Genomic DNA, 111,548 nt, shown 5'->3' with positions numbered 1-111,548 from the left:
TTGCCGCGTGAGAACTCGGCCACAAAGGCCACCGTGACTTTGTCGGCGCGCACCTGAGCTTCCAGGCGCTGCAATTGGGCCTGGACGGCCGTGTCGGCCAGGCGGTGGGTGCGGGTCCATTCGCCCAGTTGCTTCAGGCGCAGCGCAAAGTCACGGCGCCAGGCGCCATGCTGGTCAAATTGTTCGTTGAAAGAAATGCCCACGGTGGTCCTGATCGGCTGTGCCGGTCAATATAGCACCGCCCCAAGCCCCTCAGGGGCGCTGGCAAACCGGGCAAAAAAAGGTCGAACGTTGGCCCTGCTTGAGCAGGCGCACCGGGGTCTCGCAACGCCGGCAAGGCAGTCCGGCGCGCCCGTAGACCGCCGCCTCCAACTGAAAGTAGCCACTCTCGCCCTGCGCATTGCTGAAGTCGCGCAAGGTGCTGCCACCCTTCTCCACCGCTCGGCCCAGCACATCGCGGATGGCGGTATGCAACAGACGCGCACGCGGCAGGCTGATGCGGTCCGCCCGCGTGGTGGGGCGAATGCCCGCCAGAAACAAGGCCTCCGACGCGTAGATGTTGCCCACCCCCACCACCACATCGCCCGCCAGCAAGACCTGCTTGATGGCCGAGCGCCGTTGTTTCAGCCCTGCATGAAAGGCATCCACTTGAAAGGTGTCACCCAGCGGCTCCAGGCCCAGGTGGCCCAGCAGCTTGCGCGCCACCGGGTCGGCTTCGCTGGCGGCGTGCACCACGGCGCCAAAACGCCGGGGGTCATGCAAGCGCAACAGGCCTTGGTTCGTCAGCAGGTCAAAGTGGTCATGGGTGCCCGCGGGCACGCCCGCCGGGGCAAAGGTCAGGCTACCCGACATGCCCAGGTGCAGCAGCAACAGCCCCTCATCCAGGTCCAGCAACAGGTATTTGCCGCGCCGGCGCACGCCCAAGACTCGGCGCCCGACCAGGTCGTCTGGGGCACAGCCCAGGGGCCAGCGCAAGGGCTTGCCCAAGGTCACGGACGCGATGCGGGCCCCGGCAATGCGGTCAGCAAAGCTGCGCCGGGTGACTTCGACTTCAGGTAATTCAGGCATCGCGCACTTCGTTGACAGGCATGGATTATTATGGGTCGATGTTGCCATTTCTCCGCTTGGGCCCTGTTGCCATCGCTGTTTTGATGACCCTGTCCGGGTCCGTCCTGGCCCAGACGCCGCCCCCCGAGGCGGAGCCCGAAAGCAAGGTGGTCAACTCGTCTCTGGACGCCCAACTGTTCTACGAGATTTTGCTCGGCGAGATGAACGCCAAGGGCAATGAGGCCGCCACCGGATTTGCCCTGCTGCTCGACAGCGCACGCCGCACCAATGACGCGCGACTGTTCCAACGCGCCATGGAGGTGGCCCTGCAGGCGCGCTCGGGCGAGTCGGCCTTGCAAGCCGCACAGAACTGGCGCCTGGCCCAACCTGACTCGCGCGAAGCCAACCGCTACGTGCTGCAAATCCTGATCGCGCTGAACCGCATCAACGACACGGCTGAACCCCTGCAACGCGAATTGGCCATGACGCCACTGGCGCAAAAGCCGCAGGCCCTGGCCGCCATCGTGCAAATCTACAGCCGCGTGGGTGATCGCGCCCAGGCCGCGCGCTTGGTGGAAGAGGCCCTGGCCAAAGAACTGGTCGACCCCGCCGTCGGCGTTGATGCCTGGATGGTGGTGGGCCAGATGCGCCTGGCTGCCGGACGCAAACCCCTGGCCTTGGATGCGGCGCGCAAAGCCTTGATGCTCAAGCCGGGGGCGGAAGCCCCGATCCGCCTGGCGCTGGAGTTGATGGACCCGCAACTGCCCGCCGCCGAGGCCATGATCAAGCAGTACCTGTCCACCTACGCCCGCCCGGACCTGCGCACGGCGTACGCCCGTGCGCTGATCAGCGATCAGCGCTACGCAGAAGCGCAGCAGCAGCTCGAAAAAGCCACCCACGACCGCGCCGACCTGCCCGAAGCCTGGCTGATTCTGGGCGCCTTGCAGGCAGAACAAAACCAACAAGCCGCCGGCCAGCGTTCGCTGGAACGCTACTTGAAACTGGTGGCTCAACAGCCTGAGGACGAGGCCCGCCAACGGGGTGAATCGCAGGCCTATTTGTCGCTGGCCCTGCTGGCCGAAAAGCGCCAGGACACCGAGGCCGCCCAAGGCTGGCTCAACAAAGTCAGCAGCCCCGCCCTGCAAGCCACGACCAAAGCCCGGCAGGCGTCGATCCTGGCCCAACAAGGCCGTGTTGAAGAAGGCCTCAAACTGCTGCAATCGCTGCCCACCAGCACCCCAGCGGAGGCTCGCTCGCGCCTGATGGCCGAGGTGCAGTTGCTGCGGGGCCAAAAGCAGTTCGAGGCCGCATTCCAGCTGCTGGACAAGGCCTTGGTCGACTTTCCTGACGACGCAGATCTGCTCTATGACCAGGCCATGCTGGCCGACAAACTGCAGCGCTACGACGTGATGGAAAAGCTCTTGCGCACCATCATCGAACAGCAACCCGACAACCAAAACGCCTACAACGCGCTGGGCTACTCGTTCGCCGAACGTGGCGTGCGTTTGCCCGAAGCCCGTGAGTTGGTCAACAAAGCCCTGAGCCTGGCGCCCAACGACCCCTTCATCAGCGACAGCCTGGCCTGGGTGGAGTTCAAGGCTGGCAACCTCAACGAGGCGATCCGCATCCTGGAGAAAGCCTTTCGCAGCAAGCCCGACCCGGAGATTGCGGCCCACTTGGGCGAGGTGTTGTGGGTGGCTGGGCAAAAAAGCCGCGCTCAAAGCGTCTGGAAAGAAGGCCTGGCCCTGAGCAAAGACAACGAGTCCTTGCTTGAGACCCTGCGCCGCTTCAACGTCAAGCCGTGAGTCCCCGGCCAGAACCACGGCAGTGGCAAAACCGGTTGGCACCGGCTCGAAGCCAACGCCGCCCTTTTCTGAACCAAGGTTTGGCACTGGGGCTGTCCATGCTCCTGGGCGCCTGTGCCCCTCCCAGGCGCCAAACCAGCAGCGTCCCGCAGGCCGCTTGGTATGGCCGCCTGGCCATGAAGGTGGACAGCCTGCCGCCACAGTCCTTCCATGCCTCGTTCGAGTTGCTGGGGCAGCCCGAGGCCGGCACGCTGCGCTTGTTCACCCCGCTCGGCGGTACAGCGGCCGAGCTGCGCTGGCAGCCCGGCCTGGCCGTGCTGCAAAGCGCAGGCGAGATCCGAAACTACGCCAGCATGGACGAGCTCACCCTGGCCCTGACCGGCGCCGCCCTGCCGCTGGCCGCCTTGTTCCATTGGCTGCAAGGCGAACAAGTCACGCTGGCAGGTTGGCAAGTTGACCTGACCCAACTTGACCAGGGGCGCCTGCACGCCCAGCGCCTGGAGCCCACGCCCACCGTGGACCTGCGCGTGCTGCTGGAGCGCTGAACAGCGCGTCCATGCCCCCCCCTGAGCGCCCCAGCCTTGAGGGCACCGGATAATGCGCCCCATGAAGGCGATATACGACGTCTTGGCCCCCGCCAAGCTCAACCTCTTTTTGCACCTCACAGGCCGACGGCCCGACGGCTACCACCTGCTGCAGTCGGTGTTCATGCTGGTGGACTGGTGCGACACCCTGCACTTTGAGCTGCGCTCGGACGGCCAAATCCAACGCGAGGACCTCAACGTCACCCTGCCCGCAGACGACCTCATCGTGCGCGCAGCGCGGCTGCTGCAGCAAACCGGCCACACCTCACTGGGCGCTCACATCAGCGTGCACAAAAGCATCCCCGCCCAGGCGGGGATGGGCGGCGGTTCATCCGATGCCGCCAGCACCTTGTTGGCCCTCAACCGCCTGTGGAAGCTGAAGCTCAGCACCGAGCAGCTGTGCGCGCTCGCCTTGCAGCTGGGTGCTGACGTTCCATTTTTTATTCGTGGCCGGAACGCTTGGGTCGAGGGAATTGGTGACATAATACGCCCGCTGGAAACAACAGCGCAGTGCCCGACAGGCCGCTTCATCATCGTGAAGCCACAGACCGGATTGGAGACTGCGAAAATATTTTCAGCGCCTGAGTTGAAGCGGGACAAAAAGCCTGCTACAATCGCAGGCTTCGCTGCTGATCATTACCACTTCGGTGAAAACGACCTGCAGCCAGTTGCTCAAAGGCTTTGTCCTGAAGTAACCCAAGCCCTGGAATGGCTTGAGTTGCAAGGATTGAACCCAAGAATGACTGGTTCTGGAAGTGCTGTGTTTGCGCACATCCCGGAGCAGCATGAGTCAAAGCTGGATTTAGCAAGTGCACCAGGCACTTGGCAGATCAAGCAATGCAGCAATATGGAAGTTCATCCTTTACTGGGATGGGCAACCAGCGACAAGTCATCGGTGGGTGTCTAACTTTAGACATCAACCCGTGTAGGGGAGTCGCCAAGTTGGTTAAGGCACCGGATTTTGATTCCGGCATTCGAAGGTTCGAATCCTTCCTCCCCTGCCAAATACGTTGCACGTACAGGCATTTTTCTTTCAGATCGCTGGACGCTCATGCAAGCCACCCCACCTGATTTCATGGTTTTCACGGGCAACGCCAATCCTGGTCTGGCCGCTGATATCGCCAAAAACCTCGGCACTACCCTCGGTGCAGCCCATGTGGGCCGCTTCTCCGATGGTGAAGTCACTGTAGAGATCAACCAAAACGTTCGTGCCCGCGATGTGTTCGTGGTTCAGTCCACCTGCGCACCGACCAACGAAAACCTGATGGAACTGCTCATCATGGTGGACGCTTTGAAGCGTGCATCGGCCGAGCGCATCAGTGCCGTGATTCCCTATTTCGGCTACGCCCGTCAAGACCGCCGTCCGCGTTCGACCCGCGTGCCGATCTCGGCCAAAGTGGTAGCCAATCTGCTGCAAACCGTGGGCGTGGCCCGCGTGCTGACCATGGATTTGCACGCTGACCAAATCCAAGGTTTCTTCGACATCCCGGTCGACAACATCTACGCTTCGCCCGTCCTGCTGGGTGACCTGCGCCAAAAGCAGTACGAAGACTTGATCGTGGTGTCGCCAGACGTCGGTGGTGTGGTGCGTGCACGCGCCCTGGCCAAGCAACTCGGTTGCGACCTGGCCATCATCGACAAGCGCCGCCCCAAGGCCAACGTCAGCGAAGTGATGCACGTCATCGGCGAGATCGAAGGCCGCAACTGCGTGATCATGGACGACATGATCGACACCGCTGGCACCTTGGTCAAAGCGGCTGAAGTTCTCAAAGAGCGTGGTGCCAAGAAGGTCTATGCGTATTGCACGCACGCCATCTTCTCGGGCCCGGCCATCGAGCGCATCTCCAAGGGCTCGGCCCTGGACGAGGTCGTGGTGACCAACACCATCCCCCTCAGCGATGCCGCCCAGGCCTGCGCCAAGATTCGCCAACTCTCCGTGGCTCCGCTGATCGCCGAAACGATCCAGCGCATTGCCCGCGGCGAGTCGGTCATGAGCCTGTTCTCCGATTGAGAAAGCCCCCGCACGGGGGTTTTCACGTTGCGTGAACACACTGCGGGCTGAAGGCCAAAAGGCCTCTCAGCCCATTTTCAAAATAGGGTCGCACTGGTCGCGGTCGGCCCCACAAGGAGTTAGTCATGAAATTCGTCGCTTTTGAGCGCGCCAAGCAAGGTACGGGTGCGAGCCGCCGTCTGCGCATCACCGGCAAAACCCCCGGTATCGTTTACGGTGGTGATGGCAAAGAGCCGCAACTGATCGAAATCGATCACAACGCTCTGTGGCACGCCCTGAAGAAGGAAGCCTTCCACGCCAGCGTTCTGGACATGGAACTGAACGGCCAAGAAACCAAGGTTCTGCTGCGCGACGTGCAATACCACCCGTTCAAGCAACTGGTGCTGCACATCGACTTCCAACGCGTTGATGCCAAGACCAAGATGACCACCAAGGTGCCGGTGCACTACAGTGGCGAAGATGAGTCTTCGGCTGTCAAGCTGGACAAGTGCATGATCAACCACATCGTCAACGAACTGCAAATCACCTGCCTGCCGGCCGATCTGCCTGAGTTCATCGCTGTGGACCTGACGGGCCTGAAGAAGGGCGTGTCCCTGCACCTGAACGACATCACCCTGCCCAAGGGCGTGGTGGCTGTCACCCACGGCAAGAAGAACCCGGTTCTGGTGTCCGTGGTGGCTCCGGTGGAAGAAGTGGCTGCTCCCGTGGCTGCCCCCGCTCCCGCCAAGAAGGGCAAGAAGTAATTCAGGCTTGGCCTGAGTGACTTCGGTCTGTTTGGCTCGGCAAAACAGACCCACACCCCACTGCTCAACGGCCCACCTTGGTGGGCCGTTTTGCTTTTCATCCTCGCCAGCCACTGACGCTGCGGATAATCTGTTCCATGATCAAGCTGTTTGTAGGCCTGGGCAACCCGGGCACCGAATACGAAGCCACCCGCCACAACGCGGGTTTTTGGTGGATTGATGAGCTGGCACGCTCGCTCAAAGTCAGCCTGGTGCCTGACAAGGCCTACTTTGCGCGTGTGGCACGCGCCCAGGTCGAGGGCCAGACCATCTGGCTGCTGGAGCCGCAGACCTTCATGAACCTCTCGGGCAAGTCCGTGTCAGCGCTGGCCCGCTTCTTCAAGATCCAGCCCGAAGAAATCCTGGTGGTGCACGATGAGTTGGATGTCGTGCCGGGCGAGGCCAAGCTCAAACTCGGCGGCAGCCACGCCGGGCACAACGGCCTGCGCGATATCCACGCCCAATTGGGCACCGACCGCTACTGGCGCCTGCGCCTGGGCATTGGCCACCCAGGCGACCGTGCTGAAGTGGTGGGCTGGGTGCTGAAAAAGCCACCGCAGGAACAACGCCAGGCGATCGAAGACTGCATCGCACGCACCCTGAAGGCCGCTCCTGCACTGATGGCAGGCCAAATGGACAAGGCCACCTTGCAAATCCACACCAGCAAGCCGCCACGCCCCAAGCCCCCGCGCCAGCCGGCCCCGGCCACCCTTCAGGCCGACGCTGGCGCGACCGCGGCTGCTCCGGCCGTCGACCACGGCAGCACGCCCCCCATCGCACAGGGCTGATCCGCCTCAGCGGGCTGCGTCAGCCTGCAAACGCAGGTATTTCTGCATCAGTGTTTCTTGGTTTTCCACGTGCTGCGGATTGACCGGGATGCACGCCACCGGGCACACCTGGACGCACTGGGGCTCGTCAAAGTGGCCCACGCATTCGGTGCACTTGTCGGGGTTGATTTCGTAGATCTGAGGCCCCAGGAAGATGGCTTCATTGGGGCACTCGGGCTCGCACACATCGCAGTTGATGCACTCGTCGGTGATCATCAAAGCCATATGCACTCCAGGCAGAGAGCGGGGTTCGGGGTAGCGAACCAAGGACGGGAGGAACAGAACATGGGCTCTATTATCCCGCCCTGGCCCCTGGCCTGTCGCACGGCGCCCGCTTTTACCCTGATGCAGCCCCAGGCGTCAACGCCCATTCAGTAAACACTACATGAGTGTGTCGCTTTTAGACGGCAGCGCGCCTGCTGGGCTGCGTGACACAGCGGTTTCATATATGCTGGATTTTTTGCAAGGAAATCCCCACGCTCGGTCTGTCCGGGCCTGTGCTGCCCGGCCCCATGAGCCTGTTCCTGTTCAAACGATTCCTGACCTTCATCGCCACGCTGGTGGGGGCTTCGGCCCTCATTTTTGTGGTGCTGGAAATCCTGCCCGGCAACGCCGCCCAGATGCTGATGGGGCCCGATGCGGCGCCTGAGGCGGTGGCCGCCCTGACCAGCAAACTTGGCCTGGACCAACCCGCGCTGTCGCGCTACGCCCAATGGGTGGGTGGGCTGCTGCAAGGCGACCTGGGCAACAGCTACGTCTACAGCACCCCGGTGCTTGAGCTCGTGCTGGAGCGCCTGGCCCTGACCGTGCCGTTGGCTCTGTTGGCCATGCTGATCACCACCGCCCTGGCCCTGGCCGCGGGCCTGTATGCCGCCTCGCACCACAACCGGGTGGGTGACGTGGGCATGATGAGCCTGGCCCAAGTGGGCATTGCCATCCCCAATTTTTGGTTCGCGATCCTGCTGATTCTGCTGTTCTCGGTGCACCTCAAATGGTTCTCGGCCGGGGGCTTTCCGGGCTGGGAAGACGACCCGCTGGACGCCCTCAAATCGCTCTTGCTGCCCGCCGTGTCGCTGGCTGTGGTGCAGGCCGCCATCCTGGCGCGCATCACCCGATCGGCTGTGCTGGAGGTGATGCGCGAAGACTTTGTGCGCACCGCTCGCGCCAAAGGCCTGAGCCGCCGCGCCACCCTGTGGGGCCACGTGCTGCGCAACGCACTGATCCCGGTCATCACCGTCATGGGCCTGCAGTTTGCCAACCTGCTGGCCGGCACCATCGTGGTGGAAAACGTGTTCTTTTTGCCCGGCCTGGGCCGGCTGATTTTTCAGTCCATCGCCAACCGCGATCTGATCGTGGTGCGCAACTGCGTGATGCTGCTGGCCAGCCTGGTGGTGGTGGTGAACTTCGTGGTGGACCTGCTCTATGCCGTGATCGACCCGCGCGTGAAAGCCAGCGACATATGAACGCCGTTCTGCCCGCCACCCCGCGCCTGGCCCCGCCCAGCTTCTGGCAACGCGCACGCCGCCACCCCAGCTTTGTGCTGGGCGCGCTGCTGACGGCGGCTCTGGTACTGGCGGCGGCCCTGTCCTGGGTCTGGACCCCTTATTCGCCCTACGAGGTGGACCTGAGCCTCAAGCTGCAAGGCCCATCCTGGGCGCACTGGCTGGGCACGGACACCTTTGGCCGTGACGTGGTGTCGCTGCTGCTGGTGGGGGCTCGGAGTTCCATCGCGGTGGGCCTGATCGCCGTGGGCATTGGGGTGAGCCTGGGCACAGCCCTGGGCCTGCTGGCCTCGGCCCGGCGCGGCTGGACCGAAGAGGCTGTGATGCGCCTGGCCGACTTCACTTTTGCCTTCCCCGCCATCCTGTCGGCCATCATGCTGACGGCGGTGTTCGGTGCAGGCATGGTCAACTCCATCATCGCCATCGGCATCTTCAACATCCCGACGTTTGCGCGCATCACCCGCGCCTCGGCCAATGCGGTGTGGTCGCGTGAGTTCGTGTTGGCAGCCCGTTCTTGTGGCCGCAGCCCGTGGCAGATCACGCGCGACCATGTACTGCCCAACATCCTGTCGGTGCTGGTGGTGCAGGCCACCATTCAGTTCGCACTGGCCATCCTGGCCGAAGCCGCCTTGTCCTACCTGGGCCTGGGCACGCAGCCGCCGCAGCCCTCCTGGGGCCGCATGCTCAGCGAGGCGCAAACCATGTTGTTCCAGGCCCCCTTGCTGGCAGTCTTCCCGGGCCTGGCGATTGCGGGCGCAGTGCTCGGCCTGAACCTGCTGGGTGACGGCTTGCGCGACTTGCTCGACCCCCGCTTGGCGCGCAAACGCTGAGCCCCGAATTTTTTGCTTGCACCCGATGGCCCTGCTCGAAGTCAATGACCTCCACATCCGGCTGCAAACGCCGCGCGGCCCTGCCGACGCTGTGCGTGGCCTGAGTTTCTCGCTGGAAAAAGGCGACGCCCTGGGCCTGATCGGCGAGTCCGGCTGCGGCAAGTCGCTCACCGTGATGGCCTTGATGGGCTTGCTGCCCGAAGGCGCCCAGGTGCGTGGCAGCATCGTCTTTGACGGGCAGGAGCTGGTCGGGCGCGACGAGTCCTTTTTGTGCGGCCTGCGCGGCAACCGCATGGCCATGATTTTTCAAGAGCCCATGACCGCGCTCAACCCGGTGCACCCGATCGGGCGCCAGGTGGCCGAGCCGCTGCGCCTGCACCGTGGCCTGTCGGCCAGCGCGGCGCGCACCGAAGCCATTCGCTTGCTCGACCGCGTGGGCATCCCCCATGCAGCCAGCCGCATCGACGCGCACCCGCACCAGTTCTCGGGCGGACAGCGCCAACGCATCACCATCGCCATGGCCCTGGCCTGCCAGCCCGACTTGCTGATCGCCGACGAGCCCACCACCGCGCTGGACGTCACAGTGCAACGCCAGATCCTGGACCTGATCAACGAGCTGGTGGACGAGCGCGGCATGGCCTTGATGCTGATCTCGCACGACCTGGGCGTGATCGCCAACAACGTGGACCAGATGCTGGTCATGTACGGCGGCAGCGTGGTCGAGAGCGGCCCCACCGAAGCCGTCTTCGCCCACATGGCCCACCCCTACACCCGCGGCTTGTTCGCGGCCCGCCCCAAGCTCGGCGCGCGGCGGGGCCCCGGTCCGCGCCCCTTGCTCAGCACCATTGCCGGCACCGTGCCGGAGTTGGTGGACCTGCCCCCTGGCTGCGCCTTCGCCGGGCGCTGTGCCTTGGGCACCGAGCATTGCGTGCAACAACGCCCGGTGGCCGAAGCCCTGCCCTCGCCTGCGGCAGCCGATGCCGCCCACGGCGCGCTGGAACCCCATCTGGTGCGCTGCTGGCACCACCAGGCCCCGTTGCCGGAGGCCCAAGCATGAGCGCCAACCCACCCCTGCTGCACGTGCACCAACTGGTGCGCGAATACACCTTGCCGCGCGAAAGCCTGTGGCGCCCGGCTGGCCGGGTCAAGGCTTTGCAAGGTGTGAGCTTTGACATTCAAGCCGGGCGCAGCCTGGGCATCGTGGGCGAATCGGGCTCGGGCAAATCCACGCTGGCCCGCCTGGTGATGGCGCTGGACCAGCCCACCTCGGGCCAGGTGGAACTGCAAGGCCAAAACCTGCACGACCTGAGCCCCAGCGCGCTGCGCCAGGCGCGCCAGCATTTTCAGATGGTGTTCCAAGACCCTTATGGCTCGCTGGACCCCCGCCAGACCGTGGAGCGCATCGTCACCGAGCCCTTGTATGGCCTGGGCGAGCAGCGCAGTGTGTCCCGCGACAGCGCGCGCCAGCAAGCCGGCGAGGTGTTGCGTGAGGTCGGCCTGCGCCCCACCGACCTCGACAAATACCCCCATGAATTCTCCGGTGGCCAGCGCCAGCGCATCGCCATCGCCCGCGCCCTGATCACCCGGCCCCGCCTGATCGTGGCTGACGAACCCGTCAGCGCGCTGGACGTGTCGGTGCAAGCCCAGGTGCTCAACCTGCTGCAAGAGCTGCAAACCGAGCACGGCATCACCTACTTGCTGATCAGCCACGACCTGGCCGTGGTCAACCACCTGTGCGACGACGTGGCCGTGCTCTACCAAGGGCAGATCGTCGAGCAAGGGCCGCCCGATCAACTCTTCACCCAGGCCCAGCACCCCTACACCCGCAGCCTGGTGGAAGCCGTGCCCCAGGCCGAACCAGGGCGGCGCCAACGGCGCGCGCGCCGGCCTGCCTGAACCCCATGAAGTTCGCTTGGTGCTGCCAGCCCTGCGCGGGCTTCTACAATGAAATTGAAGGCTTTATGGACTGGCCCAGGTGGCCAGCCCTCCCCGACGGCGCCCTGAACCCGCGCCACCCCATGTCCCTCCCTGATGATTTTTCTGGAGCTTGAACACATGATCAACCGCCGCCACGTCCTGAGCTCGGGTGCTTTTGCCGCCCTCGCCGCCACCACCTCGCTGGAGGCCCTGGCCCAAAGCCGCAAGGACGCGGTGGTGCTGGGCATGACCCTGGAGCCGCCAGGCCTGGACCCCACCGCCGGTGCGGCCTCGGCGATCGCCGAAGTGGTGCTTTACAACGTGTTCGAGACCCTCACCAAGATCAACGCCGACGGCAGCGTGACCCCGCTGTTGGCCGAGAGCTGGGAGGTTTCGCCCGACCTGAAAACCTACACCTTCAAGCTGCGCCGCGGCATCACCTTCCAGAACGGCGAGCCCTTCAATGCCGCCGCCGTCAAATTTGCCTTTGACCGCGCCGGTGGCGAAAAGAGCACCAACAAGGACAAGCGCGTCTTCGCCGAGATGAGCACCCAGGCGGTCGACGAACACACCGTGGTGGTGCTGCGCAAGGAGATCGACCCCGACTTCCTGTTCGTGCTGGGCCAGGCCACGGCCATCATCGTCGAGCCCAAGAGCGCCGACAGCAATGCCACCAAGCCCGTGGGCACCGGCCCCTTCAAGCTCGAGGCCTGGAACAAGGGCGCCTCGGTGGTGCTGCTCAAATGGGACGGCTACCGCAACGCAGCCGCCATCAAGCTCAAAAAGGCCACCTTCCGCTTCATTGGCGACCCAGCCGCCCAAGTCGCGGCCCTGCTGGCCGGCGACGTGGACGCCTTCCAGCGCGTGACCAGCCGAGGCGTGCCTCAGTTCAAGGGCAACCCGCAGTACCAGGTCATCGTGGCCGGCTCACGGGCCAAGACCATCCTGGCCATCAACAACAAGAAAAAGCCTTTTGACGACGTGCGCGTGCGCCGCGCCATCGCGGCCGCCATCGACCGCAAGGCCGTCATCGAAGGCGCTGCCGAAGGCTATGGCAGCCCCATTGGCAGCCACTACGTGCCGGGGGCGCTGGGCTATGTGGACACCACGGGCATCAACCCCTTCAACATCGAAAAAGCCAAGGCCTTGCTCAAGGAAGCCGGCGTCACGACGCCGCTCGAAGTCAGCCTGGTGCTGCCGCCCACGCCATACGCCCGCCAGGGTGGCGAGGTCATCACCGCGCAGCTGGCCAAGATCGGCATCGTGGCCAAGACCCAGAACGTGGAATGGGCGCAATGGCTCAGCGGGGTCTACACCAACAAGAACTACGACCTGACCATCATCTCCCACGTCGAACCCTTCGACCTGGGCAACTTCGCCAAGCCCGGCTACTACTGGAACTACGAGTCGCCCAAGTTCAGTGAGTTGTTCAAGAAGATCAACAACACCCCGCGCGAAGCCGACCGTGCCAAGCTGCTGGGCGAGGCGCAGAAGCTGCTGGCCGAAGACTCGGTGCACGCCTTCCTGTACCAACCGCAGTGGATCACCATCGCGCACAAGAACCTCAAGGGCCTCTGGAAAGACATGCCCGTGTTCGTCAACGACCTCTCGGCCCTGTCCTGGTAAATGAGCACTGACACCTCCACCACCCCAGCCCTGCATGAACTGGGCGCCCATGCCCTGCTGCAGGCCTACCGGGAGCGATCGCTGTCGCCTGTTGAAGTCACCGAGGCGGTGATCCGTCAGATCGAGTGCTGGGAACCCGCCCTGTGCGCGACCTGGTTGTTCCGCCCCGAACAGGCCCTGGACCAGGCCCGCGCCAGCGAGGCGCGCTGGCTCAAAGGCCAGCCTCAAGGCCTGCTCGACGGCGTGCCCGGCACACTCAAGGACAACATCGCCACGGCAGGCGACCCCACACCGCTGGGCAGCGCAGCGGTCAGCCTGGTGCCTGCCGCCGCCGATGCGCCACCAGCGGCCCGCCTCAAGGAGGCCGGTGCGGTCATCGTCAGCAAGACCACCATGCCCGACTACGGCATGCTGTCCTCGGGACTGTCGACCTTCCATCCACTGTCGCGCAACCCTTGGGACCTGAGCAAGGGCCCGGGGGGCTCCAGCGCCGGCGCCGGCGCGGCCGCCGCCGCTGGCTATGGCCCGCTGCATGTGGGCACCGACATCGGCGGCTCACTGCGCCTGCCTGCGGGCTGGTGCGGCATCTACAGCCTCAAGCCCAGCCTGGGCCGCATCCCCATCGACCCGCCTTTCACCGGGCGCGCAGCCGGCCCCATGACCCGCACCGTGGCCGACTCGGCCCTGATGATGGCGACACTGTCCCTGCCCGATGCGCGCGACACCATGAGCCTGCCCTACCAGGACATCGCCTGGGACCAGTTTGACCAAGGCGTGGACAAGCTTCGCGGCCTGCGCATCGGCCTGCTGCTGGATGCTGGTTGCGGCCTGCCGGTGGAGCCGGAAATCCGCGCCGCCATCGAGCGTGCTGCGGCCCTGTTCGAGCAGGCTGGCGCCCGGGTTGAACCTCTGGCGCCCTTCATGACCCAGGCCATGCTGGACGGCATGGACCACTACTGGCGCATGCGTTCCCACTTGGACCTGTCGGCCCTGCCGGCGGCGCAGGCCGACCGCGTACTGCCCTACATCCGGCAATGGGCCGACAGCGCTGCGGGCTTTGATGGCCCCCATGTCTTCAACGCCAGCCAGCAGTTCCACCTGACGCGCCTGGCCGCAGTGAAGGCCTGCAGCGCCTTTGACTACGTGATCTCGCCGACCTCGCCGATGCCGGCCTTTGCGGCCGAGCTGCCCTCGCCCACCAACGACCCGCTGCATGGGCTGGAGCACATCGGCTTCACCGTGCCCTTCAACATGTCGGAGCAACCCGCTGCGTCCATCAACTGCGGCTACACCCAGAGCGGTCTGCCCATCGGTCTGCAGATCGCTGGCGCCCGTTTTGACGACCTGGGCGTGCTGCAGGTCTCGCGCGCCTTTGAGCTGATCCGCGACGCTCAGCGGCCCTGGCCGCAGCCGCCTGAAACCTGAGGTCCACGATGCACTGGCGCCCCCAAGCCCTCACGGCACTGCTTCTGGCGGGGGCCTTGAGCGGCCCATCGGGAGCGGCCAGTGCCCCACCCACCGCCTGCGAGCAGGCCCTGCAGCGCCCGCCGATGGCCTTGCAAAGCAAGCTCTGCAACGATGCGCGCCCCAGCGACGCCGCCGCGCAGAACCTGCATGGCGTGTTGGTGCTGCTGCGTGGCGAGCCGCTGGCCGAGCACTATTTCAGCGGCAAAGACCGGCACATTGGCGAATGGGGCTCGCATGAGCAGGCCTTTGACGCCCATACCTTGCACGACCTGCGCTCCATCAGCAAAAGCGTGGTCGGCCTGCTGGTGGGGGTGGCGCTGCAACAGGGCTTGATCCCGTCCCTGGACAGCCCGGTGCTGGACCTGCTGGCCCGCCCCGACGCGTCGGCTGAATGGCGCGGCATCACGGTGCGTCACTTGCTGACCATGTCCTCGGGCATGGACTGGAATGAAGACGGTGCCGTGTCCTTGTTCAGCGACGAAAGCCGCATGGAGTTCTCCAGCGACATGGTGGGCTACGTGCTCGGCCGGTCCTTGGCCGTGGCACCGGGCAGCCAATACCGCTACAACAGCGGTGGCGTGGTGTTGCTCGGGGCCGTGCTGGAACGGCTCAGCGGACAACCCTTGGCTCAGTACGCCCAACAAGCCCTGTTCGCCCCGCTGGGCATTCAAGAGTTTGTCTGGCAAACGGGGCGCGCTCAACAGCCCATGGCCCACGCCGGCCTGCGCCTGCGCCCGCGTGACCTGGCCCGGCTGGGGCAGATGCTGCTCGACGGCGGGCGCTGGCAGGGACGGCAAATCGTGCCTGAGGCCTATGTGCACGCCAGCTTCGAGGGCAGTCTGCCGGCCGAGCTGCCAGGGTGGCGCTATGGCTACCTGTGGCGCACGGGCAGCCACACGGTGGACGGCCACGCCTGGACCTGGGTCGGCGCCATGGGCAACGGGGGCCAACGCCTTTACCTGGTGCCGGCCTTGAAGCTGGTGGTGGTGATCACCGCAGGACGTTACAACCAGCCAGCGCCACAAAACGGACGGGCTTCGCAGCAGCTGTTTCAAACCCTGTTGGAAGACGTGGCCCGCAGCACCCCACCTTGAGGCCCTGCAGGCCCCCGTGTCACGCCAGATCAGCCAACACCAGCGTGCGGGCCTGACGAACAAACTCCGTCTCGCCGCTGCGGGCTGGCAAGACCCAAAAACCGGCCTGAGGCAAAGCGGGCAAACCATGTGGCGCAGCCAGCGCCTGCACCCCCGGCGCCTGGGCTGAAGCATTCAGGCAGGCCAGCCCCAAGCCCGCAGCCAAAGCCGATTGCAGCCCAGCCACGCCTGAAGCCTGCAAGGCCACCACATACGGCACCCGCCGACGCTGCAGCAAGCCCACGGTGAACTGGTGCAGGGAGCAGCTGTCAGGCAGGGCCAACAGCCGCAGGGCCTGGCCCGGCTCGGGCCGCCAGCCTGGCGCGGCCAGCCACTGCAAAGGTTCGCGGCGCAACAACTGGCCTGTGCGGGCGCTGCCGGCGCCCATCACGCGCAAGGTGATGCCCACATCCAGCTCGCCCGCGGCATAGGCGGCCTCGATCAGACCGCTCTTGAGCACCGAAACTTGCAGACTCACCCCGGGATAGCGGGCCTGCAACCGGGCCAGCAATCCACTGAGCTCCGAGGGCCGAAAGTAGTCGGTCACCCCCAAGCGCAAGACCCCAGCCAGGGGCACTCCGTGCAGGTCACGGTAGGCCTCGTCATTGAGCGCCAGCATCTGCCGCCCCCACGCCAACAGACGTTGCCCCGCCGGGGTTGGCTGCACACCCGCTTTGGAGCGCAGCAACAGGCTCTGCCCGGCCTGTTGTTCGAGTTTGCGCAACTGCTCGCTGACCGCCGAGGCCGACAAAAACACCTGGGGCGCCCCGGCGCTCAGGCTACCGGCTTCGACCACGGCCACCAAAGTGCGCAACTGGTCGAGCTGAAAGAGAGGAGAGGCCATGATTTGATCCAACGGTTTTTCAAGGGATGAACATCATAAATTCCTGCTTTTCCGATGGATCACATGTCCTCAAAATTACAGGTAGCCCAACAACACCCTCTTGGAGAAGCCCATGCCCCACATCGTCATTCACCTGTCCGGCCAAGCCGACCCTGCCCTGGCCCGCCAGGTCTGCGACCGCGTGTGCGAAATCACCCACCGCGTGCTGGGCAAGGTGGAGGCCGTGATGGCCACCAACGTGCAGTTCATGCCAGCCGACACCTGGTTCATCGGCCGCCAGAGCCTGGCGGAGCTGGGGCAGAACGCCTACCACCTGGACATCAGCGTGAGCGACGAAACCAACACCAAGGCTGAAAAAGCCCGCTTTCTGCACGAGGTGCACACCGCCATGACCCAACTGCTGCCGCGGCTCCACCCTGTGAGCTATGTCCATGTGATCGATGCCCGTGCCGCTGCCTATGGCTATGGCGGTCACAGCCAGGAATGGCGCCACCAGCAAGCAGGGGTGTGAAGGCGGGGCCCCGGCGGCGTGAGGGCCGGCCCACGGCGGCACAATGAGGCCATGAGCACGCCCGCGTCCCCCTCCGCCCCAAGCCAACCGCCCACCCGACCCTGCGACAGCCTGGGCAACCCCGTGACCCTGCACGACCCGGCCAGCCTCGGGCCGGTGAATGATTTTGTCGAGGGCTTCATCCGCTGCGAAGCCCGCTGCGTGCGCTTGCTGGACGCCGCCCAGGACAGCAGCCCCCTGGTGCAGGCCTATGCCGCGGCCCTGCACCTGTTTGCGGAAAACGCCCAGGCCGCCCGCCACGCGCGCCCCTTCATCGAGCGCGCCCAAGCCCAGGCCAGTGGGGCCACCGAGCGCGAGCAGCGCTTCATTGCCGCCGTGGCCGCTTGGGTGGACGGCGACCTGGCCCGCGCCGTGGCCCTGCACGAGGAACAAGCGCGCCAGCACCCGCGCGACCTGGTGTCGCTCAAGCTGGGCCAGTACCACCTGTTCAACCAAGGCGACTCACCCGGCATGCTCCGCCTGGCCCTGGCCTGTGCAGCGGCCGCCGCCGATGTACCGCAGTGGCACGGCATGGCGGCCTTTGGCTATGAGCAGTGCCACCTGCTGACAGAAGCCGAACACGCGGCGCGCCAGGCCTTGAGCGACTGCCCCAGCGAGCCCTGGGCCCAGCATGCCTTGGCCCATGTGATGCTGACCCAAGGTCGGCACGTTGAGGGACGCGACTTTCTGCGCGCAGCCCATGGCGGCTGGGGCGTCCTGAACTCCTTCATGCGCACGCACAACTGGTGGCACCTGGCTTTGTTTGAACTGGAGTTGGGCGCCCACGAGGCCGTGCTGACCTTGTACGACCAGCAGGTCTGGGGGGTCGAGAAAAGCTACAGCCAGGACCAGATCAACGCCGTCTCCCTGCTGGCTCGACTGGAACTGGCCGGTGTCGATGTCGGCCCGCGCTGGCAGGACCTGGGCCACCACCTAAGCCAGCGCGAGCACGACCATGTGCTGCCCTTCTTGGACCTGCAATACCTCTACGGCCTGGCCCGGGCTGGGCGACCAGCGCAAGCCCATGCCTGGCTGGACAGCCTGCAAGCGCATGCCGAGCAAGTCCGAGGCCCGCTGAAAAACGCATGGCGCGACGTGGCCTGGCCCGCCGCCCAGGGCCTGCTGGCCCATGCTCAAGGGGACCATGCCGAGGCGGCGCAGCGCTTGGGCACCGCCTTGCCCCGCCTGCTGGAAACCGGGGGCAGCCATGCCCAACGTGATTTGTTCAGCCAAATCCACCTGGACGCGCTGATGCGTTCGGGCCAGTGGGTGGGAGCGCAAAACCTGTTGCAGCCCCAGGCCAACCAACAAGCGCAGTCGCAGCGCCTGCAACGACAGGCTCGCGCTGTGCGGGCGGCCCTTGGACTGCCGGTGGACTGAACTCGGGGCCTGCGCGAACCACTCACATGGGCTTCAGGCGCGGGGGTGAGCGACGGCAGTCAGCGTCCACAAAGGGCCCGCCCTGGCGCACCCAGGCCTCGCCCGGCGAGGTCTGAGCACACAGCTCCTGCCCATGGAGCTGGCTGCGCCAGACATACCAAGGGGCTGGGCCTGCCCAGAGGGATGGCGCCAGCGCCCCCAGACTGCACAGCAGGCTCAAACACCCGAGGACACGCCGCCACATCGCCAGCTTCACTCAATGAAAAAGCGCCCAGGCAACAAGGGCACAGCCTGGGCCAGGTGAGCCAGGATCGCGGCGTGTTCGCGTGGGGTCAGCATGCGCGAGCCAAAAGGCGTGTCCATGGTGGTGACGCGGTTGGCCTCCACCACGCGCGCGCCCCGCTCCGCGTCGGCCACCACCCGCATCGGCACCTGACCAGTCGGCACCTCGTACACCAAGGTTTCAGGGGTGCTGAAGCGAAGCGAAAACGCCGGCCCCGTGATCACCCCCTCCAGCGTTCGACGCAAGCCCTCTGGCGTCTCCAAGGCCCGGGCTCCCTCGCTGCCACGGGCCAACTGGTAAGCCGAGTCATCAAAATCGGGGCGGGCGTGCATGTCGACTTCATAGCCACAGCATTGGCAGCGGTAGTGGTCCAAGCCTTCGCGGCTGAACTTGAAGTGCAAGGCGGTCTCATGGCATTGGGCGCAGACCAGGGCAGGCCGGCCCGATGGCGGGAGGATGGGCTCCACCGCCGCAGGTTGGGTCGGTCCCCAGCCCGACGAGACCGCAGGGGCCGCTGGGGGTGGGGTCAAAGCGGCGGGGACAGCAGCAGCGGCAGCAGGAGGGCGGTCGGGCGTCAGGTCCACCTCCGGCGCACCGACGGCTGGGGTGATGCGCACACGCACCCCCCAACCCACCGCCTTGCGAAAAAATCCAACCCGGCAAGCCACCCAGGGCAGGCCATCGTCCGTCAGAGCCCGAGCCAGGGTCTGGGCCTGGGTCAAGACCGGAGGCGCCACCGGGACCTGCGCCGCCTCTTCGCTACGGCGTTGAGCGCAAGCGACGCCAGGGCTGCTCGGGCGCAACAGGACTTCGCCCTCGGTCCAGTCTTGGGGACGGTGGGCGATGGCAGCCTGGGCCAGCGATTTCAGCAGCGGTTGGTAAGACGTGTAACGGGTCTGTTTCATTTGCCAGATTTCCGATCAGGCCGCCAGTGTATCGACAGCAGGCAGGCGTGGCGAGCCAGCCCTGCGCGAGGACGGCCTCGCCCTGCGCACCCCCAAGTTGGAACGCTCAAGCGCCGAATGGGGCGGTGACGATCCAGCCTTCCAAGGGGTCCATGCCCTCGGGCAGGCCGTAGCGGGCATCACCCGCTTCCTGGCAACGCTGAGCCCAAGCCGCTTGCACCAGGCACAGCACGGCGTCGAGGCTGTCGCCACGCGCATCGTCGACCAGGGCATCGCGCTGGGCGTGGCTGAGCTTGAGGCGCAGGCCCAGGCGGGTCTGGCCGTTCTCCAAGGCGGTGATCAGGTCTTTGCGGGCGATCAGGCGCTCGGGCGTTTGCTTGGCGCGGTCATCACTCTTGTACGAGCGCGCCCCAATCAGCTCCCGGGCGAGCAAGCCCGGGTAAGCCTCCAGTGCCACCCGCTGCGCGGGGGCCTGGCCAGGCGGCTGCCACAAACCTGGCAAGTGCACGCCCGCGTCCAACAAGGGCGGCAGGCCCGCATGCAGCATGTAGGCCACCGGAGGATTGACCCATTTCATCGAGGGGCTGGAGCCCGCCGGGCCGTCGGTGGCGCGGTGGGCGAATTTGCCGCCCACGGGCCGGGCATCGCAGAAGGCGGCGAAGCAGTCGCGGATTTCAGGCCGGCTCAGGCCCGCGTAGTGGCGCATGCAGGCCTCCCAATCGCGGGGCCAGCCCAGGCTGAGCACCAGCTCGCGCGGCAGGCCAAAGGGGAGGTCAAAGCCACCCACCCAAGCGCGCGGCTGGCGCAGCCACTCGGCATAGGCCTCCAGGCTCTCCAGGCGCAGCAAGCGGCTCAGTTGCACACGCCCGCTGCGTTGCTGCCCCAGGGCCAGCACGATGGGCTTTTGGCGCGTGGGCCGGCTGCTGAAGTCGCAGCCCAGCAGGCTTTCCGACAAATCGTGGTGTGTGCTCATCAACCCAGTCCCAGCAAGGTCACGCCTGCGGCGATCAACAAAGCGCCGAGCAAGCGCGGCACGCGGTCGCCCTCGCCCAGCAAGTGCCCGCCAATCAAGGCGGCAAACAACATAGACACCTCGCGCGCGGGCGCCACATGCGACAGCGGCGCGGTCTGCATGGCGTAAAGCACCAGCACATAAGACACCGGGCTGATGGTGGCCACCAGCAGGGCGGGCTTCCACTGCAGGCGCCACAGGCGCAGCGCCTCAGGGCGATCGCGCCAGACGCCGGGGGTGAGCAGCCCCAGACGCACGAAGTTACCCATGTAGTCCACGAGCACCGGCGACATCAGCATCACCTTGACGGCGTAGCCATCCACCACGGTGTAGCTGGCAATGAACACCCCCGTGCACAGCCCGTACATCAACCCCAGGCGCACCCGGTCGCGCCGAGCTGGGTCATGCGAGGCCCGCCACAAGCCTGGGCCCCCAGCCACCAAGAACACGCCCGAGACCACCGCCACCATGCCGCCCACGCCGGCCCAGGAGCCCTGTTCCCCCATGAAGGTCAGGGCCACCAACGAGGACAGCAAAGGCCCGGAGCCGCGCGCCAACGGGTAAACCACCGTCAGATCGGCACGCTGGTAACCCCGCAGCAAGATGACGTAATACACCACATGCAGCACGCCGCTCAGGCCGACCAAGCCCCACTCCAGCGCCCCCCACTTCGGCACAGCGTCCCAGCCGAGCCACAAGCCCAGCGGGGCCCAGACCAGCATCATCAAGGCCGAGGTGAAGAAGGCAAAGCGCGAATCACCGCCCGCTTTTTTGGCGGCGATGTTCCACAAGGCGTGGATCAGGCCGGCCAGCAGAACCAGCGAAAACGCAATCAAGGACATGAAAAAGGACGTTCAAATGCAAAAGGGCGAGGTGTGCTGCCGCGACACCTCGCCCAAGAATCAATCAGGGCTCAACTCATGACGCCCAAAGGCCCCAGCGCCCCTGCGACGCGACCAGGCTCAGGACCTCAGGCACGCCCAATGATGGACGCCGTGGCCATCAGCTCTTCGAGCAAGGCCAGCGACACCTTGCCCGACACCGAGTAGGGGTCGAGCTCGGGGCGCTCCGAGTACTTGAGCAAGATCGAGGTGTTGAGCTTGGACAGGTTGACCTGTCCCATGGTCCAGCCGCCAAAACGGCGCTCGGAGATTTCTTCGTAGTCCATCAGCTCGACTTGCTGGTGGCGCTTGTCACGCTGGATGTGGCCATACAGCTCGTTCACGGCCGAACGACCGCCTTCGATGGCCTGCAAGAAGATGCCGCCGCCGTAACAAAGAATGCCCGTGATGCCCGAGCCGGGGTTGTGCTGGCGAGACTGGGCCAGGATGGCATCGATGGCGTCCGGACTGGTGTCGGTGGCGCGGCTGGCGTAGAGCAGGCGAACTAGCATGGCAGACCTTCAGGGCTGGATCGGTAGGAAAAATCAAAAAGGGCCGCAAGTGGCCCCAAGCTCAACGGGGAATCAGCGACAGGAACTCACGGCGCAGGGCGGGGTCTTTGAGGAACACACCGCGCATCACCGAGTTGATCATCTTGCTGTCCATCTCGCGCACACCGCGCCAAGACATGCAGAAGTGGCTGGCTTCCATCACGATAGCGAGGCCATCGGGTTGGGTCTTGTCCTGGATCAGGTCAGCCAGTTGAACCACGGCTTCTTCCTGAATCTGGGGGCGGCCCATGACCCAGTCAACCAGACGGGCGTACTTGGACAGGCCGATCACGTTCGTGTGCTCGTTGGGCATGACACCGATCCAGATGCGCCCGATGACGGGGCAAAAGTGGTGGCTGCAGGCGCTGCGCACGGTGATCGGGCCGACGATCATCAGCTCGTTGAGGTGCTCGGCGTTGGGAAACTCTGTGATCGGGGGCTGCGGCACGTAGCGACCGCGGAAGACCTCGTTGAGGTACATCTTGGCCACGCGGCGCGCCGTGTTGTTGGTGTTGTGGTCGGTGGCGGTGTCGATCACCAGGCTGTCCAACACCCCTTGCATCTTGACCTCGACCTCGTCGAGCAACTTCTCCAACTCACCCGGCTGGATGAACTCGGCAATGTTGTCGTTGGCATTGAATCGCTTGCGCGACGCAGCCAGACGCTCACGGATTTTCAGCGAGACGGGGGTGCCCTCGTCCGGGTTGATTGGGTTCATTTCAGCTTGTACTCGGTGCAAACAGCGGCCCATGGTACCAGCGAATGCGTGTGGGGGTATTGCGGCATTTACCCCCTACAGAGTCCAGGGCCAATGCTATGAATTGCGCAGCAAAACAGGCTCGATAACGGGCTCCGACTGGCCCGCTCATCCCCGGTCTTCAATAGCGGTGCCCGGTCAACCACAAGGCCAGGCGCATCAGGCCAAAGGCCACGCGGTCGCGCAAGCGCTGCTGCCAGGGCCGCTGGGCCAGGTCGGCCAAGACGACCTGGCGGCCCGCGTGGTGCATGGCCTCCAACAAGGCCTGGCGCAGCTGGCGGGCGAAGCTGCGGTCGCGCACCATGACGTTGGCCTCGCGGGCCAACAGCAGACTCAAGGGATCGAGGTTGGACGAGCCCACGGTGCTCCACAAGCCATCGACCACCGCCACCTTGGCATGCAGGAAGCTGGGCGCGTACTCGTGGATCTCCACCCCAGCGGCCAACAGTTGGCGGTAAACCGGGCGCGTCGCATGGAACTGCATGAAGCTTTCATAGCGGCCCTGCAAGAGCAATTGCACGCGCACGCCCCGGCGCGCGGCCAGCACCAGGGCCCGGCGCAGTCGGCGGCCGGGCAAAAAGTAGGCGTTGGCGATCAAGACCTCACGGCGTGCGGTGCCGATGGCGCGCAAATAAGCGCGCTCGATGTGACTGCGGTGGCGCAGGTTGTCGCGCAGCGCCAGGGCAGCGCGCAGGCCTTTGGCACCCGCCTTGACATCGGTCCCCGTCGCAGCCCCAAGCTCTGCCGGGCCTTGGCGCAACCAGCCTTGCAAGGCCTGCGGCCACTGGCGCGCCCGCACGGCTCGGCCCGCCTCGACGCGGCGCCACAGCTGCGCCATGGTGTGGGCGGCCTCGAGCACCACGGGCCCGGTCAAGCCCACGGCCAGGTCGAAGCGCGGCTCGCTCAAAGCCCCATGCAAGGGGTCATGACGATCGTCCAGGATGTTGATGCCGCCGCAAAACAAGCGCTCCCCATCGACCACACAGAGCTTGCGGTGCAAACGGCGCCAGCGGCTGGGGATCAGCAAGCCCAGCGGTCCCAAGGGCGAAAACACGCGCCACTGCACACCCGCAGCGTCCCAGCGCTGCGGCCAGGGAGCGGGCGGCTGGCCGGTGCCCACACCGTCCACCACCAGGCGCACCTGCACGCCACGCTCGGCGGCCTGGACCAGGGCTTCGGCCACGGCCTGGGCGCTGCCCTGGAAGTCAAAAATATAGGTTTCCAACCAAATGCTGTGGCGGGCCTGCGCCATGGCCTGCAGCAAGGCAGGGAACAACTCAGCGCTGCCCTGCAACAGGGTCAGCGCATGACCACCACGGTAGACCAGGCCGCTGTGCCGCATCTCAAAGCTGGAATTCGGTGACCAGGGGCAGGTGGTCTGACATGCGCGCCCAGGCCCGACCGCGCGGCACCTGAGCACTGATGGCCGTCAGGCCGCGCGCGTAAATGTGGTCCAGTTGCACCAGGGGCAAGCGCGAAGGGAAGGTGGGGTTGCGCGTCGACTCCAGCTCCAGCAAGCCGTCGTGGCGCAAGGCGCGACGCAGGGTGTCACCCCAGTCGTTGAAGTCGCCCGCCACCACCAAGGGCAGGCCGGGGTTGACCTCGCGGGCGATGTAGCGCCGCAGCTGCTCGGTCTGGCGCACGCGGCTGCCGGGGATCAGGCCCAGATGGACCACGATCACATGCACCGGGCGGCCATCCACGTCGATCTCCACATGCAGCAAGCCGCGCTGCTCGAATCGGTGGTCCGACATGTCTTCGTGCTGATGTGTCAGCACCGGCCAGCGCGACAGCAGCGCGTTGCCATGCTCGCCATGCTTGGTATAGGCATTGGTGCGGTAGACCGCCTCGTAGCCTTCGGGCGCCAGAAAGTCGGCCTGGGGCATGGCCGGCCAGCGCGTGAAGTGCTGCTCCTCGCGGCGGTGCAGCTTGCGCACCTCCTGCAGGCAGATCACATCGGCATCGAGCTGCTCCACGCCATGGCCAATGTCCAAAATCTCCAGCCGCCGTGTGGGACCGACACCCCTCACCCCTTTGTGGATGTTCCAGGTCGCGACGCGAAAAACACCGTTTTTATCCATCAGCTCATTGTGTTCCATGACCTGCTCGACCTGTGTGTGTTGAGCCCCGCCTCCGTGAAGTTACGGTTTAAAAACAAACTGACACACTCTAAACTGGCGCTATTTACCCTGCCGATCAGCTTGAGCTGATGTTTTGATGGCCACTGCCCCTCTCCGCGACACCTCCGACTGCTTGGCGCTGGTCATTGATGGCAATGCCACCTCTCGCAGCATCCTGGCGGGCCAGCTGCGCGACTACGGGGTCGGCAAGGTGGTGCAATGCAGCCGCGTGCGCGATGCACGCAACCGGCTGGAGCACACCACCTACGACTTCGTGCTGTGTGAGCAGTTTTTTGACGAGACCAACGAGTCGGGCCAGACCCTGCTGGACGACCTGCGCCGCGCCCATTTGCTGCCGTTTTCGACGATCTTCTTCATGGTCACGGCCGAGGCCTCCTACGCCTCGGTGGCCGAAGCCGCTGAGTCCGCCCTGGACGGCTACCTGCTCAAGCCCTTCACCCCCGTGGCCCTGTTTGACCGCTTGAGCCTGGCGCGCTTGCGCAAGGTGCATCTGGCGCCGATCTTTGACGCCATGGAGGCGCAGGATTTTGAACTGGCCGCCACCCTGTGCCTGCAGCGCTTTGAGACCCAGCAGCCCTACTGGCTGTACGCCGCGCGCATGGGGGCCGAGCTGCTGCTGCGCCTGGGCCGGCACGACGAGGCGCGCACCTTGTTTGAAGCGGTGATTGCCGCACGCGCCCTGCCCTGGGCCAAGCTGGGCGTGGCCCGGGCCCAGGTCGAATCGGGCCAGGCCACCCGCGCGATCGCCACCTTGCAAGGCTTGATCGGCCAAGACGCCAGCTACGCGGATGCCTATGACGTGCTGGGCCGCGCTCAGGTCGAGGTGGGCAACTTCGCCGAGGCCATGGAGACCTACCGAGGGGCCAGCAACCTGACCCCGGACTCTGTGGGCCGCTTGCAGAAGTTCGGCATGATGGCCTTTTACATGGGTGAACGTGAGGCCGCCACCAAGGCCTTGTCACGCGCCGCCATCCTGGGCATGGACTCCAAGTTGTTCGACTTCCAGTCCATCGTGCTGCTGGCCTTTGCGTACTTCGCCGACACCGATCGCAAGGGCCTGGAGCGCTGCGGCACCGACCTGGCCCGCGTGCTGGAGCGCCATGGCGACAGCGCCCGCTTGCAGCGTTTTGCCCGCGTGGTGTTGACCCTGCAGCAAATCCAGCAACGCCAGTTTGCCAAGGCCGTGGAGCTGGTCAAGCAGATGGCGGGGGAAACCCAGCTCACCGACTTTGACTTCGAAGCCGCCTGCAACCTGGCCGGCTTGCTGGCCGTGCTGGCCCACACCTCCATCGACCTGCCAGAAGGCGCGTCGTGGCTGCTCCAACTGGGCATGCGCTACGCCAACACCCGTGGCCTGAGCGAGCTGATGGCCAATGCCTGCCAGCTGCACCCGCCCTACGCGGACAGCGTGCGCGAATGCCTGGTGCAGATCAATGGCATGGCCGAGCGCGCCATGGGCATGAGCTTGTCGGGCGACCCCACCTCGGCCGTGCGCAGCCTGCTGCTGCACAGCGAGGAGACCTTGAACGTGAAGCTGCTGGACATGTCGCAGCAGGTGCTGCTGCGCCACCAAGCCCGCATCCACGAGCCCGAGACCCTGCAGACCAGCATCGACCGCCTGCGCCAACGCTGCGGCCAAGCCCCGGCGCGGGCCGTGCTGGGGCAAGACAGCGAGCGCCAGCCCGGCGGCATGACGCTGCGTGTGCGCAACCGCGCCGCCGCCCAGGCCCGGGCCCAGGAAAAGGCGCAAAGCGCGCTGCAAGAGCGGACCAAGCCGCCAGCGGCCATGCCGACAGAAAAAGACCCGGCCTCAGCCCTGCGCCTGCGACCCAAAGGCGACAGAACCTGACAAGGCGGCGGGTTGGCGGTGGGACCAACCGCACGAAATCCGGCTGAGGCTCACCCGACAAAGCGCGACAACATCAAGATCGCCTCGGCATTGGAGGGCGAAAAGCACTGGTCGGCCGCTTCACGCCAGGGCAACCAGCGCTGGGCCACATGTTCGCGTGGGCTCAAGCGCACCGGCAGCGCGGCCGGCACGGTCAAACCGAACACACGCTCGCGGTTGCGCGAGACACCTGGGGCGTAGCGGTGCCGCCACTGAGGCCAAATCTCGTAGACGTTTTCCAGCCCCCAGTCGTGCAAGTGGCAGCCTGGGGCGTGCACGTCCAGCCCGGTTTCCTCCCACACCTCGCGCGCGGCGGTCTGTGCGAAGTCCTCTTCCAATTGGTCTTTGCTGCCCGTCACCGACTGCCAGTGTTCATCTGCATCGGCGCGCTGAATCAGCAGCACCTCCAGTGCGGGCGTGTGGATCACCACCAACACGGACTCGGGAATCTTGAAAGGACGGGGTGCAGACACAGGACGCTCCAGAGCATGAAAAAAGCGGCCGGGGCAGAGCCCTCGACCGCTTCTTGTGGTGCCCACTGACGCACTGGCGTGCGCCAGCAGTCAGGACGGGACTCAGGCCGCCGGGGCCGTGTTGCGCAGGCGGATGTGCAGTTCGCGCAGTTGCTTCTCGTCGACCGGGCTCGGGGCTTGGGTCAGCAAGCACTGAGCACGTTGGGTCTTGGGGAAAGCGATCACGTCGCGGATCGACTCGGCCCCCGTCATCAGGGTCACGATGCGGTCCAGACCGAAGGCCAGACCACCGTGGGGCGGCGCGCCGTATTGCAGGGCGTCGAGCAGGAAGCCGAACTTCTGTTGGGCTTCTTCAGGGCTGATCTTGAGGGCGTCGAACACCTTTTGCTGCACATCGGCGCGGTGGATACGGACCGAACCACCGCCCATTTCCCAGCCGTTGAGCACCATGTCGTAGCCCTTGGAGATGCACTTCTCCGGCGCGGTGACCATCCAGTCTTCATGGCCATCCTTGGGCGCGGTGAAGGGGTGGTGCACAGCGTTCCAGCGTTGGCCGTCTTCGTCGTATTCGAACATCGGGAAGTCGACCACCCACAGCGGCGCCCAGCGGTTTTCGAACAGGCCGTTCTTCTTGCCGAACTCGCTGTGACCGATCTTGATGCGCAGGGCACCGATGGCGTCGTTGACGATCTTTTCCTTGTCGGCACCGAAGAACAGCAGGTCGCCGTCTTGGGCGCCAGTGCGGGCCAGGATTTCAGCGATGGCCTTGTCGTGCAGGTTCTTCACGATCGGGCTTTGCAGGCCGTCGCGGCCCTTGGCCACTTCGTTGACCTTGACCCAGGCCAGGCCCTTGGCGCCGTAGATCTTGACGAACTCGGTGTAGCTGTCGATCTCACCGCGCGACAGGCCCGAGCCTTCTTTGGCGCCACCCGGCACACGCAACGCGACCACGCGGCCGCCCTTGGTGGTGGCGGGGGTCGAGAAGACCTTGAAGTCCACATCGGCCATCACGTCGGTCAGTTCGGTGAACTCGAGCTTGACGCGCAGGTCAGGCTTGTCCGAACCGAAGCGGAAGGCCGCATCTTGGTAGGTCATGACAGGGAACTCGCCCAGGTCCACGCCCAGGGTGTTCTGGAACACGGTCTTGATCATGCCCTGGAACATGTCGCGGATGTCTTGTTCTTCCATGAAGGAAGTTTCGATATCGATCTGCGTGAATTCGGGCTGGCGGTCGGCACGCAAGTCTTCGTCGCGGAAGCACTTGGTGATTTGGTAGTAGCGGTCAAAGCCAGCCACCATCAACAGTTGCTTGAACAGCTGGGGCGACTGCGGCAGCGCGAAGAACTGACCGTCGTGCACGCGGCTGGGCACCAGGTAGTCGCGGGCACCTTCGGGCGTGGACTTGGTCAGCATCGGGGTTTCGATGTCGATGAAGCCATTGGCGTCGAGGAACTTGCGCACTTCCATGGACACGCGGTAACGCAGCATCAGGTTGTTTTGCATGTAAGGACGGCGCAGGTCCAGCACGCGGTGCGTCAGACGGGTGGTTTCGCTGAGGTTTTCCTCATCGATCTGGAAGGGCGGGGTCACCGAGGGGTTGAGCACCTTCAGTTCGTGGCACAGCACTTCGATCTGGCCGCTCTTGAGCTTGTCGTTGGTGGTGCCATTCGGACGCGCACGCACCACACCGATGACCTGCACGCAGAACTCGTTGCGCACGTCTTCAGCGGTCTTGAACATCTCGGCACGATCGGGATCGCACACCACCTGCACATAGCCTTCGCGGTCGCGCAGGTCGATGAAGATCACACCACCGTGGTCACGACGGCGGTTGACCCAACCCGACAGGGTGACGGTTTGGCCCAGCAGGGCTTCGGTCACGAGACCGCAATAGTGTGAACGCATAGCCATAAGAAAACATCCAGCGCCGAGACGGCGCGTTAATGAGAATCGGAAAGGACGGCAGGGCCCGCAGGAGCCACCACGCCCATAGAAACAATGTATTTGAGTGCCTCGTCCACACTCATGTCGAGCTCGACGCAGTCACTGCGGCGCAGCATCACGAAGTAGCCCCCCGTGGGGTTGGGCGTGGTCGGCACGTAGACGCTGAGGTAGTCGTCCTTGAGGTAGGTCGCCACATCGCCCCCCGGCACGCCGGTGACGAAGGCCACGGTCCAGACGCCGTCGCGCGGCCACTGGATCAGCACCGCCTTGCGAAAGGCATTGCCGCTCTCGGAAAACAGGGTGTCCGACACCTGCTTGACGCTGGAGTAAATCGAACGCACCACCGGAATGCGGTGCACGATCGCGTCGCCCAGCTTGACCAATTTGCGGCCCAGGAAGTTGCTGGCCACAGCGCCCACCACCAGCAGGATCAAGAGCGTGAGCAGCACGCCAAAGCCGGGGATGTGGAAGCCCAAAAGCTGATCTGGCCGCCATTGGGTCGGCAGGATCAACAGGGTTTGGTCAAGGGTGCCGATGATCCAGTCCAGCACCCAGATGGTGATGGCGACCGGCACGATGACCAGCAGACCGGCAAAAAGCCATTTACGCAAGGCGGCCATGGGTTCTTTCTGTCAGTGGCAGGCGCAACCGCCACCACAGGAACCGGCCGAAGCCGTGGGCGAAGCGTCGGATTTGGTGCTGCTGGCGCCGGCACTGTCGCTGGCTGGAGCCGAAGCGGGGGCCGCAGCGTCGGTGCTGGCGGCTGCGCCGGTACCCACCGCCGGAGCGGCTGCGCCACCGCTGCCACCGCGGAAATCGGTCACGTACCAGCCCGAGCCCTTGAGCTGGAAGCCGGCGGCAGTGATTTGCTTGCGAAAGCTGGCGGCACCGCAAGCGGGGCAGTCAGTCAAAGGAGCGTCCGAAATTTTTTGCAAGACGTCTTTGCTGTGCCCGCAGGACTCGCATTTGTAGGCGTAGATTGGCATGGCTGATTGAGCTTGGATGGGGTTGCAAAACCCTCAATTATAGGCGGGCAGCCCATTGGCAAGCCCTGCTCGGTGCAAGGCTTGACCCCTGGGCGTCAAGAAAAAGACCTCAAAGCCCCGGCAAGGCATGGTGCGGGGCGCGCCGGTCGGCCAAGCCCTGGGGCGCCAGCGAACCCACCAGCATGCCCACGATGCCTGCCACAAAGCCCGCCAGCTGGGCCGGCACCTCTTCACCGGCAGCCGTCAGGTTGAAGCACAGCCAGGTCAGGATGCCCAAGACGATGGACAACACCGCACCTTGCGTGGTCGCACGGCGCCAGTACAAACCCGCGGTCAGGGGCACGATGGCGCCGACCAAAGTCACCTGGTAAGCACCCGAGACCATTTCGTAAATGGGCTTGTCCTTGGACAGGATGGCGTAGGTGCAGACGAAGATGCTGAAGATCAACACCGTGATGCGCATGGTGCGCAACTCTTGCTGGTCGCTTTGGCGCGGGAAGAACTGGCGCCAGATGTTCTCCACAAACGTGACCGAGGGCGCCAGCAGGGTGGCCGAAGCCGTGCTCTTGATGGCCGACAGCAGGGCACCAAAGAACAGCACCTGCATCACAAAAGGCATCTGGGTGCGCACCAGGGTGGGCAAGATCATCTGGCTGTCGACCTTGCGCCCGGTGGACAGCAGCTGCTCGGTGGTGTCGGGCATGATGATCAGCGCGCTGGTGACCAGGAACATGGGCACGAACGCGAACAGGATGTAGCAGATGCCGCCAATCACCGGGCCTCGGGTGGCGGCTTTTTCGTCCTTGGCCGACATCACGCGCTGGAACACGTCCTGCTGCGGGATGGAGCCCAGCATCATGGTGATGGCCGCGCCAATGAAGAACATGATGTCCTTGGCCTGCATGGGCGGCCAAAACGAAAACAGGTCTTTTTGCTGAGCGTAGGCAATCACCTGCCCCACGCCACCCGCTTGCTGGCCTGCAAACACGGCCAGGATCAACAGGCCGCTGACCAGGATGATCATCTGGATGAAGTCCGTCACCGCCACCGACCACATGCCGCCAAACAAGGTGTAAGCCAGGATGGAGGCCGTGCCGATCAGCATGCCCATGGGCGCAGAAATCGACCCTTCAGACAGCACATTGAAGACCAGGCCCAAGGCAGTGACCTGTGCAGCGACCCAGCCCAGGTAGCTGATCAGGATGATCAGCGAGCAGATGACCTCCACCAACCGGCCATAGCGCTCGCGGTAGTAGTCGCTGATGGTCAGCAGCGACATCTTGTAGAGCCGGGCCGAGAAGAACAGGCCCACCAGGATCAGGCAGAAACCCGCGCCAAAGGGGTCTTCCACCACGCCGTGCAGGCCATCCTTGATGAAGGTGGCCGGGATGCCCATCACCGTTTCCGAGCCAAACCAGGTGGCAAAGGTGGTGGTGACGATCATGAACATGGGCAGGTGCCGACCTGCGACGGCAAAGTCGGCCGTGTTTTTGACCCGTCTGGCCGCCCACAGGCCAATGGCGATGGTGATCAGCAAATAAACAATGACCAGGGTCAGCAGCACGAAAACCTCCTGAAAAGACGGGCGGATTATCCTGAAATCACGGGGCGGCCCCGGCGAGGGCCTCCCCCGCTCAGAACAGGCGGATCCGAATCAGCAGTTGCAAGGCCAGCAAACCCAATACAAAACCCATGCCACCGTAGATCAGGGACTGCAGCAAGCGGTTGGTTTTGCGCTGCTCGGCCAGCAGCACGGCCAGCTCACGGCGCGACACGGACTGCTGACCGCCTTTTTGCAGGTACTCGGCGAGCAGGCGCGGCAGCTCGGGCAGCAGTTGGGCGTAGCGCGGAAACTCGTCGCGCAGTTGCTTGAACAGACGCTTGGGGCCAATCTGGTCCAGCATCCACTGCTCCAGGAAGGGCTTGGCGGTGCTCCACAGGTCCAGCTCGGGATCGAGCTGGCGGCCCAGGCCTTCGATGTTGAGCAGGGTTTTTTGCAGCAACACCAGCTGCGGCTGGATCTCCACCTGGAAGCGACGCGAGGTCTGGAACAAGCGCATCAAGACCATGCCCAGCGAGATTTCTTTCAGCGGACGGTCGAAATATGGCTCGCACACAGCGCGGATGGCGGACTCCAGCTCGTCGACCCGGGTCTCGGGCGGCACCCAACCACTTTCAATGTGCAGCTCGGCCACCCGCTTGTAGTCGCGCCGGAAGAAGGCCGTGAAGTTCTGCGCCAGGTACTCCTTGTCGTACTCGGTCAGCGTGCCCACGATGCCGAAGTCCAGCGAGATGTAACGCCCAAAGGTGCCAGGCTCCAAGCTGACCTGGATGTTGCCCGGGTGCATGTCGGCATGGAAAAAGCCGTCGCGGAACACCTGGGTGAAGAACAGCGTGACGCCGTCGCGCGCCAATTTGGCAATGTCCACGCCGGCGTCGCGCAAGCGCTCGACCTGGTTGATGGGCACGCCCTTCATGCGCTCCATGACCATCACCTCGGCGTGGCAGAAGTCCCAGAAGATCTCCGGGATCAGCACCAGGTCCAGGCCGCTCATGTTGCGCCGCAGCTGCGCGGCGTTCGAGGCCTCACGCACCAAATCCAGCTCGTCGTGCAGGTATTTGTCGAACTCAGCCACCACCTCGCGCGGCTTCAGGCGCTTGCCGTCGGCGCTCAGGCCTTCGACCCAGCCCGCCATCATGCGCATCAAGGCCAGGTCCTTGTCGATCACCGGCAGCATGCCGGGACGCAGCACCTTGATGGCGACTTCGCGTTCCACCCCGGCGGAGGTGCGCACCACGCCAAAGTGCACCTGGGCGATGGAGGCGCTGGCGACGGGCACGCGGTCAAACTGCACAAATACTTCGTCCACCGGGCGGCGGAAGGCGCGCTCGATGGTGGCAATGGCGATGTCGGTGCTGAAGGGTGGCACCCGGTCTTGCAGGTGGGCCAGCTCGTCGGCGATATCGGGCGGCAGCAGGTCGCGCCGGGTAGACAACACCTGGCCGAACTTCACGAAGATGGGGCCCAGTTGCTCCAGCGCCTCACGCAGGCGCTGGCCGCGGGGCGCATCGAGTTGCCGCCCGATCGAAAGAATGCGGGCCAAGCGCAGCCAACGCGGCGTGCCCAGGCTGCTGAGCACCAGCTCGTCCAGACCGAAGCGAAACACAATCCAGACGATGTACGCCCCGCGCAACAGCCGGCTCATGCGCCTTCCTTGTCACGCACGATGGAGGTGGCCGGAAAGCGCTGGACAAAGTCCTTCAGGCCGCGCGCCAGGGTCTGCACGCCCTGCACCAGGGTGTGGGCGGGGCCGTCCCCGAGCACCCGCGCCAAGTCCTCTTCGAGGTCCCAGCGCACATGGTCGGCAATCCAGTTGATTTCGGCCGCCAGTTGCACGTCACCCTCGATGTGCACCGGTGGCTTGTGGCCGGCCAGCGCGGCTTGGGCCAGGGCGACTGGCGAGGTCTCTGTCACCGACAGGCTGAGGTCGGCGGCCGCGGCGGCATCGGCCAGGTCCAACAGACCTGCCGGGGTGATCACGAAATGGAGGGAAAACTGACGCCAGCGCACGCTGGCCACACGCTGTTTTTGCCGTGCCAGGCGGGCCATGGCCTCGGGCTCTTGCATCAGCACATGGTTGATCAAGAGCACCAGGCGCTGCTGCACCTCGCTCACCACCCAGGCGGGGGGCTGGACGGTGCTGGTCACCTGGTCAAACAGGCGGTCGAAAAGGGAAAGGGGGGACGGTAAGGCCATAGGGGGCGATTATTCCCCGAAAGTGAATCACCGACCCCAGCCCAAGGTCGGAGATCCGGGTTCAGACCGCCATGCGGCCTGAACCCAAAGCCCTCATTGCAGGGCTTGAACGCCAGCCACCAGCCAGCCAGTGCGGCCATCCTTGGGCTTGGTCATGTTCCAGACTTCGCGGAAGGGGTTCGGGCCGGCCGAGGGCTCTTCGCGGATCATGCCGGAGAACTCGACGCTGGCCATGTAGCCTTCACCCAGGTCTTCGATGCCCAGCAGTTGGGCTTCGAGCATGACCACGTCGGTGGTGTTCTGGCCGCCACTGCGGTGGGCTTCACGTTCGGTCAGCTGAACCCGAATCTCATCGAGCATGCCGTCCGTCATCATGGAGCGCAGGGTGTCCAGGTCGGATCGGTCCCAGGCGGCTTGCAAGGTGACGAAATTGCGCTTGGCAGCATCCAGGAAGCCGGGGGTGTCAAAGCCGGCAGGAATGGCCCAGGCCGAACCACCAGCCAGGGCCGAGCCAATTTGCACGCCGCTGGCTTGCGGGCGGGCCGAGGCGTCGGCCGCCGGGGCTTCAAATTGGCTGTGGCGCTCCCAGGGACGGGCCGAGGCGTCATTGCCCACGTGGTCGGGGCTGTACTGGCGCAACACCGGGGCCGAGGCCGGGGCGTTGCCCGCACCTTGGAAGGCAAACGGGCTGTTGCTGCTGGCGGCCGACTGGCTGGCGGCGCGGCGCTTGCTCAGCACAAAACCCACCACGGCCATGATGGCCATGGCCAACAGGCCGAACATCAGCATCTGGCCAAAGGCTTCACCAAAACCCAGCGAGTGGGCCAGCCAAGCCAGGCCCAGGCCAGCGGCCAAGCCGCCGAGCATGGCGCCCCATGGGCGCTTGGGCGCAGCGGCTGCCGGCGCCGGGGTGGCAGGCCGAGGTGCGGCCGCCGCCGCAGGGTTGGCCGCCGGCGTGGCCGGGGTCGCATTGGGCGCCGCAGCGGGTGCACCCGGCGTGGCCGGTGCGGCCTGGCGCTGGGTCACGTTCGAGGACTGCGAGCCCATCGATTTGCCACCGCCCAAGCGGCGTGCCGCTTCGGCCTCGTGGCCCACCAAAGCCAGTGCCAGCATCAGCACCAAGGACCATTGTTTGATCATGTCATCTCCATTGGATCGGTCTACGGGGACGCCAGATGGGCCCCACACGTGTTCAGTGAACTTGTTGTTCGTTGATATTGTTCGATGAACTTCACCCCGGCGGGGTGTTCGTCTGCGGCTTGACACCTGGCGCCGAAACGCCCGATTTCAAGCCGACAGCCGATAGTCTCTCAGCATTTGATGCCCACATGCAGGGCCACCACACCGCCTGTGAGGTTGTGGTAGTCGACATGGCCGAATCCGCATTGCTTCATCAAGGCCTTGAGCTCTTCCTGGCTGGGGTGCATGCGGATCGATTCGGCCAGGTAGCGGTAGCTCTCGGCGTCGCCGGCCACCAGCTGGCCGAGCTGCGGCAGCACTTTGAAGGAGTACCAGTCATAGGGCTTGCTCAAAGGCGCCGCGACCTTGGAGAACTCCAGCACCAGCAGCTTGCCGCCAGGCTTGAGCACCCGGTTCATTTCGCGAAGGGCCACGTCCTTGTGGGTCATGTTGCGCAAGCCGAAGGCAACGCTGACCAGGTCAAAGTGCTGGTCCGGAAAAGGCAGCTTCTCGGCGTCGCAGACCAAGGTGGGCAACACCACGCCCGCGTTGAGCAGGCGGTCGCGGCCGGTGCTGAGCATGGCCTCGTTGATGTCGGTGTGCACCACACGGCCCGTGCGCCCCACCTTCTTGGCAAAGGCCATCGACAAGTCGCCCGTGCCCCCGGCGATGTCAAGCACCTGGTCACCCTCCTTGAGGTTGGCCACCATCACGGTGTAGGCCTTCCAGGCCCGGTGCAGGCCCATGGACATCAAGTCGTTCATGATGTCGTAGCGGGATGCGACCGAGTCGAACACGCCACGCACCCGACGCGCCTTGTCCTGCTCGTCAACCGACTGGAATCCAAAATGTGTGGTGCTCATGGGGATGCTGAAACTGAATTGAAAAAAGCCTGGCCGATGCGGTAACGGCTCAGTGGCTGGCGCAGCCGTGACCGCCCTTGACCGGCATGGGATCGTCGCGCTGGCGACCGGCGGCCTGGAGTCGGGCCTCGTAGGCGGCCCACAAACGGTCTTGTTCGACCCCCAGGGTGTAGAGGTAGTCCCAGGTGAAGATGCCACTGTCGTGCCCATCACTGAAGGTGGGCTTGACGGCGTAGTGGCCCACCGGCTCCAGACCCAACAGGGTGACGTCGCGTTTGCCGGTCTGCAGGGTCTCCTGGCCCGGACCGTGGCCTTGCACTTCCGCTGAGGGCGACAGCACGCGCATCAGCTCAAAAGGCAGGCGAAACACCGCTCCGTCCGAAAACGCCACCTCGAGCACGCGCGACTGGCCGTGCACGGTGAGGGCCGTGGGGGTGGGGGCGCCGGCTTGGAGTCCTGCCATGTGTTTACCTGCCTTGCTGGGCTGACGGGGTCAGCCGGGGGTCAATGATGAGGAGGCCGCAGCGACCTCCGGAAAGCCCCTTCATTGGGGCTGGAAACCGCTGGCCTTGATGATGCGGGCCCAGGTCTGGGCGTAGGTGTGCTCACGCGTGGCCAGTTGTTGCGAGTTCATGAAACCCACGGTCAGGCCCATGTTGGTCAAACGGTCGTGGACATCCGGCTGGTTCAGCACCTTGGCCAAAGCGGCGGAGAACTGGTCAATGCTGGCCTTGGAGGTGCCAGCCGGGGCGAAGAGACCATAAAACGGCACATCTTCAAAGCCGACCAAGCCCAGCTCAGCCAGGGTCGGCACGTCGGGCAAAGCCGCCTGGCGCTTGTCGCCCAGCACCGCCACCACACGCAGCTTGCCGGCGCGGTGGTTTTCAATGAAGTCGGGCACCGAAGCCACGCCAGCGCCGATCTGGTTGCCCAGCATGTCGGCCAGCATGGGGGCGCTGCCCCGGTAGGGCACGGACACCAGGTCGAGCTTGTTCTTCTCACCAATCACCTTGACCAGGAACTCGGGCACCGAGGCCGGGGCCGGTACGCCCACATTGCCTTTGCCACCGCCGGCCTGCACGGCCGCGACATAGTCCTTGAAGGACTTGGCGGGCGTGCCGCTGGAGACCGCGAAAGCGTTCACAAAGGTGGCAAAACCCGCCACCGCGACGAAATCGCGCGCCGGATCAAACCCCGGGTTCTTCACCACCAAGGGCAGGATGGACACGGTGTGGTCATGCGTCAGGAAGAAGGTGCTGCCGTCGGCGGGTGCCGCCTTCAGGGCCTGGGCCGCCACCTGCCCACCGGCGCCTGGGCGGTTCTCCACGATCACCGGCACACCCAGTTCATCCTTGAGCTTGTCGGCCAGGGTGCGGGCAATCACATCGGTGCCGCCGCCAGCGGGAAAGCCCACCAGCAAGCGCACGGTCTTGGCCGACTGGGCCGAGGCCAGGCCCATGGCCGTCAAAGCAGCCACCGCCAAAGCAGTGCGCAGGGTCTTGGCCAGCAGGCCGCGTCGAAGAATTTGCATGAAGGACTCCGGGTTTTGCGGGGATCAGCTCAACAACTCACACCAGCACGCGCTCAATGCCGCCGGCATTGGCCGCCTGCACATAGCTGGGCATCCAATCGGCGCCCAGGATCTGCTGGGCCATTTCGACCACGATGTAGTCGGCTTCCAGCAAACCGTTTTGCAGGTCGTCACCGTAGCGGCTCAGGCCTTGCAGGCAGCTCGGGCAGCTGGTGAGGATCTTGACATTGTCCTGCGCGCCCACAGCGCCACTGGCGCGCAAGGCCGCTTCGCCCTTGCGGATCTCTTCTTCCTTGCGGAAACGGATCTGGGTCGAGATGTCGGGCCGGCTCACGCCCAGGGTGCCCGACTCGCCGCAGCAGCGATCGCTCTTGAGCACCTGGTCGCCGACCAGGGCCTTGACGGTCTTCATCGGGTCCTGCAGCTTCATGGGGCTGTGGCAGGGGTCGTGGTACAGGTAAGCCCCGCTGCCACCGGCCGCGCCCAGGGTGATGCCCTTTTCGAGCAGGTACTCATGGATGTCGACGATGCGGCAGCCCGGGAAGATCTTCTCGAACTCATAGCCTTGCAACTGGTCGTAGCAAGTGCCGCAACTCACCACCACGGTCTTGATGTCCAGGTAGTTGAGCGTGTTGGCCACGCGGTGGAACAGCACGCGGTTGTCGGTGATGATCTTCTCGGCCTTGTCGAACTGACCCGAGCCGCGCTGCGGGTAGCCGCAGCACAGGTAGCCCGGCGGCAGCACGGTCTGCACGCCGGCATGCCACAGCATGGCCTGGGTGGCCAGACCGACCTGGCTGAACAGGCGTTCCGAGCCGCAGCCAGGGAAGTAGAACACCGCCTCGGTCTCGGGCGTGGTGGCCTGCGGGTTGCGGATGATCGGGACGTAGTCCTTGTCCTCGATGTCCAGCAAGGCGCGCGCCGTCTTCTTGGGCAGGTTGCCCGGCATCTTCTTGTTGATGAAGTGGATCACCTGCTCTTTGATCGGCGCGGCGCCCACGCTGGCGGGCGGCGCGCTGGTCTGCTTGCGAGCCACGACCTTGAGCACATCGTTGGCCAGGCGCTGGGCCTTCATGCCCACGCCAACCATGGCCGAACGCGCCAGCTTGATGGTCTCGGGGTTGGTGGCGTTGAGCATGAACATGGCCGCAGCATTGCCGGGGCGGAAGCTCTTTTGCCCCATCTTGCGCAACAGGTTGCGCATGTTCATGGAGACGTCGCCAAAGTCGATCTTCACCGGGCAGGGGCTGGCGCACTTGTGGCAGACCGTGCAGTGGTCGGCCACGTCCTCGAACTCTTCCCAGTGCTTGATCGACACGCCACGGCGGGTCTGCTCCTCATACAGGAAGGCTTCGACCAGCAGCGAGGTGGCCAGGATCTTGTTGCGCGGGCTGTACAGCAGGTTGGCGCGCGGCACATGGGTGGCGCAGACCGGCTTGCACTTGCCGCAGCGCAAGCAGTCCTTGACCGAGTCGGCGATGGCGCCGATGTCGGACTGCTGCATGATCAGCGACTCGTGGCCCATCAGGCCGAAGCTCGGCGTGTAGGCGTTGGTCAGGTCGGCGTGCAGGGTTTCGGTGCTGCCCGCCGAGGGGCGCAGCAGCTTGCCCTTGTTGAAGCGGCCTTCGGGGTCGACTTTTTGCTTGTAGTCGGTGAAGGGACGCAGTTCAGCGTCGGTCAGGAACTCCAGCTTGGTGATGCCAATGCCATGCTCGCCCGAGATCACCCCGTCCAGGCTGCGCGCCAGCACCATGATGCGGGCCACCGCCTCGTGCGCGGTCTGCAGCATCTCGTAGTTGTCGCTGTTGACCGGGATGTTGGTGTGCACATTGCCGTCGCCGGCGTGCATGTGCAAGGCCACCCAAACACGGCCCTTGAGCACGCTTTGGTGGGTCGCGGTGACTTCGTCCAGGATGGGCTTGAAGGCCGCACCGGTGAAGATGGCTTGCAGGCGGGCGCGGATCTCGGTCTTCCAGCTCGCGCGCAGGCTGTGGTCCTGCAGCTGCGGGAACAGGGTCTCCACCCCTTGCAGCCAGCCTTGCCACAGGGCGCGCGCGTCGCGCACCACCGCCAGGGCCTGGGCCACACGTTCTTCGAGCAGTTCGGGCGAGGGCATCTCGCTGGCGTCCTCGGCCTTGCCCAGGGGCAGCTTGCCACGGCTGAAGAATGTCTCCAGCGCATCGCACAAGGCCAGCTTGTTGCGCAGCGACAGCTCGATGTTGATGCGCTCGATGCCGTCGGTGTACTCGGCCATGCGCGGCAGCGGGATCACCACGTCTTCATTGATCTTGAAGGCGTTGGTGTGGCGGCTGATGGCGGCTGTTTTCTTGCGGTCGGTCCAGAACTTCTTGCGCGCGTCGGCGCTGATGGCGATGAAGCCTTCACCGCTGCGCGAGTTGGCGATGCGCACCACCTCCGAGGTGGCCTTGGCCACGTCGTCGGCGTTGTCACCGGCGATGTCGCCGATCAGCACCATCTTGGGCAGGCCCCCATTGCCTTTTTTGCTCTTGGTGGCGTAGCCCACGGCCTTCAGGTAGCGGTCGTCCAAGTGCTCCAGACCCGCCAGCAAGGTGCCCGAGCGCTTTTGCTCGGCAAACATGAAGTCCTTGATCTCGACGATGCTGGGCACCGCGTCCTTGGCATTGCCAAAGAACTCCAGGCACACCGTGCGGGTGTGCTCGGGCATGCGGTGCACCACCCAGCGCGCGCTGGTGATCAGGCCGTCGCAGCCCTCTTTCTGGATGCCCGGCAGGCCAGACAGGAACTTGTCCGTCACGTCCTTGCCCAGGCCTTCCTTGCGGAAGGTCTTGCCCGGAATGTCCAGCTGTTCGGTGCGCAGCCAGGTCTTGCCGTCGGCGGCGTAGTACTTGAGCTCGAAGCTGGCCAGTTCAGCGTCGTGGATCTTGCCCAGGTTGTGGTTCAGGCGCGTCACCTCCAGCCACTCGGCCTGGGGGGTGACCATGCGCCAGCTGGCCAGGTTGTCCAGCGCCGTGCCCCACAGCACGGCCTTCTTGCCACCCGCGTTCATGGCGATGTTGCCGCCGATGCACGAGGCCTCGGCCGAGGTCGGATCGACCGCGAAGACAAACCCGCCACGCTCGGCCGCATCGGCCACGCGCTGCGTGACCACGCCGGCTTCGGTCCAGATGGTGGCCACCGGCTCGGCCAGGCCGGGCAGTTGCACCTTCTCGACCTCGGTCATGGCTTCGAGCTTTTCGGTGTTGATGACCACGCTCTTCCAGGTCAACGGGATCGCGCCACCGGTGTAGCCGGTGCCGCCGCCGCGCGGGATGATGGTCAGTTGCAGTTCGATGCAGGCGCGCACCAGGGCGGCCATCTCAGCTTCGGAATCGGGGGTCAGCACCACAAAGGGGTACTCGACGCGCCAGTCGGTGGCGTCGGTCACATGGGCCACGCGCGACAAACCATCAAACTTGATGTTGTCCTTGGCGGTGTACTTGCGCAGCAGCTTCTGGGTCTTGCGACGCAGCTCGGCGGCCTCTTCAAACGCCGCATTGAAGGATTTGACGGCCTGCTCGGCCATGGTCAGCAGCTCGCCCACCAGGGCGTCGCGGGCGGCGTCCGAGCCCGGCGTGCGGCGCTTTTGCACCTCACCCAGGCGATGCCGCAGGGCATCCACCAGCTGACCACGGCGCTTGGGGTTGTCCAGCAAGTCGTCTTGCAGGTAGGGGTTGCGCTGCACCACCCAGATGTCCCCCAGCACCTCATACAGCATGCGGGCGGAGCGGCCGGTCTGGCGCTCGCCACGCAACTGACTCAGCAGGTCCCAGGCGCGGGAGCCCAGCAGGCGAATGACGATTTCCCGGTCGGAAAACGAGGTGTAGTTGTACGGAATTTCGCGCAAACGGGCCGGTTCAGAGGCCTGCGACAGGAGAGCGGCCAACGCGGTGGGAGCATTCATGGGTAAAACCTGGGGGGTGGGCGTGTGAAGGCCCATGGACCTTGGGGCCCGGATTTTAAGTCACCGGGACAGAGACCGCCCGCAGGCGGCCAACAAACCCGCCGCAGCGGGTGGGCTCAGAACAGCACCCGGGAGCGCAGCGTGCCCGGCACCAGCGCCAATTGCTCCAGCGCCAGCTCGGACGAGGCGGCATCCACATCGATGACCACGTACCCGATATCGCCCCGGGTTTGCAGGTACTGGGCGGCGATGTTGATCTCTTGCTCGGAGAACACCCGGTTGATCTGCGACAGCACGCCGGGCACGTTGCGGTGCACGTGCAGGATGCGGTGCTGGCCACGCTGGCCCGGCAAAGCCACCTCGGGGAAGTTGACCGCCGAGGTGCTGGTGCCGTTGTCGCTGTACTTGACCAGCTTTTCCGCCACCTCCAGGCCGATGTTGGCCTGCGCCTCCAGCGTGGAGCCACCGATGTGAGGCGTGAGGATGACGCGGTCCAGCCCACGCAGGGGTGACTCGAAGGTGTCTTGATTGCTGCGCGGCTCTTCCGGGAAGACATCGACCGCCGCGCCCAGCAAATGACCGGAACGCAGTGCCTCGGCCAGCGCCTCAATGACCACCACCGAACCGCGCGAGGCGTTGATCAGCACCGCGCCGGGCTTCATGGCGGCGATCTCCGCCGCGCCAATCAACCACTCGGTCGAAGGCAGCTCGGGCACGTGCAGGCTCAGTACATCGCTTTGTGCCAGCAAGGCGGGCAAGTTGGCGGCCTGGCGGGCGTTGCCCAAAGGCAGCTTGGCCACCACGTCATGGAACAGCACCTGCATGCCCAGGCCCTCGGCCAGCACCGACAGCTGCGTGCCGATCGAGCCATAACCGACGATGCCCAGGGTCTTGCCCCGGATTTCATAGGATTTGTCGGCCGACTTCAGCCAGCCCCCCCGGTGCGCCACGGCGTTTTTCTCGGGCACGCCGCGCAGCAAGAGGATGGCTTCGGCCAGCACCAGTTCGGCCACCGAGCGGGTGTTGGAATACGGCGCATTGAAGACCGCCACGCCTTGTTCGGCCGCGGCTTCGAGGTCGACTTGGTTGGTACCGATGCAGAAACAGCCCACCGCGACCAGCTTGGGCGCCGCAGCCAACACCTCGCGCGTCAGCTGGGTGCGCGAGCGGATGCCCAGAAAATGCACCTCGGCCAGCTTGGCCTTGAGTTCAGGCTCCGGCAAGGCCCCGCTGAGCGCTTCGATCTGGCTGTAGCCCGCAGATCGCAGCACCTCGACCGCAGAGGGATGGATGCCCTCCAGCAACAGGAACTTGATCTTGCTTTTGTCCAGCGACGTTTTGCTCATGGGTCTAACAGCTTGAGAGACAAGGGGCCGGGGCCCGGGAACAGCACCCAGCGCGGCCACACAAAACGGCCGCAGGCGGGCACCTGGGCACACCATGCTAGCAGCGCGGGGAACGGCCCTCGGTGCGCCGCCGCCTTGTCAGCACGGTTTGCAGGGACAAAGCCAGACAGCGCGGGCGGCGGGTTTCCCCCGTTGTCGCCAAGGAACCTGTGTGACAAAGTTTCGTTTCTTTGTCATATAGCGCGTTTAGCATTCCTTCTTTTTCGTTTCTCAGGAGTCCGCATGAAGTTCCGCAACCTGGCCCTCGTGGCCGCGCTGACCGCCGCCATCGGCGCTCCGGCCCAGGCCCAGACTGAAATTCAGTGGTGGCATTCGATGGACGGCGCCTTGAACGACTGGGTCAATGACCTGGCCAAACAATTCAACGCCAGCCAAAGCGACTACAAGGTGGTGCCGACCTACAAGGGCGAGTACGACCAATCCATGGCCGCCGGCATCGCCGCCTACCGCGCGGGCAATGCGCCCGACATCTTGCAAGTGTTCGAAGTGGGCACCGCCACCATGATGTACGCCAAGGGCGCCGTCAAACCCGTGGCCGACGTGATGAAGGAAGGCGGCGTCAAGTTCGACCCCAAGGCCTACATCCCTGCGGTGGCGGGCTACTACACGGCCCCCAACGGCCAGATGATGTCGATGCCCTTCAACAGCTCGACCACCGTCTTCTATTACAACAAGGACGCCTTCAAGGCCGCCGGCCTGGACCCTGAAAAGGCCCCCGTGACCTGGCCGGACGTGGTGTCCATCGCGGCCAAGCTCAAGGCCAGCGGCAGCACCTGCCCCTTCACCACCTCGTGGATGACCTGGGCCCAGCTGGAAAGCTTCTCGACCTGGCACAACACCAGCTACGCCAGCAAGGGCAACGGCTTCGGCGGCCTGGACGCGCGCCTGGAATTCAACTCGCCGCTGCATGTGCGCCACTTCGAGAACCTGGGCAACATGGCCAAGCAAGGCCTGTTCGTCTACAAGGGCCGCGCCAGCAAGCCGATCACCTCGTTCACCTCGGGTGAATGCGCGATGTTCGTGGGCTCCTCGGGCAGCTACGCCAGCATCCAGCGCGATGCGAAGTTCAAGTTCGCCGAGTCCACCCTGCCCTACTACCCGGACGTGGCCGGCGCGCCGCAAAACACCATCGTGGGTGGCGCCAGCCTGTGGGTACTGGCCGGCAAGCCAGCCGCCAACTACAAGGGCGTGGCCGCGTTCTTCAACTACCTGTCCAAGCCTGAAGTGCAGGCTGCCAGCCACCAACGCACCGGCTACCTGCCGATCACCATGGCCGCTTACGAGCTGACGGAGAAGTCGGGCTTCTACAAGAAGAACCCTGGCACCGACGTCGCCGTGAACCAAATGATCCGCAAGACCACCGAGAAGTCGCGTGGCGTGCGCCTGGGCAACTTCGTGCAGATCCGCGCCATCCTGGACGAGGAAACCGAACAAATCTGGACTGGCAAGAAGACTGCCAAGGAAGCACTGGACACCGCCGTCAGCCGTGGCAATGAGCTGCTGGTGAAGTTCCAAGCGGCCAACAAGTAAAAAGAAAAGCGGCCAGCGCCTCCAAGCGCCGGCCAACGACCCAGGCTGCGTTATGCTGCCTGCCCTCCTGAAACAGCCCGCCCGCCTTCGTGGGCGGGCTGTTTGGCTCAACGGGGCACCCTAAGTATGGAAAAACGTGTTTTGTTTCGCTCGACCTGGCTGCCGTGGGTGCTTCTGGCACCCCAGTTGCTGATCGTCAGCGTCTTCTTCTTCTGGCCTGCGGGCCAAGCCTTGCTGCAGTCCCTGCAACAGCAAGACGCCTTCGGCACCACGGTCACCTGGGTGGGCCTGGACAACTTCCGCGCGCTCTGGAACGACCCCACCTACCTGGAATCCTTCCAGACCACGGTGGTGTTCTCGGTGCTGGTCACGGTGCTGGGACTGGGCATTGCGCTGCTGCTGGCGGTGTTTGCTGACCGCATCGTGCGCGGCGCCACGCTGTACAAAACCGTGCTGATCCTGCCCTACGCGGTGGCGCCGGTGGTGTCGGGCCTGCTGTGGTCCTTCATGTTCTCCTCCTCCATCGGGGTGGTGGCCTGGACGCTGCGCAAACTGGGCTTTGACTGGAACCACTTGCTCAACTCAGGCCACGCCATGGGCTTGGTGGTGATGGCGGCGGTGTGGAAGCAGATTTCCTACAACTTCCTGTTCTTTCTGGCGGGCCTGAACTCCATCCCCAAGTCGCTGGTCGAGGCCGCTGCCATGGATGGCGCTGGCCCCTGGCGCCGCTTCTGGACCATCCAGTTCCCGCTGCTGTCGCCGACCACCTTCTTCCTGGGCGTGATCAACATGGTCTACGCCTTCTTCGACACCTTTGCCATCATCGACGCCACCACCCAAGGCGGCCCGGGCAAAGCCACCTCGACCTTGGTGTACCGGGTCTACTTTGACGGCTTCCGTGGCATGGACTTTGGCTCCTCGGCTGCGCAGTCGGTGGTGCTGATGGTGATCGTCATCGCCCTGACCGTGGTGCAGTTCCGCTACGTTGAAAAGAAGGTGCAGTACTGATGCGCGCTCCTCATTCCCTCTTCGACTGTCTGGGAGACTGCCATGGTTGAACGCAATCCCCTGCTGAACCTGCTGGCCCACGCCATCATGATCGTGGGCGTGCTGATCGTAGCCTTCCCGATCTACCTGGCTTTTGTGGCCTCCACCCACACCGCGCAAGACATCATGCAAGCGCCCATGCCCCTGTGGCCGGGCTCCAACTTCTGGGCCAGCTATGAGGCCGCTTTGACGGGCAGCAGCCGCAGCGGCGGCTCGGCCCCCGTGGCGCGCATGATCTGGGTCAGCTTTGTGGTGACCATGATCATCACCGTGGGCAAGATCAGCATCTCGCTGCTGTCGGCCTTTGCGGTGGTGTACTTCCGCTTTCCGCTGCGCAGCCTGTGCTTCTGGCTGATCTTCATCACCCTGATGCTGCCCGTGGAAGTGCGCATTGGCCCGACCTACCAGGTGGTGGCCGACCTCGGCATGATCAACAGCTTTGCCGGCCTGTCCGTGCCGCTGATTGCCTCGGCCACGGCCACGTTCTTGTTCCGGCAGTTCTTCCTGACCGTACCGGACGAGTTGGTCGAAGCCGCCCGCATGGACGGCGCCGGTCCCCTGCGCTTCTTCAAGGACATCCTGGTGCCCCTGTCGGCCACCAGCATCGCGGCACTGTTCGTGATCCAGTTCATCTACGGCTGGAACCAGTACCTGTGGCCCCTGATCGCGGCCACCAGTGAAGACATGTACCCGATCGTGATCGGCCTCAAGCAAATGATTGGCGCGGGCGAATCGCCCGTGGACTGGAACGTGGTCATGGCCACCGCCATGCTGGCCATGCTGCCCCCGGCCCTGGTGGTCGTGCTGATGCAGAAGTGGTTCGTCAAGGGCCTGGTCGACACCGAGAAATAAGACAAGAGCACACCAACATGGCATCCATTTCCCTGCGCAATGTCGTCAAACGTTACGGCAAAGGCCCCAAGGCCAACCAAGTCATCCACGGCGTGAACGCCGAGATCCAGGACGGTGAGTTCATCGTCATCGTCGGCCCCTCGGGTTGCGGCAAGTCCACCCTGCTGCGCATGGTGGCTGGCCTGGAAGAAATCAGCGGTGGTGAGATCGCCATCGGCGCCCGGGTCGTGAACGACCTGGAGCCCGCCGAGCGCGACATCGCCATGGTGTTCCAGAACTACGCGCTGTACCCGCACATGAGCGTGTTCGAGAACATGGCCTACGGCCTGAAGATCGCCAAGGTGCCCGTGGCCGAAATCAAGCAACGCGTGGACAAGGCCGCCGCCATCCTCGAGCTGGGACACCTGCTGGCCCGCAAGCCGCGCGAACTGTCCGGGGGCCAGCGCCAACGCGTGGCCATGGGCCGCGCCATCGTGCGCCAGCCCCAGGTCTTTTTGTTCGACGAGCCGCTGTCCAACCTGGACGCCAAGCTGCGCAGCCAGACCCGACTGGAAATCCAGAAACTGCACCGAGAACTGGGCATCACCTCGCTGTTCGTGACCCACGACCAGGTCGAGGCCATGACCCTGGCCCAGCGCATGATCGTCATGAACGGTGGTGTGATGGAGCAGTTCGGCACCCCCGAAGAGATGTACCACCGCCCGGCCTCCACCTTTGTGGCCAGTTTCATCGGCTCGCCGTCGATGAACCTGCTGCAGGCCTGCCCGGGCGCTGAGCCCGGCGTGATCACCGGCATCCGCCCCGAACACCTGGACGTGGTGGCGCAAGACGGCTGGTCCGTGAACGTGGAAACTGTCGAACTGCTGGGTGCCGAGCGCCTGATCTATGGCCGACTGGGCAGCGAGCAAGTCATCGTGCGCGTGGAAGAAGGCGCGCCCGTGCCCCGCACGGGCCAGCAGATCCTGGTGCGCCCCCGCGCTGACCGGATCCACCGCTTCGACGCCAGCACCAGCAAGCGCCTGCCCAACACCTGAACCGCGCCCCGCCCATGAGCCTGACCACCCCCTGGCCCTACCCGCGCTGGATCGCCCACCGCGGCGCCGGCAAACTGGCCCCCGAAAACACCCTGGCAGCCTTCCGCCACGGTGCCAGCTTCGGCTACACCATGTTCGAGTGCGATGTGAAGCTGAGCGCCGATGGTGTGCCGTTTCTGCTGCACGACGCCTCGCTGCAACGCACCACCAACAGCCGGGGCATCGCAGGCGAGCTGAGCTATGGCGAACTGGCCCAGCTCGACGCCGGCAGTTGGCACTCGCGCACCTTCGCCGGCGAGGGCATTCCGAGCTTCGAGAACGTGGCCCGTTACTGCCTGCACAACGGCTTCTTCCTGAACATCGAGATCAAGCCCACGCCCGACACCGAACGGGCCACTGGCGAGATCGTGGCCGCCTACGCAGCCCATCTGTGGGCCTCGGCCTCGGTGCCGCCGCTGCTGACCTCGTTCAAGATTGAAGCCCTGGAAGGCGCCGCCGAGGCCGCGCCGCACCTGCCGCGCGGCTTGTTGGCCGACACCTTGTTCCGAGGCTGGCTGGACAAGGCGGTGCAACTGGGCTGTGTGGCCGTGGTACTGAACCACGCGCTGTGGGACGCTGAGACCGTGGCCAAAGCCCAGGGCGCCGGTCTGCGCACGCTGAGCTACACGGTCAACGACGACTGGGCCGCCCAGCGCCTGATCGAACTGGGCACGGACGGCATCATCACCGACCGCGTGGACCTGTTCAGCCCGGCGGGCTGAGCGCTGAAAGAGGGGCTGGCGCCGGCAGCCCTGGGGCTTCACCCGCGGGGGCCCACCCAACTTTTGACAAAGATCAAGAAAGTGTGCGCCCTCAGGCGCGCCAGCCTCGGCTCAAAAACCACTGGCTGGAGGCACAGGCCACCAGCAAGAAACCGTAGCCAGCCATCTTGCCGTCGCGCCCCAGAACCAGCACAGACAGGCCCAGGGCAATCAAGCCCACCATGAAATTGATAGCAAACTTTCCATACCAGGGAACGGCCAGAGAGTTCTGACGCCCCATCAACAGGCCCATCAACACCAGCCAGGCAGCCACGGCGGCGGCCGGCGCCGCAAAGCCCAGCAGGTGATAAAAAAGGTCAAGTGGGCCCATGGATCCGGTGTGAAAAAAGCGATCACCGCGATAGTGAATGAAAAATTCAAGCATCGCGCTTTGCCGCCGATCAATTTTATAATCCGCCGATGGCAGTCTGGGCTTTGGGCATCAATCACACGACCGCACCGCTCGACCTGCGCGGTCGCTTTGCCTTTGCCGTCGATCAAATCCCTCACACCCTGCAGGGCCTGCGCCAGTCTTTTGGTGGCCAGCGCCACCCTGAGGTCGAAGCCGCGCTGATCTCCACCTGCAACCGCACCGAAATCTACTGCGCCGGCTCTCGCACCGCGCTGGACCACACCGTGGGCTGGCTGGCCGAGACCGGGGGGGTCACACCTTCGCTGCTGCGCTCGCACGCCTACACCCTGGAAAACGACGAAGTCGCCCGCCATGCCTTCCGCGTGGCCAGTGGCCTGGACTCCATGGTGTTGGGCGAAGCCCAGATCCTGGGCCAGATGAAAGACGCCGTGCGCGCCGCCGAAAGCGCGGGCGCCCTGGGCACCACGCTGAATCAACTCTTCCAGCGCAGCTTTGCGGTCGCCAAGGAAGTGCGCAGCTCGACCGAGATTGGCGCCCACTCGATCAGCATGGCCGCCGCCGCCGTGCGCCTGGCGGGCCAGCTGTTCGAAGACCTGAGCCAGATCCGCATCCTGTTCGTCGGAGCCGGCGAGATGATCGAACTGGCCGCCACCCACTTCGCGGCCAAGAACCCCAAGTCCATCGCCATCGCCAACCGCACGCTGGAACGCGGCGAAAAGCTGTCCAGCCGCTTTGGTGGCGAGGTCATGCGCCTGGCCGACCTGCCCAGCCGCCTGCATGAATTTGACGCGGTGATCAGTTGCACCGCCAGCACCCTGCCCCTGATCGGTCTGGGCGCGGTGGAACGCGCCCTCAAGCTGCGCCGTCACCGCCCCATGTTCATGGTCGACCTGGCCGTGCCGCGCGACATCGAGCCCGAGGTCAAGGCCCTGGAAGACGTCTACCTCTACACCGTGGACGACCTGGCCAGCGTGGTGCAAACCGGCCAAGCCAACCGCCAAGCCGCCGTGGCCCAGGCGGAAGCCATCATCGACGCGGGGGTGCAAAGCTTTTTGCACTGGATGGACCAGCGCAGCGCTGTGCCCTTGATCCAACAACTCAACCAGCAGGCCGAAGCCTGGCGCGAAGCCGAACTGGCGCGCGCCCGCAAGCTGCTGGCCCGGGGCGACGACCCCGAAGTCGTGCTGCAGGCCCTGGCCAAGGGCCTGACGCAAAAAATGCTGCATGGCGCCATGGCGGAGTTGCACGCGGGCGACGCCCATTCGCGCGAACGCGCCAGCCAGGCCATCCAGCACTTCTTCCTGCGCAAGGAACGTTAGCGGCCGCAGTCACCTGCCCGCCCTGCCTGCCCCGCTGGGGCGGGCTTCTGTGTTCCCGGCCTGCGCCCCTTTGGCGCCAGGCCTCTTGTCAGAAGCGCCTCATGAAAGACTTTCTCCGCCAGCAACTTGACCGCTATGCCCAGCGGCTGGACGAACTCGACTTCCTGCTCTCACGCGAGGACATCATGAGCGACATGGGCCAGTACCGCACCCTGTCGCGCGAACACGCTGACGTCACCCAGGTGGCGGGCCGCTACAAGCGCTTTCGCCAGCGCGAGGCCGAGCTGAGCGATGCGCGCGAGATGCTGGCAGACCCCGACATGGCCGACATGGCGCAAGAAGAGATCGCCAGCGCCACCGAGGAACTGAGTCAGCTCGAAGGCGAACTGCAGCGCCTGCTGCTGCCCAAAGACCCCGACGACGCGCGCAACGCCTTTTTGGAAGTGCGCGCCGGCACCGGCGGTGACGAGTCCGCCCTGTTCGCTGGTGACCTGGCCCGCATGTACACGCGCTACGCCGAGCGCGCCGGCTGGCGCTGCGAGATCGTCAGCGCCAGCGACAGCGAGCTGGGTGGCTACAAGGAAGTGGTGCTGCGCCTGGAGGGCGACCATGTCTACGGCGCGCTCAAGTTCGAGTCTGGTGGTCACCGCGTGCAGCGCGTGCCCGCCACCGAAACCCAGGGCCGCATCCACACCAGCGCCTGCACGGTGGCCGTGTTGCCCGAGCCCGACGAGGCCCAGGCCGTGCAGATCAACCCGACGGACCTGCGCATCGACACCTACCGCGCCAGCGGTGCGGGCGGCCAGCACATCAACAAGACCGACTCAGCGGTGCGCATCACCCACTTGCCCACGGGCATCGTGGCTGAATGCCAGGACGACCGCAGCCAACACCGCAACAAGGCCAAGGCCATGCAGGTGCTGTCGGCGCGGATTCAGGAAAAGGACCGCAGCGAGCGCGCGGCCAAGGATGCCGCCCTGCGCAAAGGCCTGATCGGCAGCGGCGACCGCAGCGACCGCATCCGCACCTACAACTTCCCGCAAGGTCGCCTGACCGACCACCGCATCAACCTCACCCTGTACAAGCTGAGCTTCATCATGGAAGGCGACCTGAGCGATGTGCTGGGCGCCCTCCAAGCCGCCCAGGAGGCCGAGCAACTGGCCGAACTCGAAGTGGGGGTCGCGTGAGCAGCGTCCCCACCGTGCAACAGGCCCTGGCCCAGGGTCAGGCGGCCGGCCTGCCCCGGCTCGAGGCTCAGATGCTGCTGCTGCTGGCCTTGCAGCGCGCCCCGCATGACCGTGCCTGGCTGCTGGCCCATGACAGCGACCCCCTGAGCCCTGCCGCCCAGGCGCGCTTGGCCGAGCTGCAACAACGCCGGCTCGACGGCGAACCCATGGCCTACCTGAGCGGCGAGCATGAGTTCTACGGCCTCACGCTGCGGGTGGACGCGCGCGTGCTCGACCCACGCCCCGACACGGAAACCTTGGTCGACTGGGCCTTGGCGCAGCTCCCCCAGCATGCGGGCCTGCGTGCCGCCGATCTGGGCACCGGCAGCGGCGCCATCGCCCTGGCGATCGCCCAGCAAAGACCCGACGTGCAAGTCAGTGCGGTCGACGCCAGCGCCGACGCCCTGGCCGTGGCCCAGGCCAATGGCGAACGCCTGCGCCTGCCCGTGACCTGGCACCTGGGCGATTGGTTCAGCCCGCTGGCCGGACAACGCTTTGAGCTGCTGGTGTCCAACCCGCCCTACATCGCCGAGGCCGACCCGCACATGGCCGCCCTGCGCCATGAACCCCGCCGGGCCCTGACCAGTGGTGCGGACGGGCTGGATGACTTGAAGCGCCTGGTGCAGGATGCCCCCGAGCACTTGCAGACCGGCGGCTGGCTGCTGCTGGAACACGGCTGGGACCAAGCCGAAGCGGTGCGTGCCCTGTTGAGTGCGCGAGGCTTCTGTTCGGTGCAAAGCCGTGTCGACCTGGCAGGCATTGAACGCTGCTCCGGCGGGCAGTGGCCAGGGCTGAGATAATCAGCACAGTTTGCCCGTGTCGCGGGCGCCCACGAACTGAGGAAACCCACCATGAGTGACGTCCAACAACGCATCGATGACCTGGTCAAGAACAATGAAGTGCTGCTGTTCATGAAAGGAACGGCCAGCTTCCCCCAATGCGGCTTCTCCGGCCGTGCTGTGCAGATCCTGAAGGCCTGCGGCGTGGACCCCAAGGGCCTGAAGACGGTCAACGTGCTGGAAGACCCGGAGATCCGCCATGGCATCAAGGAATACAGCCAGTGGCCCACCATTCCACAGCTCTATGTGAAGGGCGAGTTCATTGGCGGCTCCGACATCATGATGGAGATGTACGAGTCCGGCGAACTGCAACAAGTGATCACCGGCCCGGCCGCCTGAGCGTTCTGCCCGCCCACTCAGGCCGCTTTGCGGCCTGCCAGAAAGCCACCCGACGCGGTGGCTTTTTTGTTTTTTGCAACAGCCCCAGTGTCCCCAGGCTTTTTCACCTTGAGAGCGGGCATGTCTTGTGCTTGAATGAACTCGTGACCTTCATCTTGAGGAGTGAACGATGGAATCCCGAAGCCTTGTGCCCCAATCTTCGAACTTCCAACTGCCCATCGCCCAGATGCGCAGCGTGTTCCAGCCGGCCGAGGTGGAACGCAAGTTGGCCCAGTTGTCGGAACACGAACACGAGTCCCTGCGCAACACCTACCAGCGCATGCTGGAACGCGGCCCCGAGCGCTTTCAGGTCAAGCCCCATGGCGTACCGCGCATGGCCGAACTGTACGAAAGCCTGCCCAACTTCACCGAGGTGCTGGACGACGTGAAGCGCCATGTTGCGCTGTCGCAAGACAGCCGCGACGGCCTGGAGGTCACCCCCATGCTGCTGCTGGGCCCGCCCGGCATTGGCAAGACCCATTTCGCCAAGCAACTGGCCGACCTGCTGGGCACGGGCATGTCGCTGGTGCCCATGAGCTCGATGACCGCCGGCTGGCTGTTGTCAGGGGCCTCCTCGCAATGGAAAGGCGCGCGCCCAGGCAAGGTCTTTGAGGCCTTGGTCGAGGGCCAGTACGCCAACCCGGTGATCGTGGTCGACGAGATCGACAAGGCCAGCGCCGACGCCCAGTACGACCCGCTGGGCGCGCTGTACAGCCTGCTGGAGCACGACACGGCAGGCACCTTCGTCGATGAATTTGCCGAAGTCTCCATCGACGCCAGCCAGGTGTTGTGGATCACCACGGCCAACGACGCACGCGGCATCCCGGACCCGATCCTCAACCGCATGAATGTGTTTGAGATCGAGGCCCCCACGCCTGCCCAGGCCCGCGAGATCGCACGCCGCCTGTACCAGGGCATCCGGCGCCAACACGACTGGGGTCAGCACTTCGACGAAGAGCCCGGAGACAATCTGCTGGACGCCTTGACCGAGGTCGCGCCGCGCGAAATGCGCCGCGCCCTCATGACCGGCTTTGGCAACGCCCGGCTGGACCGGCGCGATCAGATTCAAGCGGACGACTTGCCCCGATCAGGTGGCTCTCGACCGCGCATGGGCTTTGTGCAATGAGTTGAGCCCCTGCATCGGAGGGGTTCCTCGCTGCGCGCCAGGAGCCCCTCCCACAGGCGGCACGCTACACTGAAGCCCCGTCTTCATGCCCTTCACTGGGCCCTCCATGAGCCTTGGTCAAAGCCTTTTCATCATTGCCGCCCTGATTGCGGTCAGTGCCTTTTTCTCGGTGGCAGAAATCTCATTGGCCGCCTCGCGCCGCCTTCGGCTGCGCCAGATGGCCGATGCCGGCGACCCACGCGCAGAGCGCGTGCTGCGCATGCAGGACCAGCCCGGGCCTTACTTCACGGTGGTGCAAATTGGCCTGAACGCGATCGCCATCCTGGGCGGCGTGGTCGGCGAAGGGGCGCTGAGCCCCTACTTCAGCCAGCTCATGGGCTTGCTGGTGGATGAGCCCCTGGCGGGCCGGCTCGGCTTTGCAGCCTCTTTTGTGGCGGTGATCTCACTCTTCATCGTGCTGGCAGATCTGTTGCCCAAGCGCCTGGGCATGAGTGCCCCCGAACGCGCCGCAGTGCGCCTGGTGGGCACCATGGAGGCCCTGTTGCGGGTGCTGGGGCCGCTGGTGTGGCTTTTCGGCCGCGCCACCGACGCCTTGTTCAAGGCCCTGGGCCTGCCCGCGCAGCGCGACGAGCGCATCACCTCGGCCGACATCCTGGCCATGACCGAGGCGGGGGCGCGCTCGGGTCAGCTGGCCGAGCGCGAGCACGAGGTGATCGCCAATGTGTTCGAGCTTGACACCCGGGTCGTGACCAGCGCCATGACGCCGCGCGAGCACATTGCCTGGTTCCAGAAGGACGACCCTGAGGCCACCCTCCGTGCGCGCATCCTGGCCGAGCCCTTCTCCACCTACCCAGTCTGCGCAGGCGATCTGGACCAGTTGCTGGGCTATGTCGATGCCAAGGACCTGTTCCAGCGCGTGCTGAACAACCAGCCACTGAGCCCCCTCGACGAAGGCTTGCTGCACAAGGTGCTGGTGGTGCCTGACCGGCTCAGTCTGGCGGAAGTGTTGGAGCAATTCCGCCAAGCCCATGAAGACTTTGCCGTGATCGTCAATGAGTACAGCTTTGTCGTTGGGGTGATCACGCTCAATGACGTGATGAGCACCGTGATGGGCGGCCTGGTCGACCCGCAAGACGAGGACTGGATCGTGCAACGCGATGCTCACTCCTGGCTCATCGATGGCATGACGCCGATGGCCGACGTGCAACGCACCCTGGATTTGGCCAGTCTGCCGCACGAGGGCCAGTACGAAACCCTGGCGGGCTTTCTGATGGAGATGTTGCGCCGCGTCCCCAAGCGCACCGATACCGTGCAATGGGAGGGGTTTCGTTTCGAGGTGATCGATGTGGACCGCTACCGCATCGATCAGGTGCTGGTGACGCGTCATCCCGTGGACGACCGCCCTCCGCCCAGCCTGGCATGAGGCCCCCGGCCGCGCCTGGCCGGAGCGAGGTCGAAGTCCTCAAGCCTTGTTGGGTGCGTCGCTGTAAACCCAGTTGCGCTGGGCGCCGAACACGGCATTCGGGTACTGCGGCTTGCCCCGGCTGCCGTTGTAGCGCCCCAGAGCCATGTAGACGTCGCCCTGCTCGCGGTCCAGGTAGTGACGCAGGATGACACAGCCAAAACGCAAATTCGTCTGCAGGTGAAACAGCTTGCCGGCGTCGCCGTCGCCGATCACCCGGGTCCAGAACGGCATGACCTGCATGTAGCCCCGCGCGCCCACGGACGAAACGGCGAACTTGCGGAAATTGCTCTCGACTTGGATCAGACCCAACACCAGGGAGGTGTCCAGGCCGGCACGGCGGCTCTCGTACCACACGGTCTGCAGGAACTCCTTGCGGACCAACCAATCGGGCTTTTTGTGCCAGAGGCGGTCACTCATGGCCCCCAGCCAGCGCAGATAGACCAGGCGAGCCGCCGTGTCTGCAAACTCGGGCACGGGCGCGCCTTGCTGCAGCACGGCCGAACTCAGGGCCGTGCGCACCGAGTCGGCCAAAGGCTCTTCGACCTGCGAGCCTGCCCGCGCTGAAGGCACAGCCCAGCCCAGGCAGGAACCGGCGAGCAAGGGCAGCAGGCTTTGCCGCCTCGACATCAGCATGGGCACACCCTCACATCACGGGCCGTCAGAGGACCACGCGCTCCTTCAGGAAGGACAGCAGCTCCGCGGCAGAAACCTTGCTGGCCGCCGTGTCACGGCGGTGCTGGTACTCAACCTGGCCTTCTTTCAGGCCCCGGTCGGACAGCACCACGCGGTGCGGCACGCCGATCAGTTCCCAATCAGCAAACATGGCGCCCGGGCGCTCGCCACGGTCATCCAGCAGCACATCCACGCCCAGGGCGGCGAGTTCGTCGTGCAGCTTCTCGGCAGCGGCCTTGACCTCGGCGCTGCGGTCCATGCCGATGGGGCAGATCACCACGGTGAAGGGGGCGATCGCGTCGGGCCAGATGATGCCGCGCTCGTCGTGGTTTTGCTCGATGGCGGCGGCCGGAAGGCGCGTCACGCCAATGCCGTAGCAGCCCATCTCAAAATGGGCCGGCTTGCCGTCTTCACCCAGGAAGGTGGCGTTCATGGCCTTGGAGTACTTGGTGCCCAGGTAGAAGACGTGGCCGACTTCAATGCCGCGCTCGATCGCCAGCACGCCTTGGCCGTCGGGCGAGGCATCGCCCGCCACCACATTGCGCAGGTCGGCCACCAGTTCGGGCTCGGGCAGGTCACGGCCCCAGTTCACGCCGGTCAGGTGGAAATCGACCTCATTGGCGCCGCAGACCCAGTCGGCCAGCACGGCGACTTCGCGGTCGGCCACCACTTTGACGGGCTTTTGCAGGTTCAGCGGGCCCAGGTAGCCGGGCTTGCAGCCAAAATGGTCTTCGATCTCGGCCACGGTAGCAAAGCGGAAACCGCCCTCCATGCCGGGCAGCTTGCCGACCTTGACTTCGTTCATGTCGTGGTCGCCGCGCAGCAGCAGCAGCCAGACCTGGCTCTTGGCCACTTCGCCGTGCTCGTTCAAGGTGTCGGTGGCCAGCACCAGCGACTTGACCGTTTGCGCCAGCGGCAGGCCCAGCAGCTCGGCCACATCGGCACAAGTGCTTTTGCCCGGGGTTGCGGTCTTGGTCAGTGCTTGGGTCGGCGCCGGGCGCGGGCCGGCCGGGGCCAGGGCCTCGGCCTTTTCGATGTTGGCGGCGTAGTCGCTGCTGGGGCAGTAGACGATGGCGTCTTCGCCCGTGGCGGCAATCACCTGAAATTCTTCGCTCAAGTCGCCGCCAATGGCGCCGCTGTCGGCCGCCACGGCGCGGTAGGTCAGGCCGAAGCGGTCAAAAATGCGGCGGTAGGCCTGGGCCATGACCTGGTAACTGGCCTTGGCGCTGGCTTGGTCGCGGTCAAAGCTGTAGGCGTCCTTCATGATGAACTCGCGCCCGCGCATCAGGCCAAAACGCGGACGGCGCTCGTCGCGGAACTTGGTCTGGATTTGGTAGAAGTTCTTCGGCAGCTGCTTGTAGCTGCGCAGCTCCTGACGCGCGATGTCGGTCACCACCTCTTCAGAGGTCGGCTGGATGACAAAGTCGCGGTCGTGCCGGTCCTTGATGCGCAGCAACTCGGGGCCCATTTTTTCGAAACGCCCGGTCTCCTGCCACAGCTCGGCCGGTTGCACCACCGGCATGGTGACCTCAATGGCCCCAGCGCGGTTCATCTCTTCGCGCACGATGGCTTCGACCTTGCGGATCACGCGCAGGCCGATGGGCATGTAGTTGTACACCCCAGCACCGAGCTTTTTGATCATGCCGGCGCGCGTCATGAGTTTGTGGCTGACCACCTCCGCATCGGCCGGTGCTTCCTTGAGGGTGGAAATGAAGAATTGGGAGGCTTTCATGGGGGCAATACGGGGGGTTCGGGGGACAGTCCTCTTGTGACACGTGCAGCGCCGTGCATAATGGACTCAGTTTAAAAATTTGGGGTTTGATTATGCTTGACCGGGACGGCTTTAGGCCGAACGTCGGCATCATCCTGCTCAACCATAAGAACCAGGTGTTCTGGGGCAAGCGCATCCGGACCCACAGCTGGCAATTCCCACAAGGAGGCATTGACCGGGGCGAAAGCCCTGAGCAGGCCATGTTTCGGGAATTGCACGAAGAAGTGGGGCTCCATCCGGAGCATGTTCGCATCGTTGCCCGCACCCGGGATTGGTTGCGCTATGAGGTGCCCGACCGGTACATCCGCAGAGATGCTCGAGGCCACTACAAGGGTCAAAAGCAAATCTGGTATTTGTTGCAGTTGATGGGTCACGACTGGGACCTGAACCTGCGTGCCACCAACCACCCTGAGTTCGATGCCTGGCGCTGGAACGACTACTGGGTGCCACTGGATGTGGTGGTGGAGTTCAAACGCGGCGTGTATGAAATGGCGCTCACCGAGTTGGCCCGCTTTCTGCCGCGCCCGGAACCCCGCAATCGTTTTTTGCGCGGTGGCATGCGCACCCGGGACAACGACGGAGGCATGGATCTGCATTCCTCGCGATTGCCTCCTTCGGCGTGCTACGAACTGCCGCCCGGCGCGACCTTCGAGCCTGACCCTCGGGTGAGTTCTCAGCAACTGGAGAACCTCCCTCCGGATGGTGCCAACCCCCACTGAAGGCAAGACCTCAGGCCCATGAAAAAAGAACACCTCGCAGCGACTGCCAGGTGTTCTTTTTGTTTCTGGCCACAGCGTGTTCAGCGCTGTACCACCAAGTTATCACGGTGCACCATCTCGGGTTCAGCCGCATAGCCCAACAGCTTTTCAAATTCAGATGAGGCCTTGCGACACATGAGCCGCGCCTCAGCGCTCGCGTAATTGGCCAAACCCCGGGCAATCTCAGCGCCCGACGGGTCTTTGATGGCGATCACGTCGCCACGGGAGAACTCGCCCTCAACCGCCGTCATGCCAATGGGCAACAGGCTCTTGCCCTCATCGCGCAGCTTGGCTGCCGCGCCGGCATCGACACATACCGCACCGCGCATTTGCAGGTGGTCGGCCATCCATTGCTTGCGCGCCTGGTTCTTGGCCGTTTGTGCCACCAAAAGCGTGCCAATGGCTTGACCTTGGGTCAGACGCACCAGCGCATCAGGCTCACGACCCCAGGCAATGACGGTCGAGGCACCTGAGCCCGCTGCACGCTTGGCCGCAAGGATCTTGGTGATCATGCCACCACGGCCAATGCTGGAGCCAGCGCCGCCCGCCATGGCCTCCAGGGCTGGGTCGCCAGCCTTGGCTTCATGCACGAACTCGGCGGCAGGGTCGCGCCGCGGGTCTGCGGTGTAAAGGCCTTTTTGGTCGGTCAGGATCACCAAGGCATCCGCTTCCACCAAGTTGGCAACCAGGGCGCCCAGGGTGTCGTTGTCGCCGAACTTGATTTCGTCGTTCACGACCGTGTCGTTCTCATTGATCACCGGCACCACCTGCAGGCGCAACAAGGTGAGCAAGGTGGAACGGGCGTTGAGATACCGCTCGCGGTCAGCCAGGTCAGCATGGGTCAGCAGCACCTGGGCGCTGCCCAGACCCTGCTCTCGCAGCTTGGTCTCGTACATCTGAGCCAGGCCCATCTGCCCCACGGCCGCAGCCGCCTGAAGTTCATGCACTTCTTTGGGACGGGTGGACCACCCCAAGCGCTTCATGCCCTCAGCGATGGCGCCACTGGACACCATCACGACCTCGCGGCCATCGCGCACCAGCGCTGCCAGTTGACGGCACCATTCGCCAATGGCCGCCTCATCCAGGCCACGGCCTTCGTTGGTCACGAGGCTGGAGCCCACCTTGACGACAATGCGACGCGCATCCGCCAATACACCCGAAGCAATTTTTTGAGTCATTGAGACCAGCGGCCAGCACCGGCTGGCACTTGTTGGCAATAGAAGATAAAGCGGATCAGGAGTCGGACGGCTCAGCGAAGCGCGGATCGACTTCCGCCGGCGCTTGCTCAGCCACCTGCTGGGTTTTCACATGCAGGTAGATGGCCTTGATGAGCGACTCACAACCCTCACGAGTCAAAGCCGAGATCTCAAAGACGGGCCCCTTGAACTTGTAGCGCTTGACGAAATCCTTGATCAACGCGGCGCGCTGGTCCTGCTGGATCATGTCGAGCTTGTTCAGCACCAACCAACGCGGCTTGTCATGCAGCGATTGGTCGTACTTCTTGAGTTCTGCCACGATGGCCTTGGCTTGCGCCACGGGATCGACGCCTTCGTCAAACGGCGCGATGTCCACAATGTGCAGCAACAAGCGGGTGCGCTGCAAATGGCGCAGGAACAAATGCCCCAAACCAGCGCCTTCAGAAGCCCCTTCAATCAGGCCCGGGATGTCAGCCACCACAAAGCTTTGCTCCGGGCCCACACGGACCACGCCCAAATTGGGGTGCAACGTGGTGAAGGGGTAGTCAGCAATCTTGGGGCGGGCATTCGAAATGGCCGCGATCAGGGTCGACTTGCCTGCATTGGGCATGCCCAACAGGCCCACATCGGCCAGCACCTTGAGTTCGAGCTTGAGGCTCTTGCGCTCCCCCGGCCAGCCCGGCGTCTTCTGACGCGGAGCACGGTTGATGGCACTCTTGAAACGCAAATTGCCAAAGCCGCCATCGCCTCCCTTGGCGATGGTGATCATCTCACCCGGTGCCAGCAATTCATACAGCACTTCGCCAGTTTCAGCGTCGGTGATGATGGTGCCCACGGGCATCTTCAGCACGATGTCGTCGCCCGCAGCGCCAAACATGTCCGAACCCATGCCGTGCTCGCCACGGCGAGCCTCATGGCGACGCGAATAGCGGAAGTCCACCAAGGTGTTCAGGTTGGGGTCGGCCACAGCGAACACATGCCCGCCTCGACCGCCATCCCCACCGTTGGGGCCACCAAACTCTTTGTACTTTTCATGCCGAAACGAGACGCAACCGTTCCCGCCATCGCCGGCGGCAATGTCTATGTAGGCTTCATCAACGAATTTCATGTCATGTCCAGTTTACAAAAAAGGGGTCCCAACGAAAAAAGCCCCGACCAAGCGGGGCTTCGACAGGTCTCGCTGCGACCGAGTCGTCAGACTCAGGCTGCCGGCGTCACGTTGACCGTGTGCTTGTTCAGTGCGCCTTTGGTGGCGAAGGACACATGGCCTTCAACCAGGGCGAACAAGGTGTGGTCCTTGCCGATACCGACGTTGGAACCAGCGTGGAAGCGGGTGCCACGTTGGCGAACGATGATGGAGCCAGCGCTGATCAGTTCACCGCCGAAAGCCTTCACACCGAGCATTTTGGGCTTGGAATCGCGCCCGTTTCGCGTAGAGCCGCCGCCTTTTTTCTGTGCCATGACCCGTACTCCTTAGCCTGCAATCGCGCCGATTTGCAGTTCGGTGAACTGCTGACGGTGACCTTGACGCTTTTGATAGTGCTTACGACGACGCATCTTGAAGATGCGAACCTTGTCGTGCTTGCCGTGCGACACGACGGTAGCCGTGACGGTAGCGCCGGACACCAGGGGCGTGCCAACCTTGAGTTCAGCGCCGTTGCCGACAGCCAGAACTTGGTCAATCACGATTTCCTGGCCTACGTCCGCAGCAATCTGTTCTACTTTAATTTTTTCGCCAGCAGCAACACGATATTGCTTGCCGCCGGTTTTTATGACCGCGTACATGTAAACCTCTTTGAATTGAAGCTCTACCGGAGAATTCCGTAGAGCCCTAGACTTTAGCATGAAAGCAACGAATTGCCAAGCGGCGCAAAAGGACTGCTCAAGCGTTCAGCCGGGAGCATGGCGGGGGCTTCCTATAATTTCGCAACTTGAAAGAGCCCGCCACCTTGACCGCCACCCCTCACACCGCCGCTTCCGCCCTTGAACTGATCGCCCGGGACATGGGGGAGGTCGACAAAGTCATCGCCCACAGGCTCGACTCCAGCGTCCCCCTGGTCGGGCAAATTTCCCAGTACATCATTGCCGCCGGCGGCAAGCGCCTGCGCCCCGCCCTGCTGCTCCTGACAGCCGGCGCACTGAATTACCAAGGCACGCAGCACCACAACCTGGCCGCCGTGGTGGAGTTCATCCACACCGCCACCTTGCTGCACGACGATGTCGTCGATGAATCCACCTTGCGCCGAGGCCGCGCCACCGCCAACGAGGCCTTCGGAAACCCCGCCAGCGTTCTGGTCGGCGATTTCCTCTACTCGCGGGCGTTCCAGATGATGGTGGACGCCAATGACATGCGCATCATGCAAACCCTGGCTGACGCGACCAATGTGATTGCCGAGGGCGAGGTGCTGCAGCTGATGAACATGCACGACGCTTCGCTCGATGAAGCAGCCTACTTGCGTGTGATCCGCTCGAAAACCGCCAAATTGTTTGAAGCCAGCTCCCGATTGGCAGCCATCCTGACCCACTCATCCAGCGAAGTCGAGGAAGCTTGCGCCACCTACGGCCAAGCACTGGGAACCGCCTTCCAAGTCATTGACGACGTTCTGGACTACGCAGGCAACAGCGCCGAGATGGGCAAGAACATCGGCGACGACCTGCGCGAGGGCAAGGCCACCCTGCCACTGATCATCGGCATGCAGCGCGGTAGCGCCGAACAGGCCCAGACGATTCGCCACGCCATTGAGCACGGCGAAACAGAGAAGCTGCCCCAAATCATCGAGATCGTGCGCAGCACGGGCGCCCTGGAAGCCACCCAAGCCGCCGCCGCCGCAGAGGCTCAGCGCGCCATGACAGCGCTGGAACAACTGCCCAGCAATGCCTACACGGCAGGCATGCACCAACTGGCCGCCCAGTTGCTCGAACGACGCACATGAACCTCGACCAGCGCCGGCTCTAACGCTGGCGCCCATCCCACCCGCAACACCCCTTTGAGGCGATGCATCCGACCTAGAATGCATCAAATTGTTACGGGGACATTTATGCGCGTACTTCACGGCCTCACGGCCCTCCTGATGGTGTTCTTGCTCCATGGGTGCGCCACCATGAGCGCAGATGAGTGCAAGTACGCACGCTGGAATGAAGTGGGGCTGCGCGACGGCTTGGCTGGCGAACCCTTGTCCACACTCAATGCACGCACACAAGACTGCGCCGAAGCCCGAGTGACCCCAGACAGCCGCGCCTACCTGCAAGGCCGCGACCAAGGCCTGCAAAGCTACTGCCGCCTGGACAACGCCGTGCAACTGGGCCTGAACGGCAAAAGTTACCAGGGCGTGTGCCCCGCCCCCATCGACCTCGAATTTCGCCGACGCTTCAGCCTGGGCCGAGAGGTCTATGACGCACGCCAACAGATCAACCAGCGCGAACGCCGGCGCGACGAGCTGGAGCGTCGCTTGAAAGCAAGCAACAAGGATGAAGATCGACGCAAAATCCGCGACGAACTTGAGGACGAAGACCGCAAAACACGCCGTGCGCGGGACAGATTGCGCGACGCGGAGTGGCAACTGGACCGACTGCGCTGAGGCCCAGAGCCCGCAGCCAGGCGGTTGACTCGAGCCGCTGCTTTTTTTCTGCAAAAAGATTTGCTACAATAAGCGGCTTCGCTGAACAGGCCTTGAATCAGATTTGAATCAGGGCCATCCAAACCCAAACTCAGCATTGGGACTTTGGCAGCACGCATCTTGGGCTACGCAGCTCAAAAATGTAGGACAGTCGGGGTGTAGCTTAGCCTGGTAGAGCGCTACGTTCGGGACGTAGAGGCCGGAGGTTCGAATCCTCTCACCCCGACCAAGATCCAACATTTTTCACATATCGCAACGCATCGTTGCACCTTCCCTCCCCTCCAGGCCGCATTTACAGTCGGTTGGCTCTGAGCGATGATAGGATGCATTTTTTCCTTCCTGAGCATCCCTCCTCCGCTTCATGGCCGCTGTCGAACCAGCCAACAGAACGTCTACCGTTGCCCTGCCCGGCCTGGGCCGGGCGCTGATCACTGCCGGCAAACTGGCCCAAAAAGCGGCAGAAGAGATTTATCAGAAGGCGTTGACGCACCGCACCAGCTTCATCGCCGAGCTGATGGCCTCAGGGGCGGTGTCCGCCGCCGATTTGGCGCACACCATGTCGGTCGCCTTCACGGCACCGCTGCTGGATTTGGATGCGATCGATCCGCAGCGCCTGCCCAAAGACTTGCTGGACCCCAAGATCTGCCAGGCTTACCGCATCCTGGTGCTGAGCAAGCGCAGCAACCGCTTGATCATTGCCACGGCAGACCCCTCCGATCAGGAGGTGGTCGAGAAGATCAAGTTCTCCACCCAGATGGGCGTGGACTGGATCATTGCCGAGTACGACAAGCTGTCCAAAATGGTGGAGGCCACGACGCTGTCGGCCGCAGAAGCCATGGACAGCATCATTGGCACCGGCGGTGAGTTCCAATTCGACGATGAGCCGGTGCTGGCTGACGAGGTGGCTGAGACCAACACCGCCGAAGTCGAAGACGCTCCCATCGTCAAATTCCTGCACAAGATGCTGCTCGACGCGTTCAATATGCGCGCCTCCGATTTGCACTTTGAGCCCTACGAGCACCACTACCGGGTGCGTTTCCGCATCGATGGCGAGCTGCGCGAAATTGCTTCGCCACCCATTGCGATCAAGGACAAGCTGGCCTCGCGCATCAAGGTGATCTCTCGCCTGGACATCTCGGAAAAGCGTGTGCCGCAAGACGGGCGCATGAAACTCAAGATCGGGGCCGATCGGGTGATCGACTTCCGGGTCAGCACTTTGCCGACCTTGTTCGGCGAAAAGATCGTGATCCGGATCTTGGACCCGAGCAGTGCCAAACTCGGCATTGAGGCCCTGGGCTATGAGCCCGAGGAAAAAGAGCGCCTGATGCAAGCCATTGGCCGCCCTTACGGCATGATTTTGGTCACCGGCCCCACAGGCTCGGGCAAAACCGTGTCGCTGTACACCTGCCTGAACCTGCTGAACAAGCCTGGGGTGAACATCGCCACAGCCGAGGACCCCTCCGAAATCAACCTGCCCGGGGTCAATCAGGTCAATGTCAATGAAAAGGCCGGACTGACCTTTGCGGCGGCTCTCAAGTCCTTTCTGCGCCAAGATCCCGACATCATCATGGTCGGCGAAATTCGTGACCTGGAGACCGCAGACATCTCAATCAAGGCCGCCCAGACCGGCCACTTGGTGCTGTCGACCCTGCACACCAACGACGCGCCCACCACCTTGACGCGCATGCGCAACATGGGGATCGCGCCTTTCAACATCGCCTCCAGCGTGATCTTGATCACAGCCCAACGCCTGGCGCGCCGGCTGTGCCCCAATTGCAAAGCAGCCGTCGACATCCCGCGCGAGACCCTGCTGGAGTCTGGCTTCCGGGAAGACGAGCTCGACGGCAGCTGGGTTCCCTACCGCCCCGTGGGCTGCTCCAGTTGCAACAATGGCTACAAAGGCCGGGTGGGCATCTACCAAGTGATGCCCATCACAGAAGAGATCCAACGCATCATCTTGCGCGATGGCAGTGCACTGGACATTGCCACCCAAGCCCGCTCCGAGGGCGTGCGCAGCCTGCGAGAGTCCGGGCTGCACAAGGTCAAAATGGGCATGACCTCCTTGGAAGAAGTTCTGGCAGTGACCAACGAATAAAGCGGACCGGGAACTGAATGGCGACGATCAAAAAAGACATCAAAGAATTCGTCTTCGAGTGGGAGGGCAAGGACCGCAACGGCAAGCCCGTGCGCGGTGAATTGCGCGCGGCGGGTGAGAACCAGGTGCAGGCCTCGCTGCGTCGCCAAGGGGTGCTTCCCACCAAAATCAAGAAGCGCAAGATGCGCTCGGGCAAGAAGATCAAGCCCAAAGACATCGCCTTGTTCACACGCCAGTTGGCCACCATGATGAAGGCCGGCGTGCCGCTGCTGCAAACCTTTGACATCGTGGGCCGGGGCAATGCCAACCCCAGCGTCACCAAGCTGCTCAACGATGTGCGCTCGGACGTGGAAACCGGGACGTCTTTGAGTGGGGCCTTTCGCAAGTACCCGATGTACTTCGATGACCTCTACTGCAACCTGATCGAAGCCGGCGAAGCGGCCGGTATCCTGGAATCCCTGCTCGATCGCCTGGCGATCTACATGGAAAAAACCGAGGCCATCAAGTCCAAGATCAAATCCGCCCTGATGTACCCGATCTCGGTGATCGTGGTGGCCTTCGTGGTGGTGGTGGTGATCATGATTTTCGTGATCCCGGCCTTCAAACAGGTCTTCTCTTCCTTTGGCGCCGATCTGCCCGCCCCCACATTGTTCGTGATCGCGATGAGCGAGTTCTTTGTCCAATGGTGGTGGTTGATTTTTGGCGCCATGGGCGGTGGCTTTTACTTCTTCATGCAAGCCTGGCGGCGCAATGAAAAGGTGCAGATGGCCATGGACCGGCTGCTCTTGCGCATCCCGATTTTTGGCGCGCTGATCAACAAGTCTTGTATCGCGCGTTGGACGCGCACGCTGTCGACCATGTTTGCGGCGGGCGTGCCCTTGGTCGAGGCATTGGACTCGGTCGGTGGCGCCTCGGGCAATTCGGTGTACGCGATGGCCACAGAGCGCATCCAGCAAGAGGTGTCCACCGGCACCAGCCTGACAGCCGCCATGACCAATGCCAATGTGTTCCCGTCCATGGTGCTGCAGATGTGCGCGATCGGCGAAGAATCGGGGTCGATCGATCACATGCTGGGCAAAGCAGCCGATTTTTATGAAGCCGAAGTCGACGACATGGTGGCGGGCCTGTCCAGCCTCATGGAGCCCATCATCATCGTGGTGTTGGGCTCCATCATTGGGGGCATCGTGGTCTCGATGTACCTGCCGATTTTCAAGTTGGGTCAGGTGGTTTGATGAGTGCTTTGGTTTGGTTGGACCCGGCCTTGGCCGCCGTGGTGGGATTGCTGTTTGGCAGCTTTCTGAATGTCGTGATTTACCGACTGCCCAAAATGCTGGAAGCCGGCTGGCAGCAGGAATGTGCCCAGTACCTGGCCGAGCAGGCAGGCCAAGACCCAGCCACAGCTTCCGCGTCCACAGCGCCCCGTTTCAACCTCATGACCCCGCGTTCGAGGTGCTCGGCCTGCGGCCACACCTTGAGCTGGTTTGAGAACATCCCAGTGGCCAGCTACGTGGTGTTGCGGGGACGTTGCCGTGCATGCCAGGCCAAAATCAGTCCCCGCTACCCATTGGTCGAGCTGCTCACCGCCGGCCTGTTTGCTTTTTGCGTGCACCGCTGGGGCCTGAGCCCCCAAGCCGCGCTGTGGTGCGGTTTCTCCGCCACGCTGCTGGCCCTGGCCTTGATCGATTGGGACACCACCCTGTTGCCCGACAACCTCACCCTGCCGCTGCTGTGGGCTGGCCTGATCGGTGCGCTGCAGGGCTGGACTGGGGTGAGCCTTGACGCCTCGCTGTGGGGCGCTGTCGGCGGTTACCTGTCCTTGTGGAGCATCTATTGGGCCTTCAAGCTGCTGACGGGCAAAGAAGGCATGGGTTACGGTGACTTCAAGCTCTACGCAGCCCTGGGGGCCTGGTTTGGTTGGCCAGCGCTGGTGCCCATCATTTTGATGTCCTCGGTGATTGGCGCCCTGGTGGGCATCGCCATGAAGCTCTTCAGCCAGTTGCGCGAAGGGGGCTACATTCCCTTCGGCCCGTTTCTGGCCGGTGCCGGCTTCACAGCCCTGATCTGGGGTGCAGGCCCCATGCAAGCACGCCTGCTGGGCCTGTTCGGTCTCTGATCGCCATGCCCCAGCACCCGGCCTTCACACAGATCGGCCTCACCGGGGGCATTGGTTCAGGCAAGAGCACCGTGGCAGCCTGCTGGGCCGCCCTGGGGGCAGCATGGATCGACGCGGACGCCGTGTCACGCAGCCTCACCGCGGTGGGCGGTGCGGCCCTGCCAGCCATTGCCCAGGCGTTTGGCCCGCAGATGCTGACGGCTGAGGGCGCGCTGGACCGCGACGCCATGCGGGCCCAGGTGTTCCAGCACCCCGAGGCACGCACCCAACTGGAAGCCATCGTGCATCCCCTGGTTGGCCAGGCGATGCAGGCAGCGGTGCAAACCGCCCGGGACCAGGGGCATGCAGTGGCCGTGCTGGACATCCCCTTGCTGGTGGAGTCCAGGCGTTGGCCCGCTGCGTTGGATGTGGTGGTGGTGGTCGACTGCCTGCCCGAGACCCAAGTGCAACGGGTGATGCAACGCAGTGGTTTGGATGAGACCGCCGTGCGCGCCATCATGGCCGCACAAGCCAGTCGTCCACAGCGTTTGGCCGCAGCCGACGCCGTCATTTTCAATGATGGCTGCAGCCTCGATGAACTGCGCCTGCAAGTGGCCGATTTGGCATCTCACTTCGGGCTATGATGCGCGGCAATGGAACCAGCAGCGTGATCCTCTACGAATACCCTTTCAACGAACGCATCAGAACCTACCTGCGTCTGGAACAGCTGTTCAAGCGTCTCGGTGTGTTGATGTCTCGTGACGCGCCCATGGACCACCACTTTGCCCTCTCAACCTTGTTTGAGGTGATGGACGTGGCCGCTCGGGCCGACTTGAAGTCGGATGTTCTCAAAGACCTGGAAAAGCAAAAAGCGGTACTCAACGGATACCGGGGCAACCCCGCCATCTCGGAACAAATCCTCGATGGCGTGATTGGGCAAATCGAGACCGGCTTTGCCGCCCTCAACAGCCTGCCAGGCAAGGCGGGTCAGACGCTGACCGAAAATGAATGGCTGATGAGCATCCGCAGCCGCATCGGCATTCCTGGTGGAACCTGTGGCTTTGACCTGCCCGCTTATTACGCTTGGCAGCACCTCCCCCCAGAGCAACGCCGTCAAGACTTGGAACAGTGGGTTGGCCACCTCAGCCCTTTGGCTGACTCCATTTTTCTGCTGTTGAAACTGCTGCGCGATGCGGGCACCCCCCAAAAAGTCGTGGCCGAGCGAGGCCAGTTTCAACAAACCCTGCCTCAGGGCCGCACCTTCCAGCTGCTGCGCCTGCGCATCAACCCCGCGCTGGGCATGGTGCCGGAAATCAGTGGCAACCGCTTGCTGGTGTCCGTGCGGCTGATGCGCCAGGAGACCGATGGCCGACTGCAGGCCGCCGGCGAAGATGCGAGTTTTGAACTGGCCTTGTGCGCTTGAGTCCCCGCGCTGGCCGCCCCTGATGTGAGCTGAACATGGCGACCCTGCCCCGCCCATTGCCTGAAGGCGCACGCGTCGTGCGCTGCCCTGCCTGCCAGGGCGACAGCCTCTACCACCCCAGCAATGCTTACCGCCCATTTTGCGGTGAACGCTGCAAGAACATCGACTTTGGTGCCTGGGCCAGTGAAAGCTTTCGCATGCCCACCGAGGCACCGCCTGACGATGCCCCCTACGGCGACCCGCGCCTGCAGTGAGCATGAGCGCAGATCTGGAATAGCCCGTCCCGGACGGCAACTTGCTCCAGGCGCGCGCTGCACCCTGCTCCGTGGGCCGTCTCAGCCTTGGCTTGCCTGGGCCAGCACGGCGCCTTCAAAACCACGCTCGCTGGCCAGCCAATCCAAGACTGGGAAGGCCCCAGGCAAGACAGGCGTCACGGTCAGCGGAAACTGCTGCCAGGCCATGCGCTGGCCTTCACGCATCTCAAAATCACCGGTCCACTGGTAGACCTTGCACCAATGCAGGCGCACCAGCGCATGCGGGTAATCGTGCTCGGTCACCTTCCAGACTTCGGCCGGGCCAATGGTGACGCCCAGCTCCTCATCGAGCTCGCGGCGCAAGGCTTGCTCGACGGTCTCGCCGGCTTCCAGCTTGCCACCCGGAAACTCCCAGTAACCCGCATAGGGCTTGCCTTCAGGGCGTGAACTCAGCAGCAAGGCGCCATCCTCGCGGATCAGGATGCCCACCGCCACCTCGGTATGGGCGCGCTCAGCCACGGGCGCGCCCGGCGTAGTCACGCGCGAATTGGAAGGCGACACGGCCACTGCGCGAACCGCGTTCCAAGGCCCACACCAGCGCCTCTGGACGGGCTGCTTCGATGGCGGCGCTTGCGATGCCCAGGGAGGACAACCACTGCCCCACGATGGCCAGGTACTCGTCTTGGCTGAAAGGGTAGAAACTAACCCAGAGGCCAAACCGCTCCGACAAGGAAATCTTCTCTTCCACCACCTCGCCCGGATGCACTTCACCGTCTTCGCTGTGCGTGTAGGTGAGGTTTTCTGACATGTACTCGGGCAAGAGATGGCGGCGGTTGCTGGTGGCGTAAATCAGCACATTGGGCGTGGCGGCAGCCACCGAGCCGTCGAGGATGGACTTCAGCGCCTTGTAGCCAGGTTCGCCATCTTCAAAGCTCAGGTCGTCGCAGAACACCATGAACTTCTCGGGTCGATCAGAGACCACATCCACGATGTCCGGCAGGTCCACCAGGTCGGCCTTGTCCACCTCGATCAGGCGCAGACCCTCCGCCGCATATTGGTTGAGGCAGGCCTTGATCAGGGACGACTTGCCGGTGCCCCGCGCGCCGGTCAGCAAGACATTGTTGGCAGGCAGGCCGCGCACAAACTGCTCGGTGTTGCGCTGGATCTTTTCCTTTTGTGGATCGATCTCTTTGAGACTGTCCAGGCGCATGTCCGCCACATGGCGCACCGGTTCCAGCACCCCATGGCCCGAGCCCCGACGGCGGTAGCGCCAGGCGATCGAAGCATTCCAGTCAGATGGTGCCGCCAAGGGCTGGGGCAACACGGATTCGATGCGCGCGATCAATTGCTCGGCGCGCAGCATCAAGTGTTCGAATTTCTCGTTCATGGGGCGGGACGCAATTTCAAGAGCGGTAGTCGGCGTTGATGCTCACGTAGTCGTGGCTGAAGTCGCAAGTCCAGACGGTGTCACTGGCCGTGCCGCGACCCAGCACCACGCGCACGGTGATCTCGCTTTGCTTCATCACGCGCTGACCATCTTCTTCCTGGTAGGCGGGGTTTCGGCCGCCCTTCAGGGCCACCGCGACATCGTCCAGGTAGAGGTCAATGCCAGTCTGGTCCAGGTCCGTGATCCCGGCATAACCCACAGCCGCCAAGATGCGGCCCAGGTTTGGGTCGCTGGCATAGAAGGCCGTCTTGACCAGTGGCGAGTGGGCAATGGCATAGGCCACCAGGCGGCATTCCTCAGCGGTCTTGCCGCCCTCGACCCGCACGGTGATGAACTTGGTGGCGCCTTCGCCGTCGCGCACGATGGCCTGGGCCAGCAGCCGAGACACTTCAAGCAAGGCCGCCTTGAGCGTGGCGCCGTCGCCGCTGTCGAGTTGGGTGATGCTGGGGTTGCCCGCTTGGTGGGTGGCCATCAGCAAGAAGGAATCGTTGGTCGAGGTGTCGCCATCGATGGTCACGCGGTTGAACGAACCCTCAGCCAAGTCACGCACCAGGCCTTGCATCAGGGCTGGGTCAATGGCGGCATCGGTGGCCAGGAAGCCCAGCATGGTGGCCATGTTGGGGCGGATCATGCCCGCCCCCTTGCTGATGCCGGTGATGGTGACCGGCACACCCGACAAGGTGATGCGACGGCTGAAGGCCTTGGGCACCGTGTCCGTGGTCATGATGCCTTCGGCAGCGCGACCCCAGTGGTCCGCTTGGGCATCGGCCAGCGCTGCGGGCAGACCGGCTTCGATGCGGTCCACCGGCAGCGACTCCATGATCACGCCTGTCGAGAAGGGCAGGATCTGATCGGGCGACAGCGTCAACTGGCGGGCCAGCGCGATGCAGGTGGCGCGGGCGCGCACCAGGCCGTCTTCACCGGTGCCAGCGTTGGCGTTGCCGGTGTTGATGACCAGTGCACGGATGCCCGTGGTGCGGCCCAGGTGTTCGCGGCTGATCTGCACCGGCGCGGCACAGAAACGGTTCTGCGTGAACACGCCAGCCACGCTGCTGCCCTCGTCGAGCAGGAAGACCGTCAGGTCCTTGCGGTTGGCTTTGCGCACGCCGGCTTCGGCGACGCCGATGCGAACACCCGCAACAGGGAACAACTCATGAGGCAGAGGGGCCGAAAGATGAACAGGCATGGTCGACTTTCCAAAAATGGGGGCTGACCCACCATGGCCAGCCACCCCACAAAAAACAACACGGGCCGTGGCCCGTGTCCAGGCCTGGGCGCCAACCGAGGTCAGCGCAGCAGGCCTTGCGAAGTATCAGCAGTTCAGGCGAGTTTGCCGTGACATTGCTTGAATTTCTTGCCGCTGCCGCAGGGGCAGGGGTCGTTGCGGCTCACCCGCAGCATGGCGGCATCGGACAGGTTGAGGTTGGACGCATCCACGATGGTCTCGGCCTCGCCGGTCTCAGTGGGCGCGTTGTAGGTCACGTTGGCGATCTGCTCGGCGCGTTGCTCCATGTCCTGGGCCGCTTGGTCGAGCTGGTCCGGGGACTGCAAGCGCACCGTCATCAACAGACGGGTGACTTCGTTCTTGACCGAATCGAGCATCTGGCCAAACAGCTCAAACGCTTCGCGCTTGTACTCTTGCTTGGGCTGCTTCTGGGCGTAACCGCGCAGGTGAATGCCTTGACGCAGGTGGTCCAGCGAGCTGAGGTGCTCACGCCAGTGGCTGTCGATGGTCTGCAGCAGCACCACACGCTCAAACTGCAGGAAGCTGTCGCCGCCCACCTGGGCCACCTTGGCGGCAAAGGCCTCGTTGACCGCCGTTTGCACGGCTTCCAGAATGTCGTGGTCGGTGATGGCGCTGGACTTTTCGACCAAGGCCGTCAAGTCGAGCGGGATTTGCCATTCGTCATTCAGCACGCGCTGCAGGGCGGGCAGGTTCCATTGCTCTTCCACCGACTCGGCGGGCACGTAAACGCGCACCAGGTCGTCGAAGCAGCCTTCGCGCAGGCTGGCAATCTGGGCCTCCAGGTTTTGCGCATCCAGGATGTCATTGCGCTGCTGGTAGATCACCTTGCGCTGGTCGTTGGAGACGTCGTCGTACTCCAGCAGTTGCTTGCGGATGTCGAAGTTGCGGGCTTCGACCTTGCGTTGGGCCGACTCGATGCTGCGCGTGACGATGCCCGCCTCGATGGCCTCGCCTTCGGGCATTTTGAGCCGGTCCATGATGGACTTCACGCGGTCGCCCGCGAAGATGCGCATCAACTGGTCGTCCAGGCTCAGGAAGAAGCGCGACGAGCCCGGGTCACCTTGGCGGCCCGAACGGCCACGCAGCTGGTTGTCGATGCGGCGCGACTCATGGCGCTCGGTGGCGATGATGCGCAGACCACCTTGCTGCTTCACCAGCTCGTGGTCACGCAGCCAGGCTTCGCGCAAGGCTTTGAGCTTTTCTTCGCGCTGGGCAGCGTCCAGAGCGAGGTCGTTTTCGACCTCGGCCAGGGCCTTTTCAATGTTGCCCCCCAAAACGATATCGGTGCCCCGACCCGCCATGTTGGTGGCGATGGTGATCATCTTCGGACGACCGGCCTGGGCCACGATGTCCGCCTCGCGGGCATGCTGCTTGGCGTTGAGCACCTGGTGAGGCAGCTTTTCGCGGTCCAGCAGTTGCGAGATCAGCTCTGAGTTCTCGATCGAGGTGGTGCCCACCAGCACGGGCTGGCCGCGCTCGTAGCACTCGCGGATGTCCTTGACTGCAGCGTCGTACTTCTCTTTGGTGGTCTTGTAGACACGGTCGAGTTGGTCGTCGCGACGGCTCGGGCGGTTCGGCGGGATGACCATGGTTTCCAAACCATAGATCTCTTGGAACTCATAAGCCTCGGTATCGGCCGTGCCCGTCATGCCGGCGAGCTTGCCGTACAGGCGGAAGTAGTTCTGGAAGGTGATCGAGGCCAGGGTTTGGTTCTCAGCCTGGATGGACACACCTTCCTTGGCTTCAACGGCCTGGTGCAGGCCATCGCTCCAGCGGCGCCCCGACATCAGACGACCCGTGAACTCGTCAACGATGACGATCTCGCCCTCTTGCACCACATAGTGCTGATCGCGGTGGTACAGGTGGTTGGCCCGCAGCGCCGCGTAGAGGTGGTGCATCAGCGAGATGTTGGCCGGGTCGTACAGCGAGGCGCCCTCAGGCAGCAGGCCGGCGTGGGCCAGGATGCGCTCGGCGTTTTCGTGGCCTTGCTCGGTCAGCACCACTTGGTGGGTTTTCTCGTCGACCGTGAAGTCACCGGGCTTGGTCACACCTTCACCGGTGCGAGGGTCGGCTTCACCTTCTTGACGCACCAGCAGCGGCACGACGCTGTTGATGGCGATGTACTGCGCCGTGTGGTCGTCAGCCTGGCCGCTGATGATCAGCGGGGTGCGGGCCTCGTCAATCAGGATGGAGTCCACCTCGTCGACGATGGCGAAATTCAGCCCTCGCTGCACTCGGTCACCGGTCTCGTAGACCATGTTGTCGCGCAGGTAGTCGAAGCCGTATTCGTTGTTGGTCCCGTAGGTGATGTCGGCACGGTAGGCGGCTTGCTTGGCCTCACGCGGCATCTGCGGCAGGTTGACGCCGACTTCCAAGCCCAGGAAGTTGTACAGCCGAGCCATGGAAGCAGCATCGCGACTGGCCAGGTAGTCGTTGACCGTGACCACATGCACGCCCTTGCCAGACAAGGCATTCAGGTACACCGCCAAAGTGGCGGTCAGGGTTTTGCCCTCGCCCGTGCGCATTTCAGCGATCTTGCCGAAATGCAGGCCCATGCCGCCAATCAACTGAACGTCGAAGTGGCGCATGCGCATCACGCGCTTGGAAGCCTCGCGCACAACGGCAAAGGCTTCTGGCAACAAGGCGTCCAGTTGGGCGCCTTGGGCCACGCGCTGGCGAAAGTCGTCGGTCTTGGCCCGCAATGCCTCGTCCGACAACTTTTCGTACTCGGGCTCCATCGCATTGATGCGATCCACCGTCTTGCGGTACTGACGCAGGAGCCGGTCGTTGCGGCTGCCGAAAATTTTGGTGAGGAAGTTAGTGGCCATGAAAACAAGACCGCCCTGCCCGCACTGGCGGCCACAGGACGACCAAAATCCCTAAAACAAAGCTGAATTCAGGTGGAGCCGGTGCCCCGGATTGCAACGCCCCATTCCAAAAAATGCGAGCGGCCCGAAAAACCGGCATAAGCGTGGGATTCTACCTTTTGCACCCTAGGGGGCTGTGAAGGTGGCCACACGTGGCGTGCCTGCACTGGCCTGGGTCTGAGTGAGGTTCAGAAATTTCTTTGGGTCCTGGGGGATGCCCTGCACCAAAACCTCAAAGTGCAGGTGTGGACCCGTCGAGCGCCCCGAGGTGCCCACCTCGGCAATGCGCTGCCCACGTTTGACCAGATCGCCCTTGCGCACAAAAACCCGGGAGGCATGGGCGTAGCGAGTGATCAATTCATTGCCATGGTCAACTTCGATCATCTGCCCATATTCAGGGTGCATGGATTGGGTCACCACCACGCCGCCAGCGGCCGCCAAAATAACGGTTCCTACGTCAGCCTGGTAGTCCTGACCGGTGTGCAAAGCCGAAGTGCCGGTGATGGGATCGATGCGCCAGCCAAAAGCAGACCCCAACGGTTTACCGGGCACGGGGGCCTGGGTAGGAACCATCATCTTGCGGATGCGCTGGTCGAACAGACGCGACTCGATGACCGTCATCAAATCCACGCGCTGTGTGGTGAGGCGCTCCAAATCGTCCAGGGTGGCCTGCAGCTCTTCGAGGCTCAAAGGCCGGGACGACACCAAGGCTCCACCGCGTCCCGGAGGGGTTTTCAGGTCCATGCTGACACCAGCAAGTCCCGACACACGGGCCCCCAGCGATTCCAACTGCATCATGCGCGCTTCCATATCGCCGACCTTGCGGGCCATGACGTTGAGGTTCTCGCGCAGATAGCGGTCGCGCTGCTCGGTCTCGTCTTTGACCATCAAACGAACCACCGAACCAATGACCGGCCAGCCCTCGCGTGCACCCTTCAAGAAGACCCAGTGGTAAAGCCCTGCGGCGACCAGCATGAGGCCCAGGGACGCTGTCAGCGCCGCGGCCATCAGTTGCCAGCCACTCAAATGGATGGCCCGACTCTTGGCCAACCAAGCATCCGTGATAATCACTTGCAATCGAATCACCTCTCAAGCAGATAGTCCACCCGCATGCAACGACGACACCAATCCATCACCTGGGCACAAGCCTCGATGGCGTCGCCCACGTTCGCCAAGCTGTCGGAATTGGTCCGGGATTCAGCCCAACGTCTGAAGGCCATTGAGCCCCTGATCCCCCCCATGCTGCGTTCAGCGATCCAGGCGGGGCCGATTGAAGGCACGACGTGGTGCTTGCTACTGAACTCCAATGCGGCGGCAGCCAAACTCAGGCAGCAATTGCCAGCCTTTGAAGCTCATTTGCGAAGTCGGGGGTGGGAGGTTACCGCAATCCGCCTGAAGGTTCAAAACACAAACCGACGGTGAGGTGGGCGCAAGGCCATGAAAGGCCACTGGGGGCACGATGGTGCCGGTTGTCGGATTCGAACTGACGACCTACCGCTTACAAGGCGGGTGCTCTACCAACTGAGCTAAACCGGCTGAATCTCTGAATTCAGGCGGGATTCTAACCGCCAAAAAACACGATCCCAATCAAACTACTGGGCTTATTTCACCCGCTTGAGTGCGGGACGGGCGCCACCCGTTGGCGCCGGCTTGGGTGGCTCAGGCAGATCGGATGGGTGGGCCTCGGCGCTCACCAATTGAACCACACGATCCTCGCTGGACGACTCCGCAGGCGCTGGGGTAGCAGCCTCATTGAGCATCGGACTGGCCGATGGCACGGGGGCCGGGAACGCCATGCCTTGCCCATTCTCACGGGCATAGATCGCAATGACCCGCTCAATGGGCACCGAAATATCACGCGGCACGCCACCAAAGCGGGCTTTGAACGACAGGAAATCATTGCCAATGTTGAGCCCACTGGTGGCATCAAAACTGACGTTGAGCACGATCTCGCCATCCTTGACGAATTCACGCGGCACCTGCACGGTCTCGTCGACAGAGACTGCGACGTAGGGCGTGAATCCGTTGTCTGAGCACCACTCGTAGAGGGCACGGATCAGATAAGGACGGGTCGAAGTAGATTCCTGTGCGTTCATGGCGTATGTCCGGCGCGGCGCTTACTTGCGCATGACCTTTTCGGAGGGCGTCAGCGCTTCAATGTAGGCTGGGCGCGAGAAAATGCGCTCGGCGTACTTGAGCAGCGGCGCAGCGTTCTTGCTGAGTTCAATGCCGTAGTAGTCCAGGCGCCAAAGCAGCGGCGCAATGGCCACGTCGAGCATGGAGAAGTTCTCGCCCAACATGTACTTGTTCTTCAGGAACACCGGCGCCAGTTGGGTCAGGCGGTCGCGGATGTGGGCGCGGGCCTTTTCCAGGGTCTTTTCGTTGCCTTTGGCCAGACGCGACTCCAGCGTGCTGACATGAACAAACAGTTCCTTCTCAAAGTTGAGCAGGAACAGACGCACACGGGCACGGTCCACCGGGTCACCCGGCATCAGTTGCGGGTGCGGGAAGCGCTCATCGATGTACTCGTTGATGATGTTCGACTCGTACAGAATCAAATCACGCTCAACCAGGATAGGCACCTGGCCGTACGGGTTCATGACATTGATGTCTTCCGGCTTGTTGTAGAGGTCAACATCACGGATCTCGAAGTCCATGCCCTTTTCAAACAGGACAAAGCGGCAGCGGTGGGAAAAGGGACACGTGGTCCCCGAGTACAACACCATCATGGTAAGGGCTCCTGAAAATCAAAAAGAGTGGAACGCCCGAAGGCGCCCACTCTGTGGGCCTGATCAGCACGCTGATCAGGCGGATAGCGGAATTACTTGACGTCTTTCCAGTACGCAGCGTTGAGGCGCCAGGCGATCAAAGTGAAGAACGCCAGGAAAATCAAGACGCCCACACCCACGCGAACGCGCGTGTTTTGGGCTGGTTCGCCCATCCATTGCAGATAGGCCACCAAGTCGCCGACCGCCTGATCATATTGCAAAGGGGTCATGCTGCCTGGCGTGAGCTGTTCCCACCCCTTGAAAACCTCGGTCTTGTGACCGTGTTCTTCGCGTTCTTCGAACACTGGGCGGCGGGCACCTTGGAGCTCCCACAGGACGTGCGGCATGCCAACACTGGGGAACACCAGGTTGTTCCAGCCGGTCGCCTTGCTCTCGTCTCGGTAGAAGGTGCGCATGTAGGTGTAGAGGTAATCGGCACCTGTGCCACCATGGCCCGCACGCGAGCGGGCGATCACGGTCAGGTCGGGCGGGTTGGCGCCGAACCATTCCTTGGCCTGACGCGGATCAATGGCAGCCTTCATGGTTTCGCCCACTTTTTCAGTGGTGAACAGCAGGTTGTCCTTGATCTGCTGCTCGGTCAAACCGATGTCTTGCAGACGGTTGAAACGCATGAACGCAGCCGAATGGCAGTTCAGGCAGTAATTGACGAACAACTTGGCGCCGTTTTGTAGAGCGGCCAGATCATTGGTCTTGTTCGGGGCCTTGTCCCACGCGATGCCGCCTTCATTGGCGTGGGCGCCAGCGGCCACCCCCAGCGCCATCATCAGGCCCAGCACCAGTTGGCGGGCAAAACCCAGGCTTGCGAGCTTATTCATTGTTTTTCTCTCCTGCCAATCAATGGGCTGCAAAGGTCACGCGGTCGGGCACCGGCTTGGGTTCACCCAACTGGCTCCACCAGGGCATCAGCAGGAAGAAACCGAAGTAGAACAGCGTACCGACTTGGGAGACTCGCTCGCCAATCGGCGACGGCGGCTGAACACCCAGATAAGCCAGGATCACGAAGACCACCACAAAAATGGCGTAGAGGTATTTGTGCCAGCTCGGACGGTAGCGGATCGACTTCACAGGGCTGTGGTCCAGCCAAGGCAGGAAGAACAGAATCACGACCGCACCACCCATGACGACCACACCCCAGAACTTGGCGTCGATCGAGAGCATCAAGGCCACAGCCACCAGCGCAGCGACCACCACGCCAGCCTTCAGGAAGGCGGGCAGCTTGGACTTGACCGCACCGAAGAAGGCAGCACCCACCACGCAGGCGATCAGGGCATACATCATTTCACCCGTGATGGCACGCAGCATCGAGTAGAACGGCGTGAAGTACCAGACCGGCGCAATGTGGTTGGGCGTCTTGAACGGATCGGCCGGGATGAAGTTGTTGTACTCCAAGAAATAGCCGCCAGCTTCCGGCGCGAAGAAGATCACCGCCGTGAACACCATCAGGAACACGCTGACGCCCAGGATGTCGTGCACCGTGTAGTAGGGGTGGAAGGGAATGCCATCGAGGGGGTGACCTTGGGCGTCGCGGGGGGCGTTCGGGCCCTTGATTTCCACGCCGTCGGGGTTATTGGAACCCACTTCATGCAAGGCGATGATGTGCGCGGCCACCAGGCCCAACAGCACCAGGGGCACGGCAATCACGTGGAAGCTGAAGAAGCGATTCAACGTGGCATCCGACACCACGTAGTCACCGCGGATCAGCAAGGCCAGATCAGGGCCGACGAAGGGAATGGCCGAGAACAAGTTCACGATCACCTGAGCGCCCCAGTAGGACATCTGACCCCAGGGCAGCAGGTAGCCCATGAAGGCTTCGGCCATCAGGCACAAGAAGATGCCGCAACCGAAGATCCAGACCAGTTCGCGCGGCTTGCGGTACGACCCGTACAACAGACCCCGGAACATGTGCAGGTACACCACGATGAAGAAGGCCGAGGCGCCAGTCGAGTGCATGTAGCGCACCAACCAGCCCCAGGGCACGTCGCGCATGATGTATTCAACGGAAGCAAAAGCCAGGTTGGCGTCCGGCTTGTAGTGCATGACCAAGAAGATGCCGGTGACGATTTGAATCACCAGGACCAGCATGGCCAGGGAGCCGAAGAAGTACCAGAAGTTGAAGTTCTTTGGCGCGTAGTACTCAGAGAGGTGCTCTTTGTACAGCTTGGAAGCGGGGAAGCGGTTGTCCACCCAGTTCAGCAGCTTTTCACCTGCCGAGGCGTTGGGGGAGATTTCCTTGTATTCAGCCATGATGTGTTCCCTCAAGCCTTCTTGTCTTCGCCGATGAGCAGGCGGGTATCGGACAGGTACATGTGGGGCGGCACCGGCAGGTTGTCGGGCGCGGGCTTGTTCTTGAACACACGGCCGGCCAAGTCAAAGGTCGAACCGTGGCAAGGGCACAGGAAACCACCCTCCCAGTTGTCGGGCAGCGACGGCTGAGGGCCGGGAGTGAACTTATCCGAAGGCGAGCAACCCAGGTGGGTACAAATGCCCACCACCACCAGCACTTCAGGCTTGATGGAGCGCGCCGTATTGCGCGCGTACTCGGGGGTGTCCTCGAGGTGACGCAGCGAGTTCGGGTCGGCCAGTTGGTCATCGAGCTTGGCCAACTCGGCCACCGTTTCCGGCGTGCGCTTGACGATCCAAACAGGTTTACCACGCCATTCGGCGGTGATTTTTTCGCCTGGCTTGAGCGTGGAAATATCCACCTCCACCGCGGCACCTGCTGCTTTAGCCCTCTCGGAGGGCGTCAAAGTACTCACGAAGGGAACGGCGGTTGCCACGCCGCCCACTGCACCAGCACAGGTCGAAGCAATTAACCACGTCCTCTTGCTGGAGTCGATCCGCTGGGTGTCGACTGGGGTGTCACTCATGGGGTTCCTCGATGAACATCGCTGATTTGGGGTCAACCGGGGATTGTACCGGAGGCTCTCTTGTAAATTCAATGCAAGAGAATCATAGGCGCCGACTTGTGATATGTGCAGAATTACCTAGATTGAGATCACAAAAATTCAATCGGGGTTTGCGCTAGGCCAAGAAGGTGCAAAATTAACACCTCACTGCAATCAGCAACACCCTATAAAGGAAACACACAAGATGAGCGTCATCAAGGAATTTCGCGAATTTGCGATCAAAGGCAATGTCATTGACTTGGCCGTCGGCGTGATCATTGGCGGCGCCTTTGGCAAGATCGTCGACTCGGTTGTGGCCGACCTCATCATGCCTGTCGTGGGTTTGGTGTTTGGTAAGCTCGATTTTTCAAACCTCTACCTTGCGCTAGGTCAAGTCCCGGCCGGGACAGCAGACACCCTTGAGGCCCTGAAAAAAGCCGGCGTACCCGTTTTTGCCTATGGGCACTTCATCACCGTGGCAGTGAATTTCTTGATTCTGGCCTTCATCATTTTCATGATGGTCAAACAAATCAACCGACTGAAGCGCGAAACTCCCGCCGAAGCCGCCCCCGCCCCGGCACCGACCGCCGAGGACATTTTGTTGCTGCGCGAGATTCGTGACAGCCTGAAAAAATAATCCACCAGTGCGCTGCCCTCACGGCGCAAACGCCAGCAGGGCCGCCCCTGCTCAGACGGCGCGCACCATTTGACGCGCCATCTGAATGGCTTCGATCAAACTGGAGGGATCGGCCCGCCCCGTCCCCGCCAGATCGAATGCCGTCCCATGGTCTGGGCTGGTGCGCACCAAGGGCAGCCCCAGGGTCACATTGACCCCCTGCTCGACCCCCAGGTATTTCACAGGGATCAAGCCCTGGTCGTGGTACATGGCCACCACGACATCAAATTCACCCGGATGCTGAGCCGCATCTCGGGCCCGCATGAAGACCGTGTCGGGCGCAATCGGTCCCTGCACCTGCAGGCCCAAGGACCGGGCGGCACGCACCGCAGGCTCGATGATTTCCAATTCCTCGCGACCAAACAACCCGCCCTCGCCTGCGTGCGGATTCAGGCCCGCCACCCCGATGCGTGGGGCCCGTCCCAAACTGCGAACCAGGGCCTCATGGGTGATCCTCAAAGTGTTCAGCACATTGTCGAACGTCACGGCCTCAATGGCCTCACGCAGTGACACATGGATGCTAACCAGCACGGTGCGCAGTTCCGGGTTGGCCAACATCATGCGAACAGGCATCTGAGCCAAGCCAACCCCCGCATGCCGCGCCGCCTCCGCCTGCAGCAGTTCGGTGTGGCCGGGGTAATCGACGCCCGCCGCATGCAAAGCCTCTTTGTGCAAGGGGGCCGTGACCACACCGGCCACCCGCCCCTGCAAGGCAGCACGCGCCGCCCACACCACCGCATCGGCAGCTCGGCGCCCAGCCTCGGCACTCACCTGCCCCCAAGCAGGCAGCGCACCCGAGAAACGACTTTCGGGCGTGGGATCCAGCACGGGAATGCAGCGCGGCGGCAGGTCACCCAGTGCTTCAAGGCCCAGCACCTGAACCACAGGCAAGCCGAGCCGCGACATCGCCCCCATGCAGCACACCGCCTGGACCGCGCGGCGCAGCACGTCCACCTGCCCCACGACCAACACGCCCCGCAGCAGCTCAGGCTGCTGCAGATAGGCCTTGACGATGATTTCAGGGCCGATGCCCGCAGGATCGCCCTGGGTCAGAGCCAATACTTGGCCTGCGGGCAAGGGGTCATTGGAGGCAAATGAAGTCATGGGCGCTCCATCAGGCTGGGTTGTCAATGTCAATGAATTCGTGCGTCAGGCCCAACTGGGCTGCGACCTGGGCCGCCAATGCCGGCGCACCATAGCGCTCGGTGGCATGGTGGCCCGCCGCGATGAAGGCCACCCCCAGTTCACGCGCATAGTGGGCTTGTGGCTCGGAAATCTCCCCGGTGATGAAGGCATCCGCACCGGCAGCGATGGCGCTTTCAAAATACCCTTGTGCCCCCCCTGTGCACCAAGCCACCCGGCGCAAGGGACGCCCATCACCAGGCACCAGCGTGACAGAACGCCCCAGAGCGCCCGCGACATGGTCTGCCAGCCGTTGAGCCGAGGACAGTTCCACCGAGGCTACACAACCCAGATTCTGCTCGCCAAAAAATGCATCGGCGCGCCAACCCAACACCCGTCCCAACTGAGCGTTATTGCCCCATTCGGGATGCGCATCCAAAGGCAGGTGGTAGGCCAGCAAACTGATATCGTGGGTCAACAAGCGCTGCAGACGTTGCTTCATCCAGCCGGTCACCCGACCGTCTTGGCCGCGCCAAAACAGGCCGTGGTGCACCAGGATGGCATCGGCCCCGGCAGCGATGGCGGCGTCGATCAGGGCCAGGCTGGCGGTGACCCCAGACACCAGGTGTCGCACCGTCGGCCGGCCCTCCACCTGCAGGCCGTTGGGGCCATAGTCTTTGAAGCGTTCAGGTTGCAACAGGGCATCGCAAGCCTGCAGCAGGGTTTGACGGTCAGTGCTCATGGGCTTGATTGTCTCAGTTCAGGGGACCCCCCCTGGACTGGCGGCGCCTCGGGGCTCGCGCCCCATAGATCCCGCCATGAGGGACAATAAGCCCTGATCGCGGTCACTTTTCAGCGAACGTGCTCGCCTCTTTCCCTGTCGTTTTTCAAGCGGACCCCATGAAGCGCATCTGGCTGCTGTTTTCCCAATCTGTGACCGTGCTGCTCGCAGCCTATTTCGTCGTGGCAACCCTGCAACCCAGCTGGTTACGCCAAGGCCTGGTGCACTCGCAAGGCGGCATCGCGCTGATTGAAGCCCCAGCCTCGCCTGTGGGCACACCCGCCCCGGGCAGCCTGAGCGGCGCGGCACGCAAGGCCTCGCCAGCGGTGGTCAGCATCAACACCAGCAAGGCGGCACAGCAACCGCGCAGCACCGACCCCTGGTACCAATTCTTTTTTGGCAACCAAGGCCAGCAACAACCCCAGCAAGGCGGCCTGGGCAGCGGCGTGATTGTCAGCCCCACGGGCTACATCCTGACCAACAACCATGTGGTGGAGAACGCCGACGAGATCGAGGTCACACTCAATGACGGGCGCACGGCGACGGCCCAGGTGATCGGAACCGACCCCGACACCGACTTGGCCATCCTCAAGATCGAACTCGAAAGACTGCCCGTCATCGTTTTGGGCAACTCGGACACCCTGCTGGTGGGCGACCAAGTGCTGGCCATTGGCAATCCCTTCGGCGTCGGTCAGACCGTCACCAGCGGCATCGTCAGCGCCTTGGGGCGCAATCAATTGGGCATCAACACCTTTGAGAACTTCATCCAGACCGACGCAGCCATCAACCCAGGCAATTCCGGTGGCGCTCTGGTGGACGTGAATGGCAACCTGCTGGGGATCAATACCGCCATCTACTCGCGCTCCGGCGGCAGCATGGGCATTGGTTTTGCCATCCCCGTGTCGACGGCGCGCCAGGTGCTGGACAGCATCGTGAAGGACGGCCGCGTCACCCGTGGCTGGATTGGCGTCGAGCCCAATGAACTCTCGCCTGAATTGGCAGAAACCTTTGGCATCAAGCCGGTACCGGGTGTGATCATCACCGGGGTGCTGCAAAACGGCCCCGCAGCCCAAGCCGGCATCCGTCCGGGCGATGTGATCGTGCAGGTGGGGGATCAATCGGTGAGCAACGTGCCCGAATTGCTGAACCGGGTCTCCATGCTGGAACCAGGCAAACCCAGCCGTTTTCAGGTGCTGCGCCGGGGTGAGCGGATCAGCACGGAGGTGACCCCAGGCATCCGCCCGAAGGCCCATCCGCAGCGGCGCTGAACAGCGTCGGCCAGACCAGACCGCACAAGGAAGGCCTGGCAACGTGCGGGGAGTCAGGCGCCTGGGGTATCGGCGCTGTTGTCGTCAGTCGGCTTGGTGGTGCTGCGCACAAACGCTTGGGCGGCCAAGATACCCACTTCGTACAAGCCGCCCACCACCCCCAGGAGGATCAGCATCGATCCGGCATCAGGCGGCGTGACCAAGGCGGTGCCCACGGCAGCCGCGACCCAGAAGTAACCCCGGTATTGGCGCAATTGGGCCGTCGTCACGATGCCCATGCGGACCAACAAAATCACCGCCACGGGCACCTCGAAGGCCAGTCCAAAGGCCAGGAACATGCCCAGCACAAAGTTCAAGTACTCCTCAATGTCTGGCGCGGCCGTGATCGACTTCGGCGCAAAGCTCTGGATGAAGGAGAACACCTTGCCAAAGACAAAGAAGTAGCAAAAAGCCACCCCCACCATGAACAGCACCGTGCTCGACACCACCAGCGGCAGCACCAGCTTCTTTTCGTGCGAATACAGCCCTGGCGCCACAAAGGCCCAGACCTGGTAGAGCACAAAGGGCAAGGCGATCAGGAAAGCCGTCATGAACAGGATCTTGATCGGCACCACAAACGGCGACACCACATTGGTCGCGATCAGCGTGGCCCCCTTGGGCAGATAGGCAATCAAAGGCGCCGCCAACAAGTCATACAGCTCGCCTGGGCCTGGGTAGAAGGACAGCAGCAAGGCGACCGCTCCCACCGAGATCAAGGCTTTGACCAGGCGGTCGCGCAGCTCCATCAGGTGCTGCACAAAAGGCTGCTCGGTACCGGCCAGTTCGTCGTCTTGTTTGGGGGAGTCGGACATGTTGGAGGGAAAGATAGGAAAAGAACGTTCAGGCGCAAGCTCTGAAGTGACAGAGAGGTTGCGTCAGAACGAAAAACGGGCCCGCAGCCCGCTCAGTTGAACTTCTGGGGCCGGTAGCGGGCCACACGCGCTGCCCCTGACAAGGCCTTGGTACGCACGCCGTTGCGCGCCTTGTACCACTGCGGGGTCGCGCCACGCTTGAGGCGCCAGTTCTTGCCCGGGTGCCGGTAGCTGGGCAGAGAAGCTTCCACCTGGCTGCTCAAGGCGGCCTCGGTGGTCTCGCTCCAGGACTGCTCGAACTCGCGCGTGGTGGTGTGGATGGAAGACTCCACGTCCCGCGCCGCACTCTCGACGGTGTCCTTCATCTTGCGCAACTCATCCAGGTCCATGGACCGGTTGACCTCCGCCTTGACGTCCGCCACGTAGCGCTGCGCCTTGCCCAGCAAGGTGCCGACCGTGCGGGCCACCCGTGGCAGCTTCTCTGGGCCGATGACGATCAACGCCACCGCGCCGATCAGCGCCATTTTGGAAATGCCAAGGTCAATCATGAAGAGATCCGTCCGCTAGAAAAAAACCACCGACCGGCCACGCTGGTGAGGCTCGGCAGGGGCCCGCCCATTCCAAGGCGGGAATCGCAAGGCTCAGGACTTGGTCTTGGCTTCGACATCGATGGTGGCCTTGTCGGCCACCTTGGCCGCTGCCACCTGGGCAGCGGGGGCTGCTGCAGCAGCGTCAGCAGCAGCGGCTGCCTCAGCCGTGCCACCGTCTTTCATACCGTCCTTGAAGCCCTTGACTGCACCGCCCAGATCAGAGCCGATGTTCTTGAGCTTCTTGGTGCCGAACACCATCACCACGATCAACAGCACGATGAGCCAGTGCCAGATAGAAAACGAACCCATGGATTTCTCCTGAAGAATTAAAAGATTTTAGACGCCGCAAGCCCAGGGGCCCGGCCACTGACCGAAGTATCAGCCCTTGAGCCAAGGCCGTGGACCACCCATGACATGAACATGGAGATGGTGCACTTCCTGCCCGCCCTCGGCGCCGGTGTTGGTGACGATGCGAAACCCGCCCTCAGGGTAAGGCCGGCAGCCCTGCTCCAGCGCCAACTGAGGGGCCAAAGTCATGATTTTGCCCAACAAGCGCGCATGCTCTTCGCCCACCTGGGCCATGGAGGGGATGTGCAGCTTGGGAATGATCAAGAAATGCACTGGCGCCCAGGGAGCGATGTCGTGAAAAGCAAACAGGTCCTCGTCCTCGAACACCTTGCGCGAGGGAATCTGCCCCGCCACGATCTTGCAGAAAATGCAGTTGGCATCAGCCGACATCAGGCCACTCCATGGGTTGTTGACGGTTCATGCGCACCATGCCCAGCACGATGCGGTAGAGAAACCACAAAGAAACAAGCCCCCAGGCCAACATGCCTGGAAGCAGGAAGAAAAGCCAAAGTGGCGCGCTGAGCAGGTAAAACAAGCCCGCCCACAGCACCGTGCGGATGCGCCACTGGCAATGCGTCGCCTGCCATTGACCCTGGGCTTGGCGGCGCGCAATCAAATCAATCACCAGTGCGACCAGCAGCAGCCCCACCGACGCCTGGGCCCCGGGCAACACTGCGCCCAAAGCCACCACCAGGTGCAGCACGTAGCTGACCCAGCCCCAGGCGGTGCTGCCTTCCGAGTCAGGGGTGTCCATGTTCATGGGGCGCGATCAGCAGATTACGAGCCAGGCTTCAGACCTGACCGGCTTCACGGCCTTGCAACTTGCGCAAAGCCTTTTCCTCGATGCCGCTGGTGCCTTCACGGCGCTCCAGCTCAGCGATCACGTCGGCTGGGCTCAGGCCGTAATGGGCCAGGGCAATCATCGAGTGAAACCAAAGATCAGCGACTTCATAGACGATCTTTTGAGGGTCGCCGCCGTGGTCGGCATCTTTCGCCGCCATCACGGTTTCGGTGGCCTCTTCGCCAATTTTCTTCAGAAAAGCGTCAGGCCCCTTGTGCAGCAGCCGCGAGACATAGCTTTTATCGGGGTCACCGCCCTGGGATGGCTTGCGACTTTCAATGACGGCGGCCAGTCGGGCCAAGGAATCGTTGGAGCTCATGGGCACTTATTTGTAGATGGATTCCGGGTCTTTCAAGACCGGGTCGACCGGGCTCCAGCGGCCCTGGTCGTACTGCTGGAAGAAGCAGCTGTGGCGCCCCGTGTGGCAAGCGATGCCAGGCGCATGGCCTTGTTGGGTGACTTTGAGCAGCACCACATCATTGTCACAGTCGAGGCGGATGTCATGCACAGTCTGCACATGACCGGACTCCTCGCCCTTGAACCACAGCTTGTTGCGCGAGCGGCTGAAATACACCGCACGACCCAATTCAGCCGTCTTTTGCAAGGCCTCGCGGTTCATCCACGCAAACATCAGCACATCGTTGCTGCCTTGCTCTTGGGCAATCACAGGCACCAGGCCCTGAGCATCCCACTTGACTTCGTCTAACCAGTTCATCGGGCGATTGTCGGTGATTTGTGTGACCGATCGTGCAGACGGCACCCGCAGGGCTCCAACCCCGAGGACCCGCCCTGCACAAGATCAGGTTCAGCGGCGGACCGGAATGCCTCGCTCAGCCATGCGGGCCTTGGCCTGAGCCACGGTGTACTCACCGTAGTGGAAGATGCTGGCGGCCAGCACCGCGTCAGCGCCGCCTTGCTGCACACCGTCAGCCAAATGATCCAAGTTGCCGACGCCGCCGGAGGCGATCACCGGCACACTGACCGCATCGCTCACCGCACGCGTCAACGACAGGTCAAAGCCCGACTTGGTGCCGTCGCGGTCCATGCTGGTGAGCAAGATCTCACCTGCGCCACGCTGGGCCATCTCGCTGGCCCAGGCCACCGCGTCGAGACCGGTGTTCTTGCGCCCGCCATGGCTGTACACATCCCAGCCCTCACCGCGCGCCAACACCTCGTCGCCATGACGACGTTTGGCATCAATGGCCACCACGATGCACTGGGCACCGTAGCGGGCCGAGGCGTCGCTGATGACTTGGGGATTGGCAATGGCCGCCGAGTTGAAGCTGGTCTTGTCGGCGCCAGCGTTGAGCAGGCGGCGCACATCGTTGACCGTGCGCACCCCGCCTCCCACGGTCAGCGGAATGAACACCTGCGAGGCCACAGCCTCAATGATGTGCAGGATCACATCGCGCCCATCGCTGGTGGCGGTGATGTCCAGGAAGGTCAGCTCGTCAGCGCCCTGCTCGTTGTAGCGGGCCGCGATCTCGACCGGGTCCCCGGCATCGCGCAGTTCGACAAAGTTGACCCCTTTGACGACCCGGCCGCCGGTCACATCCAGGCAGGGAATGATGCGTTTGGCCAGCATCAGAGCTGTCCGTTGAGTTCGTCGGCCCGCGCTTGAGCTGCCGCGAAGTCGAGGTCACCCGAGTAGATGGCGCGACCACAGATCACGCCTTCGACGCCCTCGTCCTCGACGGCGCAGAGTTGCTCGATGTCGGCCATGCTGCCCAGACCGCCCGAAGCGATCACGGGAATGGTCAGGGCCTGGGCCAGCTTGACGGTGGCATCGATGTTGATACCCGAGAGCATGCCATCGCGGCCGATGTCGGTGTAGATGATGGATTCCACACCCCAGTCCTCGAACTTGCGGGCCAGATCCACCACTTCGTGGCCGGTGAGTTTGCTCCAGCCATCGGTGGCGACCTTGCCGTCCTTGGCGTCCAGGCCGACGATGATGTGGCCACCAAAAGCCGTGCAGGCGTCCTTCAGGAAACCCGGGTTCTTGACCGCAGCGGTACCGATGATGACGTAGCGCAGACCGCCGTCGATGTACTTCTCGATGGTGTCCAAGTCGCGGATACCGCCACCAAGCTGCACCGGAATGTCATCACCAACCGCCTTGAGGATGGACTTGATGGCACTGTAGTTTTGCGGCTTGCCGGCAAAGGCGCCATTCAGGTCCACCAGGTGCAGGCGGCGAGCGCCCTTTTTGACCCAGTTGAGCGCCATGGCGGCGGGGTCTTCACCGAAGGTGGTGGCCTGGTCCATGTCGCCTTGTTTGAGGCGAACGCAGTGGCCGTCTTTGAGATCGATCGCAGGAATGAGTTGCATGGTGCCGTGAGCAGCGAAATTGCAGCGGGGAAAAAATCAGGGCTTCCAGTGAAGGAAGTTGCGGAACAGGGCCAGGCCATGGCTGGCGCTCTTTTCCGGGTGGAACTGGGTGGCAAAAATATTATCGCGCGCCACTGCCGCGGTAAAGCGACCGCCATAGTCGGCTTCGCCCACGCTGTGGCGCACATCGGACGGACGCGCATAGAAACTATGCACGAAATAGAAGTAGCTGTCATCGGGCACACCCGCCCACAGGGCGTGCGGCTGGGCTTGACGCACCTGGTTCCAGCCCATTTGCGGTACCTTGAAACGGCTGCCATCGGCCTGCAGGCGCCCAGCCAGGTCGAACTTGACCACCTCGCCGGGCATCAGGCCCAGGCCTGGGGTGTCGCCCTCGGCGCTGTGGTCGAGCAGCATCTGCATGCCCACGCACACGCCAAACAGTGGCTTTTGGGCGGCCGCCTCCAGTACCGACTCCAGCAGGCCGGACTCGCGCAGCTCGCGCATGCAGTCGGGCATGGCGCCTTGGCCGGGCAGCACCACGCGGGTGGCCGCGCGCACGTCTTCCGGTCGGGAGGTGATGATCACCTGCACGCCACTGTCTTGGGCCACAGCCTGGACGGCCTGCGACACCGAGCGCAGGTTGCCCATGCCGTAATCGACCACCGCCACGGTATTTGATGATGAAGTCATCGCGAACAATCTAAACAAAGGCGGGCCTGGGGTGGAGCACCCCAAGACCGGTCAAAGAATCAGAGCGAGCCCTTGGTCGAGGGAATCACCCCCACGGAACGCGGATCCAGCTCAAGCGCCGCGCGCAGGGCGCGCGCAAAAGCCTTGAACACGGTCTCGCATTGGTGGTGGGCGTTCTGCCCCTTCAGGTTGTCGATGTGCAGGGTGACACCCGCGTGGTTGGAGAAGCCCTGAAAAAACTCAAAGGTCAGCTGGGTGTCAAAAGCGCCGATCATGCCGCTGGTGAACGGCACGTTCATGTGCAAACCCGGACGGCCCGAAAAGTCGATCACCACGCGCGACAAGGCCTCGTCCAGCGGCACGTAGGCATGGCCATAACGGCGGATGCCTTTCTTGTCGCCCACTGCGCGAGCAAAGGCCTGGCCCAGGGTGATGCCCACGTCTTCGACCGTGTGGTGGCCGTCGATGTGCAGGTCGCCTTCGCAATGGATGTCGAGGTCGATCAGCCCATGGCGGGCGATTTGGTCGAGCATGTGGTCAAAAAAACCAATGCCCGTGTGCAGCTTCGACAAGCCGCTGCCGTCGAGGTTGATGCGCGCGGTGATGCGCGTCTCCGCCGTGTTGCGGGACACTTCGGCAATGCGCTCGCCCGGGGCGGCGCTGGTGGGAACAAGGGCGGAGGAGGTCATAGGGAAGCCTGGAGCGCGGCCAGCATGCGTGCGTTGTCGTCGGGTGAGCCGACGGTCAAACGCAGGCACTGGGCCAACAAAGAGTGCATTTTAGAAACGTTCTTGATCAAGACACCGCGTGCACGCATGCCGTCAAAGGTTTTCTGGGCATCGGGCACACGCACCAGCACCATGTTGGCGTCGCTGGTCCAGGCCTTCACGCCGGGCAAAGCGGCCAAAGCCGCCAGCAAGTGGCCGCGCTCGGCGCGCAAGGTGGCGGCTTGCTGGTCGAACACGGCGGCGTGCTCAAGCGCGAACAGCGCACATTCGGCGTTGAGCACGCTGATGTTGTAGGGCGGGCGCACCTTGTCGAGCTCGGCGATCAGAGCCTCCGGGCCCATCATGTAGCCCAGGCGGATACCGGCCAGGCCGAACTTGCTGAGCGTGCGCATCAACAGCACATGGCCGTGGCGCTCGGGGTGGGCGCTGATCTCGCTGAGCCAAGTGTGGCTGGCAAAGGGCTGATAGGCCTCGTCCATGACCACCAAACCGCCCTGCTCGCCCACGGCCGCGATCACGCGGCGGATGACATCGGCATCCCACAGGTTGGCGGTCGGGTTGTTCGGGTAGGCCAGGTAGGTGATGGCGGGCCGGTGCTCGGCGATGGCGGCGAGCATGGCGGCCTCGTCCAGCTCAAAATCGGCCGTCAGCGGCACCCCCACGAACTGCAGGCCTTGCAGCTGCGCGCTCATGGCGTACATGACAAAGCCCGGCACAGGTGCCAACACCTTCGCGCCGGGCAGGTCACAGGCCAGCGCCAGCAAGGAGATCAGCTCGTCCGAGCCATTGCCCAGCATCAGGGCCTGGCCAGCGGGCAGGCCAGCATGGGTCGCCAGCGCGCGCTTGAGGTCGTTGATGCGCTCACCGGGGTAACGGTTCACCGCGACACGGCCCAGGCGCTCGCCCAACAGGGCTTGCAACTCGGGCGGCAAACCGAAGGGGTTCTCCATGGCGTCGAGCTTGAGCAGGCCGCTGGCGTCTTGCACCGCATAGGCGTGCATGGACTGCACGTCCTGACGGATCACTTGCAGGGCGGAGGGGGCACTGGTGCTCATCGCTTGAGTCTCATTTCTGCCGCTTGGGCATGGGCCTGCAGGCCTTCACCGTAGGCCAGCTCGGCCGCGATCCGACCCAGGGTCTGGGCACCGGCTTCGCTGACCTCGATCAGGCTGCTGCGTTTTTGGAAGTCGTACACCCCCAGCGGGGAACTGAAGCGGGCGGTGCCGCTGGTGGGCAGCACGTGGTTGGGGCCAGCGCAGTAGTCACCCAGGCTTTCGCTGGTGTACGCGCCCAGGAAGATGGCGCCAGCGTGCTTGAGCAGCGGCTCCCAGCGGTGCGGATCGCGGCTGGAGACCTCCAAGTGCTCTGGGGCAATGCGGTTGCTGATGGCGCAGGCTTCTTCCATGTCGCGGGTCAGGATCAGCGCGCCGCGGTCGCTGAGCGACTTGGCGATGATGGCCGCGCGCGGCATGGTGGGCAGCAGGCGGTCGATTTCGCGCTGCACCGCGTCGATGTAGGCAGCGTCCGGGCACAGCAGGATGCTTTGCGCGAGTTCGTCGTGCTCGGCCTGGCTGAACAGGTCCATGGCCACCCAGTCGGCGGGGGTGCTGCCGTCGGCCAGCACCAGGATTTCACTGGGGCCGGCGATCATGTCGATGCCCACCGTGCCAAACACGCGCTTCTTGGCGCTGGCCACATAGGCATTGCCCGGCCCGGTGATCTTGTCGACCTTGGGCACGGTGGCCGTGCCATAGGCCAGGGCCGCCACGGCCTGCGCGCCCCCGATGGTGAAGGCGCGCGTCACACCTGCCACGTAGGCGGCCGCCAGCACCAGGGCGTTTCTTTCGCCCTTGGGCGTGGGCACGACCATGATGATCTCGCCCACGCCAGCGACGTGAGCCGGGATGGCGTTCATCAACACGCTGGACGGGTAGGCGGCTTTGCCGCCGGGCACGTAAATGCCCACGCGGTCCAGCGGGGTGACCTTTTGGCCCAGCAAGGTGCCGTCCTCGTCGCGGTAGCTCCAGCTTTCGCCCGAGGCTTTTTTCTGCGCCTCGTGGTAGCTGCGCACGCGGCGAGCGGCTTGCTCCAGGGCCTGACGCTGAGCGTCGGGCAAGCTGTCGAAAGCGGCTTTGAGTTCGCTTTGGCTCAACTCCAAAGCGGCCATGTCCTGGGCGTTCAGGCCGTCAAAACGCTGCGTGTACGCCAGCACCGCAGCGTCGCCCCGATGCTGTACATCGGCCAGGATGTCAGCCACGCGCTGCTCGATGGCAGCGTCGGTGTCAGCCGACCAATGCAGTCGGGCCTTGAAGTCGGCCTCGAAAGTGGCGGATTGGGTGGACAGGCGGGCGGGGGCAGCAACCAGGGTCATGGTGGGGAGGGTCTCCGGTCGGGGTAAATCAATCGGCTTTCACCGCGCCGGCAAAGGCGTCGATGATGCGGCGGATGGGCGCTTGCTTGAGCTTGAGTGCGGCTTGGTTGACCACCAGGCGGGAGCTGATGTCCATGATGCGCTCCACCTCCACGAGGTGGTTGGCCTTCAGGGTGCTGCCGGTCGAAACCAAATCGACGATGGCGTCGGCCAGGCCGGTCAACGGGGCCAGCTCCATGCTGCCGTAGAGCTTGATCAGATCGACGTGCACCCCCTTGGTGGCAAAAAAGTCACGTGCAATGGTCGTGTATTTGGTCGCCACGCGCAGGCGCGAGCCCTGCTTGACCACACCCGCGTAGTCGAAGTCCGAGCGCACGGCCACGCTCATGCGGCAGCGCGCGATGTTCAGGTCCAGCGGCTGATACAAGCCTTGGCCACCGTGCTCGATCAAGGTGTCCTTGCCGGTCACGCCGAGGTCGGCACCGCCGTACTGCACGTAGGTGGGCACGTCGGTGGCACGCACCAGCACCACGCGCACATCGGGCTGGTTGGTCGGCAAGATGAGCTTGCGCGATTTTTCGGGGTCTTCGGTGACCTCGATGCCCGCCGCGGCGAGCAGCGGTAGGGTTTCGTCAAAGATGCGGCCTTTGGAAAGGGCGAGGGTGATCATGAAAAGGTCCTTGGTCCTTGCAGTGGCACACCGGCTCAGCGGGTGCGCTCGATGTCGGCGCCCAGGCCGCGCAGTTTGTCTTCCATGCGGTCGTAGCCGCGGTCGAGGTGGTAGATGCGGTCGACCACGGTCTCGCCTTCGGCCACCAGGCCCGCGATCACCAGGCTGGCCGAGGCGCGCAGGTCGGTGGCCATGACGGTCGCGCCCGACAGGCGCGGCACGCCCTCAATGACCGCCACCTTGCCGTCGGTCTGGATGCGCGCCCCCAGGCGGGCCAGCTCATCGACGTGCATGAAGCGGTTTTCAAAAATGGTTTCGGTCACCGTCGACGTCCCGCGCGACACGCTGTTGAGGGCCATGAACTGGGCCTGCATGTCGGTCGGAAACCCCGGGTATTCGGTGGTGCGGAAACTCTGCGCCTTGAAGTGCTCGTAGGCCGGCCCCTTGGCCTGCACACGGATGCCTTCGTCATTGGCTGTGATGCTGGCACCCGCCTCGCGCAGCTTGTCGATCACTGCGTCCAGGTGGTCGGCCCGGCCATGGCGCAGGAAGACGTCACCGCCAGTGGCGGCCACCGCGCACAAAAAGGTGCCGGTCTCGATGCGGTCGGCCACCACCTTGTGATCGCAGCCATGCAGGCGCTCCACCCCCTGGATGCGGATGCGGCTGGTGCCATGGCCCTCGATGCGGGCGCCCATGGCGATCAGCATCTCGGCCAAATCGGGGATTTCGGGCTCTTGAGCAGCGTTTTCCAGCACGGTCTCGCCCTCAGCCAGCGCGGCGGCCATCAGGAAGTTCTCAGTGCCGGTGACGGTGACCATGTCCGTGGTGATGCGAGCGCCCTTCAAACGGGTGCGGCCGGCTGGCAAGCTGGCCAACATGTAGCCGTGCTCGACCGTGATCTCGGCGCCCATGGCTTGCAGGCCTTTGATGTGCTGATCCACGGGGCGCGAACCAATGCCGCAGCCCCCCGGCAAAGACACGCGGGCATGGCCGAAACGGGCGACCAACGGCCCCAAGGCCAGCACCGACGCACGCATGGTCTTGACCAACTCGTAAGGGGCCTCGGGCAAGGTCAGAGTGCTGGCGTCCAGGCGAACGTCGCCGTCAGCGCCACGCTCGGCCGTCACGCCCATGTGACGCAGGAGCTTGAGCATGGTGACCACGTCCTGCAGACCAGGAACGTTGCGCAGCGTGATGGGCTCATCGCTCAGCAAGGCGGCGCACAGCTCGGGCAAGGCTGCGTTCTTGGCGCCGGAAATAAGGGCTTCGCCGTTGAGGGGGCGACCGCCACGGATGAGGAGTTTGTCCATCGGGGAAAAATCAGGGTTGGGGAGAGCTCGCAGACAGCCGAACCCGCATCAGCGCGGCTGGGCGGCCCATTCTGCAGGCGTGAAGGTCTTCATCGACAGGGCGTGGACCTCATCGGTGTGCATTTTCTCACCAAGCGTGGCGTAGACCCGCTGGTGGCGCTGGATGGCGCGCTTGCCCTCAAACTCGGCCGACACGATGGTGGCGTACCAGTGGCGCCCGTCGCCCTCCAGGGTGATGTGTTCGCAGGCCAAGCCAGCGGCAATGAGTTTCTTGAGATCGTCAGCGGTCATGGGAATACAGCAAGGTAAATGGTCGTTCAGGCCAACGTGGCCACGGCGTGAAGCCGATCGCTCAGCTGCGAATCTTGTAGCCAGTGCGCAGCAGGTGCAGGGCAATGCCGCTGACCAGCAGCCAGGCCGTGCCCACCAGGCCCAGGCTCACCCAGGGCGAGACATCGCTGACCCCGAAGAAGCCATAGCGAAAGCCGTCAATCATGTAGAAGAACGGGTTCAGGTGACTGACCTGTTGCCAAAACGGCGGCAGCGAATGGATCGAATAGAACACGCCGGACAAAAAGGTCATGGGCATGATGACGAAGTTCTGGAAGGCGGCCATCTGGTCGAACTTTTCCGCCCACAGGCCCGCGATCAGGCCCAAGGCCCCCAGCATGGAGGCCCCCAGCACGGCAAACACCACGATCCACACCGGGGCCACAAAGGACGGCATGGCAAAAAACGAGGTCACGACAAAAACACCCAAACCGACCGCCAGGCCCCGCACCAGGGAGGACCCAACATAGGCGACAAACCATGCGCGGTGCGACAAGGGGGTCAGGAGCAAGAACACGAGGTTGCCCATGATCTTGCTTTGGATCAGCGAGGAGGAGCTGTTGGCAAATGCGTTTTGCAACACGCTCATCATCACCAAGCCCGGGATCAGGAAGGCAGTGTAGGACACGCCTTCCGTGCCCTGGGCGCGTTGGTCCAGCACATGGCCAAACACCATCAGGTACAGCACGGCCGTCAGCACGGGCGCGGCCACGGTCTGGAAGCTGACCTTCCAGAAACGCAGGATCTCTTTGTAGAGCAGGGTTTGCCAGCCGGTCATGCTGCGACCTCCGCTGCCGGGGCCGCAGGTCGGGCCGCGCCAGCCTTGGCCATGACGCTGATGAACACGTCTTCAAGGTCCGCCTTGCGCACCTCGATGTCCTCGGCCACCAGACCGGATTCGCGCACCAGCGCGAGGCTGCGCTCAATGTCCGCCGCGTCATGCACCGGCAACTGGGCGATGCGCCCGGTCACCCGGGCCTGGGCACGCAGCGAGGCAGGCAGTTCACCGTCGACCTTAAAGCGCAGCACATTGCCCGAAGCCTGGCTGAGCAGGTCGGTGGTGCGCTCCAGCGCCACCACCTGCCCTTGCTTGAGCATGGCGATGCGACCGCACAAGGCCTCGGCCTCGTCCAGGTAGTGGGTGGTCAGCAACACGGTGTGGCCTTGTTTGTTGAGTTTGGCAATGAACTGCCACAAGGTCTGGCGAAGCTCCACGTCAACGCCGGCCGTGGGCTCGTCGAGCACGATGATGGGCGGACGGTGGACCAAGGCCTGAGCCACCAGCACCCGGCGCTTCATGCCCCCTGACAGTTGACGCATATTGGACTTGGCCTTGTCGGCCAGGCCCAGGCTTTCGAGCAACTCGTCAATCCAGGCGTCGTTGTTTTTCACGCCGAAATAGCCTGATTGGATCTTGAGCGCCTCGCGCACGTTGAAAAAAGGGTCGAACACCAGTTCCTGGGGCACGATGCCCAGGCGACGTCGCGCCTGCGCGTAGTCCCCCTGCACATCAGCGCCCTGGACCAGCACCCGGCCCTCGCTGGCACGTGCCAGTCCCGCCAAAATGCTGATCAAGGTGGTTTTGCCCGCCCCGTTGGGGCCGAGCAGGCCAAAGAATTCCCCTTCTTCAATGTCAAAGCTGACATTGTTCAAGGCCTGGAAGGGCCCGCGGGGGGTGGAGAAGGTCTTGGAGACCGATTGGAAGGAGACTGCTGGCATGGAGACTCGGGATTTTAAGCCCTCCCCCTCTGCACCACCGCCAAGCAAGGGCTAAGCCTTGCTCAAACCCCGGCCTTGCAGACAAAGGCCAGCCCATTCAAACGCTTCAGCTTTGCGCTGGTAACAGCTCGCCAACCCCGTACAACTGGGCCAGCGACGCCAGGCGTTCGTGCAAGCCTCGAACGACAAAGCCCTTGCCCAGGGCCAGCGCCTCGCGCCGGCAACCCAGCAACACAGCCAGCGCCGACGAGTCAAACACCGTGGTGGCCGAAGCGTCTGCCACCACCAGGGCATCTGGGTCTCGACGCAGGGCCTGCACCAACATGCCCAGGCAGGCACCCGCCTGGGCGTGGGTCAACTCAGCGGGCAACACCAGCACGGCTCAGCCCTTCTTGGCGTTGTTCGCCTTGTTGCGCTCGGTCAGGGTGGCGATCAAGCCGTCCAGGCCTTTGGCATTGATCTCGGTGGCGAACTGGCTGCGGTAGGTTTCGACCAGCCACACGCCCATCACGTTGAGGTTATAGATCTTCCAGCCAGCACCAACGCCGGGGGTCTTTTCAAGGCGGTAATCGAGTTGGATCGGGTCACCCTTGCCACGCACTTCGGTGCGCACCACCACGTCGGCGTCATCGGCACCGGCCCGCAAGGGCTTGATCGAGATGGTTTGATCCGACACCTGGGCCAGCGCGCCCGAGTAGGTGCGCACCAGCAGGGTCTTGAACTCCTCCTGCAGACGGGCCTTTTGCTCGGCCGAAGCCTGACGCCAAGCCGGCCCGACGGCGGCAGCCGTCATGCGCGGAAAGTTCACATTGGGCATGATCTTGGTGTCTACCAAGGTGATGATCTTGTTGGTGTCACCCGCCTGGATCGCCTTGTCGGTCTTGATGGTCTCCAGCACGTCGGTGGAGAGTTGCTTGATCAAGGCGTCTGGGGCTTCGTCAGCCGCCTGCACGGACAGCGGCAAGGCCATCGTCAATGCACTGGCCGTTGCCAACAACCAAGCACCCAAATTACGTCGTTTCATAGAGATCTTTCAAAGCAGGTTCCACCCGCCAAGCTGGAGAAGCAACTGCCAAGGCCCCAGCCTTGTGCATGAACGCTGCTCTCACCGGTTCATAACGAAGCGCCGAGCCATCAGGCCGACAAGGCGCACCAAATATCAAGGCAGCGGTTCAGGCGGCAAGGCGCCATCGTCTTCATCCACGACAGCGCGGCCATTGCGCTGCTCGTTGTCACGCAACTGCAGGTACACGTCCCGCGTGAAGGAGTACTTGTCCAACGCGGCCTCATCCAGCACCCGGCTGGCACCCAGCAGGTTGGAGCGCACCGACACCACCCGGGCGGCGTACAGCGAATTGCGCGTCGGCACATGGTCGATGCGGGTCACGACATCGCCCTTGAGGATGATGGGCAAGGCCAGGGTGTCACGCAGGGTCGACGGGCCCAGCACTGGCAGCACGATGTAAGGGCCGGTGGGCACGCCATAGCGCGCCAGGGTCTGGCCAAAGTCTTGTTTGTGCTGCTCGATCTGCATTTCACTGGCAATGTCGAGCACCCCGCCCAGACCGAACACCGTGTTGAAACCAAAACGCAGGGCGGTTTCGGCCGAGGCCTTGGGGTCAAGCTGGAGCACGTTGTTGACGAAGGACCACACCTCACCCAAATTGGAGAAGAAGTTGTTCACCCCGGTGCGCACCAGCGAGGGCGTGACCTCCCGGTATGCCGTCGCCACGGGCTTGAGCACCGCGTTGTCCACCGCCTCATTGAAACGGGACATGTCCCGGTTGAAGGGCTCCAGCGGATCGCGTGGATTCTTACCCGGACCCGTGGCGCAACCCGACAACACCGCCAGCGTCAGGGCCAAAAGCACCCAGCGCCACCCAGAGGCCAATCGCCCCACTGAAAATGAGTTCACAAAAGCCTCCATGTTATTTCTTCGCGCCCGCATTTGGTGTCGATGGGCCATCGGCCGCCTTGCTGTAGAGGAACTGGCTGATCAGGTTCTCCAGCACCACGGCTGACTGGGTGGTGCCCACCTTGTCGCCCTGGGCCAGGTTCTTGTCGTCCGCGCCGGCTTCAATGCCGATGTACTGCTCACCCAACAAGCCCGAGGTGAGGATTTTCAGCGAACTGTCCTTGGGAAAGGCGTAACGATTTTCTAACGCCAGGGTGACCTGGGCCTGGAAGGATTTGTCGTCGAACACGATGGACTCGACCCGCCCCACCACCACGCCAGCGCTCTTGACCGCTGCCTTGGGCTTGAGCCCGCCAATGTTGTCAAACTTGGCCGTGATCCGGTAGGTCGACTGAAAGCTCAGGCTCAGCAGGTTGGCCGATTGCAAAGCCAGGAACAGCACCGCAGCCAAGCCCAGCAGCACAAACAAACCCACCCAAACATCATTTTTAGAGCGTTGCACAACACTCTCCTTTTCACATCGAGGGCAAGCCCAAGCCCACCCGGTTGAATCTCAAATACTGAACATCAGTGCGGTCAGGATGAAATCCAGACCCAGCACAGCCAGGGACGCCACAACCACCGTCCGGGTGGTCGCGCGGGACACCCCTTCAGGTGTGGGCATGGCCTCAAATCCTTGCAACAAGGCCGTGAATGTCACCGTGAAACCGAAGACGATGCTTTTGATGACACCGTTGCCGACGTCACTCCACACATTGACCCCGCCTTGCATCTGACTCCAGAACGAGCCGGAATCGACCCCGATCAAGGGCACCGCAATGACCCAGCCCCCCAGCACCCCCACCGCGCTGAACACCGCCGTCAGCAAGGGCAAGGTGATCACACCAGCCCAAAAACGTGGCGCCAGAATGCGTTGAACCGGGTCCACCGCCATCATTTCCATGGCACTGAGTTGCTCGCCGGCCTTCATCAAACCAATTTCGGCGGTCAGCGACGTCCCCGCACGCCCGGCAAACAGCAGGGCCGTGACCACCGGGCCCAACTCCCGCACCAGGGACAAGGTCACCAGCTGCCCCAGAGCCTCCGATGAGCCATAGCGCTGAAGAATGTTGAAGCCTTGCAAGCCCAACACAAAGCCAATGAACAAACCCGACACGCCGATGATGGCCAGCGAGTAATTGCCCAAGAAGTGAATTTGATCGCGCACCAAGCCAAAGCGTCGCAGGCACACGCCCAGAGACACCAGCAGGCGCAGGAACAAGCGTGCGCCGTGCCCCAGGTTGGCCAGCTGGCGACGCGTGGCCAGGCCCACATCAGAGGGTCGGTACCAAGTCATCGCGCGGCTCCGCTGTGGGGCCCAAAGTCGTCTGCGACCGTGGGGCCAGGGTAGTGGAAACGCACCGGCCCTTCAGGCAAGGCGTTGACAAATTGATGCACCAAGGGATCGGTGCTGTTGCGCACCTCGTCGGGGGTGCCTTGGGCGGCGATGCGGCCGTTGGCCAACACAATCACCTTGTCGGCGATGTGGAAGGTTTCATCGAGGTCGTGCGACACGATGATGCTGGTCAGGCCCATGGCGTCATTGAGCTGGCGAATCAAGCGCGCCGCCGTGCCCAGCGAAATGGGGTCCAAGCCAGCAAAGGGTTCGTCGTACATGACCAGTTCGGGGTCCAGGGCGATCGCCCGCGCCAGCGCCACACGCCGCGCCATGCCGCCGGAGACCTCGCTGGGCATCAGGTCCCGGGCGCCACGCAGGCCCACCGCATTGAGCTTCATGAGCACGATGTCCCGGATCAGGGCTTCGGGCAGGTCGGTGTGCTCTCGCAGCGGAAAAGCCACGTTGTCGAACACGCTGGAATCCGTGAACAGCGCACCGAACTGAAACAGCATGCCCATGCGACGGCGGATGCGGTAGAGCCCCGCCGTGTCGAGCGTGCGCAAATCTTCACCGTCAAAGCGCAACTCACCCGATTGAGGGCGAATCTGGCCGCCGATGAGGCGCAGCACCGTGGTTTTGCCCCCACCGGAGGCGCCCATCAGGGCCGTGACCTGGCCTCGAGGCACGGTCAAGGTGACGCCATCGAGAATTCGGCGATCACCGTACCCGAAGGTCAGGTCTCGCAGTTCGACAAGGGAGGAGTTGGGTGTGGGTGCCATGAAACGAAAACGCCGGACGGTGCCCAGCGTTCCGGAATCATAAGGGATTCAGGTTAACCCGGAGTCAAGAGGGGCCGCCCCCAATGACAACGCCCCCAAAAGGAGGCGTTGTCAAGGCAGTCGGCCCCGGCGAACCGGGGCTGTCGCTCAGCGCGGCAGGTCGCTGAAGCCCATCAGGAACTCGTCCACCGCACGGGCGGCTTGACGGCCTTCGCGGATGGCCCAGACCACCAGCGATTGACCGCGGCGGATGTCGCCGGCGGCAAACACCTTGGGCACATTGGTGGCGTAACCGCCCGTGAACTCGGTGCTGGCCTTGGCATTGCCACGCGCATCCTTGTCCACACCAAAACCGTCCAGCACGGTGGCAACCGGGTTCACAAAGCCCATGGCCAACAACACCAGGTCGGCCTTGTATTCTTTTTCGGTGCCCGGAATTTCGACCAGCTTGCCGTCCTTGAATTCGACATGCACGGTCTTCAGGCCGGTGACTTTGCCCTTTTCACCCATGAATTCCTTGGTGGAAACAGCGAATTCACGCGTGCAGCCTTCTTCATGGCTGGAGCTGGTGCGCAGCTTCAGCGGCCAGTAGGGCCACACCAGGGGCTTGTTTTCTTGTTCCGGCGGCTGGGGCATGACCTCGAACTGAGTCACGCTGACGGCGCCGTGGCGGTTGCTGGTGCCCACGCAGTCGCTGCCGGTGTCGCCACCGCCAATGACGATCACATTCTTGCCGTCGGCACGCAACTGACCCTTGAGCTTGTCGCCTGCGTTGACTTTGTTTTGCTGGGGCAGGAATTCCATCGCGAAATGGATGCCGTCCAGGTCACGGCCCGGCACCGGCAAGTCGCGCGACTGCTCGGAGCCGCCCGTCAGCAGCACCGCGTCGAAGTCTTTCTTCAGCTGCTCGGGGCTGATGGTTTCCTTGGCCCAGTTGGTGACCTTGGAGCCTTCAGGCAACTTGCCCACCATCACGCTGGTGCGGATGGTGACGCCTTCGGCTTCCAACTGCTTGGCGCGGCGATCGATGTGCGACTTCTCCATCTTGAAGTCGGGGATGCCGTAGCGCAGCAGGCCGCCGATGCGGTCGTTCTTTTCGAACAAGGTCACATCGTGACCAGCGCGGGCCAGCTGCTGGGCTGCAGCCATGCCGGCCGGGCCGGAGCCCACGACGGCGACCTTCTTGCCGGTCTTGTGCTTGGCCGGACGGGCCGTGACCCAACCTTCGGCCCAGGCGCGGTCGATGATGGCGTGCTCGATGGACTTGATGCCCACCGCATCGTCATTCACGTTCAGCGTGCAGGCGGCCTCGCAAGGGGCGGGGCAGATGCGACCAGTGAACTCAGGGAAGTTGTTGGTGCTGTGCAGCACCTCGATGGCGTTTTGCCAATCGCCCTTGTAAACCAGGTCGTTGAAGTCCGGAATGATGTTGTTGACCGGGCAGCCGTTGTTGCAGAAGGGCGTGCCGCAATCCATGCAGCGCGCGCCCTGCACCTTGGCCTGGCTGGCGTCGAGACCGACGATGAATTCCTTGTAGTGCTTCAGGCGCTCGGGAACGGGCTTATAGCCTTCTTCGATGCGCTCAAATTCCATGAAGCCGGTGACTTTTCCCATGATGCTTTGTCCTTGAATCGTGAGGTCGGATCGAATTACTTGGCCGCAGCCGCTTCTTTGGCCGAGGCCTTGGCCTTGGTGGTCGCCGTGGCAGCCTGCTTCTTGGCGTTGATTTCGCCCAGAGCGCGCTTGTACTCGGTCGGGAACACCTTGACGAACTTGGCGCGGGCCTCCGTCCAGTTGTCCAGCAGTTCGCGCGCACGCTTGCTGCCCGTCCAACGGTGGTGGTCTTCCAACAGCTTCTTGAGCTGGGCTTCGTCGGTCTGGTCGCGGTGCCAGATGGCAGCGTCGACGCTGGCCTCTTGTTCGGCAGCCGACAGGACCTTGTCCAGGCTCACCATGGCGGTGTTGCAACGGCTGGCAAAGCTGCCGTCGTCGTCGTACACATACGCCACGCCGCCGCTCATGCCCGCGGCGAAGTTGCGGCCGGTCTTGCCCAGCACGGCCACGGTACCGCCAGTCATGTATTCACAGCCGTGGTCACCCGTGCCTTCGACCACTGCCGTGGCGCCCGACAGGCGCACTGCGAAGCGTTCACCAGCAACGCCGCTGAAGAAAGCCTCACCGCTGGTGGCACCGTACATGACGGTGTTGCCCACGATGATGTTGCGGGCTGCTTCGCCACGGAAGTCGATGCTCGGACGCACCACCACGCGGCCACCCGACAAACCCTTGCCGGTGTAGTCGTTGGCGTCACCAATCAGGTACATGGTGATGCCGCGGGCCAGGAAGGCGCCGAAGGACTGACCGCCCGTGCCTTCCAGCTGGATGCGGATGGTGTCGTCTGGCAGGCCTTCCGGATGCACCTTGGTCAGGGCGCCCGAGAGCATCGCACCGACCGAGCGGTTGACGTTGCGGGCGCGTTCGATGAACTGCACCTTCTCGCCCTTGTCGATCGCAGCGCGCGACTTCTCGATCAGCACCACGTCCAGGGCCTTTTCCAGGCCGTGGTCTTGGTTGTCGACGTGGAAGCGCGGCACATCGGCCGGCACTTGCGGCTGGGCCAGCAGGCGGCTGAAGTCCAGGCCTTGAGCCTTCCAGTGTTCGATGCCCTTCTTGGTGTCGAGCAGGTCGGCACGGCCGATCAGGTCGTCGAACTTGCGGATGCCCAGTTGGGCCATGATCTGACGCACTTCTTCAGCAATGAAGAAGAAGTAGTTCACCACATGCTCGGGCTTGCCCGAGAACTTGGCGCGCAGCACCGGATCTTGCGTGGCCACGCCCACCGGGCAGGTGTTCAGGTGGCACTTGCGCATCATGATGCAGCCTTCGACCACCAGCGGCGCCGTGGCGAAACCGAACTCATCAGCGCCCAGCAGCGCGCCGATGGCAACGTCGCGACCGGTCTTCATCTGGCCGTCGGCCTGCACGCGAATGCGGCCGCGCAGGCGGTTCAGCACCAGGGTCTGCTGGGTTTCGGCCAGGCCGATTTCCCACGGACCGCCGGCGTGCTTGATCGAGGACCAGGGCGAAGCGCCCGTGCCGCCGTCATGGCCGGCGATCACGACGTGGTCGCTCTTGCACTTGGCCACGCCGGCCGCGATGGTGCCAACCCCCACCTCAGACACCAGCTTGACGCTGATGCTGGAGTGCGGTGCCACATTCTTCAGGTCGTGGATCAGCTGAGCCAAGTCCTCGATCGAGTAGATGTCGTGGTGCGGCGGGGGCGAAATCAGGCCCACACCCGGCACCGAGTAGCGCAGCTTGCCGATGTACTCGGACACCTTGCCGCCCGGCAGCTGACCACCTTCACCCGGCTTGGCGCCTTGGGCCATCTTGATCTGGATCTGGTCGGCGCTGGACAGGTATTCGGCGGTCACACCGAAGCGGCCCGAAGCGACTTGCTTGATCTTGGAGCGCAGGGAGTCACCGGCCTGCAGCGGCAGGTCGACTTCCACGGCGCTGTCGCCGATCACGCTCTTGAGCGTGGCGCCCTGAGCAATCGGGATGCCCTTGAGTTCCTGACGGTAACGCGCCGGGTCCTCACCGCCTTCGCCGGTGTTGCTCTTGCCGCCAATGCGGTTCATGGCCACGGCCAGGGTCGCATGGGCTTCGGTCGAGATCGAGCCCATGGACATGGCGCCGGTGGCGAAGCGCTTGACGATTTCCTTGGCGGATTCGACTTCGTCCACCGGGATGGCCTTGGCCGGGTCGATCTTGAACTCGAACAGGCCGCGCAGGGTCATGTGGCGACGCGATTGGTCGTTGATGATCTGGGCGTATTCCTTGTACGTGTTCCAGTTGTTGGCGCGGGTCGAGTGCTGCAGCTTGGCAATCGCATCCGGGGTCCACATGTGCTCTTCGCCACGGGCACGCCAGGCGTATTCACCGCCAGTGTCCAGCATGTTGGCCAGCACCGGGTCGTCGCCGAAGGCGGCCTTGTGCATGCGGATGGCTTCTTCAGCGATCTCGAACACACCAATGCCCTCAACGCGGCTGGCGGTGCCAGTGAAGTACTGCTCGACGGTTTCGTTGTTGATGCCGATGGCTTCGAACAACTGGGCGCCACAGTAGCTCATGTAGGTGCTCACGCCCATCTTGGACATGATCTTGGACAGGCCCTTGCCGATCGCCTTGACGTAGTTGTAGATGGCCTTGTCAGCCGACAGGTCGCCCGGCAGGTCCTTGTGGATGGCCGCCAGGGTTTCCATGGCCAGGTAGGGGTGCACGGCTTCAGCGCCGTAGCCCGCCAACACGGCGAAGTGGTGCACTTCACGCGCGGTGCCGGTTTCCACCACCAGGCCAGCGGTGGTGCGCAGACCTTCTCGCACCAGGTGCTGGTGAATGGCCGACAGGGCCAGCAGCGCGGGAATGGCCACTTGCGTGGCACTCACGCCGCGGTCGCTGACGATCAGGATGTTGTTGCCACCCTTGATCGCGTCCACAGCCTCGGCGCACAGCGAGGCCAACTTGGCTTCCACGCCTTCATGGCCCCAGACCAGCGGGTAGGTGATGTCCAGCGTGTGGCTCTTGAACTTGCCTTGGGTGGTGGCTGCAATGTTGCGCAGCTTGGCCATGTCGGCGAAGTTGAGCACTGGCTGGCTCACTTCAAGGCGCATCGGCGGGTTGACCTGGTTGATGTCCAGCAGGTTGGGCTTGGGACCGATGAAGGACACCAAGGACATCACGATGGCTTCGCGGATCGGGTCGATCGGCGGGTTGGTCACTTGCGCGAACAACTGCTTGAAGTAGTTGTACAGCGGCTTGTTCTTGTCCGACAGCACGGCCAGCGGGCTGTCGTTGCCCATGGAGCCAATGCCTTCTTCGCCGTTGACAGCCATCGGGCTCATCAGGAACTTGATGTCTTCCTGGGTCGTGCCAAAGGCTTGCTGGCGGTCCAGCAGCGAGATGTCACTGGCGGCCGGGGCGGAGGCTTCGGCTTGCACGTCGTCGAGCTTGATGCGCAGGTTCTCGATCCACTGCTTGTACGGCTTGCTGTTGGCCAGGCTGGCCTTGAGCTCTTCGTCATCGATCATGCGGCCTTGTTCCAGATCGATCAGGAACATCTTGCCGGGTTGCAGACGCCACTTGCGCACGATCTTGTTCTCGGGCACGGGCAGCACGCCCGACTCGGAACCCATGATCACGAAGTCGTCGTCCGTGATGCAGTAGCGCGAGGGGCGCAGGCCGTTGCGGTCCAGCGTGGCGCCAATTTGACGGCCATCGGTGAACACGATCGAGGCCGGGCCATCCCAGGGCTCAAGCATGGCGGCGTGGTATTCATAGAAGGCCTTGCGGCGCTCGTCCATGGTGGTGTGCTGTTCCCAGGGTTCCGGGATCATCATCATCACGGCCTGGCTGATCGGGTAGCCCGACATGGTCAGCAGCTCGAGGCAGTTGTCGAAGGTGGCGGTGTCGGATTGGCCGGCGAAGCTGATCGGATACAGCTTTTGCAGGTCGGCACCCAGCACCGGCGAAGACATCACGCCTTCGCGCGCCTTCATCCAGTTGTAGTTGCCCTTGACGGTGTTGATTTCACCGTTGTGCGCCACATAGCGGTACGGGTGAGCCAGCGGCCACTCGGGGAAGGTGTTGGTTGAGAAGCGCTGGTGCACCAGGCCCAGGGCCGACACACAGCGCGGGTCTTGCAGGTCCAGGTAGTAGGTACCGACTTGGTCGGCCAGCAGCAGGCCCTTGTAGACCACGGTGCGGCTGCTCATGCTGGGCACGTAATACTCTTTGCTGTGCTTGAGCTTCAAGGCCTGGATGTTGGCGCTGGCCGTCTTGCGGATCACGTACAGCTTGCGCTCCAACGCGTCTTGCACGATCACGTCGTTGCCGCGGCCGATGAAGACTTGGCGCAGCACCGGTTCTTTTTCGCGCACGGCGGGCGACATGGGCATGTCGCGGTTCACCGGCACATCGCGCCAGCCGAGCAGGACCTGGCCTTCGGCCTTGATGGCGCGTTCCATTTCTTGCTCGCAAGCCAGGCGCGAAGCGTGTTCCTTGGGCAGGAAGATCATGCCCACGCCGTACTCGCCAGGCGGCGGCAGGGCCACGCCTTGCTTGGCCATTTCTTCGCGGTACAGCGCGTCAGGCAACTGGATCAGGATACCGGCACCGTCACCCATCAGGGCATCGGCACCCACGGCGCCTCGGTGGTCCAGGTTTTCAAGGATCTTGAGGCCTTGCTGCACGATGGCATGGCTTTTGACGCCCTTGATGTGGGCCACAAAACCGACGCCGCAAGCGTCGTGCTCATTGGTCGCCGAATAGAGACCGTTTTGTTGGAGATGCTGAATCTCTGCAGCCTTCGTCATGGCATGTCCTGATCTGTGGGGGCCGGCTGGGCAAGCACCTGAGGGGTGCAGCCGTGGCGGCCCGGGGTTCACGATATTTCGCGGGGAAGCGAAGGATAGTGCAGTGCAATAAAAATGCCAAGAAAATTAAATTAGGGTCAGATACCAATTTAAATCCAACCGGCATTTTTAAAAATTAAATTGGGGACAGATCATTTAACTGATGGGACAGGCGCCGTGCGTGCCTTGGCAGGACGCCCCGCCAGACGCCGCGTGAGGCGGCGCTCCACCTTGGGCTGCCAAGCGTCGACAAAGGCGGCATCCCCCAACAACCAGCCCTGCTGGGTGGCCTGCGACAAGGCCTGCGACTCAAGCGCAGACAAGCCCTCCGCCACTTGACGGGCATAAGCCACCTCACGTGCGAACGGCGTGTTGCCCAGTTGCCAATAGACCGGGTGCGGAGTGATCAGGCGGTCCACCTGCCGGCCGATGTGGTGCAAATGGGAAGACCAGGCGTGGTCTTGTGCCTCGGCAACCAGACCCTGGCGCACCGGCATGGTGTCCATGTTCACCATGCAGGGGATCAGGTAGCGCTCAGGCTGCAGCACGGTGGAGCGAAAGCGCCCCTCCCACAAGGTGCCGCTGCGGCCATGGCGCTGGTTGAACTGACGCGTGTACTTGCGGCCCAGGGCCTGCATGAAGGCGGACAAGCCCTCCGCGCTGCGCGGCGTCAGCAGCAATTGCACCGCCTGCGGCAGCAGCAGCCAGGCGTGCAGTTCGATGCCGTGCTCGGGCAGGTACTGGGACAAGACCGCCATCAAGGCCTGACGATCGACCTCATCCACAAACACCGGCTGGCCGTTGTTGCCGCGCAAAATGACCTGGTGCGGCAGACCCGGAATGACGAGGCGGGGCAAGCGAGCCATGAGCGACTGGGGCCGATGAAGGAGGAACGCCGCCTGCGCCCGAGCCTCAGGCCGGCAGCGGGTAACGCGTGGCCTGCAAGGACTGCAGACCGAACTCGGCCAACAGCGCCTGCAGACGCTCGGCGGCGCTGCGCTTTTTCTGGCCGGTGTAGCGGGCGAGGATCAACTCGTTCTTCATGCTGTGCTCCCAGCCCACCAGCTCGGTCACCGTGACCTGGTAGCCACAGGCCTCCAGGTACAGGCAGCGCAGCACGTTGGTGATCTGGCTGCCCATCTCCCGGGTGTGCAGCGGATGGCGCCACAGCTCGGCCAGCGGGGTTCGCGACAGCGACAGCGCCTTGCTTTCACGCAGGCAACTGGCCACCTCGGCTTGGCAGCAGGGCACCAGTACCATGAAGCGGGCGTGCTTTTGCAAGCCAAAGGCGATGGCGTCATCGGTCGCGGTGTCACAGGCGTGCAAAGCCGTGACAACGTCGATTTGCTCGGGCAGGCGCTGGTCGCTCAGCGACTCGGCCACCGTGGTGTTGACAAAGGCCATGCGCGAAAAGCCCAGGCGCTGCGCCAGCGCCTGCGAGCGCTCGACCAGTTCAGCACGGGTTTCGACACCGTAGATGTGCCCCTGCCCCAGGGCCTTGAAGAACAGGTCATAGATGATGAAACCCAGGTAGGACTTGCCTGCACCGTGGTCGGCCAGCGTGGGGCCACCCTCACGGGCGGGCAGCTCCTGCAGCAGCTTTTCGATGAACTGGAACAGGTGGTAGACCTGCTTGAGCTTGCGCCGCGAGTCCTGGTTGAGTCGACCCTCGCGGGTCAGGATGTGCAGTTCTTTGAGCAGCTCAATGGACTGACCTGGTTTGAGCTCGGCGCTCAGCGCCGCATCAGCAGCGGCCTGGCCCCGGGTGAGCGTGGGCACCGCCGTGGATTTGTTTTTTTTCATGAAGGGGTCCGGTGGGCCTCGACGTCCAGTGCGGCCCAGCCTTCGTGGCCCAGTCGCTCCAGCGTCTCGATGTTGCGCTCGTAAATCATGTCGGCCTCGGGGAACACCTCGACCGCTCGGTCAATGCTGGCCTCGCGCAGCAGGTGCAGCGTGGGATAAGGGCCGCGGTTGGTGAAGTTGCTGATCTCGTCGGGCTGGGTGCCGGCAAACTGGAACTGCGGGTGGAAGCTGGCGATTTGCAGCTCGCCGTCCAGGTCCAGACGCGCTAGCACCTCGTCGGCCTGACCCAAGAAATCGTTGAAGTCGAGAAAGTCGCTCAGGGCCTCGGGCAGGATGAGCAAAGTGGTGTCGCGCTGGGCTGGATCCGCTTGGACCAAGGCCTGCAACTCAGCCTCCAAGGTGTTCAGCAAGGTCTCGGATTCGGTCGAGAAGTCCACCACCAGATGCACCTGGTTCTTGACGTACACCGACTTGGCAAAGGGGCACAGGTTCAGGCCGATCACCGCCCGCTCCAACCAACGCCGGGTATCGGCCAGGACTTGCGCCTGACGCGCCAGCACGGCGCTCATGAGCGGCGCCCCACAGCCATGCGAGCCGCTGGGGACAAGGAACAAAGCAGAAAAGTCACAAGCAGGCGCCCATCCGAAAGGAGAAGCCGCGATTTTACCGGTCGCACGGCTGCGCCCGAGGGCGTCGGCACCGCCCTCAGCGCGGGTGCAGGCGCGGCAGGGCCCAAGCCACGCCCAAGCCCAGGGCGGAGCACACCCCCGTGAACACCCACGTCCACTGCCAGCCCCCAGACCAGGCCGCCAAAGCCCCGACCACGGGGGGGCCCAGAAACTGTCCCAGCGAGGAACACTGCTGCATCCAGCCCACCGTGGTGGAGATGCAGCCCTCATCCGGCGCCACCCGGACGGCCTGGGAGAACAAGGTGCCCGGAATCACCCCACCCACCAAGGAAAATACCAGCACGCCCCCCATGCGAAGCTCAAAAGACAAGGGCCAAAAGGACTGGAACGCCAGCCACGCCCCCAGCGCCATGCAAGCAAAGCCCAGGCCCAGCAAACGCCCTGGCGACACCCCCCGGTGCTGCAGCGCCCCGGAGGCCAGGTTGCCCAACATGTTGACCCCCGCCAGTGCCGCCATCAGCCAGGCGGCTTGCGCGGGCGACCAGGCCTCGGCACTCAGCATGGAGGGCAAGAAGCCAATCACCGCCAGCCATTGACCCGAGTACAGCGCAAAAGCCGCTGCCACCAACCAAGGGCCCGGCGCCGACCAGGTGCGGCGCAACCGCCCCCACAAAGGGGCCAACCAACCCGCCCCCGCCTGGGCAGCACCGCGATCCGGCACGGGGTCGACCGGGACCACCCAGGCCAACAGGCCCGCCATGGCCGCCGTGGCGGCGGCCGCCAACCACCACCAGGCGGCCCAGCTGCCATGGGACAGGACCCAAGGCCCCAGCAGCAAGGCCAGCGCGGTGGCCAAGGGCATGTAGCAACCCCACACGCCCAACATCAGGGCCAGGCCCTGGGCTGGCACATGGCGGCGCACCAAGCCGGCGGCCGGCATGGTGGCCAGCAAAAAGCCCAAACCTTCCAGCGCACGCAGCGCCAGCAAGGCGAGCACCGCATCGACCGCCGGTGCCAGCGCACTGGCGGCACTGAGCAACAGCAGGCCCGACAGGGCACAACGGCGCAAGCCCCAGGCGTCGGCCACCCCGCCCATCAGGGCGCCCAAGCCCATGCCCGCAGCCTGCACGGTGGACAGCAACCAACCGGCCTGCGCCAGCGAAAGCCCAAACTCCTGCCGCCAAACGGGCAAGGCAGGCGCCAACTTGGCCACATGCAGGGCCGCCGCCACACCGGCGGCGATGACCACCCAAGCAGGGGCCCGGAACGGTGTCAGAGAACCCGATCCGGCACTCATGCCAGCAACCTTTGACCAGTGAGCCGCTCATGCTCGCGCAGGGCGTAGCGATCCGTCATGCCGGCAATGTAGTCCGCCACGGCGCGCGCCGTGTCGCCGCGCACAGCAAAGCGGGGCCGCATCTCGGCAGGCTCGCACAAGAAGCGCTCAAACAACTCATGAACCACCTGTCGGGCCCGGTGGGTGGTCTCCATCACACTGGGGTGGCGGTACAAGTTCTTGAACAAAAACTGCTTGAGTTGGATGGACTCAGCCCGCATGGTGGGCGTGAAGCACAGCAAAGGGCCCGCCTGGCGCACCTCATCCACGTGGCGCAGAGGCTGGCGGCCCAGCGCCTCGGCGGTGGCCTCGATCACGTCATACACCTGCTGGCTGAGCATGCGGCGAATGGCCTCGTACAACAGGCGGCGACCGGGCTGGTCGGCCAAGTGGGGAAATTCGTCCAGGGTCTGGCACCGGTAGCGCTCGAACAAGGGCACGTCCTGCAGCTGCTCCAGGGTGATCAAGCCCGAGCGCACACCGTCGTCGATGTCATGCGCGTTGTAGGCGATCTCATCGGCCAGGTTGCAGAGCTGGGCTTCTAGGCTGGGCTGGGTGCGGTCGATGAAGCGCCGCCCCACGCCACCGGGCTCATGGGCCTCGATCTGGCGGGCATGGGCCAGCGAGCAGTGCTTGAGAATGCCCTCCCGGGTCTCGAAGCTGAGGTTCAAGCCGTTGTAGCGCGGGTAGCGCTCTTCCAGCTCGTCCACCACCCGCAGGCTTTGCAGGTTGTGCTCAAAGCCATCGGCATCGGCCGCGCCATGCGCGCGCAGGCACT

At 63.7% G+C, this 111,548-nt stretch carries 113 protein-coding genes and 3 tRNA genes (2 of these 116 running past the window's edge); 41 read left to right on the top strand and 75 right to left on the bottom strand.

Annotated features, from left to right (window positions below; translation table 11 throughout):
• Positions 1-203: the beginning of a dynamin family protein gene (locus PSQ39_RS17300; RefSeq protein WP_273928135.1), read on the bottom strand. Its footprint begins 1,759 nt before the window's first position; only the first 203 of its 1,962 coding nucleotides appear in the window; its start codon is at positions 201-203; the stop codon falls past the left edge of the window.
• 49 nt (positions 204-252) lie between these two features.
• Positions 253-1,068, bottom strand: a complete 816-nt coding sequence (gene mutM / locus PSQ39_RS17295) for a bifunctional DNA-formamidopyrimidine glycosylase/DNA-(apurinic or apyrimidinic site) lyase (protein WP_273928133.1) — start codon at positions 1,066-1,068, stop codon at positions 253-255.
• A gap of 83 nt (positions 1,069-1,151) precedes the next feature.
• On the opposite strand from mutM, the gene PSQ39_RS17290 reads away from it, so the two are divergent.
• From PSQ39_RS17290 to pth, 7 genes are all read left to right on the top strand, one after another.
• Positions 1,152-2,852 carry a tetratricopeptide repeat protein gene (locus PSQ39_RS17290; protein ID WP_273928131.1) on the top strand — a complete coding sequence of 567 codons (1,701 nt, stop codon included), beginning with the start codon at positions 1,152-1,154 and terminating at the stop codon, positions 2,850-2,852.
• Positions 2,853-2,950: 98 nt separating this feature from the next.
• A complete protein-coding gene (locus tag PSQ39_RS17285) occupies positions 2,951-3,397 on the top strand; it encodes an outer membrane lipoprotein LolB (protein WP_273928129.1) in 447 nt (148 codons plus the stop codon).
• A 61-nt stretch (positions 3,398-3,458) separates the two neighbouring features.
• Complete coding sequence (gene ispE, locus PSQ39_RS17280) at positions 3,459-4,343, top strand: 4-(cytidine 5'-diphospho)-2-C-methyl-D-erythritol kinase (RefSeq protein WP_273928128.1); 885 nt, start codon at positions 3,459-3,461, stop codon at positions 4,341-4,343.
• A gap of 20 nt (positions 4,344-4,363) precedes the next feature.
• Positions 4,364-4,440 (top strand) — tRNA-Gln (locus PSQ39_RS17275).
• Between the two features lie 47 nt (positions 4,441-4,487).
• On the top strand, positions 4,488-5,447 hold the full coding sequence (locus PSQ39_RS17270; RefSeq protein ID WP_273928125.1) for a ribose-phosphate pyrophosphokinase: 960 nt from the start codon (positions 4,488-4,490) through the stop codon (positions 5,445-5,447).
• Between the two features lie 125 nt (positions 5,448-5,572).
• Positions 5,573-6,190 (top strand): 50S ribosomal protein L25/general stress protein Ctc, encoded by a 618-nt coding sequence (locus tag PSQ39_RS17265; RefSeq protein WP_273928123.1) that lies wholly within the window; start codon positions 5,573-5,575, stop codon positions 6,188-6,190.
• 137 nt (positions 6,191-6,327) lie between these two features.
• Positions 6,328-7,017, top strand: a complete 690-nt coding sequence (gene pth / locus PSQ39_RS17260) for an aminoacyl-tRNA hydrolase (RefSeq protein WP_273928121.1) — start codon at positions 6,328-6,330, stop codon at positions 7,015-7,017.
• A 6-nt stretch (positions 7,018-7,023) separates the two neighbouring features.
• Here pth and PSQ39_RS17255 read toward each other — a convergent pair whose 3' ends face one another.
• The gene (locus PSQ39_RS17255; protein WP_273928119.1) at positions 7,024-7,281 is read right to left on the bottom strand and encodes a YfhL family 4Fe-4S dicluster ferredoxin; all 258 of its coding nucleotides are present in this window, start codon (positions 7,279-7,281) and stop codon (positions 7,024-7,026) included.
• Between the two features lie 287 nt (positions 7,282-7,568).
• Here PSQ39_RS17255 and PSQ39_RS17250 point away from each other — a divergent pair, with 287 nt between their 5' ends.
• The 7 genes from PSQ39_RS17250 to PSQ39_RS17220 all read left to right on the top strand — a co-directional run bounded on the left by PSQ39_RS17250 (position 7,569) and on the right by PSQ39_RS17220 (position 15,492).
• Complete coding sequence (locus PSQ39_RS17250; RefSeq protein WP_273928117.1) at positions 7,569-8,519, top strand: ABC transporter permease; 951 nt, start codon at positions 7,569-7,571, stop codon at positions 8,517-8,519.
• On the top strand, positions 8,516-9,388 hold the full coding sequence (locus tag PSQ39_RS17245; protein WP_273928115.1) for an ABC transporter permease: 873 nt from the start codon (positions 8,516-8,518) through the stop codon (positions 9,386-9,388). Before PSQ39_RS17250 ends, PSQ39_RS17245 begins: the two co-directional genes overlap by 4 nt.
• Positions 9,389-9,413: 25 nt before the next feature.
• The gene (locus PSQ39_RS17240) at positions 9,414-10,445 is read left to right on the top strand and encodes an ABC transporter ATP-binding protein (RefSeq protein ID WP_273928209.1); all 1,032 of its coding nucleotides are present in this window, start codon (positions 9,414-9,416) and stop codon (positions 10,443-10,445) included.
• Positions 10,442-11,284: an ATP-binding cassette domain-containing protein gene (locus tag PSQ39_RS17235; RefSeq protein ID WP_273928113.1), complete on the top strand. Its 843-nt coding sequence runs from the start codon at positions 10,442-10,444 to the stop codon at positions 11,282-11,284. The genes PSQ39_RS17240 and PSQ39_RS17235 overlap by 4 nt, the downstream gene beginning before the upstream one ends.
• A 159-nt stretch (positions 11,285-11,443) precedes the next feature.
• On the top strand, positions 11,444-12,931 hold the full coding sequence (locus PSQ39_RS17230) for an ABC transporter substrate-binding protein (RefSeq protein ID WP_273928110.1): 1,488 nt from the start codon (positions 11,444-11,446) through the stop codon (positions 12,929-12,931).
• Positions 12,932-14,356 carry an amidase gene (locus PSQ39_RS17225; RefSeq protein WP_273928108.1) on the top strand — a complete coding sequence of 475 codons (1,425 nt, stop codon included), beginning with the start codon at positions 12,932-12,934 and terminating at the stop codon, positions 14,354-14,356.
• Between the two features lie 8 nt (positions 14,357-14,364).
• Positions 14,365-15,492: a serine hydrolase domain-containing protein gene (locus PSQ39_RS17220; RefSeq protein ID WP_273928106.1), complete on the top strand. Its 1,128-nt coding sequence runs from the start codon at positions 14,365-14,367 to the stop codon at positions 15,490-15,492.
• Between the two features lie 19 nt (positions 15,493-15,511).
• On the opposite strand, the gene PSQ39_RS17215 is transcribed toward PSQ39_RS17220, so the two are convergent.
• Positions 15,512-16,375 (bottom strand): LysR substrate-binding domain-containing protein, encoded by an 864-nt coding sequence (locus PSQ39_RS17215; RefSeq protein WP_273928104.1) that lies wholly within the window; start codon positions 16,373-16,375, stop codon positions 15,512-15,514.
• 112 nt (positions 16,376-16,487) lie between these two features.
• Here PSQ39_RS17215 and PSQ39_RS17210 point away from each other — a divergent pair, with 112 nt between their 5' ends.
• Complete coding sequence (locus tag PSQ39_RS17210; RefSeq protein WP_273928102.1) at positions 16,488-16,886, top strand: tautomerase family protein; 399 nt, start codon at positions 16,488-16,490, stop codon at positions 16,884-16,886.
• Positions 16,887-16,937: 51 nt separating this feature from the next.
• Complete coding sequence (locus PSQ39_RS17205; RefSeq protein WP_273928100.1) at positions 16,938-18,305, top strand: tetratricopeptide repeat protein; 1,368 nt, start codon at positions 16,938-16,940, stop codon at positions 18,303-18,305.
• Between the two features lie 252 nt (positions 18,306-18,557).
• Here the strand turns inward: PSQ39_RS17205 and PSQ39_RS17200 are convergent, their stop codons facing one another.
• The 7 genes from PSQ39_RS17200 to PSQ39_RS17170 all read right to left on the bottom strand — a co-directional run bounded on the left by PSQ39_RS17200 (position 18,558) and on the right by PSQ39_RS17170 (position 24,793).
• Positions 18,558-19,493 carry a hypothetical protein gene (locus PSQ39_RS17200; RefSeq protein ID WP_273928098.1) on the bottom strand — a complete coding sequence of 312 codons (936 nt, stop codon included), beginning with the start codon at positions 19,491-19,493 and terminating at the stop codon, positions 18,558-18,560.
• 106 nt (positions 19,494-19,599) lie between these two features.
• Positions 19,600-20,466, bottom strand: coding sequence for a DUF429 domain-containing protein (locus tag PSQ39_RS17195; RefSeq protein WP_273928097.1), 867 nt, complete (start codon positions 20,464-20,466; stop codon positions 19,600-19,602).
• Positions 20,466-21,347 carry a DMT family transporter gene (locus tag PSQ39_RS17190; RefSeq protein ID WP_273928094.1) on the bottom strand — a complete coding sequence of 294 codons (882 nt, stop codon included), beginning with the start codon at positions 21,345-21,347 and terminating at the stop codon, positions 20,466-20,468. Before PSQ39_RS17190 ends, PSQ39_RS17195 begins: the two co-directional genes overlap by 1 nt.
• Positions 21,348-21,475: 128 nt before the next feature.
• The gene (locus PSQ39_RS17185) at positions 21,476-21,898 is read right to left on the bottom strand and encodes a BLUF domain-containing protein (RefSeq protein WP_273928093.1); all 423 of its coding nucleotides are present in this window, start codon (positions 21,896-21,898) and stop codon (positions 21,476-21,478) included.
• A 61-nt stretch (positions 21,899-21,959) separates the two neighbouring features.
• Entirely contained in the window at positions 21,960-22,655 is a 696-nt protein-coding gene (gene folE, locus PSQ39_RS17180) for a GTP cyclohydrolase I (protein WP_273928091.1), read from the bottom strand.
• 160 nt (positions 22,656-22,815) lie between these two features.
• Positions 22,816-24,036 carry a cardiolipin synthase ClsB gene (gene clsB / locus PSQ39_RS17175; protein WP_273928089.1) on the bottom strand — a complete coding sequence of 407 codons (1,221 nt, stop codon included), beginning with the start codon at positions 24,034-24,036 and terminating at the stop codon, positions 22,816-22,818.
• 1 nt (position 24,037) lies between these two features.
• The gene (locus PSQ39_RS17170) at positions 24,038-24,793 is read right to left on the bottom strand and encodes an endonuclease/exonuclease/phosphatase family protein (protein WP_273928087.1); all 756 of its coding nucleotides are present in this window, start codon (positions 24,791-24,793) and stop codon (positions 24,038-24,040) included.
• Positions 24,794-24,911: 118 nt separating this feature from the next.
• Between PSQ39_RS17170 and PSQ39_RS17165 the strand changes: the two genes are divergently transcribed.
• The gene (locus PSQ39_RS17165; RefSeq protein WP_273928085.1) at positions 24,912-26,684 is read left to right on the top strand and encodes a response regulator; all 1,773 of its coding nucleotides are present in this window, start codon (positions 24,912-24,914) and stop codon (positions 26,682-26,684) included.
• A gap of 50 nt (positions 26,685-26,734) precedes the next feature.
• On the opposite strand, the gene nudB is transcribed toward PSQ39_RS17165, so the two are convergent.
• The 13 genes from nudB to serA form a co-directional block, all read right to left on the bottom strand.
• Positions 26,735-27,196 carry a dihydroneopterin triphosphate diphosphatase gene (gene nudB / locus PSQ39_RS17160; protein WP_273928083.1) on the bottom strand — a complete coding sequence of 154 codons (462 nt, stop codon included), beginning with the start codon at positions 27,194-27,196 and terminating at the stop codon, positions 26,735-26,737.
• Positions 27,197-27,298: 102 nt separating this feature from the next.
• Positions 27,299-29,107 (bottom strand): aspartate--tRNA ligase, encoded by a 1,809-nt coding sequence (gene aspS, locus PSQ39_RS17155; protein WP_273928081.1) that lies wholly within the window; start codon positions 29,105-29,107, stop codon positions 27,299-27,301.
• Positions 29,108-29,136: 29 nt separating this feature from the next.
• A complete protein-coding gene (locus PSQ39_RS17150; RefSeq protein ID WP_273928079.1) occupies positions 29,137-29,760 on the bottom strand; it encodes a DUF502 domain-containing protein in 624 nt (207 codons plus the stop codon).
• Between the two features lie 12 nt (positions 29,761-29,772).
• Positions 29,773-30,126: an FmdB family zinc ribbon protein gene (locus PSQ39_RS17145; RefSeq protein ID WP_273928077.1), complete on the bottom strand. Its 354-nt coding sequence runs from the start codon at positions 30,124-30,126 to the stop codon at positions 29,773-29,775.
• Between the two features lie 109 nt (positions 30,127-30,235).
• The gene (locus PSQ39_RS17140; protein ID WP_273928075.1) at positions 30,236-31,690 is read right to left on the bottom strand and encodes a sodium:solute symporter family protein; all 1,455 of its coding nucleotides are present in this window, start codon (positions 31,688-31,690) and stop codon (positions 30,236-30,238) included.
• 70 nt (positions 31,691-31,760) lie between these two features.
• Positions 31,761-33,332, bottom strand: a complete 1,572-nt coding sequence (ubiB, locus tag PSQ39_RS17135; protein ID WP_273928073.1) for a ubiquinone biosynthesis regulatory protein kinase UbiB — start codon at positions 33,330-33,332, stop codon at positions 31,761-31,763.
• Positions 33,329-33,883: an SCP2 sterol-binding domain-containing protein gene (locus PSQ39_RS17130; RefSeq protein ID WP_273928071.1), complete on the bottom strand. Its 555-nt coding sequence runs from the start codon at positions 33,881-33,883 to the stop codon at positions 33,329-33,331. The genes ubiB and PSQ39_RS17130 overlap by 4 nt, the downstream gene beginning before the upstream one ends.
• Positions 33,884-33,976: 93 nt before the next feature.
• Positions 33,977-35,023 (bottom strand): Tim44 domain-containing protein, encoded by a 1,047-nt coding sequence (locus tag PSQ39_RS17125; RefSeq protein WP_273928069.1) that lies wholly within the window; start codon positions 35,021-35,023, stop codon positions 33,977-33,979.
• A gap of 170 nt (positions 35,024-35,193) precedes the next feature.
• Positions 35,194-35,925 carry a bifunctional demethylmenaquinone methyltransferase/2-methoxy-6-polyprenyl-1,4-benzoquinol methylase UbiE gene (gene ubiE, locus PSQ39_RS17120; protein ID WP_273928067.1) on the bottom strand — a complete coding sequence of 244 codons (732 nt, stop codon included), beginning with the start codon at positions 35,923-35,925 and terminating at the stop codon, positions 35,194-35,196.
• Between the two features lie 49 nt (positions 35,926-35,974).
• Positions 35,975-36,388, bottom strand: a complete 414-nt coding sequence (locus PSQ39_RS17115; RefSeq protein ID WP_273928066.1) for a DUF971 domain-containing protein — start codon at positions 36,386-36,388, stop codon at positions 35,975-35,977.
• An 81-nt stretch (positions 36,389-36,469) separates the two neighbouring features.
• Complete coding sequence (locus PSQ39_RS17110; protein WP_273928064.1) at positions 36,470-37,456, bottom strand: Bug family tripartite tricarboxylate transporter substrate binding protein; 987 nt, start codon at positions 37,454-37,456, stop codon at positions 36,470-36,472.
• Between the two features lie 37 nt (positions 37,457-37,493).
• Complete coding sequence (locus PSQ39_RS17105; protein ID WP_273928062.1) at positions 37,494-41,378, bottom strand: FAD/FMN-binding oxidoreductase; 3,885 nt, start codon at positions 41,376-41,378, stop codon at positions 37,494-37,496.
• 116 nt (positions 41,379-41,494) lie between these two features.
• Positions 41,495-42,724, bottom strand: coding sequence for a phosphoglycerate dehydrogenase (gene serA, locus PSQ39_RS17100; RefSeq protein WP_273928060.1), 1,230 nt, complete (start codon positions 42,722-42,724; stop codon positions 41,495-41,497).
• Between the two features lie 282 nt (positions 42,725-43,006).
• Between serA and ugpB the strand changes: the two genes are divergently transcribed.
• The 5 genes from ugpB to ugpQ all read left to right on the top strand — a co-directional run bounded on the left by ugpB (position 43,007) and on the right by ugpQ (position 48,008).
• Complete coding sequence (gene ugpB / locus PSQ39_RS17095) at positions 43,007-44,314, top strand: sn-glycerol-3-phosphate ABC transporter substrate-binding protein UgpB (RefSeq protein WP_273928058.1); 1,308 nt, start codon at positions 43,007-43,009, stop codon at positions 44,312-44,314.
• A gap of 126 nt (positions 44,315-44,440) precedes the next feature.
• Entirely contained in the window at positions 44,441-45,322 is an 882-nt protein-coding gene (gene ugpA, locus PSQ39_RS17090) for a sn-glycerol-3-phosphate ABC transporter permease UgpA (protein WP_273928057.1), read from the top strand.
• Positions 45,323-45,364: 42 nt separating this feature from the next.
• Positions 45,365-46,213, top strand: a complete 849-nt coding sequence (gene ugpE, locus PSQ39_RS17085) for a sn-glycerol-3-phosphate ABC transporter permease UgpE (RefSeq protein ID WP_273928055.1) — start codon at positions 45,365-45,367, stop codon at positions 46,211-46,213.
• A gap of 17 nt (positions 46,214-46,230) precedes the next feature.
• Complete coding sequence (ugpC, locus tag PSQ39_RS17080; protein ID WP_273928053.1) at positions 46,231-47,247, top strand: sn-glycerol-3-phosphate ABC transporter ATP-binding protein UgpC; 1,017 nt, start codon at positions 46,231-46,233, stop codon at positions 47,245-47,247.
• Between the two features lie 14 nt (positions 47,248-47,261).
• Positions 47,262-48,008: a glycerophosphodiester phosphodiesterase gene (gene ugpQ / locus PSQ39_RS17075; RefSeq protein ID WP_273928051.1), complete on the top strand. Its 747-nt coding sequence runs from the start codon at positions 47,262-47,264 to the stop codon at positions 48,006-48,008.
• 91 nt (positions 48,009-48,099) lie between these two features.
• Here ugpQ and PSQ39_RS17070 read toward each other — a convergent pair whose 3' ends face one another.
• Positions 48,100-48,378 (bottom strand): hypothetical protein, encoded by a 279-nt coding sequence (locus PSQ39_RS17070; RefSeq protein WP_273928050.1) that lies wholly within the window; start codon positions 48,376-48,378, stop codon positions 48,100-48,102.
• Positions 48,379-48,467: 89 nt separating this feature from the next.
• Here PSQ39_RS17070 and hemA point away from each other — a divergent pair, with 89 nt between their 5' ends.
• The 6 genes from hemA (at position 48,468) to PSQ39_RS17040 (ending at position 54,731) form a co-directional block, all read left to right on the top strand.
• Positions 48,468-49,739 carry a glutamyl-tRNA reductase gene (gene hemA / locus PSQ39_RS17065; RefSeq protein WP_273928048.1) on the top strand — a complete coding sequence of 424 codons (1,272 nt, stop codon included), beginning with the start codon at positions 48,468-48,470 and terminating at the stop codon, positions 49,737-49,739.
• A 101-nt stretch (positions 49,740-49,840) separates the two neighbouring features.
• Positions 49,841-50,926, top strand: a complete 1,086-nt coding sequence (gene prfA, locus PSQ39_RS17060) for a peptide chain release factor 1 (RefSeq protein WP_273928046.1) — start codon at positions 49,841-49,843, stop codon at positions 50,924-50,926.
• A complete protein-coding gene (prmC, locus tag PSQ39_RS17055) occupies positions 50,923-51,765 on the top strand; it encodes a peptide chain release factor N(5)-glutamine methyltransferase (RefSeq protein WP_273928045.1) in 843 nt (280 codons plus the stop codon). The genes prfA and prmC overlap by 4 nt, the downstream gene beginning before the upstream one ends.
• Positions 51,766-51,816: 51 nt before the next feature.
• Complete coding sequence (grxD, locus tag PSQ39_RS17050; protein ID WP_273928043.1) at positions 51,817-52,143, top strand: Grx4 family monothiol glutaredoxin; 327 nt, start codon at positions 51,817-51,819, stop codon at positions 52,141-52,143.
• Positions 52,144-52,312: 169 nt separating this feature from the next.
• A complete protein-coding gene (locus PSQ39_RS17045; RefSeq protein ID WP_273928042.1) occupies positions 52,313-53,308 on the top strand; it encodes an AAA family ATPase in 996 nt (331 codons plus the stop codon).
• Positions 53,309-53,414: 106 nt separating this feature from the next.
• Complete coding sequence (locus PSQ39_RS17040; protein ID WP_273928041.1) at positions 53,415-54,731, top strand: hemolysin family protein; 1,317 nt, start codon at positions 53,415-53,417, stop codon at positions 54,729-54,731.
• 39 nt (positions 54,732-54,770) lie between these two features.
• On the opposite strand, the gene PSQ39_RS17035 is transcribed toward PSQ39_RS17040, so the two are convergent.
• Together PSQ39_RS17035 and PSQ39_RS17030 are read right to left on the bottom strand one after the other, a co-directional pair.
• Complete coding sequence (locus PSQ39_RS17035) at positions 54,771-55,406, bottom strand: lytic transglycosylase domain-containing protein (protein ID WP_409242050.1); 636 nt, start codon at positions 55,404-55,406, stop codon at positions 54,771-54,773.
• Between the two features lie 25 nt (positions 55,407-55,431).
• On the bottom strand, positions 55,432-57,177 hold the full coding sequence (locus PSQ39_RS17030) for a proline--tRNA ligase (RefSeq protein ID WP_273928040.1): 1,746 nt from the start codon (positions 57,175-57,177) through the stop codon (positions 55,432-55,434).
• 92 nt (positions 57,178-57,269) lie between these two features.
• Here PSQ39_RS17030 and PSQ39_RS17025 point away from each other — a divergent pair, with 92 nt between their 5' ends.
• Positions 57,270-57,935, top strand: a complete 666-nt coding sequence (locus PSQ39_RS17025; protein WP_273928205.1) for an RNA pyrophosphohydrolase — start codon at positions 57,270-57,272, stop codon at positions 57,933-57,935.
• A gap of 80 nt (positions 57,936-58,015) precedes the next feature.
• Here PSQ39_RS17025 and proB read toward each other — a convergent pair whose 3' ends face one another.
• The 4 genes from proB to rplU form a co-directional block, all read right to left on the bottom strand.
• On the bottom strand, positions 58,016-59,152 hold the full coding sequence (gene proB / locus PSQ39_RS17020; protein WP_273928039.1) for a glutamate 5-kinase: 1,137 nt from the start codon (positions 59,150-59,152) through the stop codon (positions 58,016-58,018).
• A gap of 55 nt (positions 59,153-59,207) precedes the next feature.
• Positions 59,208-60,278: an Obg family GTPase CgtA gene (gene cgtA / locus PSQ39_RS17015; protein ID WP_273928038.1), complete on the bottom strand. Its 1,071-nt coding sequence runs from the start codon at positions 60,276-60,278 to the stop codon at positions 59,208-59,210.
• Positions 60,279-60,370: 92 nt separating this feature from the next.
• Positions 60,371-60,631 carry a 50S ribosomal protein L27 gene (gene rpmA / locus PSQ39_RS17010; protein ID WP_019576099.1) on the bottom strand — a complete coding sequence of 87 codons (261 nt, stop codon included), beginning with the start codon at positions 60,629-60,631 and terminating at the stop codon, positions 60,371-60,373.
• A gap of 12 nt (positions 60,632-60,643) precedes the next feature.
• A complete protein-coding gene (rplU, locus tag PSQ39_RS17005; protein WP_273928037.1) occupies positions 60,644-60,955 on the bottom strand; it encodes a 50S ribosomal protein L21 in 312 nt (103 codons plus the stop codon).
• A gap of 218 nt (positions 60,956-61,173) precedes the next feature.
• Here rplU and PSQ39_RS17000 point away from each other — a divergent pair, with 218 nt between their 5' ends.
• From PSQ39_RS17000 to PSQ39_RS16960, 9 genes are all read left to right on the top strand, one after another.
• Positions 61,174-62,103, top strand: coding sequence for a polyprenyl synthetase family protein (locus tag PSQ39_RS17000; protein WP_273928203.1), 930 nt, complete (start codon positions 61,174-61,176; stop codon positions 62,101-62,103).
• A 105-nt stretch (positions 62,104-62,208) separates the two neighbouring features.
• Entirely contained in the window at positions 62,209-62,748 is a 540-nt protein-coding gene (locus PSQ39_RS16995) for a DUF2799 domain-containing protein (protein ID WP_273928036.1), read from the top strand.
• Positions 62,749-62,939: 191 nt separating this feature from the next.
• Positions 62,940-63,016: transfer RNA gene (locus PSQ39_RS16990), tRNA-Pro, on the top strand.
• A 132-nt stretch (positions 63,017-63,148) separates the two neighbouring features.
• Positions 63,149-64,882 (top strand): type IV-A pilus assembly ATPase PilB, encoded by a 1,734-nt coding sequence (gene pilB / locus PSQ39_RS16985; RefSeq protein WP_273928035.1) that lies wholly within the window; start codon positions 63,149-63,151, stop codon positions 64,880-64,882.
• A 17-nt stretch (positions 64,883-64,899) separates the two neighbouring features.
• Positions 64,900-66,114 carry a type II secretion system F family protein gene (locus PSQ39_RS16980; protein ID WP_273928034.1) on the top strand — a complete coding sequence of 405 codons (1,215 nt, stop codon included), beginning with the start codon at positions 64,900-64,902 and terminating at the stop codon, positions 66,112-66,114.
• A complete protein-coding gene (locus PSQ39_RS16975) occupies positions 66,114-66,995 on the top strand; it encodes a prepilin peptidase (protein ID WP_273928033.1) in 882 nt (293 codons plus the stop codon). Before PSQ39_RS16980 ends, PSQ39_RS16975 begins: the two co-directional genes overlap by 1 nt.
• A 5-nt stretch (positions 66,996-67,000) precedes the next feature.
• Positions 67,001-67,618, top strand: a complete 618-nt coding sequence (coaE, locus tag PSQ39_RS16970; protein WP_273928032.1) for a dephospho-CoA kinase — start codon at positions 67,001-67,003, stop codon at positions 67,616-67,618.
• Positions 67,619-67,641: 23 nt separating this feature from the next.
• On the top strand, positions 67,642-68,397 hold the full coding sequence (zapD, locus tag PSQ39_RS16965; RefSeq protein WP_273928031.1) for a cell division protein ZapD: 756 nt from the start codon (positions 67,642-67,644) through the stop codon (positions 68,395-68,397).
• Positions 68,398-68,432: 35 nt separating this feature from the next.
• The gene (locus PSQ39_RS16960; protein ID WP_273928030.1) at positions 68,433-68,651 is read left to right on the top strand and encodes a DNA gyrase inhibitor YacG; all 219 of its coding nucleotides are present in this window, start codon (positions 68,433-68,435) and stop codon (positions 68,649-68,651) included.
• Positions 68,652-68,732: 81 nt separating this feature from the next.
• On the opposite strand, the gene PSQ39_RS16955 is transcribed toward PSQ39_RS16960, so the two are convergent.
• The 5 genes from PSQ39_RS16955 to PSQ39_RS16935 form a co-directional block, all read right to left on the bottom strand.
• Complete coding sequence (locus PSQ39_RS16955; RefSeq protein WP_273928029.1) at positions 68,733-69,191, bottom strand: NUDIX domain-containing protein; 459 nt, start codon at positions 69,189-69,191, stop codon at positions 68,733-68,735.
• The gene (locus tag PSQ39_RS16950; protein ID WP_273928028.1) at positions 69,163-70,038 is read right to left on the bottom strand and encodes an ATP-binding protein; all 876 of its coding nucleotides are present in this window, start codon (positions 70,036-70,038) and stop codon (positions 69,163-69,165) included. Before PSQ39_RS16950 ends, PSQ39_RS16955 begins: the two co-directional genes overlap by 29 nt.
• A gap of 16 nt (positions 70,039-70,054) precedes the next feature.
• A complete protein-coding gene (gene argJ, locus PSQ39_RS16945; protein ID WP_273928027.1) occupies positions 70,055-71,284 on the bottom strand; it encodes a bifunctional glutamate N-acetyltransferase/amino-acid acetyltransferase ArgJ in 1,230 nt (409 codons plus the stop codon).
• A 134-nt stretch (positions 71,285-71,418) separates the two neighbouring features.
• Positions 71,419-74,172, bottom strand: coding sequence for a preprotein translocase subunit SecA (gene secA, locus PSQ39_RS16940; RefSeq protein WP_273928026.1), 2,754 nt, complete (start codon positions 74,170-74,172; stop codon positions 71,419-71,421).
• Positions 74,173-74,337: 165 nt separating this feature from the next.
• Positions 74,338-75,288, bottom strand: coding sequence for a M23 family metallopeptidase (locus PSQ39_RS16935; protein WP_273928025.1), 951 nt, complete (start codon positions 75,286-75,288; stop codon positions 74,338-74,340).
• Positions 75,289-75,321: 33 nt separating this feature from the next.
• On the opposite strand from PSQ39_RS16935, the gene PSQ39_RS16930 reads away from it, so the two are divergent.
• On the top strand, positions 75,322-75,633 hold the full coding sequence (locus tag PSQ39_RS16930) for a hypothetical protein (RefSeq protein WP_273928024.1): 312 nt from the start codon (positions 75,322-75,324) through the stop codon (positions 75,631-75,633).
• Between the two features lie 38 nt (positions 75,634-75,671).
• Here PSQ39_RS16930 and PSQ39_RS16925 read toward each other — a convergent pair.
• The 6 genes from PSQ39_RS16925 to petA all read right to left on the bottom strand — a co-directional run bounded on the left by PSQ39_RS16925 (position 75,672) and on the right by petA (position 79,867).
• Positions 75,672-75,747 (bottom strand) — tRNA-Thr (locus PSQ39_RS16925).
• 65 nt (positions 75,748-75,812) lie between these two features.
• A complete protein-coding gene (locus tag PSQ39_RS16920; protein WP_273928023.1) occupies positions 75,813-76,307 on the bottom strand; it encodes a ClpXP protease specificity-enhancing factor in 495 nt (164 codons plus the stop codon).
• Between the two features lie 21 nt (positions 76,308-76,328).
• Entirely contained in the window at positions 76,329-76,940 is a 612-nt protein-coding gene (locus tag PSQ39_RS16915) for a glutathione S-transferase N-terminal domain-containing protein (protein WP_273928022.1), read from the bottom strand.
• A 92-nt stretch (positions 76,941-77,032) separates the two neighbouring features.
• Complete coding sequence (locus tag PSQ39_RS16910) at positions 77,033-77,815, bottom strand: cytochrome c1 (protein WP_273928021.1); 783 nt, start codon at positions 77,813-77,815, stop codon at positions 77,033-77,035.
• Between the two features lie 19 nt (positions 77,816-77,834).
• The gene (locus PSQ39_RS16905) at positions 77,835-79,244 is read right to left on the bottom strand and encodes a cytochrome b (RefSeq protein ID WP_273928020.1); all 1,410 of its coding nucleotides are present in this window, start codon (positions 79,242-79,244) and stop codon (positions 77,835-77,837) included.
• Positions 79,245-79,255: 11 nt separating this feature from the next.
• Positions 79,256-79,867, bottom strand: a complete 612-nt coding sequence (gene petA / locus PSQ39_RS16900) for a ubiquinol-cytochrome c reductase iron-sulfur subunit (protein ID WP_273928019.1) — start codon at positions 79,865-79,867, stop codon at positions 79,256-79,258.
• A 223-nt stretch (positions 79,868-80,090) separates the two neighbouring features.
• On the opposite strand from petA, the gene mscL reads away from it, so the two are divergent.
• Positions 80,091-80,522: a large conductance mechanosensitive channel protein MscL gene (gene mscL, locus PSQ39_RS16895; RefSeq protein WP_273928018.1), complete on the top strand. Its 432-nt coding sequence runs from the start codon at positions 80,091-80,093 to the stop codon at positions 80,520-80,522.
• A gap of 51 nt (positions 80,523-80,573) precedes the next feature.
• On the opposite strand, the gene pdxA is transcribed toward mscL, so the two are convergent.
• Both pdxA and PSQ39_RS16885 read right to left on the bottom strand, forming a co-directional pair.
• Positions 80,574-81,665, bottom strand: a complete 1,092-nt coding sequence (pdxA, locus tag PSQ39_RS16890; RefSeq protein WP_273928017.1) for a 4-hydroxythreonine-4-phosphate dehydrogenase PdxA — start codon at positions 81,663-81,665, stop codon at positions 80,574-80,576.
• A gap of 10 nt (positions 81,666-81,675) precedes the next feature.
• Positions 81,676-82,425, bottom strand: a complete 750-nt coding sequence (locus PSQ39_RS16885) for a Nif3-like dinuclear metal center hexameric protein (RefSeq protein ID WP_273928016.1) — start codon at positions 82,423-82,425, stop codon at positions 81,676-81,678.
• Positions 82,426-82,583: 158 nt separating this feature from the next.
• Here PSQ39_RS16885 and PSQ39_RS16880 point away from each other — a divergent pair, with 158 nt between their 5' ends.
• Positions 82,584-83,732 carry a S1C family serine protease gene (locus PSQ39_RS16880; RefSeq protein WP_273928015.1) on the top strand — a complete coding sequence of 383 codons (1,149 nt, stop codon included), beginning with the start codon at positions 82,584-82,586 and terminating at the stop codon, positions 83,730-83,732.
• 53 nt (positions 83,733-83,785) lie between these two features.
• Here PSQ39_RS16880 and tatC read toward each other — a convergent pair whose 3' ends face one another.
• From tatC to PSQ39_RS16725, 31 genes are all read right to left on the bottom strand, one after another.
• Positions 83,786-84,583: a twin-arginine translocase subunit TatC gene (gene tatC / locus PSQ39_RS16875; RefSeq protein WP_273928014.1), complete on the bottom strand. Its 798-nt coding sequence runs from the start codon at positions 84,581-84,583 to the stop codon at positions 83,786-83,788.
• A gap of 92 nt (positions 84,584-84,675) precedes the next feature.
• Positions 84,676-85,131, bottom strand: coding sequence for a Sec-independent protein translocase protein TatB (gene tatB / locus PSQ39_RS16870; protein ID WP_273928013.1), 456 nt, complete (start codon positions 85,129-85,131; stop codon positions 84,676-84,678).
• Between the two features lie 93 nt (positions 85,132-85,224).
• Positions 85,225-85,482, bottom strand: coding sequence for a Sec-independent protein translocase subunit TatA (tatA, locus tag PSQ39_RS16865; RefSeq protein ID WP_273928012.1), 258 nt, complete (start codon positions 85,480-85,482; stop codon positions 85,225-85,227).
• A 69-nt stretch (positions 85,483-85,551) separates the two neighbouring features.
• A complete protein-coding gene (locus PSQ39_RS16860; protein ID WP_273928011.1) occupies positions 85,552-85,911 on the bottom strand; it encodes a histidine triad nucleotide-binding protein in 360 nt (119 codons plus the stop codon).
• Complete coding sequence (locus PSQ39_RS16855) at positions 85,901-86,281, bottom strand: DUF4870 family protein (RefSeq protein ID WP_273928010.1); 381 nt, start codon at positions 86,279-86,281, stop codon at positions 85,901-85,903. Before PSQ39_RS16855 ends, PSQ39_RS16860 begins: the two co-directional genes overlap by 11 nt.
• Positions 86,282-86,312: 31 nt before the next feature.
• Entirely contained in the window at positions 86,313-86,681 is a 369-nt protein-coding gene (locus PSQ39_RS16850) for a phosphoribosyl-ATP diphosphatase (RefSeq protein WP_273928009.1), read from the bottom strand.
• A gap of 6 nt (positions 86,682-86,687) precedes the next feature.
• On the bottom strand, positions 86,688-87,077 hold the full coding sequence (hisI, locus tag PSQ39_RS16845) for a phosphoribosyl-AMP cyclohydrolase (protein WP_273928008.1): 390 nt from the start codon (positions 87,075-87,077) through the stop codon (positions 86,688-86,690).
• A gap of 90 nt (positions 87,078-87,167) precedes the next feature.
• Complete coding sequence (gene hisF, locus PSQ39_RS16840; protein WP_273928007.1) at positions 87,168-87,947, bottom strand: imidazole glycerol phosphate synthase subunit HisF; 780 nt, start codon at positions 87,945-87,947, stop codon at positions 87,168-87,170.
• The gene (gene hisA / locus PSQ39_RS16835) at positions 87,947-88,693 is read right to left on the bottom strand and encodes a 1-(5-phosphoribosyl)-5-[(5-phosphoribosylamino)methylideneamino]imidazole-4-carboxamide isomerase (protein ID WP_273928006.1); all 747 of its coding nucleotides are present in this window, start codon (positions 88,691-88,693) and stop codon (positions 87,947-87,949) included. The genes hisF and hisA overlap by 1 nt, the downstream gene beginning before the upstream one ends.
• Positions 88,694-88,729: 36 nt before the next feature.
• Positions 88,730-89,386: an imidazole glycerol phosphate synthase subunit HisH gene (hisH, locus tag PSQ39_RS16830; protein ID WP_273928005.1), complete on the bottom strand. Its 657-nt coding sequence runs from the start codon at positions 89,384-89,386 to the stop codon at positions 88,730-88,732.
• 59 nt (positions 89,387-89,445) lie between these two features.
• Entirely contained in the window at positions 89,446-90,075 is a 630-nt protein-coding gene (gene hisB / locus PSQ39_RS16825) for an imidazoleglycerol-phosphate dehydratase HisB (RefSeq protein ID WP_273928004.1), read from the bottom strand.
• Positions 90,072-91,169: a histidinol-phosphate transaminase gene (hisC, locus tag PSQ39_RS16820; protein WP_273928003.1), complete on the bottom strand. Its 1,098-nt coding sequence runs from the start codon at positions 91,167-91,169 to the stop codon at positions 90,072-90,074. The genes hisB and hisC overlap by 4 nt, the downstream gene beginning before the upstream one ends.
• Positions 91,166-92,485 (bottom strand): histidinol dehydrogenase, encoded by a 1,320-nt coding sequence (gene hisD / locus PSQ39_RS16815; protein WP_273928002.1) that lies wholly within the window; start codon positions 92,483-92,485, stop codon positions 91,166-91,168. Before hisD ends, hisC begins: the two co-directional genes overlap by 4 nt.
• A 28-nt stretch (positions 92,486-92,513) precedes the next feature.
• Positions 92,514-93,155 (bottom strand): ATP phosphoribosyltransferase, encoded by a 642-nt coding sequence (gene hisG, locus PSQ39_RS16810; RefSeq protein ID WP_273928001.1) that lies wholly within the window; start codon positions 93,153-93,155, stop codon positions 92,514-92,516.
• 35 nt (positions 93,156-93,190) lie between these two features.
• Positions 93,191-94,468, bottom strand: a complete 1,278-nt coding sequence (murA, locus tag PSQ39_RS16805) for a UDP-N-acetylglucosamine 1-carboxyvinyltransferase (protein WP_273928000.1) — start codon at positions 94,466-94,468, stop codon at positions 93,191-93,193.
• Positions 94,469-94,516: 48 nt separating this feature from the next.
• Positions 94,517-94,759: a BolA family protein gene (locus PSQ39_RS16800; RefSeq protein WP_273927999.1), complete on the bottom strand. Its 243-nt coding sequence runs from the start codon at positions 94,757-94,759 to the stop codon at positions 94,517-94,519.
• 61 nt (positions 94,760-94,820) lie between these two features.
• A complete protein-coding gene (locus tag PSQ39_RS16795; protein WP_273927998.1) occupies positions 94,821-95,576 on the bottom strand; it encodes an ABC transporter permease in 756 nt (251 codons plus the stop codon).
• Entirely contained in the window at positions 95,573-96,517 is a 945-nt protein-coding gene (locus PSQ39_RS16790) for an ABC transporter ATP-binding protein (RefSeq protein ID WP_273927997.1), read from the bottom strand. Before PSQ39_RS16790 ends, PSQ39_RS16795 begins: the two co-directional genes overlap by 4 nt.
• 106 nt (positions 96,518-96,623) lie before the next feature.
• Positions 96,624-96,896 (bottom strand): STAS domain-containing protein, encoded by a 273-nt coding sequence (locus tag PSQ39_RS16785; RefSeq protein WP_273927996.1) that lies wholly within the window; start codon positions 96,894-96,896, stop codon positions 96,624-96,626.
• 3 nt (positions 96,897-96,899) lie between these two features.
• On the bottom strand, positions 96,900-97,541 hold the full coding sequence (locus tag PSQ39_RS16780) for an MlaC/ttg2D family ABC transporter substrate-binding protein (protein WP_273927995.1): 642 nt from the start codon (positions 97,539-97,541) through the stop codon (positions 96,900-96,902).
• Positions 97,542-97,676: 135 nt separating this feature from the next.
• Positions 97,677-98,444: an MlaA family lipoprotein gene (locus PSQ39_RS16775; protein ID WP_409242049.1), complete on the bottom strand. Its 768-nt coding sequence runs from the start codon at positions 98,442-98,444 to the stop codon at positions 97,677-97,679.
• A 1-nt stretch (position 98,445) separates the two neighbouring features.
• Positions 98,446-98,934, bottom strand: a complete 489-nt coding sequence (gene mlaD, locus PSQ39_RS16770) for an outer membrane lipid asymmetry maintenance protein MlaD (RefSeq protein WP_273927993.1) — start codon at positions 98,932-98,934, stop codon at positions 98,446-98,448.
• A gap of 51 nt (positions 98,935-98,985) precedes the next feature.
• On the bottom strand, positions 98,986-99,768 hold the full coding sequence (gene mlaE / locus PSQ39_RS16765) for a lipid asymmetry maintenance ABC transporter permease subunit MlaE (protein WP_273927992.1): 783 nt from the start codon (positions 99,766-99,768) through the stop codon (positions 98,986-98,988).
• Entirely contained in the window at positions 99,765-100,589 is an 825-nt protein-coding gene (locus tag PSQ39_RS16760) for an ABC transporter ATP-binding protein (RefSeq protein ID WP_273927991.1), read from the bottom strand. Before PSQ39_RS16760 ends, mlaE begins: the two co-directional genes overlap by 4 nt.
• 147 nt (positions 100,590-100,736) lie before the next feature.
• Entirely contained in the window at positions 100,737-102,203 is a 1,467-nt protein-coding gene (locus PSQ39_RS16755; protein ID WP_273927990.1) for a glutamate synthase subunit beta, read from the bottom strand.
• Between the two features lie 35 nt (positions 102,204-102,238).
• Entirely contained in the window at positions 102,239-106,963 is a 4,725-nt protein-coding gene (locus PSQ39_RS16750; protein ID WP_273927989.1) for a glutamate synthase-related protein, read from the bottom strand.
• Between the two features lie 191 nt (positions 106,964-107,154).
• Positions 107,155-107,868: a transposase gene (locus PSQ39_RS16745; protein WP_273927988.1), complete on the bottom strand. Its 714-nt coding sequence runs from the start codon at positions 107,866-107,868 to the stop codon at positions 107,155-107,157.
• Between the two features lie 46 nt (positions 107,869-107,914).
• A complete protein-coding gene (locus PSQ39_RS16740; RefSeq protein ID WP_273927987.1) occupies positions 107,915-108,805 on the bottom strand; it encodes a class I SAM-dependent methyltransferase in 891 nt (296 codons plus the stop codon).
• Positions 108,802-109,374, bottom strand: coding sequence for a DUF1415 domain-containing protein (locus tag PSQ39_RS16735; protein WP_273927986.1), 573 nt, complete (start codon positions 109,372-109,374; stop codon positions 108,802-108,804). Before PSQ39_RS16735 ends, PSQ39_RS16740 begins: the two co-directional genes overlap by 4 nt.
• 136 nt (positions 109,375-109,510) lie before the next feature.
• Entirely contained in the window at positions 109,511-110,731 is a 1,221-nt protein-coding gene (locus tag PSQ39_RS16730) for an MFS transporter (RefSeq protein WP_273927985.1), read from the bottom strand.
• Positions 110,728-111,548, bottom strand: the 3' portion of a protein-coding gene (locus PSQ39_RS16725) for a deoxyguanosinetriphosphate triphosphohydrolase (RefSeq protein WP_273927984.1). It continues 364 nt past the right edge of the window; the window shows 821 of its 1,185 coding nt (coding positions 365-1,185); its start codon lies beyond the right edge, outside the window — the gene reads right to left on this strand; the stop codon is at positions 110,728-110,730. The genes PSQ39_RS16730 and PSQ39_RS16725 overlap by 4 nt, the downstream gene beginning before the upstream one ends.

Origin of the sequence: Curvibacter microcysteis (assembly GCF_028649455.1) — a bacterium.
GTDB lineage: Bacteria > Pseudomonadota > Gammaproteobacteria > Burkholderiales > Burkholderiaceae_C > Curvibacter > Curvibacter microcysteis.
Note: the sequence above shows the minus strand (reverse complement) of the source record. Positions and strands in the feature narration are given on the sequence as shown.

Excerpts from the sequence above, each read along its gene's own strand:
- PSQ39_RS16740 (WP_273927987.1), bottom strand. The coding sequence starts at position 108,805 with ATGAAAAAAAACAAATCCACGGCGGTGCCCACGCTCACCCGGGGCCAG.
- PSQ39_RS16850 (WP_273928009.1), bottom strand. The coding sequence starts at position 86,681 with ATGAGCTCCAACGATTCCTTGGCCCGACTGGCCGCCGTCATTGAAAGT.
- PSQ39_RS17035 (WP_409242050.1), bottom strand. The coding sequence starts at position 55,406 with ATGCTGATGTCGAGGCGGCAAAGCCTGCTGCCCTTGCTCGCCGGTTCC.
- PSQ39_RS17165 (WP_273928085.1), top strand. The coding sequence starts at position 24,912 with ATGGCCACTGCCCCTCTCCGCGACACCTCCGACTGCTTGGCGCTGGTC.
- mscL (WP_273928018.1), top strand. The coding sequence starts at position 80,091 with ATGAGCGTCATCAAGGAATTTCGCGAATTTGCGATCAAAGGCAATGTC.
- aspS (WP_273928081.1), bottom strand. The coding sequence starts at position 29,107 with ATGGCTATGCGTTCACACTATTGCGGTCTCGTGACCGAAGCCCTGCTG.
- murA (WP_273928000.1), bottom strand. The coding sequence starts at position 94,468 with ATGGACAAACTCCTCATCCGTGGCGGTCGCCCCCTCAACGGCGAAGCC.
- hisF (WP_273928007.1), bottom strand. The coding sequence starts at position 87,947 with ATGCTGGCCAAACGCATCATTCCCTGCCTGGATGTGACCGGCGGCCGG.
- hisD (WP_273928002.1), bottom strand. The coding sequence starts at position 92,485 with ATGACCCTGGTTGCTGCCCCCGCCCGCCTGTCCACCCAATCCGCCACT.
- ugpE (WP_273928055.1), top strand. The coding sequence starts at position 45,365 with ATGGTTGAACGCAATCCCCTGCTGAACCTGCTGGCCCACGCCATCATG.
- folE (WP_273928091.1), bottom strand. The coding sequence starts at position 22,655 with ATGAACCCAATCAACCCGGACGAGGGCACCCCCGTCTCGCTGAAAATC.
- grxD (WP_273928043.1), top strand. The coding sequence starts at position 51,817 with ATGAGTGACGTCCAACAACGCATCGATGACCTGGTCAAGAACAATGAA.
- ugpB (WP_273928058.1), top strand. The coding sequence starts at position 43,007 with ATGAAGTTCCGCAACCTGGCCCTCGTGGCCGCGCTGACCGCCGCCATC.
- PSQ39_RS17045 (WP_273928042.1), top strand. The coding sequence starts at position 52,313 with ATGGAATCCCGAAGCCTTGTGCCCCAATCTTCGAACTTCCAACTGCCC.
- PSQ39_RS17070 (WP_273928050.1), bottom strand. The coding sequence starts at position 48,378 with ATGGGCCCACTTGACCTTTTTTATCACCTGCTGGGCTTTGCGGCGCCG.
- PSQ39_RS17255 (WP_273928119.1), bottom strand. The coding sequence starts at position 7,281 with ATGGCTTTGATGATCACCGACGAGTGCATCAACTGCGATGTGTGCGAG.
- PSQ39_RS17200 (WP_273928098.1), bottom strand. The coding sequence starts at position 19,493 with ATGAAACAGACCCGTTACACGTCTTACCAACCGCTGCTGAAATCGCTG.
- ugpC (WP_273928053.1), top strand. The coding sequence starts at position 46,231 with ATGGCATCCATTTCCCTGCGCAATGTCGTCAAACGTTACGGCAAAGGC.
- pdxA (WP_273928017.1), bottom strand. The coding sequence starts at position 81,665 with ATGACTTCATTTGCCTCCAATGACCCCTTGCCCGCAGGCCAAGTATTG.
- PSQ39_RS17030 (WP_273928040.1), bottom strand. The coding sequence starts at position 57,177 with ATGAAAGCCTCCCAATTCTTCATTTCCACCCTCAAGGAAGCACCGGCC.
- PSQ39_RS17245 (WP_273928115.1), top strand. The coding sequence starts at position 8,516 with ATGAACGCCGTTCTGCCCGCCACCCCGCGCCTGGCCCCGCCCAGCTTC.
- PSQ39_RS17105 (WP_273928062.1), bottom strand. The coding sequence starts at position 41,378 with ATGAATGCTCCCACCGCGTTGGCCGCTCTCCTGTCGCAGGCCTCTGAA.
- PSQ39_RS16750 (WP_273927989.1), bottom strand. The coding sequence starts at position 106,963 with ATGACGAAGGCTGCAGAGATTCAGCATCTCCAACAAAACGGTCTCTAT.
- PSQ39_RS17025 (WP_273928205.1), top strand. The coding sequence starts at position 57,270 with ATGCTTGACCGGGACGGCTTTAGGCCGAACGTCGGCATCATCCTGCTC.
- PSQ39_RS16885 (WP_273928016.1), bottom strand. The coding sequence starts at position 82,425 with ATGAGCACTGACCGTCAAACCCTGCTGCAGGCTTGCGATGCCCTGTTG.
- PSQ39_RS16730 (WP_273927985.1), bottom strand. The coding sequence starts at position 110,731 with ATGAGTGCCGGATCGGGTTCTCTGACACCGTTCCGGGCCCCTGCTTGG.
- proB (WP_273928039.1), bottom strand. The coding sequence starts at position 59,152 with ATGACTCAAAAAATTGCTTCGGGTGTATTGGCGGATGCGCGTCGCATT.
- ugpA (WP_273928057.1), top strand. The coding sequence starts at position 44,441 with ATGGAAAAACGTGTTTTGTTTCGCTCGACCTGGCTGCCGTGGGTGCTT.
- PSQ39_RS17205 (WP_273928100.1), top strand. The coding sequence starts at position 16,938 with ATGAGCACGCCCGCGTCCCCCTCCGCCCCAAGCCAACCGCCCACCCGA.
- mlaE (WP_273927992.1), bottom strand. The coding sequence starts at position 99,768 with ATGACTTGGTACCGACCCTCTGATGTGGGCCTGGCCACGCGTCGCCAG.
- PSQ39_RS17000 (WP_273928203.1), top strand. The coding sequence starts at position 61,174 with ATGGGGGAGGTCGACAAAGTCATCGCCCACAGGCTCGACTCCAGCGTC.
- rplU (WP_273928037.1), bottom strand. The coding sequence starts at position 60,955 with ATGTACGCGGTCATAAAAACCGGCGGCAAGCAATATCGTGTTGCTGCT.
- PSQ39_RS16915 (WP_273928022.1), bottom strand. The coding sequence starts at position 76,940 with ATGATGGTGTTGTACTCGGGGACCACGTGTCCCTTTTCCCACCGCTGC.
- hisA (WP_273928006.1), bottom strand. The coding sequence starts at position 88,693 with ATGCAACTCATTCCTGCGATCGATCTCAAAGACGGCCACTGCGTTCGC.
- ugpQ (WP_273928051.1), top strand. The coding sequence starts at position 47,262 with ATGAGCCTGACCACCCCCTGGCCCTACCCGCGCTGGATCGCCCACCGC.
- PSQ39_RS16735 (WP_273927986.1), bottom strand. The coding sequence starts at position 109,374 with ATGAGCGCCGTGCTGGCGCGTCAGGCGCAAGTCCTGGCCGATACCCGG.
- argJ (WP_273928027.1), bottom strand. The coding sequence starts at position 71,284 with ATGCCTGTTCATCTTTCGGCCCCTCTGCCTCATGAGTTGTTCCCTGTT.
- PSQ39_RS17150 (WP_273928079.1), bottom strand. The coding sequence starts at position 29,760 with ATGGCCGCCTTGCGTAAATGGCTTTTTGCCGGTCTGCTGGTCATCGTG.
- PSQ39_RS17250 (WP_273928117.1), top strand. The coding sequence starts at position 7,569 with ATGAGCCTGTTCCTGTTCAAACGATTCCTGACCTTCATCGCCACGCTG.
- tatC (WP_273928014.1), bottom strand. The coding sequence starts at position 84,583 with ATGTCCGACTCCCCCAAACAAGACGACGAACTGGCCGGTACCGAGCAG.
- PSQ39_RS16790 (WP_273927997.1), bottom strand. The coding sequence starts at position 96,517 with ATGCCAGCAGTCTCCTTCCAATCGGTCTCCAAGACCTTCTCCACCCCC.
- PSQ39_RS17285 (WP_273928129.1), top strand. The coding sequence starts at position 2,951 with ATGCTCCTGGGCGCCTGTGCCCCTCCCAGGCGCCAAACCAGCAGCGTC.
- hisG (WP_273928001.1), bottom strand. The coding sequence starts at position 93,155 with ATGATCACCCTCGCCCTTTCCAAAGGCCGCATCTTTGACGAAACCCTA.
- hemA (WP_273928048.1), top strand. The coding sequence starts at position 48,468 with ATGGCAGTCTGGGCTTTGGGCATCAATCACACGACCGCACCGCTCGAC.
- PSQ39_RS16775 (WP_409242049.1), bottom strand. The coding sequence starts at position 98,444 with ATGGAGGCTTTTGTGAACTCATTTTCAGTGGGGCGATTGGCCTCTGGG.
- PSQ39_RS16920 (WP_273928023.1), bottom strand. The coding sequence starts at position 76,307 with ATGAACGCACAGGAATCTACTTCGACCCGTCCTTATCTGATCCGTGCC.
- PSQ39_RS16880 (WP_273928015.1), top strand. The coding sequence starts at position 82,584 with ATGAAGCGCATCTGGCTGCTGTTTTCCCAATCTGTGACCGTGCTGCTC.
- hisB (WP_273928004.1), bottom strand. The coding sequence starts at position 90,075 with ATGACCTCCTCCGCCCTTGTTCCCACCAGCGCCGCCCCGGGCGAGCGC.
- prfA (WP_273928046.1), top strand. The coding sequence starts at position 49,841 with ATGAAAGACTTTCTCCGCCAGCAACTTGACCGCTATGCCCAGCGGCTG.
- ubiE (WP_273928067.1), bottom strand. The coding sequence starts at position 35,925 with ATGAGCACCACACATTTTGGATTCCAGTCGGTTGACGAGCAGGACAAG.
- PSQ39_RS16960 (WP_273928030.1), top strand. The coding sequence starts at position 68,433 with ATGGCGACCCTGCCCCGCCCATTGCCTGAAGGCGCACGCGTCGTGCGC.
- PSQ39_RS17125 (WP_273928069.1), bottom strand. The coding sequence starts at position 35,023 with ATGATCAAACAATGGTCCTTGGTGCTGATGCTGGCACTGGCTTTGGTG.
- PSQ39_RS17040 (WP_273928041.1), top strand. The coding sequence starts at position 53,415 with ATGAGCCTTGGTCAAAGCCTTTTCATCATTGCCGCCCTGATTGCGGTC.
- PSQ39_RS17115 (WP_273928066.1), bottom strand. The coding sequence starts at position 36,388 with ATGGCAGGACTCCAAGCCGGCGCCCCCACCCCCACGGCCCTCACCGTG.
- PSQ39_RS17130 (WP_273928071.1), bottom strand. The coding sequence starts at position 33,883 with ATGGCCTTACCGTCCCCCCTTTCCCTTTTCGACCGCCTGTTTGACCAG.
- PSQ39_RS17290 (WP_273928131.1), top strand. The coding sequence starts at position 1,152 with ATGACCCTGTCCGGGTCCGTCCTGGCCCAGACGCCGCCCCCCGAGGCG.
- PSQ39_RS17110 (WP_273928064.1), bottom strand. The coding sequence starts at position 37,456 with ATGCAAATTCTTCGACGCGGCCTGCTGGCCAAGACCCTGCGCACTGCT.
- petA (WP_273928019.1), bottom strand. The coding sequence starts at position 79,867 with ATGAGTGACACCCCAGTCGACACCCAGCGGATCGACTCCAGCAAGAGG.
- PSQ39_RS16860 (WP_273928011.1), bottom strand. The coding sequence starts at position 85,911 with ATGTCGGCTGATGCCAACTGCATTTTCTGCAAGATCGTGGCGGGGCAG.
- PSQ39_RS16910 (WP_273928021.1), bottom strand. The coding sequence starts at position 77,815 with ATGAATAAGCTCGCAAGCCTGGGTTTTGCCCGCCAACTGGTGCTGGGC.
- pth (WP_273928121.1), top strand. The coding sequence starts at position 6,328 with ATGATCAAGCTGTTTGTAGGCCTGGGCAACCCGGGCACCGAATACGAA.
- cgtA (WP_273928038.1), bottom strand. The coding sequence starts at position 60,278 with ATGAAATTCGTTGATGAAGCCTACATAGACATTGCCGCCGGCGATGGC.
- secA (WP_273928026.1), bottom strand. The coding sequence starts at position 74,172 with ATGGCCACTAACTTCCTCACCAAAATTTTCGGCAGCCGCAACGACCGG.
- PSQ39_RS16795 (WP_273927998.1), bottom strand. The coding sequence starts at position 95,576 with ATGACCGGCTGGCAAACCCTGCTCTACAAAGAGATCCTGCGTTTCTGG.
- tatB (WP_273928013.1), bottom strand. The coding sequence starts at position 85,131 with ATGATTGACCTTGGCATTTCCAAAATGGCGCTGATCGGCGCGGTGGCG.
- PSQ39_RS17170 (WP_273928087.1), bottom strand. The coding sequence starts at position 24,793 with ATGGAACACAATGAGCTGATGGATAAAAACGGTGTTTTTCGCGTCGCG.
- clsB (WP_273928089.1), bottom strand. The coding sequence starts at position 24,036 with ATGCGGCACAGCGGCCTGGTCTACCGTGGTGGTCATGCGCTGACCCTG.
- ispE (WP_273928128.1), top strand. The coding sequence starts at position 3,459 with ATGAAGGCGATATACGACGTCTTGGCCCCCGCCAAGCTCAACCTCTTT.
- PSQ39_RS17220 (WP_273928106.1), top strand. The coding sequence starts at position 14,365 with ATGCACTGGCGCCCCCAAGCCCTCACGGCACTGCTTCTGGCGGGGGCC.
- PSQ39_RS17270 (WP_273928125.1), top strand. The coding sequence starts at position 4,488 with ATGCAAGCCACCCCACCTGATTTCATGGTTTTCACGGGCAACGCCAAT.
- PSQ39_RS16760 (WP_273927991.1), bottom strand. The coding sequence starts at position 100,589 with ATGGCACCCACACCCAACTCCTCCCTTGTCGAACTGCGAGACCTGACC.
- PSQ39_RS17210 (WP_273928102.1), top strand. The coding sequence starts at position 16,488 with ATGCCCCACATCGTCATTCACCTGTCCGGCCAAGCCGACCCTGCCCTG.
- ubiB (WP_273928073.1), bottom strand. The coding sequence starts at position 33,332 with ATGAGCCGGCTGTTGCGCGGGGCGTACATCGTCTGGATTGTGTTTCGC.
- PSQ39_RS16930 (WP_273928024.1), top strand. The coding sequence starts at position 75,322 with ATGCAACGACGACACCAATCCATCACCTGGGCACAAGCCTCGATGGCG.
- PSQ39_RS16780 (WP_273927995.1), bottom strand. The coding sequence starts at position 97,541 with ATGAAACGACGTAATTTGGGTGCTTGGTTGTTGGCAACGGCCAGTGCA.
- tatA (WP_273928012.1), bottom strand. The coding sequence starts at position 85,482 with ATGGGTTCGTTTTCTATCTGGCACTGGCTCATCGTGCTGTTGATCGTG.
- PSQ39_RS17240 (WP_273928209.1), top strand. The coding sequence starts at position 9,414 with ATGGCCCTGCTCGAAGTCAATGACCTCCACATCCGGCTGCAAACGCCG.
- PSQ39_RS17195 (WP_273928097.1), bottom strand. The coding sequence starts at position 20,466 with ATGAGCACACACCACGATTTGTCGGAAAGCCTGCTGGGCTGCGACTTC.
- hisH (WP_273928005.1), bottom strand. The coding sequence starts at position 89,386 with ATGACTTCATCATCAAATACCGTGGCGGTGGTCGATTACGGCATGGGC.
- mutM (WP_273928133.1), bottom strand. The coding sequence starts at position 1,068 with ATGCCTGAATTACCTGAAGTCGAAGTCACCCGGCGCAGCTTTGCTGAC.
- PSQ39_RS16950 (WP_273928028.1), bottom strand. The coding sequence starts at position 70,038 with ATGAACGAGAAATTCGAACACTTGATGCTGCGCGCCGAGCAATTGATC.
- PSQ39_RS17230 (WP_273928110.1), top strand. The coding sequence starts at position 11,444 with ATGATCAACCGCCGCCACGTCCTGAGCTCGGGTGCTTTTGCCGCCCTC.
- hisC (WP_273928003.1), bottom strand. The coding sequence starts at position 91,169 with ATGAGCACCAGTGCCCCCTCCGCCCTGCAAGTGATCCGTCAGGACGTG.
- pilB (WP_273928035.1), top strand. The coding sequence starts at position 63,149 with ATGGCCGCTGTCGAACCAGCCAACAGAACGTCTACCGTTGCCCTGCCC.
- PSQ39_RS16975 (WP_273928033.1), top strand. The coding sequence starts at position 66,114 with ATGAGTGCTTTGGTTTGGTTGGACCCGGCCTTGGCCGCCGTGGTGGGA.
- serA (WP_273928060.1), bottom strand. The coding sequence starts at position 42,724 with ATGAGCAAAACGTCGCTGGACAAAAGCAAGATCAAGTTCCTGTTGCTG.
- PSQ39_RS16905 (WP_273928020.1), bottom strand. The coding sequence starts at position 79,244 with ATGGCTGAATACAAGGAAATCTCCCCCAACGCCTCGGCAGGTGAAAAG.
- PSQ39_RS16980 (WP_273928034.1), top strand. The coding sequence starts at position 64,900 with ATGGCGACGATCAAAAAAGACATCAAAGAATTCGTCTTCGAGTGGGAG.
- PSQ39_RS16855 (WP_273928010.1), bottom strand. The coding sequence starts at position 86,281 with ATGAACATGGACACCCCTGACTCGGAAGGCAGCACCGCCTGGGGCTGG.
- PSQ39_RS16995 (WP_273928036.1), top strand. The coding sequence starts at position 62,209 with ATGCGCGTACTTCACGGCCTCACGGCCCTCCTGATGGTGTTCTTGCTC.
- PSQ39_RS17185 (WP_273928093.1), bottom strand. The coding sequence starts at position 21,898 with ATGCTAGTTCGCCTGCTCTACGCCAGCCGCGCCACCGACACCAGTCCG.
- PSQ39_RS17235 (WP_273928113.1), top strand. The coding sequence starts at position 10,442 with ATGAGCGCCAACCCACCCCTGCTGCACGTGCACCAACTGGTGCGCGAA.
- PSQ39_RS17145 (WP_273928077.1), bottom strand. The coding sequence starts at position 30,126 with ATGCCAATCTACGCCTACAAATGCGAGTCCTGCGGGCACAGCAAAGAC.
- rpmA (WP_019576099.1), bottom strand. The coding sequence starts at position 60,631 with ATGGCACAGAAAAAAGGCGGCGGCTCTACGCGAAACGGGCGCGATTCC.
- PSQ39_RS17225 (WP_273928108.1), top strand. The coding sequence starts at position 12,932 with ATGAGCACTGACACCTCCACCACCCCAGCCCTGCATGAACTGGGCGCC.
- PSQ39_RS17190 (WP_273928094.1), bottom strand. The coding sequence starts at position 21,347 with ATGTCCTTGATTGCGTTTTCGCTGGTTCTGCTGGCCGGCCTGATCCAC.
- hisI (WP_273928008.1), bottom strand. The coding sequence starts at position 87,077 with ATGAACTGGTTAGACGAAGTCAAGTGGGATGCTCAGGGCCTGGTGCCT.
- PSQ39_RS17265 (WP_273928123.1), top strand. The coding sequence starts at position 5,573 with ATGAAATTCGTCGCTTTTGAGCGCGCCAAGCAAGGTACGGGTGCGAGC.
- PSQ39_RS16745 (WP_273927988.1), bottom strand. The coding sequence starts at position 107,868 with ATGGCTCGCTTGCCCCGCCTCGTCATTCCGGGTCTGCCGCACCAGGTC.
- PSQ39_RS17215 (WP_273928104.1), bottom strand. The coding sequence starts at position 16,375 with ATGGCCTCTCCTCTCTTTCAGCTCGACCAGTTGCGCACTTTGGTGGCC.
- PSQ39_RS16800 (WP_273927999.1), bottom strand. The coding sequence starts at position 94,759 with ATGACCGCTGACGATCTCAAGAAACTCATTGCCGCTGGCTTGGCCTGC.
- PSQ39_RS16755 (WP_273927990.1), bottom strand. The coding sequence starts at position 102,203 with ATGGGAAAAGTCACCGGCTTCATGGAATTTGAGCGCATCGAAGAAGGC.
- coaE (WP_273928032.1), top strand. The coding sequence starts at position 67,001 with ATGCCCCAGCACCCGGCCTTCACACAGATCGGCCTCACCGGGGGCATT.